Here is a 115,343-nt window from a genome sequence, read left to right as displayed (position 1 = left end):
CACAACCACTGATTCTAATGATTGGTAACCACTGATCTGAAAGGATCGAAACCCCTGATCTTAATGATTCAAAATTCCTTAAAACCTTTTATAATATAATAACTTACTAACAATCTAACCTTAACTAACCAGATCTAACCTATAGATCTAAGTAGATATAAAGATCTTTAATCTATATTAACCACTAGAAATTCAAAGTTCCAAACTTGCTGTTTTACAAAAAATAAGTTTAACAGTTGCGGTCAATAAAACGCTATTCACTGCTTACTAAATACGCACTGACGAACTAAAATTAATCAATAAGAACAGGGAAAGTCTAAAGTAGTTATTTTTAAATGTAAAAATTATCAATTAAAACATAATCTTATGAATTTAAATCAATAAAATAAGTGGTAGATAAGTAAGTCACCTTAATCATCAAAATCAGAGGTTATGATTAGTGCTAACAAAGACTAATCAGTCAAATCAAGGGTCTAAGTTGATTTTACTGATCAGTAAAATCCATTTACTACTCAAAATGGGGGATTTAAACGATCAATCAAATGAGTGTAATCATAAAAATCATAGGTGCTACACGATTTGAGTGATCAATAAAATGAGTACAATCATTAGAATCAGTGGTTGAGTTGATTCTAATGATCATAAAAATCAATGTAATCAATAAAATCAGTGGTACGAAAACCTTTAAAAATCGCTGTAGTATCAAATAATCATTGGAATCATAGGTCAGCTGATAATTGTGAGTAATCAATGAAATCATAGCAATCATAAAAATCAGCGGTAAAGTCTAAATTCTATAGCTCAAGAACAACGAAAAGTTCACCACTAAAATTTTAACTGTATGATTATTAATGAAAAGTTCACTTTAATATCATTGAGCAGGAGGAACGCAACATCATGCAAAATCTCACGGACCTCTGATCATAGTGATTATTTTTAACCTGAACCACTGATCCCTTTGATTATTTTTATAAAGATCCTAGTTTTTGTTAAAATTAATACCTCAATAACACATTAATTATCAAATGCTTATGTTGTATTAATCAGATAGATCAGAGGTTATGCCCATCGCTTGCGAATATGACTTTTTTGCGGCAAACTCAGTCCAATATCCCTACGCGCTGTTCTAAACTAATCAAATGAGGATCATGATAATGTCAAGTAAAGAGATCACTCGAGATGATTTTATCAAAGCTGAGTCTGAAAAAACTGCCCTCTTCGKTATGGTTAACCAACGAACTGAAATTGACTATGCTAATGCAGTTGAGTTTTTAGCGTGTATTCCTCGTTTTTTGCGTAAAAAAAAGAATTGGGCAAGATTTTCAGAAGTCGACACCGCTGTCGTAAAATTTGAAACTACCCATGACAATATTGATTACGAAATCCAAATGTCACCAGCAACCATTGAGCGCAAAGGTAAAGATGGTGATACAGAAGAAGTTTTTATATGGCCTGGAGATAGGGAAGAAAAAGTTGAAGCAGCGATCATGCGTATAGCATCCGATGGTGGTTTACTTCAAGCAAATGGTCGATACCAAAGAGATGATAATAGACCAGTTTATGGGTGTTACTTCTCTGTACATAGAATACAAAAAGAGCTCGAAAAAATAGGCAAGAGCGCTCATCCTGATGATATTAAAGAAGCCATTGAAGTGATGAGTAAAAGTGCGTTGCAGATCAGAAGCTTGTCAGGTAATGGTCAAGATGTTCAGGAGTTTAGCTCTGCAGTTTTTCCGCAAAAATATATCTCCGGCAAAGCCACTGGCCACAGGGACGATAAATGCTATGTAACATTTCATCCACTGCTCAATGCTGCAATTGAAGCGATGCGTTATCGTCCTTATCAATTTGCACAAGTAGAGATGCAAAAAGGACTATCTCGTTATATTCACATGAGACTGATGATGCGATTTACCTATGCTGCTGCGGGAAAAACATACTCCTTACGCGTGCGAAAGCTATTGAATGATTACGGAAAACTACCAGCCAGTGAAGTAATATCTCGTGCTCAACTAAATAACTGTGGTCGGGATGTTAACTCTGCATGCAATAAGCTAGTTGATTCTAAAGTGCTGCAAAAATTCACTAAAACAGCTATTCGTAAAGACGGGGAAATTGTTGATTACGAGATCACTTTTTATCCTCATGAAGAGTTTAATGCTGCTCAGTTACAAAATAATAAACTTAACAAAATGGTACAAGCGACCGGAAAAGTTCAATCTGAAACCGTGATTGAGCATAAAGAATTATAGTTATTGTACAATAACCAATTTCTGTATGAGCTCATCTTTTGCGTTCTGATCAAGGACTCACCTACCCTTTCTTGACTCACTAAATAGTAAAAATTAAAATGCAGTACGTGTTAGTTTGTCTTAAAGTGTGGTTCGGCTTTACATTCTATCATGACGAAATGAGACTTAAGAGTAGTGGTGCACACTGCATTGATTGAAGATTACTTATCGGAGGGAGATTATGGGCGAGCAGTGTAAGAATATGAATTTAGTAGGTTCGAATGCTGATCTACACAAAGGAACTACACTTCTTCGAAAAAACGCTAAAGACTGTGATAAAGTGAGCCAAGATGATAATGACTTTATTTCTTGGGTACTTGCTGATTTATCATTAGATGTTGATGTACCATCGCGTTATAAAATGAACCAATAAACTTAATTGATTATAAGTAAATAGTATGTGCTTGGGTTTTTAAATACCTGAGCGTACTGAGTTCAGAGATGGGCTATCTTTTAAAAAGGTGTTGCTTGTCGTAGTGGTTAAATTACCTCTTTTGCTACCCATTTTTATTCACCTACAGATCTCACTCTTTCCAGATATCGCAAAGAGTCTAAACAAACTAACTATTTCCCTGCTCTTTTCTTTAATTCAGATAACTTTCTTTCGCACTGAAAGAGTGTATGGCAAAAAGTCTTTCGATTGTGTCGTCATATTTATTTTAGCTGAGATGATAGCAAGCCAAGAAATGAAGTTATGCAGCTAGTCTTAACATGTGCCAAGTGACCTATCACCTCGCTTTAAGGGCATAGGTGCAAACCTTGGCATAACTATGTCGCTACGTTATACTTATACGGCTTTAGAAGGGGGAATTTATGGCTGTTACTTCGGTAAAAAAAACAGAAAATGTGCGAACGTTCATACCTAAAATGAGCAACTTTGAAATTAGTTCTAAATACGAAGGACTGAGTTTTAAAAAAGAAGACTTAAGCAAGTCGATCGCTGATCTAAAAGCAAAGTATGCGAGATAAATATGGTGTTGCACAGGATAGCTACTGCTATCCTGGATCTGATGTACTAATTAATAAGCTTAATATTACGAATGCAGATGAGTTATCAGAGGCCGAGTTAGAATTTACCGCTTTTAGATACAGTGAATACTCATCTACCCTAAACTCTCTTGACGAGTTTAATTTGAATCATCTAAAACACCTCCATTGGTATTTATTTCAAGACGTGTACGCTTGGGCTGGTGAAATCAGAACAGTTGATATTTCCAAGGGAGATACCCGGTTTTGTACTTGTTCTCGTATCGACGTTGAAATAAAAAAGCAGTTCCAACAAGTTCAAGCATTGAATATACATGCAGCTAAAGCAGAAATTTTGGCTCAACTCGCGGACGTATACTGTGAATTAAACATTATTCATCCATTTAGAGAAGGGAATGGTAGAGCTCAGCGTTTCTTCTTTGAGGAACTATTATTCTTTCTAGATATGCCTGCTAATTGGCCCGACATATCAAAGGATGAATGGGTCAAAGCAAATATCGATGGCTATTATGGAAATTTAAATCCGTTACACCACATCCTCATACTCGCCACTCAATAGTTTATTTAATGTTGAAATAGCATAAGGGATGAATGAACTTGGTACTATGACTCAATTATTAGTATTTACTGATTCACTCCATACCTAAAAAATTTGGTATCATAAAGGTTGCCCTTAAAGCATCAACTGCAACAATGTGTTTGGCGACGCTTAGGAGATAATACTTTTTGAGTCTGAGCTACTAGTTTAATGGTAAGTTATAAAACTCGTTTGATTAAGAGAGCTATTTTGAGGTGAGAAATCTTGTCAATAATGCCATTGCCGCGCTCAGTTATCGTCAATGTACTTGCACCCTTCTCTTCCTCTGGCTATCAATTCGAAATGACTTTACGTTGAGCTTGTTATAGTAGTCACTATTTTAACTGTGTTAGTTGGTTTTTGTTAACCTGATTGAAACTGGTTTAGACAAGCTTAATAGACGTGCTTATATCATTACTGCTTGTATTTTGAGGGAGCCACCCTACTTTGGCGTAATGCTTAGATCTTTGCTATGTACCCTACTCTCATCATTCTATGGAATTTCTATGTGCTTGGCGGTTGCTAATACCGGCTCAGTGGATAAGCAAAAGTGGTTCTATGAGATCAATTTATTGTTCGTCTATATGAACTGTGTATCGTTGAAGTTCTACTTTATGGCTCGGTCGAGTATGGAACTAAATATTACTGATACGTACTATCAACGTAGCTAGACTTAGGCTGAACTCTTTATTAAGAATAACGTACCAATGGTACATTTCCATTTCTTTAGTTCGTTTCTTTCGAGCACGCGGCTAACAACCATAGAAGTCTAACTACATTGATTTACCAATTAACTATCAAAAATTGGTGTACCATTGGTACACTTATTTTTGGAGTCAGTGCCAAATCCATTTAAATAGAGTTATCGTTTGAACGACGTCACCCAGTGTGTTGGCGCATACAAAGAAATAAGCAACGTACCATTGGTACACTTATTTTTGGAGTCAGTGCCAAACCCATTGAAATAATATTGGCCACTTAACGACTTCATCCCATGTGTAGATGTTTACAGAGAAATAAGTAGCGTACCATTGGTACACTWAKTTTTGGAGTCAGTGTCAAATCCATTTAAATAGAGTTATCGTTTGAACGACGTCACCCAGTGCGTAGACGCATACAAAGAAATAAGCAACGTACCATTGGTACACTCAATTTTAGTGTCAGTGTCAAACCTATTGAAATAATATTGGCTACTTAACGATTTCATCCCATRTGTAGATGTTTACAGAGAAATAAGTAGCGTACCATTGGTACACTAATTTTTGGAGTCAGTGTCAAATCCATTTAAATAGAGTTATCGTTTGAACGACGTCACCCAGTGTGTAGGCGCATACAAAGAAATAAGCAGCGTACCATTGGTACACACTATTCAGGCTTGCTATAAGTAGTGGGAAAATAAACAGATAAGCATGGATAGCTTATCAAAATACACGATAAAAAGTTCGACATTGAGATCCATATCCCTTATAGTCTTGCGGAGTTTTATACCTAAAAACTTGAAATAAGTTTGTAAGATAGTGAGTGACACCCGACGTTTTATGCGTCGGGTTTTGTTTATGGGGTCAGAATATTGCTATGCTTTTTGACATCGCGACACAGTATCAAGGTACTAAAAACCAATTTATAAATTCCCTCTTGATATATCATTGTTTTTAGAAACAGTTAAGACAAAGTGATGCTACCTCGTTTAATCAAGTTATTTATTTTAACGTGAGAAAACTTTTTGGCCGATAACACCTCTCCCCCCCAAAGTACCTACACCTACATAGATAATGCAACGACAAGAACTAATATCTTAGAAAATGTAGATAATAATCTGGATGTTTTACTATGCCTACACTTAACGAGTTTGTATGACTAAGTGACCGAGCTAAATAAACAAGTTTAACTACTGGGTTAAGAACTAAGTGCATTTAGCAATACAAAGGGCGTATGCCAAAGATTAAAAAACCATGGTTAGAATAGGCACAATCTTAGCCGTTACTTTTTACCGTGTTATTGATACAACTTTTATAACGGCTGTTATTTATCTGCATAGCGCTGCTTAGTCGCTAAACAGTATACAGCGGAAGATAGCCCCTAAGTTAACAGGGTAGAGTAAGTGGGTAAAAAATTTACGTAAGCGATTGCCATTTTACAAATCCGTAGTGGCTTCAGCCAATAAGATTGTAAGAATGGYATGGGTGATGGTTGTGAAAAAACGTTTTAGTYTGCTTAAAATAAATAATCACAAGCAAAACGAAATAAGATTGCAATGCAAAACTGGCAAAGCTAGATATTGATGAGAGCCGCTCTATTAAAACCTGATAATACCAAGAGCCTGACTGAATACGCTTGATGAAGAGAGTTCGGGTTGTAATATGAGGAAAATGAGCATTTCGCTCGTAAAAGTCAACATGACTATTACAAAGCGATGAGTCACATTATGTGATGCGTAAGATGTGATAAAGTTTAGATTAGTAAGAGAGGGAGTTATAAGCCGTGTCAGCGCGACAGGCGCGCTGAATTAAATAGACTACTTTGATGTGAATCGGCCAAAAAGCGCTTGCTCTGTAATTGATGGTGTTCCTTTGCTGATGATCCAAATAGGGTCAATTCTTGCACCTAACTGGTCGTCTACTGTTCGGTCATTGATCCTTGCTCCAATGGTTCCGATATATCGAGCAAATTGACATTTATGAACTATCGCATCTATCGCACTATCAACAAAACGAATAGGCTCACTACGCTTGGAACCTCTTAAATCACCCATATCTAAGACCAGAACACCGCCTTCCTCGAGCATGTGCCAAGCATTAACAACAGCTTTAACTAAGAAGTGATCAACAAACGCATTTTCAGTTTTGTACCTTTTATATGCTTGACTCTCTTCATCAGTATATCTCTCATCGTGAAATGGAGGAGGGCAGAAATACAGTAAATCAGCTTTTTCTTCAAGTATTTCGTACTTAAACGATTCTGCTTGTGCATTATATAATTCAACTTTTTTGCTGCGTTGCTTCAATTGTTTATGCATTAGATTACCAGCCTGAATAACTCTATTATCAGGATCAATACCAACAAAGCGTTTAGGGTAAGGGCTGGCTTCAAATCCCAGTAATCTATCTCCCCATCCTAAGCTCATATCGATCACTGATTTAGGTTTAAAGTAGTGAAAAATTGCTTTCGCTACTGCTGGCCTGTACTGTGCGGCAATATAACGCCTTGTGCCTAGCGCCTTGCGTATAACATGTCTGTCAATGAAGGGCGTATCTTGATCCAAAATGTGATTGAATACGGCACGTCTTGACTCTTGGTCATTCCAACTATCTGTAGCGGAGCCTACACGACTTCCTTTGCATGTAAAGCGGATTGCTTGAAAGTACGGATCTGTCGCTCTGCTACCGGTGTTATCAACATCAATGGTTAATAGTGAAATAGGATGCTGGTAGCTCATACGCGCGTGGTTATAATTAACATGAAGTAAACTGCCTGCATCGAGAGCTTTTAGCGCCTGAAAGTCATCCCAAGCTTGCTCTTTGCTAGTCATGCGGTAGGGCACATCTATATTATTTTTCTCAACCAGTTCATTGAGTAAAGATACAAGAGCGGGTCGCTTTAGTTTTCGTTTCAGTAAGCGCCATTCATCCTTACCTATATTGATATGATTGTCACTACCTAGGTATTGTGGCATAAATGCTTGTTTAGTTGGTAACTGTGTTGTTACCTCGTCGTGCATTATTGAACCTTTTGTCCTGCGCCTGGAGATTTGTCTATTAGTGTGCTCTTGATTATTTATATCACTACGTTCACTGGATAAGTGACGGCGGCGAGGTCGACTTTGCACCTCATCAGTATTCAACGCACTTGTTTGATTCTCTTCTTGGTTTAAACGAAGAGAGCGACGTCGATGTCGTTTTTCCAGCGCTGAAGATCCTTGTTTATTATCATCACCCATAAAAACTCCAAGACTCAGTTTATTCGATATTTATAAGCTTAAACTTCAGGCTTTCTGTGTAAAAACGCAACGTATAGCAGACCTGAGAGTAGGGCGGTATCTTGCCACGGTAATGCCTAGGGTGCAATCGTTTAGGTATTTCACTTATGACCTTACTTATGGATCCTAAGGTACCTTTATTAATTTAAAAATAAATTAGCTTGAGAGTGATACAAAGGCCAACGAACTAAACACATTCAAATATCAGGTATCGGAATATCACAATGAACACTTAATAAATTAGCGGAGGATTGCTCTGCAGGCTCTTTCAAAACATTATTACCGCTTCGCGATTTAGGGGGGGTTATAAAGAACCCGAGCGAATGAGACGAATAGTGTTGAGCCTTGAGTAATTCTTTTAGTTGTATCGGACGTCTTTGCTGTACAGTCTTAATGACTTTATTCCAGTGTCTATAAATTGTAGCTCTGGAAATCTGGCAGTGGTTAAGCAGGACGTTGGGGGTAAGAGACGTTAAGGTGTAACCGGCTTTACATAACCTCAGCACTAATTCCACCAAGGTATTTAACGTAGTACTTGCTCTCGCTTTACTGACTTTTTTAGCGCTGATAGATTGGCGACGTTGTTGCTCTGCTGGACTCAACTTTTCTCGACTCTTTAGCTGCACACTTAAGGGGAGTTCTAATTCGTCGGTCAGTATGTCGTTGAGCCGTTTAAGTGTGTATCGGTATACTGTTTTTATTGAGCTTGATAGGTACGCGCTTAACTGCTGCCCAGTAAAGCCGATATACTTATCATTGATCTGAATAATCTTGTCCCATGCAGTTTGTGGAGCCATTATCCGACGATAGATATTGTACAAGTGGAATAGCGTTAAATCGCGTTTACCTTTAACCACTTGCCCATGTCGGTGTAAGTACACCTCCCAATCTTTTGCCAGTTTAGCCAGTTTGTCAGCCGCGGGATCTCGCGCAATACTAGTACAAACCTTGGGAGTTCTTATATGATGCGCTTTCATTGCTTTAGAGGCCGGTGCGGTGGCAGCGTCCGTTGTAATTGGCACTTTAAACCCTAGCTTTTTTCCTAGCATTTGTAAGCTTGTCACAGGTCCTCCTGTGAGATAGAGCACTTCTCGCGCGGTTTTGTTATGTTGGCTGCCCGGCATACGCATTAATCTAGAAGGGTCGTTTGATGCCCCATGGTCGACTTTCCAGTCGTTGTAGCCTAATTTAATGCGCCAGGTCTCAAGCTTTTTGCCTAACTTTGCGGCTATATCTTTCCAGCGTTTTAAGAGTGTGAAACGATGGGTTTTGTTCTGTACCAGCTCTGGCTGATCATAACGCCAGTACAGATGAACGCCACCTGAGCCTGTTAACACCCAGTTAGTTGGTGCTGGTAAATTCGATGCACCTAAACAGTCTGCAATTTGCTGATATATTTCCCATGATTGATTGGCTGTGAGTGGAGTATGACCTGCGGTATCAATTTCTAACCAATGAGCTGTCAGCCCTTTTATATTTTGTGTATTTCGCCAATCAAAAAACAAGTTGGGGGTTAGATAACATGCTGTTGTTTCTGTTTTATGTGTCGCTTGATACGCCCAAGCTAAATACTCTTGCCGTGAAATCCGCTTTTTTCGACGAGTCTCATAAGTTGGTTGCCCACATGGTTTGAGATCAGAAACTTTATTGTCAGACAGGCGTGCTCTAGCAAACCAGCGTAGCGCTTCCTCTTTACCAATATGCCAGTCTACGTCAAATTGTTTGTTGGACGATAGATAATAGCGAGTTGCGCGCGCACTCGTGCCTGCGTAAACGGAGGCTACAAGAACCTTGTCACGTATCATGGATAAGACCTGTCTGTAAGATATTTAATATGCGATGAGCAAACTATCGCGTCTCTGTATTAAGGTCAGTATGCTATTCTTAATAGGCACTAAAAATCAAGAAGAAAAAGCCGTTTTTTAAGGACTTGTTGTATYTATGAGCGATGTATCGATTGCGCGCATAATTATTGTTCTAATTGCTTGTTTTTAATTATTGTACAATATCTTTAAGCCGTACTAAATTATATCCCAAGCTAACACATCATACTGCTAATTTAGGTCGTTGCATCCCATCTCGTTGTGATTATTTATGAATAGGCTGTCATGTGTTTATTTTTATTGTACAATAACTTCTCATTTGAGCACATTACATTTGTTTATCGTAGAATTAAGTAGCACAAGTATGATGTGCTTATGTTAGTAACTAGGGTCTAGCATGACGCTATTAAATAACATGTTGTGAACTGTTATTCAGATATAACGCCTAGGAGACTATATGGCTGATAGCTATGAGGTATCATCACTTTTACCTGATGACACGTTGCGCCAGATCTTACACGGTTGGGGGTGTCCAGCATTYGCAACGCCTTCGAATGCGAATGTAGCAAATACAGCACAAAGGCAGTATTTTGTACATTTATTTTGTGGCCGCATCCCTACTCAAAGTGAGGTTTTACACGGCACATTTATTGACAGAGTAGGAGATAGCCATCGCGATATGCCGCTTACGCTGGAGCAGCGCTATTTAGGTAGCTTTAATGTTGCGACGGCTGTTGGTGAGAGTGTCATAAATAAAAGTGTCAAATCGACAGGTCGTATATGGCCAGAGCAGGTATCTATCGCTTCAAGTTATACTGCCTTGTCACCGCTTCCCGTTGCATCAATGGCTACGCAGTCTTGGATGTTAGATTGGTCTTTTAAATCAACTAAAACGCTCGTGCTGTCAAATGGGAATCTCGGGTGGCTTAGCCAAGAAGCGCTGTCTGGAGGGTTAAATACCACTGGGGCGACTTGGTTTTATATTTCGGAGAGCGAAAACCGGCCTAGCTGGAAAACACGAGTTGTACAAAACCCTCACTCATTGGATAACACTGCAGTGATAGAGTCTTTGCATGTTGATATGCAAACCAGTGCGTTACCTCTAATTGTCGGAAATGTGGGTGCGATGGGCACTAACTCAGATCTTGAACTGATTTCAGGCGCAACCGGATTTAATTCACATATCCGGATGGCTGGTTTACGTATAATCACAACTTAGGAGCACAATGATGGCGATAATGTTAAATCCCATGCTTGTCTACCAGTCAGAGTCGATGAATGAGGCGACGCAGGGCGCGTTTAAACAAAGTGATCCAAATATTGCATTGACACGACAATTAGAAAACAAGCCGGCCATACTGGTGATTACAGACGAGAATGATACGGTATTACTTACAACTGTAGGTGAAACCCATTGGAATATGTCTCAAGAAAGACAAGGAAATGAGCATGATTTAAGCGGGTTTTATTTTTATGAACAAATGTCAGAACAAGCTCAGCAGCCCGTGCTGAGCCAGTACAATACCCCCATTAAGCCCGTCCTTCCTACGCTTGTGTTTACGTCTAATGCGGTGTCAGCGGAGCGGATCCTAGCAAAAGGAGTCGCGACAAAATCCTATTTAGTTGTTGATAATAAAGAGTACTTTAGTAAAAAGGTGACTTTGGGGTGGCATGATGCTCTATTCAACGAAGGGCAATTTAATCGAGCGCTAAGCGACTTACCTACCTTAGAACTGAGCATTGGAGAGATAAGTGCGTATACAGACGTAAGACTCACCGAGCTTGAACTTGACCCTGATAGCSACACAGTACATGTTGCGGGCAAAGCGCTCCATATTTGTTTTAGAAATTTGTTGGGTGACTGGACGCAAACAAATACAGAGCTTAAAGCGTTGTTGTCTACCATAGCTGAGCTGGGTGTTGACCAATCAAGCATTGATGCGCAATTGGCTGATACTAATCTGTAATATCAGTTAAGCATTTTTAAAGAGTAATACCAATTTGACTTAATACTTGCTCAATTTGAAGGAGTAAATCTGACGCTAACAGCGTTAAAAGTTTCTTATTTAGAACAACTAAACAAGAAACTTTTGCCTGGTTATCGACAAGGTCTTCTCGCCTCAAAATAGACTACTTAATTAAGAAAATTGGTATAAACCTGACGATAGCTGCGTTAAAAGTTTCTCATTTAGCGCAGCTAAATAACGGAATTTTTGCTTTATCTACATAGATCTAAATCTTTTGTCGACAGCAGATTTCGGTAGCGGTGCTACCAAAAAAGCTTTCTTGGTTCAAAACAAACCTAGTAGTTAGGCGGGTATGTATAGAATGACATTTAGGGCTGAGGGTAAAGGCCAGTAGCACGATTTTAGGGGAATACGGTGATAACAAACTACTCAACGGTTTTAAAAACTTTGTTGTTTTTAAATCACTCCAAACGCAGATTGATGCTTTTTTCAGGGGCATTACCAGCTTTTGACATGGGACTATCAGAAGAGGACATGTTGCAGGTTTTAAAAGCACGCAGCAGTGATTTCATTGCGACGTATGAGTTAATTCCAATTTTATCTGGTAAATCTCTGTCTTACACCGATTCGGTAGAGTATGGAACGCCTAATTGGAACAAATCTGCATTAGTCACAAACCTTTTATATAGCCAAGCTAATGATGAAGCGTCATTATCTCACAAAGTGGCTAGCAAGCTTTATAGTGCGAGCGAACCTTTGCCAATACCAACATGGTTTGCTGTTCTTGAGGGTGACTGGGAGCAGGTGGAAAATGTAACCGGTGGCATCGAGTTTTTAGGCTCAGTTGGTGTCGGCGATACTGTTTCTAGCAAGGACTTGCTGGTGATAACTGAGAGTTCTGATCCAGGGCAGGCGCCAGATCCTGTCAATATGTTACCTGTAAGAGTCCCCTTATAAGGAGTATATTCATGACCGCTGCCCACTACTGGATTAGCAGCCAAATGCTAGTAAACTGTCTCAGTGAATATCTGCCAACATTTAAAGGCTCAACCTGGTCTAGTGACCACAATGAAGGCGCGTTGTTTTTACTCGATAGCAGAGAACCTGAAGCGCTTGCAGCATATTTACGCCATCAAAATGGGCTAAGTAAAACGCAGGTTAATAATATGCTCACGCAACCATCGAAACCAATGGGCTGGCGTGGTCGCGCACAAATAGCTATCGATAGTTCTGGTGGCATTACGTTTTCTTGGCCTGATGCACAGCGCTACCTTTGCTACCCTCCGCAATTGGAAGAAGGGGAGGTTAAGTCATTTGCTTTTTTAATGAGTAATACTAGTGATAGGGCTACGTTAGATAGCCAGCTGAGCGTTCGATCTCATATTTTTTTCGTGGGTTCAGTTGGTGCGAAAGGAAGTGGTGCCGAGCTGGAAATTGAAAAGGTCGATGAATATAAAAATGGTCGACCCTTGTATGTACCAGATAATAAAGTAACTACACCATTTAATATTTATAACACGCATATTGACCATCTGAATGCACCACAGCCGCTGTCTTTAATTGGAACAAATGGTATTCGTGTGGCTAATTGCTCAACAAATCCAAGTAGCAATTATTGGCGTCCATTTAAGGTTGGAGGTGTGTGGGGGACTACGGCGGCCTCTGGTGGCAGCTATGTTAAAGTTGATTTCAAAGAGCCACAAAAAGAAATTACAGGCTTGTTTGTTGAAGGCCAGCTTAATTGGCGTTATCGCTTACCAAGGATAATCAAGGTCTTTTATACATTGGCCGATGGCGTTGAGCAAACAGGTCCCACATTCGATAATACAGGTTCAAATGGTATTGTTACCCTTACATTTCCAGATCCCCTAAAAGGCGTGGTCAGCATGCGATTTGAACTGATCGAGTCACTTGCTAAAGACAGAGMCTATAACCGTTGGTCAGGTCGTTACAACTACTACTATCACATCGCAATAGAGCAAATGGTTGTACTAGGTTGTGTTTAGCACGAACTTGGTTGCCTATTTCCGTGTTATACCAAGAATGGAGAGATTATGGTATCCACACATTATTGGATAAATAAGCGCAAACTAGGAGCTGATTTAGCTTCATACTTACCTACTTTTACAGGTACGGCTTGGGGAGGTACCTCAGATCAGGGGGCGCTCTTTTGTTTTGATGCTAGGCCTGTTGAAGCACTAGCGGATGAGTTGAGGTTAGAAAATGGTCTTAATGCGGCTCAAATCAATGCTATGTTAGTATCTGGGTATAAGCCTGTATCGTACAGGCAGATGCCTGAATTGGTCGTCAGTGACAACGGTAAAATATCATTTATTTGGCCACAAGAAACGAACCAAGCGATTTATCCACTACAGTTAGAAGCGGGGCCCGTTCAGTCATTTTTTTTACTGATGACAAGGGTAAGCCCGTATGCTTCAGTTGACTCCAACTTAAGTGCTAGGGCTTACGTATTTTTTGCAGGCACAGTCGGTGGCAAAGACTCTGGCGCCGATTTGGAGCTTGAGGAAATCTCTGAATATGAGGTAGGAGGCGCGCTTTTTATGGAGAATAATAGCATTGATATGCCATTTTTCATCCATCAGCCCCATGCCGATAAAAGTACTCATCCACAGGCATTATCTTTACCTGGTACTAATGGTATGACTACCAGAGATTATCAAGGTGTAAATAATTCAGGGCCATTGTATAGTGGAGCGCAGCGTGGTGTGTCAACACCACCTTATTCTGCGTTTCAAAGAAGCTTGTGGCTTTCAAGTGCTTTAAATGGTCATTTGCAGGTTAACTTTGAAACCATTCAGCGCTCTATTTCTGGAGTGTATATTGCGGGACAGATAGGGCGACGTAACCGTTGTCCAAAAAAGATAGAGTTTATTTGTATTGATGCTCAGGGCGTATGGCACAGTGTCCATACATTTGTCATTCAAGGTACACGAGGTATTGAAACTCTATATTTACCAGAGCCGGTAAAAAATGTGAAAGGTGTGCGCCTGAAGTTTAATGATGTATTGAATCCTGATTCACATAAAAACCGTTACGGGCCTGGACGAATTTTCACCCGTACAATTGGTATCAGTGATATTCGTGTTCTAGGTGTTGTATAAGGTTTTGTCATGTTTACTAATCCATTGTTGTAGCGGGTTAAGGTCAGGAATACAGAGGCTCTGGTGCGTTTTGCGCTCGCTGAATATGTAAAGGAGATCTGGTGGTGTCCCAACATTATTGGGTTAATAAAAAAAAGCTAGCGACAGACTTAAATGCAAACTTACCAACGTTTGATAAAACACTTTGGCATAATGACCTGAGCCAAGGTGCGTTGTTTTGTTTAGATTCTCGACCGGTTGAAGAGCTTGCAGCGTACTTGAGGCTTAATAACGGCCTTAGTAAAAATGACATCAATTTGATGTTGAGTGCAGGGCACAAACCTGCTGCTTATCGAGATATGCCACGGCTTGAGGTCAATGACGAAGGTATTATGTCATTTAGATGGCCACAGGAGACAGAAGGAGGCGTTTTTCCCTTGTATCTGCACACTGGCGAACTACGATCATTTGTATTCGTGATGACCCAACTAGATGGTGTCGCGTCTGTTGATGCCAATTTAAGTGTGAGGGGATACGTATTTTTCGTAGGAACAGTTGGAAAAAAGGGCTCGGGTGCTGATCTCGAAATTGAACACATAGAAGATTTTGCAATGGGTCGGGCGCTTTTTTTTGAACAGCATCAAGTTCCATTGCCATTGTATATTCACCAACCGCATCAAGATGTGTGTGAAAAGCCACAGCAACTGTCTCTACCCAGTACCAACGGATTAGTTTCGAGCGATTTCACTGGGTTTCGTAACGCGGGTCCACCCTATAGTGGCGCACGTTTTTGGACATACACTTTGCCTTTTCATGCTTTTCAAAGTGGTGGTTTGTGGCTTTCCGACCAAGTGAACGGCACGAGTTACTTGCAAGTTGACTTTAAAACGTTACAACGTACCGTGGTTGGGTTACATATTTCAGGCGAAACGCAAAGACGCAATCGTTGCCCCAAGCAAATTGAGTTTTTATACTCTGATGCAGCTGGTAATTGGTCTAGTGCACACACATTTGTTATCGAAGGCGTAAGCGGTGTGGAAACCCTTTATCTACCAACGCCTATTCACAATGTTAAAAGTATTCGCCTTCAGTTTACAGGTGTACTCGCACCTGATTGGCATAGGAATTGGTACGGCACTTACGATATTATTTACACGTACACCACCGGCGTGAACGATGTACATATTTTAGGTATTGTATAATAGTAAGTTGTAGTTTAGTGGTATGTTGAGTGTAATTTACATTGTACAATACTAGTTGGTGTATATTTTAGTGCATCAGCACGTTTACTTAGACTTGAAATTTTATGATGTATGGCTAGAAACAGTCCACCGAACATAGCTTGCATTGATGAGACACAGTTATTAGGAGATCAGATGAGTGATCAAGGTGCACCAAGGTTAGAGACCTTATTAAATAAGCAAGATCTACAAGAGATATTACATGGTTGGGGGAGTCCTACTTTTTATGCAGGAAACACCAATCACCAGCGTGGAGAAGCTTCAAGGTATTTTATTCATGCTTTTACTGGACGCATGCCGACCCCTGCGGAAATATACTATGGTACCTTTGTTAATAAGGTTGGGGATTTATATAGCGATGTTCCACATACATTTTATGACGCTTATATTGGTTGGATTGGAATGCGCACAGATAGCTATACGAGCCACCCTACCAACAAGGCATACTATTACAGGGCCGGTGGTGATTTAGATATCAGTGGCCGTATTTACCCTGAAGGCGCATCTATTTCGACTGCTCACGGTTACATATCGGCAAGAGTGCCTGTGAAGGCTGAGCATGATACCTCCATGATGATGAGTGCGACCTTTAGTGCTGATTCACAAAAGCAGTGGTTCGTTGGCAATACAGCTGCCTTAGAGGCTGCGCATGATGATAACCGTTTAGTGCATGGACTGAAGCCGACTTGGTTTTACATCAGTCAAAGTGAGCATCGTCAGACTGTAACTGATCATGAGGTGCGCGACACACAAAACCAGCATATTGCAACGATTAGCACCCTAGCACATTATCACTCTGATTCTAGTTACAGAACACGTCAGGGAATTGTTTATGGCCGATTTGGCTCTATTGGTAGTGGCGCTGAGATCGAACTCGTAGTCGGTGATAACAACAATATCCGCACTGTACGACCAGTCTCAATTAAAATAAAAAGCAATTAGGAGAAGGCTATGTCTTTGATTATTCACCCACAAGTTTTGCCTGCAGCAGAATGTAGTGGATATTACGCGCAAGCAAGTCTCTCCCAGAGATCAACTGACATTCACATGACTCGAAAAATTGAAAACAAACCAACACTACTGATAGTGGTTGATGCGAGCAATAACATTTTAGCATCAACGGTTGGGGTGACTTTATGGGGAGTGATGGAGCGCTCTGAACTATCATCAACAAAGCATGGTATCAGCTATACTGCCCGTACTTCAGATGCTGATGATGTTACTGCCTTTTCTGAGACTGTAAGTTTACAACCGCTTATTCCCCCTCTGCGTTTTAGACCACATCAAAATTACGATATTGCATTAAGAAACACAGGCACTATTGCTAAAGCTTACTTGATCAGTGACAGAAATGAACAATATAGCACGGTAAACATAGAAACCTGGCCTAGTGAGATGTGGCGTGGTGATGAACCGTTTGACGTAACAACCAGTGGTTATAAATATTTAGAGTTAACGGTTGGTGCTGAGCAGTCGGATGCCACGTTGCGATTTTCCTCTTTAGACGTTGATCAAAACGATCAAGTCATAAAGTTGATTGAGCCCCATATCAATGTGTATTTCACTAACTTTTTACGTGATTGGYCCAATGCTAAAGCGGAGCTAGAAGCGCGATTAAATAGTATTGAATCGGTAAGCACGACGCAAAGCCCACAAGAGATGTTGGACGCAGGCCTTTAGCCTCACATAGTAATTAAATTTTTGGAGAATATATGTCTACATTAAACACACTGATTAATGATGAGGCGGTTAAAGAAATTGTACATCGTTGGGGCAGCCCTGCATACATTGACACGTCTTCAGAAAACAAAGGTGCACGTAATTATTACTTGCATGGTTTTGTAGGTAGAGTGCCTACCCCAGCAGAATTACTTTACGGCACCTTTGCGATGAAAGAAGGTGATGTCGTTACTGCGGATGCAACTGAAAAATATGGTTTCTCTCTTGATCTTCGCTTTCCTCACCTCGGGTCTATTGAATTGTCCTGTGACCATACTGACAACCATTCTCGAGCTGTATTTGGTCAGTCGGTTCGAGCTAGCGGCTTGATACTGCCGGAGGGAGTGCGGTTGGAGTCAGCGATTGAAGGTATGCAAACGCTGCCACCTTTGGAAGGAGTAACGACATCGTGGATGATGGACTTTTCTTTTGACGGGCAGAAGGAATATACCTGGAATGCGGGTAATCGCAATGGTGTTATACAGGCCGGTAGAGAGAACAAACTTACATCTGGTGATCTGCCCACGTGGTTTATGATCAGCGAATCAAGTTCTTTACCAACAATGCAAGACTATAAAGTGTATGCGCCAAAGAGTGCCACAAATCCTGATGGCACAAAAGTAACAGGCTATGTTTCACACATGTTTTATGATTATCAACCTGAAAGAAGACCGATTATTGTTGGTACAATTGGCCTGGTTGGTAGCGGCGCCGATTTGCAAATAGAGCAGCCAAGACGGGGTTATGAATTTGAAACTATTACGCCACTTTCACTGCGCATCATGATGCAATAGGAGTATTTTGTATGTCACTTATTATCCTACCACATATCTTGGCTGCATCTGAGCAGCCACAGTATGCTACCCAGTCTCAGTTCAAAGATACATCGGAAGATCTTAAAAGAATGCGGATTGTTGAAGGTAAACCCGCGTTATTGGTGGTGTTAGATGCAGATAAGCAGGTATTAGCATCGAGTGTGGGGTATACCCAATGGTCTTCGGGCAGACCTCAACTGCCTCTAGCTGAATTCGGCGTATCATATACATATCGAAAGGCCGCTGATAAGGGAGATCCAGCTACGAACTTTGATACAGAAGAGAGGCGTTTGCCTATTATGCCAGCACTGCGCTTTAACCCCACCTCTAAATTTGCAATTGATATTCGTAACAGTGGTACCGCAGCACAGGCATTTATCATCGTTGATCAAGACGAAGTGCGTAGCAAGACAGACATTACGGATTGGCCTAATGAAATCTGGGATGGCTCTGCACCGCTGGATGTAGCGCAGCTAACTTATAAATATTTTAATATGGCGGTTGGCTTACACGATTCACAGGCTCCGTTGCAGTTAACACGATTGGATATGAGCAAAAGTGATGTGAATTTACCTCTAGTGAGTAAATTTATCGATGTTTACTTCACCAATATGTTTCATGATTGGTCAGATGCAAAAGCACAAATGGAAGCGGCACTTAATCGTCTTTCCTCTGTGGATACACTCAAAAGCGGTGCTGAAATAGAGGCTTTGGGAGAGTGATAGTGATGGTAGGCATTACCTACCATTTGCGTCTGACGGCTAGGAGACATTATGCACGTTACTTTACGATACAAAGGGATCACGTTACGCGACAGTTGGAACGGTGAGGAGAAGCCAGTTTCTCGCTACCGACAACATTGGGTGAAGGCAAAACAGCACACTACAGAGTTTATTGGCTATCCACAAGAACAGCTATTGTTTTTTGGCGATGCTAATTATTCAGATCTGGCAGTCAAAACTGCGCATACGGCCAGGTGGAGTGTGCTAACTAATTATACTGGTGAACTTCAAGAGCCGGTTTTAGTTGGCAGCTTTCAGTCGCCCAAAGTTAGCTATATATTTATTCACACAACGGTTAATTCAGATCCGTTGCTGTTTAATACTACGTCTATTAAACCTAAATATGTGTTTTTTGACTCCATTGCCAATAGGGATGCACTTTTATATAACACCGCACATATAAAACCAGAGTATCTGTGCAATGTATCTCAGGTTCAGGAAGCTGCGCTTCTCCATGGTACGCGTAGAATACGGCCTAAAGTGCTTATCAGTCACCCCCAAGTAGCTTCTGAAGCGCTCTTAACCAACACTGGTTTACCTGAGCAAAACAAAGTTGCTGTTGCTGCTGTAGAAAGAAGGGCGATTGCTCTACAGCCTTTGCGATTTACTACTAAGGGTAACTTACTGCTGGCTCGATTTGGTTACCATACTGAGTATTTCAATCAAGCAAACATGGAGTCTGCTCCCTATATTATTTCGCGTGGTATGGATACGCGCTCAATATTTGCAGATGGCTCAGTAGCTGGGCATATGATTCAGTCTCTTGGCATGGATGCGCGTGCATTATCGCGTTTAGACGAAATTAACGCAGCTGCTACGCTTATCAGCCAAGGAGTTGACTCAAGGGCTCTAGCTAAGGGTTACCAAGCAATTTAGACAGAGAGATACACTTTCTCAATATCTGTTGTACAATAGCCGCAGCGAATGTAGACTGCGGCTTTTTTGTTGCCGTAATTGATTAGACTGCGATACTGGCATACTCCAAACCTAGGGTTATCCGTTTATCGATGAGTTTTGAGGCATTAGACGCCAGTATCAGCTTACTGGTTATATTAATTACTAGCACGTTAAGTACAGTGGTGAGAGTGTTGGTTGCCTATTCGGCGCCTTTACACAGGCTATGATAAAAGGAGTGATGAATGAAAAGCACTGAATTTAAACGCCATAGAATAGAGCAAACGAATAATGACTTGGTGTTAGTCAAAGGGTTTCCCAGCCGTGAACAACTAACAGATTGGCTGTGCAATACTGCTGCGACAGTGTATTGCTTATTCCCAAGTCAGTTTCAAAGTGAACAAGCTCAGCTTCAGCTGCGCACCCACGTTAGGAACGAGGTCGAAAAACTCAATGTTGCGAGTGTGCGCTGTGTAGCGTTGACGATAGCAGATGACTCGGTTGGGACGAGTTTAGAACAATTCGATTTTGAAGCTGCTTGTGATTATGTCATTGAGATGCTGACACCTATTCAGCCGCAATCTAGCCAGCCGATGACTATCCCTTCTTTTGAGTAGTACTCAGTAAAACACGGAGAATATGATGATTTTTATAACTATTTTGGCTTTTACTGCGCTGTTGATCGCAGGGAATGCGGCGTACTTTTCTATCTTAGGTTTAGCCGCGATGTTTTCTGCCAGCTATTGGCCAGTGGTATTTATGGGGGCGAGCCTTGAGTTAGGTAAACTCGTTGCTGCATCTTATGTTTATCGCGCGTGGGATGACGTTAGCAGAGCCATGAAAGGGTATCTTGTGAGTGCGATCTTGGTGCTTATGGCCATCACTTCATTAGGAATATTTGGTTTTCTATCACAAGGTTATGGAGATTCACTCAAGCAACTGAACGAAATAGAGTTGCTTGTCGAGCAAAAACAGATTGAACTTGCCATCGTTCGTGAGGATATTGAGCGTATACATACGGAAATAGGAAATGTACCGAATACCTATGTGACCAAAAGAATTGAATTGCAGCGAGAACGTCGACCTGAGCTGGAAGTGTTAGCAGAACGAGAGAGCCGCTTGATTGAGGTGTTAACTCAATTAAACAAACGCATACTTGAAGCCAAGTCACATGTAGGTCCGATATTGTATGTGGCTGATATGTTTAACATCGATAAAGACGAAGCGGTGAAGTATTTTATTTTTGCCATTATTATCGTGTTTGATCCTTTAGCTGTGATTTTAACATTGGCAACCAATGGTGCATTAGCGCAAAAACAGAATGAATCGAAACACAAAAAGTCGGAGAGGGAGCAAAGCGAAGTGCAACAGAGTAGTACAAGCGAGCCTACTACCTCTGATCTCTCGACTAAATCTGTGAATGAACAAATCGCTCCAGTATCTCAAAAGCGAGCGCCAGATATTCCGCCGCAGGTCCGACAGATGGCAAAGCAACAAGCGCCTAGCATTCAGCAAATGGATGCCGCATTAGCACAAGCCCAAGGCAAATCGAGTAGCTTGCAAATAAATAATCAAACAAAAGAGCAGCCTAACCTAACATCAATACAACGAAACGATAAAGATGTCGTTGTACTGGGGGGAGCTAAAGTGCACAAAGCTGTTATTCAGGATATGGAGCTTTCGGATCAGGAAGTTATCATGGGGCTAGTGCAAGGGGTATCGGTTGGTGCGCTTGCATCACGGTTAGGGTTAAATGAAAGTGCTTTTAAGAGCCGGGCAAGCCACTTGGTTGATAGATTGAAGTCCTCTGGCTATCAGATCAATACGGACCATTTGTTTGTCTAAATGTGTTAGGTGGCCAACATCGATGATGTTTTTGAGACATGACAGAGAGGCAGGGAGTCTAGTTGTACAATATTAGACTACCGAGCAGTATAAAATAGATTGGGATTTAGCAAATGCTTTACAGTGCACTCGAATAACCGTATCCTTGTACCCAAGTTGCTATATTGTACAACTTAAATCAAACATGAGACTTGAGATATCGCAGCGGCTATTTTGCTGTGAACATAATGAGATAAGAACAATGCACTATTGTATTTTTGCTTTAAATGACAAGCGCATCGTAAATAAAGGACTGATAGCGCAATGCGTATATACGTGCCTGCTTAATTTTGCTAAAAACGTTTGAGGGAGGCAAGATGGAAAACCGATTGCCACCTAGTCAAACCAAGCAAGTACCAGCTGACGGCATCACTGCTAGACTGAGCAGTCAAAAAGCAGTCATGCTAAATGCACGAAAGCAATTACAAAAACACTTATCTAAGGTGTACCCCCAACACTTTGGTAAAGATCCTCGGCCTTGGTCATTGGCTTTACATACGCAATTATTGCGTAAACTTGAAGGGGAGTTTTCAGCGCAGGTGATCAGAGACACGTTGGCATATGTGGCGCGCTCAAAAAGATATTTAACATGTTGCGTTTTGTGGGGCGTTGGCGCTGCTCGGGTTGACTTGCATGGTAAGCGAGATGGGAAAATCACGCGCCGAGAAATGATTTATACTCTTAATCAACTTGTTGGATTGACTAAGCAGCATAACGCGTTGCAAAGTGAACGCTATGCACAATGGTTAGAGCGTGAAGTAGTGCTTGGGATTATGCGAGCAGAGCTTACTCGTAGCGATCTTACCCGCGCTAAGATCCGCAACAAATATGCTAGCTACTTGTTTCGGGTCGCGAAAGAAGATAGCGCCGCACAGACATACGAATTGCTGGCTGAAAATGGGCGAGATCTATGTGAGCGTATTGCTCCGCGGCCCTATTTATCTGACTCACTAGTCAAAGTTCACGCAGCTATCAATGACAAGCCCAAGCGACTATCAAAACCGAATATTGGCAAGTCAAAAGGGGGGCTTAAGAAAACAGTGGGCAAACCTACGATACTGATTAAGCGTAAGCGTCGAACCACGACCTTAGCACCAGAGATGATAATTCCAGTCGGTCAAAAAGTAGAGACTAAATAAGATGAATACTGATAATTCTTGCACGTCATTTTATCAATATGGCGATAGCATTGGCATGTATCAACCGACATGCGGTGATGTTACTAATATGAGCTTCAATTTACCCCTGGATCAACACAATGACTCGCTAACACAGCTGAAGTTGGTAAGTGATTTGTTTAGTCCGCCACAAGCCCCTTCTCAAGATAAAGAGCCTGAGTCGTCACTACACTTTACTTATTTTGAAAAAATAGTCGGTTACTGGCAAGGGGACTATCACCATTTTCTATGTGCTACTCAGCTTAATGACCGTAGTAGCGATTTATATTTTTCAGACTATAACTAAGTAACGATAAGACCAGCTCCGTAGTGTGGGGTACCACTAAACAGCGATTGAGAGGCTAGGGGCTCAGCCAACAAAAAGTGTACTTTATCCACTTTATGTCCAAATATGTGGCGGAATTAGTGTCGTTAATTAGGACTTTTGTGGACATTTTACTAAGCTCCCCTGTTAACTATCGGCAATATGAAGAGCCTAAATTTTGGGTTGGGTCATTACACACGAACTTTGAAACTTTGGCTGCGGCCACTTCGTTGCCTGTTGCAAGTTTGCGAAGAAAAGATAGAGTAAGAAGCCCTAAAGTGCAAAACCGTTTACGTGACGTACACGCTATCTTAAACATCGTCTCGCCCTGTGTGAAGCTATTTTTAGCTGGTAAGACAATGATCTGTTTATCTCTCGTAGTGGCCTTTTTGTCGCGTCGATGGGCTAAATCGTCCGGAACCAGAGGTCTTTTTTCAGTAGATCTCGGAGTTGGTAAAATATTGCACTATGTACCAGTAGCTCGCTATTGGAAGTCGATTCAACGCAATTATCGCTAAAACGCCCTGTCAAAAAGTTATATTTATCAAAAAGTTATGTTCACTATAAACCCAGCTGTTTCAGTTTGATGGTATTTGTTTCATGGTCGTTTTTACCATAGACCTTAATCACTACTGCCACGCTATCCATCAGTTTGGTTGCTGCCATGCCATAATCACCGGTTTTATCGAGAACAAAGGTGGCCATAAAATGTCTCAAGGCGTGGGGGTTTATGCCATTTTCAATAAACCGCTCTGGCCAAAGTGCTTTGGCGGTCTTAGCTGTCCACTGTTGGATCACTTTGGCAAGTGCCTTACGTGTGTATGGCGCACCACGGTCGCGCGTTTTGCTGTCTCTGGTTTGTATAAATACCGCATCACTCATGGTTGGCCAGGCCAATTGCGTCCTTATGGCTGCTAATCGATTTAGCAGTTTGATTGTAAATGGATCTTCTATTTTAGCCTCAATCATAGTGACTTCAAGACTACGGCGATTTTTGAGCCAATTGCGGGGAACTTTTAAATAATATGTGCCTGCATCTTTATACAAAACGGGTGTTTTCGCTTGAGCTGCAAAAGGTGCATCAAGCCATTGCATAGCGCACCAGTTTGAAATGCGTAATGGCGTTTTTATGCTAAGTGATAACCACACTGCTACCTGTAAAGGCAGTAACTGTCGTGCAGGTTCTGTTATTTTATCAGCAAACTCTACCATGGCTTCAATCATTAACTGTAATTCTGCCATACTCTGTGATAAGTCTGCATCCGGCCTATCGAGTAACCAGTGAATATTTCGACTGCCACTGCTTTGCTTATCATGTCGCCTTTCATTGATTTTATGTTTTGTATCTCTGATCCAAGTACCAATTTGTCGATGTAAATATATGGATTGACTCAGCCAGTCGTCGAGGCCATCAAATTGCTCCGTGCTATGGCCATCGTAGAGTATCCAGGTACACTTCGGAGCATGATACCTGGTTAAATAACCTGAGTTTGCCTCACATAGGCCATATAGCGGCGTAAGAAAAGCTAATAGCGTGTTATACACTTCACTTCGAAAACATGCGTGTGTGTAACCCTCAAGGAGTTCAACACAAGTAAGCATGCTAAGGTCAAGCTGCTGAACTTCAATATCATGTGATGTCACAACCCACCGGAAGAAACGTAAGACTTGAGCGCAAAAATTTTCAGCGCTGCTGTTGATGCCATCAGGGGTTGTAGTCCACCGCCCTGCGCCTTGTAGGGGAAGCGCTTCGCGCTTTCTCATCGTAAAGCTAGCTTGTGAAAGCGGCGGCGCCACTAACTTATTTTTGAAATCTAGCAGGGCGTTAATTTGTAACTGCAAGTGTGCTGGTAAGGTGTCGATTTCGGGTTGTTGTTTTGGCAACGGTACCTTTGGTTTAATGTGCTTGCTTAGCGAGCGCTGCTTATTGATGCGAGCGCATTGTGTGAGCGTGCCCGTATCCAATCCAAAGAGCGTTTCTAATTTTGCCAGAGCTACAACATGCTGTGTCCTTGGCTGCGCGTCGTGACTCGTCCAGCGTTTTATTGYCCCAATTGGAATACCACTGTACTCATTGATTAACGTATGTAGTTGTCCTTTGTTTTTTTTAGGCCAATATTTAGCGGCATAGTGCATTAAACGTTGCCCCGTATTGGCTTGTTCATCTAATACGTGTGGATTAATGTGTTGTTTGTATGTGGTTGCCAATTGAGTGAGGCGGCTGCGATAAGTTGTGATTGAATTTTTAGTAAAGGCATGGGCTTGTAAATGCGCGGACAACCTCGCTTTAAGTGATGCTAAAGTCTTTGCACAGAGGCAGGCTTTGATAATTGTCTGCTCATCAATGAGCATATCATGGCGTAATAGGTTCAAAGTCGATAGCAGATTCAATGCTCTTCGGTCACCCCGTGAGCTGAGTTTGCTTTTGAACGATTGATATTCTTTTAACGCCATGAGAGCAACTTATACATTTATACAATAATGATAAGTGTAGCTTGGGCTACAATCACTAATCAAGCATAACACACTGCGGCGCAGGTATTTTGTCGACAGATAAGGAGCATTTTACCATTGTACAATAGTTGGGGTTTCGTTGTACGTCGTATCCATATTAATAGAAAAGCCGCTTTGAATGTATGGCTCGCATATACATACGGTGACACGTTGCTTGCGTAAATTTAGACTGATACCGAGAGAGAATATAAGGTTGTACAGCTAACCTATGTGCATTGTTTTATTTCATGTATTGTAACTGCCTGCCTTATAGTGCTTTGCGTTCAGCACCAAAATAAAACTAGATTGGAAGCTCTCTTGCAACTTGTTGTACAGCATCAGTCTTGATAAACTAGAACCAACCATTTCATTGTACAATTGTAGTTGTAACTTACCTTGTACAATTATATGAACTAATGAGACGTGAATTTAGGGCGGTACCCTTAGTGAATACTAATCTGTATGACACAAAGCAGGCTGTTGAGTTTGATAAATTAACTGAGTCTTCGACTCATCACCACGAAGCAAATTTTGCTAAACAGTCATTATTTGGCTTTCAGGCTGCTGTAAAAGAAGAAATAGAACAACGAATTGCTGCAAGTAATACCGATGGCGCAGCAGCACTGGCAATGGTGAGTACCTTTACTAAAGCTGCGAGCACCAAGCGTGACTACAGCCGTACAGTTGAAGAGCTATCCACTTATTACCTTGTTGATGCAATGCACTCACTGATATGTGATGAAGTATTGGTGGCCGACCCCGAGCATGGTTGTATCGTAAATCTCCATAGTAGCAACAAGGATGTTGAAGCTGCTTTGAGCGCGTTACAAAAAGAGATTAATCTTGATCAACTTTGTGAAGATGTGACTCCAGATCTGCTAAAGTATGGCGACTACACACTACGTCTTATTGCTGATGCCAATGGCGTGAGCGAAGTGATCGATGATGTTACACAAAATGATGTAGTGGCATTATATCGTCATGGAATGCCAGCCAAATTCTTAGTTCGAGAACAAGAGCGTATCCGTATCACACCCGCAAATTCTCACCTGCATTTTGCACTTGGGCGAAATAAACTTCGTGTCGACCTAGGCGATGAATTGGGAGTATCGGTGCGAGATAAGCAGCACCTTGCCACCAAAATGCTACCTAACTATGTGCGAGTGGGTAAACCGCTGCTTTTTGGTGTACAGTCAAAACTAAAGGAGCTTCAACTACTTGAAGCGCTGGTGCCGGCAAGTAAGTTGCATCAATTAAGTACTCGGTCTTTGGTTGGGGTGTCGATCCCAAGCGCCACGGAGCCTAAAGAAGCCTTTAACATCGCCAGACGTTATGAAAGTTTATTGAATCAGAAAACCACGTTTAACGGTGAGGCGCAGTCACTGACAACGGTGGGAGATATTATGGCCACCGCAGGGAAAGCCAAAGTGTTACCTGTGTTTGGTGATAGGGGGACGCTGCAGGGAATGGATGTACCGGACACCGTAAATATTGATGATTTACTCGCGTGTATCCGTGATATTAGAGCAGCAGTATGCGCGTCGGTAGGAGTGCCGATTGAATTACTCTTTGGTGGTGAAACCTTACAATCTCAAGGAGAGTTTGAAAAACGTCATACGCGTTACTTACGAAAGGTAAAATCAATTCAAGGTGCCTTGGCAAATGGTTTAAAACAGCTTGCAATGACGCACTTAGCGAAAAAAGGCATTCAGTGTTCTGTACAAGAGATCCAAGTTCATTTCAGCCGTCAGGGAGTGGGCTTAGAGGCGCTTGATCAGCTCGAGTCAACAGAACAGGTATTGTTCTCTGTATCAAATTTACTGGCGTTTATGCAGGATCTGGATGATTCGGCACATTTTCAAGATAAAGTTGATTTCAAAGCCGTATTCGAGTGGATCAGGCGTCAATTAAATATGGTTGGTGTGCTAGACCCGTTTTTGGTTTCTAGAGAAACCGATGAACCCCAAAGCGTTGTGCTCGATAAACCAGCAAAAAAAGCGGCTTCAGGGGTCAAGAAACAGCCCGTAGAAGCAAAAAAAAATCTCCAGCCTAAACGCAAGCCATTAGAAGCATTGCATATGGATGAAGCTTCGCTAAGGCAGTTAGTAGACACCGCAGTTCAGCAATTATCACAAAGCAAAACAGCAAATAATGCTGAGCCAATACAAAGTGAAACATCAGTAAAACGCGACGCTAGAGTGAAGATGAGTAATGAGAAGTGATGAGGTTTGCAAAGCCTGCTGAGCGGGTACTGTTATTGTGCGAAGTGGGTCAGCTTGACTTGATTGATGAGGATGGGAGGGCGCCAGAACAGATCCCCGAAGATGTTTTGGATGCTTTTATTGAGCGAAGAAATCGCTTAGTTTATGGCGCCAGTGACTTTGCTAGAAGTGAGTGCATAGCGCATGGCTCAGTTGTAAATAATGCTATGCTGATGCGTGTTGCTAGCCGATTTCATGGTCGTACGGCTGGAAAACGAATGCACAAAATTTTGGGACGACATTTAGCTGTTCGGATCAGCGGGCAGGATGAAAAAAGCCTGCTAATTGTTCGGGAGCGTTTGTTAAATGCAGTGTCGTCCCTACGCAGCCTGCTATACACTGGGAATGAGGAGTACCAGACGTTAAGTCACCACATAGAGTGGCAGCAGGTGACGGATGTCGCCATCCCAATGCTGCTCAATATTGAGCAGAAATGGTTGCAATTAGACAGCTTATCAACAAAGGGTGAAGCTAACTTACCCTTGCAAGAAGACGAACTATGTATTTTGCTAGCTTTGGTCCATCCGGTTGAGCTAGGAAAAGCGTTCAACAAAGCCAACTGTACAGTGGATGCTGTGCAGTGGTTGCAAGATTCACAGCACCATTTGTACAACAATGATTCTAAGCAAGACATTGTACAACGACTGCGTGAAAAATTAGAGTTTAAATGAGGCAGCGCATGACAGAGCGTACACTATTTATCGACGCGTTCGATACGTCTAATGTGATCTACCAGATCAGTGAAGCGTCTGAACATACACAAGGTTTGCAAGAAACATCACAGGTAGATGGAGTAGGCATATTGGCGCGTGTTGTAGGGCCATTTTTTCTAGTCGATGGTACATCTCGCAATGGCCGTTTTTATACGCGTGAATTATGGCGTACTGCTATCGAGCGCAGCCAAGCTAAAATATCATCAGGAACTATGCTGGGCACAATCGGCCATACGCAGGCACTTGATGATCAGGCTCTATTGGAAGGAAGGGCATCGCATCGGATCTCTAAATTATGGATTGATGAGAAAAACAGCATAGGAATGGGTGAAATATTAGTGTTAAATACCCCAGCTGGTCGAGTACTGAACGCCTATCTTCGAGGCGGTGTGCAATTTCCTGTATCTAGTCGGGGTTATGGAGGCTATACGCCATACAAACGAGACAATGCCCCGGTGATAGATGAAGCCAGCTTTGTACTTGAAACCTTTGATTTCGTGCAAGAGCCAGGTGTTGCTCAAGCTATTCCCTCGTTGGTCGAATCGCTCGATGATGAGGCCACGAAATTACATCAGTCCATTCTTGAGCTGGCCAATACCAGCATTCATACGAGTGTGGATGAAAAGAATGAGACCCCGTTAAAGACTAACCCCGTTAAGGATACTGTAATGAGTGAGAGTGCATCTACTATTGCGGCTCTAGCGAAACAGAAAAGCCACGTTGAAGAGAGTCTGGCAAAAGCTTATGCCGAACATGCGACACTGCGTAGCAAAAATGATTCGCTAAATGAGCAGGCAAAAACACAGGCTGAGCATATTGAGTTACTGGAACAAACACTGGCGGAAGTTCGCCAGCTCAACTCGAGTATGATGGCGCAGTTAGAAGACTATAAAAAGCTAGGTAGCGTATGTGAAGTTCAAGCAGCGTTAAGCAAAATAGGTGGGCAATACTCGACTGCACGAACACGAGTAGGCTCTTTGTCTGAGCAGTTATATGCAAACTTTTCCGTCAATTATGAAGACAGCGTAGTGCTGTCAGATAGCCAAGATAACACAGGCACAAGTCGATTAAGCTCGTTGTTTGAGTCGACACAGTAATACAGCTTACTCCTAATATGAATGCTCGTTATATCCAACGAGTGCTGTTGATAGTTTTTTATGAATTTTGAGGACAATACCATGTTACAAGAAACCGTAACGGGCCAAGCAATTGAGCGCAAAGCAGATCACTACTTCACGAAATACAAGCCTTTTGTCGAAGCATTAGAAAGAAACTCTTTATTGAGTAAAGTGCGTGCAATTAATACAACGGATGTCTATGCGTTGGGTAAGCAACTTGAAAACTTCCAAGTGTATAAGCAGCTTTGTGAAGAAGATGGCACATTATCTCAGTTGGGTAAGATCCCAGATGTTGCACTGGATGTGCTTACTGTCGCCTACGGTACTTCACCTTTATCTGCTATTGCGTCAATTCAACCAATTGATGAAGAACAAGGCACCATTTACTTCAAAAATATTGTATCCGGCGACTCACAGCTTAACTCAGGTGATTTATTATCAGGTGTGTCTGCAACGTCAAATGTGATGGGTGAAGCACTTGGTCAAACCCAAGCAGGTGAGAGCGACTACAGTTTCTCGCTAAAAAATGCGCCTGTGCAAGTAGGTTCTGTACGTGTTGAAATCGCAGAGTTGAATTTAGTTGCGCAAGACAATGGGTTAGGTCAGTTAATTGGTTTCGATATTCAAGGCACAATTGATTACGTCAATGGTACGGTTACTTTATCGACAAAGCATGCGCCAGAGGCGGAGCATACCATTACCGCTGCATATAGTGGTGATTATGACGCGGCAGATGACATTCCAAAAGTAGGGATGAAGTTTGCATCTAAAACGGTTCAAGCACGTTTATGGGCGTTAAAAGACACGATTGGTTTACAGCAGTCCTATGCTTTACGCCGCCGTTTTGGCATGGTAGCCGAAGATGAAATTGCACAAGACCTCGTCGCTGCCATTAACTCAGAGCAAATGAATACGGCTACGCGCATGTTATTAGCCAAAGCACAGGGGGAGGTGACATTTAAGAAAAATGCACCCAGTGGTATTAGTTATAATGATCACAAACAAGGGTTTAAAGATGCTATTGCGCAAGCTGAAGCGACTATTTTAAATAATGCAGGCAGAGGCACTATTTCGGCAATGGTTGCGGGACGTAATGTCTGTGCATTGGCAGCTACTTTACCTGGCTTTACTAAGCTTTCTGACGGCGCTGCTGTAGGTCCACACATTTTCGGTATTTTAGATGGTATCTTAATTGTACGTGTGCCTAATCAACAGGTGATGGATGCTGATACGGCAGTCTGTGTTTATAAAGGTAAGTCAAATTTTGAAAGTGCATTGGTTAGCGCGCCTTATATGCCACTTGTTGTTACATCGGCACTTCCGCATGGTGTTAACCCGCTGGTTAACCAAAGAGCGGCTGCAGTATGGTCTGCAATTGATGTGCTTGTACCAAGTTTTATTACCAAGATCCGCTTAGTATAAGCTCGCGATACACATACTTCATAAGGTCGCATGTGTTGCGGCCTTTTTTGTTTTTACGCATTTGCTTTATTTAAGCGAATTTAAAAGTTGGTGAATGAGATAAGAAAATAATGGCGCTGACTAAAAACAAACCCGCACATAGTTGATAAGGCGGGTTGCTCAAATATAATGCAATTTGCGGCAAAAAAATCTACATACCTATTATCCAAAATAACCGCATTACTTTAGATAAACCATCATGGTCTGTACCTTGATGTTAACAGTATTTTATGTTTATTATCAATGGTTTTATTGCTAAATATGTAAAAATTACTCTGTATATATTAATGATAAATTTAATCTAAGTTCTGCGCTTAACGGGTTTAAATTCCAATTCACTTAATAGTGCATCAATACGCTTGGCATCTTCTATACTGAGGTTTTCATCATATTGAGATATTTTAACCATTGAGTCATATGAATTTGCCAGTTCCTCGTCTACAAGACCCATATCACCCATATACAAGAGCATTTTACGAGCATCTGATATTTTAGCTGGTAATGCTGAAGCCGCATATTTTATACCCAGCAAATCTAACACAGCCATGATTTGCGCTTTTGATGCTTGCTCGTTTAAAACCAGCATATGGCGTACTATCCGGATCATTGCACCGTGACCTTTTTCAGCGCGTGCTATTTTACGGATCTTTTTCTTAGTTGTGGTAGGTGTGTACGCTGTGAACTCCGTGTCATTAGACGCTTCGCTGGCCGTTGTTTTTTCTTCCACTGTGGTTTGTGTTAGCGCATGTTGCTCGGCGGCATCTGTCATTGGCACGTCAACATAGCTTTTAACTATGTAGGCATTTTGAATATCCGCAATCGCATCGGGTGTTAGATCACTGCCGTTACTGAGTGGATCGGTTTCTGTTGGTATTGATTCGTCAACAATGTCGATRGGTTTTTCGCGGCTTTGCTGKCCAAACATAGAGGAAAGAAAAGCGTCGGTATCTGGCATTAGAAAAGGGGATGCCTGCTGCGCCAATGTTTTTAATAGCTCCGGTATTGGTAAATCATCTAAAGCAATCAATGTCTCTGACAATGAAGGTAGCGGGTTGTCAATTGTCGCTTGTGCTTTGCTTGGGAATTTCTCAAACTTTTTGTGATATTGGCGGGGCATTTTTTCCCATTGCACCTCGGTATCGAAAACGCTGGAGGCGGATTCTGCCCAAGTTGTGAGTTTATCAAGGTCTTTGCGTTTTTTATCAGACCCCTGTGCTTGTTTTGTTAGCTCGATGATTTGCTCTTCTGAGGTGGCAAACCAAAACGCATAATGAAGCTTAGCGGCAACAAGTAAGGCTGTATCGTTGGGCTTAAGTTGTGAAAGTCCGCTGTGCATTGCGGGTAAGAGGTCGTGAGCTATCGCTAATATCCCGTTAAACTCAGCTGCTGATTGCGTCATGTTGTCACCTTTATGTAAGCATGATGGTTTTTTTAAAGTGAAGGTTGAAGCAAGCCAAAATGACTGCACAACAGTAACTTTCAGTTCATTGTACAATAAAAGTCATTTTAGGCAACTTTTAAAAAAGGAGGTATCGATAAGTGATGATATTTTGTCAAAAGTGTTTGAATAACAGCCAATGTGATAGCTTTGTATTCCCTAATGCGTGACATTCTAACACGCTTAGCATACGATTATACAATTCGTGTAATGGTGCGCGGCAGGCTTTTTGAATGGAGCGAGTATGAATTTAGAAAATGCAAATTATATCGTTATGCCCAATACGTCGGCTGTACTCGTTTTGCCTGTAAGTGGGGGAGAAACAGCAAGGTTTGTGGAAGTTGAAACAAAAGCTGCTCGCTACTTTTCCAGGGATAACTGGTTGTTTGATGCAGCGTCATTTCTTGAACAAGACTCTCTAGCACAAAGGCTTAGTAAATTGGCAACATTCAAGGGCATTGCTACTGAAAAGTTTGAAGGTATATTAGAGAATGTGCTGGCATCAATTATACCAGGAGCTGAAGTTAACTATATGGTTTTTATAGAAAACGAGCATTTGCTTATTGCACATACGGATAGCGTGATCCAAAACCATTTAGTTTAATAGACTTTCTAAATATCTTATAAATACAGGTGATTATTGCATAATCTAGCCTTTAACGGTGCAATAGCCATTACTGTGGGAGCGTTATTTCTCATTGCATAATGAGTAAGTGATCTGAGGTACTATGTTAAATGATATGCTTGACTGGGCCCGAAATCGTTGGGGTTACGTAGGACTGGCATTAGATTCAGACGGGTTTGTCGTCATTAAAACGGTAGATGGCCGATGTGAACGTTGGTTATGTACAGGTATTAATGCGCATTTTGATTTCGTCGAGCAAGCGGTTCAGTTAGTTATATTTGACTCGGTGTCTAATCTCACATATCGAGAGTATCAGGTTGCATGGCGTACTGAACATGCCGTTCGTTGTCTAGATAGCGCTGCAGACGAGCAAGACATAGATATTGGCGAATTAGACTATTGCCCAAAATGCTACGCCCACAAAATGGTGCAGTTTTCTCAGGGTCGAGCCATGAAGTTATGTAGTAATTATGCAGTGTGTTCAGGGAAGTCAAAAACCAATGGTAGAATTTATCCACTAGAGCACCTTAATGCTGATCAGCAGCTCTTTCTATTGTCTCATGGCAATGATGATTTAGGTTATCCCGCAGGCGCAATTCGTGCGTCTATGACGCGCAAATTGGGTTTAACTACGGGCGAAGAGTTGTCGCAGTCAACGGTAGGGTTGTCCCTCGTTGAAGATAGTGACCTTATCAAAACGTCTGAATTTACTTTACTTAATTACCCGTTTAGTCACTTTAACCGAGTGCAATCGACGCTACTTAAAAATCAGATACATACGAAAAACGTGAACTTGGTACTGGGCACTGCAACCAGTAGTGGTAAAACGGTGTGTGCCGAGTTATGTATGGCGCATACACTAGCCAAAAGAGAAGTGGTTGTGTATGTGTCTCCGCTTCGCTCATTAACCCAAGAAAAATACGATGACTGGTCACACACATTCGGTGCTCAATACAAGATAGCGATATTGACGGGAGACTATGCCTTATCACCAGATAAAAACGATGAAATAAATCAAGCGGATATCTTGTGTATCACCTCTGAAATGCTGGACTCTCGGACTAGAAAATATGGCAGTGAACGTAGTGCTTGGATCGACAGGGTTGGCTTATTGGTGGTTGATGAGTCTCACATTATTGGCACGGAACGTGGCCATGCTGTAGAAGCTGGTTTAATGCGTTTTACTCAGTTTAATCAAGCGAAAATTCTATTTATGTCTGCTACGATGCCCAATGTGGAGCAGTTTGCACAATGGTTAAGTGTATTAAATGGTTTGCAAAGTGAGATCATTAATTCTCCTTGGCGGCCAACTCCCCTTACTTGGCATTTTCCGCGCTATGTAGACAATGGTAATTACAAACAAAGTAGAGACAGTCGCATCAATGAAGCGCTCAAGAAAGTGACAGATGCTGAAAAGTCAGATGAGAAATATCTTCTTTTTGTCCATGATAAGGCAACCGGCGCAGACCTATTAAGAAAGGTCAGGGCGCAGGGTATTGACGCTGAGTTTCATAGTGCCGATTTGAAAGTAAATGTCAGGCAACAAATTGAAAAAGAATTTAAAGATCCGCACGGAAAACTACGAGTTTTAGTATCCACCTCAACCCTTGCATGGGGGTGTAATGTGCCAGCACAAAATGTTGTAATTGTGGGCACAACTCGAGGTTTGTCTCCAGTGGAAATAGAAGATATTTTACAAATGGCTGGCCGTGCAGGGCGCAGCCTTCCAGCTGATTACTTTGTTGTTGCTCCTGATGGAAATAGTTACGCCCAGTCTAGTTTGGATAGATTGTCGTTAAGAATATTAGATAGTGTTGCTGAGTTAGATATGTCCACTGCGGGGTCGGTAATAGATATCCGCCACGCAGGTAATCAACAAGATATCAAAGCCGTGAACAATGAAGCGCGCCTTCAGAGAAGAAAGCGTAAAGTGAACATGCGACAGGTCAAAGACCATCAAAAGGTTATCCTGGCTCAAAGCGTCGAAGAAGCCAAAGCGTGGATCGCACACAATGATCCCCAGTATCTAGCACGCTATCATGGGCACTGTTATCTTATTTGTGCGCAGCCAAAAGTTTGGGAACATCGTATACAGCAAGCTAAGCCTGTCCATAGTCAACTGGTCAATGAAGCTACCCTCGGCTTTCATATTCTCGCTGAAGTAGATGCGGGTACGATTCATAATCAACTAGATTTGGTTAACTGGTTTGACCGTTCTTTAGCGAAACTGCAAGGCTTGGTTGAGCAAAAAGTGGTTGAGAGCGTCTTGGGAGATTTACTGCGTACACAGATGCTCAAAGGACATGACGAACAGTACGAAATAACTGAGATTGGCAAAGTTTCATCGCGTTGGTACTACAAGCCAGAGGATGTTTTTCATTGGCATACGGCGTTACGATTTGTAGACCATGCTCAGATTTGGGATAACGATGATGCGTTGGCCTGGGCTATCGCTGGGGCTCCTTCTTATAACACAGACTACATTCAACGTAGTCAGGCGAAGCTAGTCGATGACTATATGAAGCGTTTGCAACGGGTGGTACCATTTGCGTCGGAAATGGCATTGCCAGCGGATATGGCGACATACCTCAGTGGCAAAACGGTGCAATACCAAAAGATAAACGGTTTTAAATATGACCTTTCACGTGTCTTTCAAGCCTTAAGACAAATCGCTAAAGCCTGTGCTATCTCGCGTCCTGATGGATATTGGCATATGTTAGAAACCCGATTTAGATATGGCACAACGGCTGATTCCGCGAAGCTGCTTTGTGTTGAGGAAGTGGGGGTGATGAATATCCGCAAGCTTGTGAAAGCGGGAATTGTAAGCTTGGACGATTTTATTGATGTAGAGCGACGATCTGAGGTTACACGGATTTTGGGTCATAAAAAGTTAGAAACCGCACTGGCTTCGGCGAGAAAGATCATACGAAGCCAATATGGCGTAGAGTAATGTGCTTGCAAGCAGGCTACGGTTAGTAACGTAAAAGCCTGCACAGATAATGCAGTTTGAAAGTGACACATCAACTGGACTTGCTCAGCGATGGATCTCTTTTGCGATCCGCTGCATCAGTTTTGGTTTGATCACTGCACCAATGTTTTTCTCGATAACATTGCCATTGAGCATAAAGTGCAGAGTTGGTATCACATCAACGCTCGCATTCTTTAACGCATCGCCACATTCGTCAATATTCACTTTCACAATAGTAAGATGTTGCGTCAATGTGTCGGGCAGCGCCTCTAGTGCGAGTCCCAACTGTTTACAAGGGCCACACCAAGGCGCATAGTAGGCAACCAATGTGTAACCTTGATTGATTAGCGTATGGACATTTTCATTCGTTGCATATTGTATGTTACTCATTACAAGCCTCCAATTCAGTCATTAGTTTTTGCATATTTGTGGCTGAATTTAATACTCATTATCTTTTAATACTTGCCCAATCTGAAGGCGTTACTTCCAAGAACCTGCTATTGCTGCATAAGCTAACCTTTCCTCCAGGAGGCTGAGGCCTTAGCGAGAGCAGGACGCGCAAGCGGTGTTATCGCCCAAACTATATCTGGCTAGATAACCTAAGCTAGGCTTAATAAGTTGTCTTCTCACAGCGATTATCCTTTACTGCTGTGCTAAATTTGTTTGCAATAGGCTATCTATTGATGCACAAATTTGCTTCGTATTAAGACATAACTTATGGCTTGCGTGATATTATGCCTATTGAGCTTAGGTGTTTTCGTTGAGTAACCCACTTGTTACCCCGAGTTCAGATTAAATAAATAAAACCACTTCGCGAATATACCTATATTTTAATAAGCAATCTAGTGTATGAATAATACAAGCATATTGTACAATATGGGAACTGGATTTTGGTGACTTGAGAAGAGTAAGAAGGTGGGCAAGAGGTTGATATCGTTTCTTGCCCTTAAAAAAGGTTACATTAAACAGCTTCACGAAGACTGATTACGACTTCATCCTTTTCAGAGACAAAATAGAGCTTTTCAGCTTCTTCAGTTAATGCCGATTTTTCAAAAATAGCTTCGAGTAATGGCAAAAAGTGTGCATTAATGATGTCAGGATCTAGACTTAAAATCATTTCAAAAAGTCCGCCATCGTTTCTGTTTTGTTCATTTGCTTTTTGTAACAGCGCTATCATTGAAGTCATTACTTTTGCTTTAGGAAGTAATTGCTTACAGGAGACTGGTGTTTTGCTTGCGACAAACTTTTTACCCTCAATGGAAGGCTGTGTAGAGGTTTTGAGTAAATCCATAAGTGAAGACTGTGCCTCTTCAATGCGAGCGTCTAACAGGTCACGAGCAGCAGTTAAAGCCCCAACTTGGTCAATAGCCGAGCCAACTTTAGCCTGTCTTAACTTGGCATTATTTCCGCTTACATTTGCAAGTTTGATGGTAGGAGCTTGGGCGATAGCTTTGGCGCTAGCCGAAGAGCCATCGATATTACTTTTCTCGTGCACAACTCTCTTAAATTTCATAAATTAGCCTCACTGTTAGCCCCGATTTGATAACAGCCTAAAAAGATTAAGACTGACAAAAACTAAACTTTAATTTAAAAGTTTTATCATAACTTTTTGATATAGCTCTAAAATATTAATACCAATGCTCATTTAATTAGCAACTAGCTGTGATTTGTACCTAATTCACTAGCGAGTCTTCCTGATACACTATTTATTGCATTTGCATTCGATGTAAATCACTGCAATGCAACCCATTACGCTATATCCTAGACAAATCTATACGTTACGACGCTGACTGTCAAATCAAAATAGTAAATTTTGGCCTCCGAAGTCCTGTTTTGGTGCGCTTTCTCGTTCGCTTGGTTGCAGCAATTGCCCAACATGAAATTATGCTGAATATGTTCGTAAGTATTGAAAATAAAGAGTTTGTTGTACAACAAATTTAATTATAAGCAGCGTTGTCGCCGTTGTTAATTTAGTCATTAAAAGCGGTATTTCAGCCAACTGTATTAGATCATTCTTCGATAAATTCAGTTGACTAATCGTAGGTGGTTGATAATTGTACAACTTGCTTGTTGCTTTAAGGTGCCTGTACTATGTTGCAATGTTTCTATTCTTGTTACAATTGATTATTGACAAGGGGGGTTAAAGCTTGGATACTCCTGCACACTAATTAGATTTCTTGTAACATGCGGAGTATATTCGTTTCCGTTGTACATTAAATGAGACATATAAAGACACCATAAGATTTACGCTAATTGTTAAATAGCACATTTGCAATGTGAGAGAGAATAGTAAATGTTCTTACAACATGTGACTCTGCAATATGATGATTTTAAAGCGTATATTTTAAAGGTGATATAAGTGCTTTAAGTAGACCCAACCGAAAAGCTACTCCTGCTTAAGGAGTGGCTTTTTATTTAAATAACTACAGGCATATAGCTCAAAGATTTAGAATCTAGGATGGTACTTATGGATACGCAGATCCAAAAAATATGCGCTAGCTTGGCGCAGGGAGATCCCGCTTCATTGATAAAAGGACTTGTCATTGGTTATGATGAGCAAGGACAGTTGAGATTATATAATGCTGATATGAGCGCAGAAGAAATTGTAATTGCAGTTGAAATGGCAAAAGCCCGGGCTCTGGGGCTAATATCAAACAAAGAACTACCCAGTGCGGTTGCTAACTGCTTGGCTTCAAGAGAGTTTGTAGGTGAAGAGCACGCTTTTTCATCTTGTGATAGCGCTTGCAGTCGGCGACGTCAACGTCGAACTTCTAATTTAGAAAGCTAGATGTTACTTAGTCGGTTATAAAGTAGGTTTTCGTTTTTGCGCTGCGAGTGTTTAAGCGCACCGTGGTACAATGGAGAAAATCACATAACTGGCCTTTACCAATTTAGTGACGTTAATCTGTTATCGAATCGATAGAATTAAATTGTACAATATCTATCAAATTATAATGCAAATGTGACAATATAATATCTACTACCTCTTCATGATTTGGTTGTTAACTGAGACATGTAGATATTTAGGGGTATTTAAGATGGCAATTTCAAAGACAGAGTTGGCTGATCATGTGGCTGACGCAATGAAAATTAGTAAAACAGACGCTCGTGGTTGTGTGAATGCGGTGATTGATGCGTTTTGTGACGCTCTGCAAGCAGGACAAGATGTGCGAGTGCAAGGATTTGGAACACTAAAGGTAGTTCAACGTAATGCGCGTTTAGGGAGAAACCCCTCAACAAAAGAGCCTGTTCCTATTGATGCGTGCAACACTGTACAGTTCAAAGTGAGTCAACGACTCAAAGAGCTTCTACCGAATGTAAAATAGTCTATGTTGACTGGTTTTTTGCCTGACTATATGGCGGAATTTATCTTGGCGGTAGCAGGGCGCTGTTATCGGCAAGGTTTTCTCGCTTGAAAGTAGAAAGCTTAACTAAGCTAATTTGAATTAGAAAAGCCGACACAGCGTCGGCTTTTTACTAGCTAGATGACCTCGACCTCATCGCCGGTGTCGWTTGTTTCACTCCCTTGACTCTCTTGATCTGCGCTTTTTATTGCATCATCAAGTAGTGCATCAAAGTCGACAGGCGCCAGAAGTAGCTGGGGAAAGCCGCCATGTAACACTTGAGAGGAAATGTGATTTCGTGCAAACGGATAGAGCTGAGCTGGGCAGTATGACCCTACTAATGCCATGATCTCTGTTTCCTCATAGCCCTCAATTTCAAAGATCCCTGCCTGCTCTACAGTGGTATTAAATAATTGTGTATCACTATTCGTGGCTTTAGCTTTGCACTTCACAGTGAGTACAACCTCATAAGTGGTATCGCTTATCCTATTTGCTTCAGTATTTAAATCAACGCTAATAGAGGGTTTCCACTCATCTAAAAATACAGCCGGTGCATTGGGTGCATCGAAAGTTGATTTTTTATGGTAAATTTTTTGTAGTTCGAATGACTGCTCAACGGCAGTTGTATTGTCTTTATTAGTCATGTCACATGTCTCATTAATTTACACGCAAAATAAATGCGTATTATGGGAAATTTTATATCGCTTGCTCTTCAATATAGATCAATAACAGCATGGCAATCTCTCGTAACGCTGTAAGCTCTTCAGATATAGCAAGTCTGTGCTCTTTTTCAACAAGATCTCGACACAGCGATGGTGCTGTGAGCTCACCTATTACTTGCTCTGCCTCGGCTGTAGCAAGCTCTTGCTTTGCTACTTGTAGCAAGGTAGCTTGGATCGAATCGGCCATCACTTTAGCATAGATTGAACCATGTTTCATCAGAGGTTCGAACTGTTCGTTCATTTTTACTTCCAAACACGGAAGGTGTTTTTTTTTGTTCAAGTTCATTATTTTTAGCTAATTTATCTGAGAACGCTAGTACTGAAACCTCAATGCACCCCAAGCTCAAAGAATGCGAACTCAAGTTTTTCAACGGTGATAATAGCGCTACTATATTATTGTACAATTGAAATGTGAAGACATTTAAGTCATCATGCGAATGAGACAAATATAAACTCTACATATTGCTATTTCTTTCTGGCTCACATTATGAATGTGGCTGGTTGCATATCAAGTATGTGTAATAGTTTGATTTTATTGTATTAATGGAGAAATCAAAGAATGAGTATGAATTTACCCCGCTGTCCGTATTGTAGCAATCCTAGCATTGTTGGTGAGATAGCAGGCAAGCTTGCGGCGGTATGTACGCAATGCAATAACGGATATGCTATTGTAGCAGATGACTTCGCTAGCCTGACACAGCGAGCGTTTCAAATGGCAACAAAAGGACAAGTTGAACAAGCGATAGGTGTTGTACAACAACACTTAAATAAACATGTTGACGAAAGAAGCTCGGCATTGCGTGAAGCGGAAAATGAACTTCCAGAAGATAAGCGTAAGCTGACAAAAGAGCAGCAAAAGAAGGCTGCAGAATTGGAGTCTCAACGCATTCTTCTTGCAGGGATTTTGCAAGGCGGCCAGCTATACAAAGAGCTGCTAGGAAAAGCACTTGGCATTGTGAAAGAAGAGAATAAAGCCGTCTAATTGGTGGCTGCTTTAGTGCTGGGATCCCTGGCACTACTCAATATTCCTCCCCGTTATAAGTAAGCATGCTGCTCAAAGGGTGAGCGTCAGCGGATTTATTGGCTTTGCTAAAAACAGTTGCGGCCCAAGCAAATAAACTCTATCCTAATAACCCATGCGGTGTTTTATAGAAATGCGCCGAAAATTAAGTATTTGACATGTGTGTGTTTTGACAAGTATTGCTAGGTTGTTTTGACTTATGCAGTAATACAGCGGCTTCACCTTGCTCTGGGCTGGTACTATTATTCTTGGACAGTGATTTAGGTAATGTCATGATTCAATTAATAAAATAAAAAATTGTCTTGTTGTTTGCTTAGCCCTGATGGGTTTGAAAAGGCGTAAGATAACGGATTTAAAGCGCACGAAATAATTGGTTTACGATAACGTAAGCCGAGTAAATGAAACAGGACTTGTATTGTATGTATAATGATATTGCTCCGAGTAAAAGAAGCCCTAACGAGTTGCAAGAACACAAAGGGCAGCCGTGTTTTAAAGGAAATACAGTGGCTCCTGAATACCTTACTTCTCTGTTGTCATTCTTCTATGAGTTGGGGGCGCAGCACTCCCAGGAAGAGCAGCGTATTCAGCTTGCCGACTTTAGAAATGAGTTAATTATCGCTGAAGATACCATAGAAGAGTTAAGAGTTTCGCTTGATCTGTCGCGTCAACAAAGAGACTCTGCACAAGATTGCCTTGACATAGCCCGTTTATCTATCCAGCAGTCATTACTCATGATGGAGCGTTTATTATTAGAATTAGAAGCGAGGCAAGATCTGGATGAGGCTTATTTTTTCCGTAGAGAATTAAAAAAGATATCTACACATCTGTCTCAACGTATTTAGTATTGTACAACTACGTTGTTAAATGAGCATTTGTTATAGTGAAGCGTCATTACGGTATAAACTGGCTCAAATTTTCAAAAATTTGGAACGGTACATAAGTAAGTGGGATCTTTTTTAAAAAATAAGTCCGGCTATCAATTTTTATAAATAAAATATTGATTTAGTTGGATTTATATATGCTTTTATTTGATTTTAGATCGTAAATTAGTTGCTTAATTTATAGATATGGAACTTACAAAGCGATCCAAATTGAGCTGTTTTAGCTATTTTGAACACTTTTATACAGAAACTAGATACTTATAACCGATCTGAATCTGATCTTTGCTAAAGTAAGCTTGCTGTTCGGTACTCAAAAGTGGCCTAATTTTAATGTACAATAAAAATTTCAGTATACAGATCTAAAGTTGCTCTGCTTAATCTAGCTTTGCTGTCTCTGAAAAAGAGGCCTGATTAGTGGCCTCTTAATGAGTTTCGTTATTTTATCTTTCAGCGATGTAACTAATGCGCACTTTGTCGCCGATTTGAGGCGCTGTTACAAAAGTCGCCTTTTTGGTGGCTTCGTCAATCGTAATCGAGTCTTCAAATACAGCAAGGCCATTCACAAACACTTGTGCAGATCCAACCCGAGGTGATTTTGCAATATCAAAAGACACTACTGCACCATCTACTTGAGCGGATAGATCTTCCGCAGAAACAATATCCTGAGCCATGATACGCGATGTATCATCTTCTATGGCCTTAATACGGTTATCTTGTGTGGTTAAAGCAGTCGTTACAGTTGCTGCAAAGTCGGCGTCATTTCCCAGTGCATCAGCTAATTCTTTAAGTGTATCAAGCGCTTCAGGTGCACTATTAATGAGATCAGATACTTTAGAGTCTACGTAGGAAATACTCGCTTTTACGGTACTAAGTGAAGCAATATCATCAGCAAATTTTACTAAGTTTGCTTCAAAGCCTGGGTCGACTAGCTCACGACTAATTGTTGCAGGCATAATTTGTGAGTTTGCGCGTAACTTACTCATTGGATGAGTCTCCTTAATGGGTTAATGTATTTCTCATCTCAAGCTCATACGCGATTCCAGAGACAGCGTTATACTCACTGTTATCAGTTGAGTAATTTTGCTGACAATTGAATTTTATCACCGTCATAAACTGTGACAGCTGGGTCAATCAACAGGATGCTTTTGCTATCTTGTGTAGCGATACTGTATTGACTTTCTTTATCCAAGAGCAAGCCATTCAATGTTACCAAAACATGTTTAGTACTGTCGATTTGTCCGTTTAGTGCAATGTGAATGGGTTGTCCATCAGGCTCGGAAATTGTGTATGACTGCTGAATTTCCGTGCTTGACTCTCCGCTACTGCTTTGATCTGGTTGGTAAAACTGTTGTGAAACTGAAGTGCTGTACATTTTAAGCCCTTACTTTAAAACAGATACTGCATTATCACTATTGGCTGCTACCCATAGTGCTAACGAATCAGTTTCTTCATGAGCATCAGCAAGCTCGATTGATAGTTTAACCTTGACTTCATTGCTACCAACCGGAATAGGAAACCTATATTGACCTGATTGTACAATATTTATCTCCATCGGCACAATGCTGTTATTGACGAGCTGACACATGTCGAACGGTGTGTCTTGTGCTATGTTTGGGTCTTGCATAGCGATTTTGATGCGCCCTGTTGCCTGCAAATTTTTTTTATTAAAGTCGACGTACACAAGCAGTTCGCTTTTCCCAAATGTTGGGGTGACAACATGTAGCGTGTGGTCACCAATTTGGTTCGATACTGATTGATACTGTCCATTTTCCTGGGGAATGTTTACTGTGATCATTCTGTCGCTCCACTCTCATTTTCACTGAATTTTGCCGAGCTTCGCTCAGCGCTTGGTTGGGTAAAGTGCCTGTGTAGGATGAGTCCATTCACATGGCATAAGTATTTGCTTTTTACTCAGCCGGATCAGGCTGATGTGGGATGGATATATAATTTCATCTGTTTCAATACAAACGAAGTGAGTGCCATTACGATGCGGCATACACTGATGGAGTACTCGGCCATCAATACATTGAATATCATGTAAAAGTTCTACACAGCTTTCAAAAGCATCACTATGAAAGTTTATCCAGTTAAATAAATAGAATGCAAATGGAGAATGCGTTGCTATTAAATCTTCAAATACCTCCGTAGGATCTTGGGTATCATAGTGTGTGAGTTTGGCGGTGATATATTGTTGATTCATAAAGCCTCCTCAGCAAAGCCGACCTGTTGTGACAGGTATTGCTGTAGTTTAAATTGACGGCGAAACCAGCCTTTTGCATATTTACCATTTCTCGGTCTACGTGCGATGATCTCGGCATATTGCTTGGCTCTTAAGCTTTGGTACTCAATGAATAAATTGTCTCCTTGGACTCTGTTTGCCTGTTTTAACGCTCTAAGTGTGTTAGGCCCAATAATGCCATCTACATCGGTCTTGATCGCTTGTTGTAATAGTTTTATAGCACTTCTCACCCCCATGTTTACGGCGGTATCAAAAACTAAAACCGCCATTTTTTCAGGCATTAAGTGGGCTTTACAGGCTTCAAAGTAATCTCTTTGGTATATCTCTTTCGCTTGTGCTTTGGTCAGTGCCGCTATATCCAAATTAGGATAGGCATTTTGAGAAATCCCGTATTTTGTTTTACCGCCACTGTCGTCAGGGTCGTCGACAAAGCCACCTTCAAACTCTAAAAGTAAACGAAAGGCTGACTCAAAAACGTGTTGATACTGCCGTAAGTGATCTGACATGTTAACTCCTTAACCAAACACCGTTAGTACCTTTAATTGAGCTGTTTTGGCATAACGGGCAATACTATACGAATGGCACTTTAAAAAGGCGCCACAACAGGGTCTCAATCACTACTCACTATTAAGTTGTTATCAACTTCAGTCTCTTATATTGTCTATTGTACCTTGAACGGCACATTGAGTGCAGCAAAGAAATTACTTTAAGTGACAGTGAAAATAATGTTAAGGCAATACTGTCACGGTATCGTCGCCTGCTTGATTGTTCGAATTATGTACTGATACTTATGTGTAAGTAAGTGCTTCCTCTTTATATTGATAGGACTTTTGTTGTTAGCTGGTACTTACATTTGTTTGTGAGTGAATACAAACTTATTGGTTGCTGTTTTTTGTGTTTATAAAAAGTGATTGCACAATCAATTGTTGCACTCACTTTTTATATGGCGTAAGCTATAAGTCATTGTCGTACAGGCGTTCTTGACTCAAAAAGTAAAGTGCGCGCAACTCAATAATCCGCTAAGGAACCGAAAATGAAAAAAATAATGGCTGTAAAATTCGCATGGAGGTTTTTATGAGTTTATCTGCAAGAAGCTTCAGGCTAGCCCAAATTCCGGTCGATAGTCGGGCTAAGATTGTTTCTGTTGCAAACCGCAAAGGTGGTGTGGGTAAGACCACCTTGGTGAGTTATTTAGGGGAAGGTATTGCGCTTTGGGCTGGTAAACGCGTCCTTCTTATAGATACTGATAAACAGTGCAATCTAAGTGGTGCTTATGGCGTTATTGAGTCGACCACAGTTGATGCGGCGCACGCATTTGCCGGTTCTGCGCTCAGAGCCATTCATCAGCCCATAATTCACCCTGAGTATTATGATGAAGATGGTAATCCAATGCCTTTTGCTGCTCGCAGTAGCTCATCAGAGATCATGAAAGAAGACAGGCAATATGTGTGTCAGTACGGCACATATATCCAGCATGACTCCCCTCATTTAGGCACTGTGAATAAATTGGGGGGGATGCTAGATATTGTGCCTGGTGATAGTGAGGCACTCAGTCATATCCACACTCATGCAGAAAAATACCCGGCAAGAACACTTTATGAGCGGTGGGAGTCTTGGTTGATTGATTGCGACATCCTCAATTGCTACGACCTGATCATTTTCGATACCCCACCATTGGATGCGGAATTAAACGAGGCGCTTTATCAACTGTCGGATCATGTGATTGTGCCAGTAAACCCATCCAGAGATACGCTTGGCTCATGCAACACCGTCACTATGTCTTGCCTCGCGGCAAATAATAGTGATGGTCGCATGCGCCTAGTGACGACAATTGTTAATCCATTAAATTCAGGGAAGTTGAGTAAACGAGAAGAAATTTTATTAGAGCCAATTTTCAATTACCCTGCGTTTGGTTGCTTTCCAAAAAATGAGGTATTTCCTCGTAGTCGGTTAATTCAGGAACGTCGTGATATTTCTGTGCCCCCTTATATAGACCCGGAAAGCTTTGAAAAGCTCAGCGCTGAAGAGAAACGAGCTGTAAAGCCGCCAATGTCATCGCTTATTTGGAATAAAAAATCAGATCCTTCGAGAAAAAAGCTGTTTTCAATAATTGATAAGTTACATCAACGCATTTTTGGTGAGCCTCTTCCTCCTGAGGATGATAATTAAGCTTTTAGGTAATTCGCTATGACAAGTAAAAAACAATCAAAACTCGGTCACTTGCTTCAAACCAAAGGAGCACGAGACAAAGCTGCCGAAAGAACGGCGCAAGCACTTTCACAGGAAATGGATGCGGTTAACGCGATGTATTTGCAGCAACAGCAACGATCTTATAAATCTGTGAACTCGAACGAGCAAGGGCTATCAGGCGCAACCGTAGAAAAAACAATCTATAAAGTGCCGGTCATTGAGCAGTTGTCTCAAGTGAAAAAAATGTTTGAAGAGAACGGTGGTGAATCTTTCGATGTAGAAATACCGTTGAGTTTGATTAAACCCAGAGCAGACAACCATCGCTTAAACGGTACATTAAAGTTATCTTTTGATACTTATATGGAATTGCTGCCTTCATGCCCTGATAATTGGCAAGAGCTAGATGCGGCTGAGTATGTAGAATCGTTTTGGGCTTCACCGCTGGCAATGTTAGTGGCTAAAGGTAAGTTGCACGGCAAAGAGTTAAGCGACGCAATGACGGGTGTGCAGGACTTATTTAAAACTGCGGTGAGCTTAAAAACAAAAGGCCAGCGTAAGTCTATTGATGGCTTTTTAGCTTACGACGAATTTGGCGCTGCGTCACATGTTGTGATCATTGATGGTGAGCGGCGTCTGCGTGCTGCCCATTTATACGGACGCGAGACGCTAAGACTACGTCTGGCTGTAAATGAACGTGCTGCTGATGGCCTATCTCAAGATGCCTCAGATCTAGACGTTGAGCTGGCCACTCTCGCAACTTCATACGAAGCGAATAGTTCGTCGGTATCTTTATCTTTGGCAGATACATTCAGGCATTATCACACACATTACAGGGTGCTATGTCAAAAAGTGGGTAAAGATGTTGCCGATGCAATGTCTACAAACACAGCAAAAGTCGCGATGAAGCTGACTTCTGAGTCAAAACCACAAGTTGCACGTTTTTTGAAGTTGGTGCGRCACCCGCAAAGCGAGCTGCTGTTAGAGATCTGCTCCGTGCATAAGCCGGGTCGTGAATCTTTAATAAAAGTGGCGAATGACGCTGTAGCATATGCACAGCAACATGGTATTAGTTGTGATCCTGTTCATGTTTATGCCTTCTCGGTTGCAGATGAAAAGATTGATTTTTCTATCGATGAGGTGCCTCAAGCGCTTGTGGATGAAGTGATGGAACTCGTTAATCAAGTTACGGGTAAGCATGTCATTAAAAAGAGCGAAGATGTTACACGTCAACAAGTGGCACAACAGTCAGAGAGCGATAAAAAAGAAACAGTTAAGAAGCTGAAGAAGTTAGGCTTTCCAACACCTGAGTCGGATAATGCGTTACGAGACAGACAGCTAAAAATGCTGATTGCGGTTTGCGCGCGGATAGATCCTACACTGGAACAAACAGGCGAGCTACTGGAATCAATGGCTGCATCTAAAGGTTCAAAAGAAGACATAGATACATACCGCCAAGGTTTATTAAATATCGTCAGTCAGTCTATGCAGCATTTAGACAACCTAGATATGTCGGGCGAGGATTTATCTGGTTTGATCCGTAAAGCGCGCACTGAAGGGGTCAACTGGTCTGAATTATTCCAAGGCCAGAAAGAGGAGCGTAAGCATGGTTAATGATCGTAGCTCAAGTAAACTTGCTATGCTGGTGACGCCTAAGCCAAAACTTGACTCAGTGAGTGACGGCTCCGATCGCATTAATGCTAGATTTCCTAACAAAATGATTGAATTAATGGATGCGGCAGCGCAGCAAAAAGGAGTATCACGCAGCCGCTGGGTATCTGAAGCAATTATTGAATTCAAACGTATCCATTTGGATACGCACCTTGAGTTTTTGAAAGAGATCGACGACAAGGCGGAGCAAGAAAAAGAGCGTCTGGCGATTTATCAAAACTTGGCGCGCATGACACTGGAAACCAAAATATCTACCATAGGTGGACGCTCATTATCGATTAGGATGATCCAACAATCTATTCCAGCGCTCAGTGCTTTTCAAGAGCTACTACGCGTTATTGACTTGGCCGACAATACGCCGATTGAGTCGGATGATGTACCCACCACACTCTCTTTAGCACCTGTCAGAGACAAACTAAGAACAATCTTGGGACATATGGTTATTTGGGAGCGGTTGATGAAAGAAAGTGATTTGTCGACTTTGATTGGTTCTCCGTTAAATCAACAATAGCCATTGTTGGTTTTTGCTGCTTAGTCCTTTTCTGCTTGCCTTTCATTTGCTATTGTACAATAGTAAATGAAAGGAGCACCCCAATGAATACACAGTACTCTGTCGTAACAATTTCGGTTACAGACTTGAATACATCCATTAAACGCTTATCAAAAGCACTTATCCGTCAGCGATGGAAAAGTGCATATAAGGTGGCGGATATGATCAGAGATAGACTGTTCAATGACGAAGCATTACGTGAAATTACGCAGTTAGAGAGAAATATATCCCCGGATAAGTTTGAGGTTACTCTTAATATTCAAGGGCCTAAAAGTAAAATAGCCGAAGTGGTTGCCTACGCAAAAGTAACGGCTGATCACGCTGGCTTGGTCATTGATACCGACTTGGATCTGACTCGTGTGACGTTATTAAGCTGAGACATGCTAGGTGTTTGCATTAATGTGCAACTGGCTTAAATCCGCGTTTTTTATTATTGTACAATATTCTGGGTGTGCTATATTGCGCCCAGCTCTCTACTGACAAGTAATAGGGCTTAGCAATGAGACTGGGTTATATTTTTCAACGGATATCATATACCTGTTAGTAATGGGTTACGCGCACTCGCAAGCGCTTAGCCGGCCTAAAGGTATCACAGTATCTAGACACAAAATTAGACAAGGAAACTTTTAATGAAAGCGTTAATCACGGTTATCACGCTGCTGCTAACTGCACTCCCCGCACTAGCCGATGAGCCTATTTATGCAAGAGATATTGATTGGGGGACAACAGGAGTAAAAGATAGAGTAGCCAGTGCGATTTCGCAATTTAATGCACATTCTTCAGAGCGTAAGGTGCTGTCCGATAGTTTGGAAAGCTTCACTAATATGCAAGCTGCCGAAGGACAAACGCTCAATTTTAGTAGCGGTGTATCTGCCACGCTATCGGGTGCTGCGGTATTTCAAAAGACGAACTATTCTGCAACAGGGTGGATGTCACTTAACATCGACCACTTGGCAATGACCTTTAGCGTGCCCATTCAGTCATTTGCATTTCAGGCAGTGGACTTAGACATTGGCAGCGCCAATTTGGAAATTCAGTTTGAGCACACCGATGGTAGCGTTGCGCATTACACCATGCCGGATAAGGTTAATGTTCATAAGAACTTAGTTTTTTGGGGCGTTCATTCATCAAAGCCCGTTAAAAAAGTGACTATTTCACGTACCAGCGTGGGTGATGTGGTTTACCTAGATGACTTTATGGTAATTTCCGAGCAATCTTTTCGAGATCCCACTTCATTTAAAAACCCACAACTTACCAGAGTAGGTATATGCGCTGCAGATCGTATTGATTATACCGACGAGTTTGGCGCAACCAAATTGAAATCCGATCTAGGCCAGGTGCAATGTATTGGACGTCTTAGAGCAAATAAACTTGAAGTGTTCACAAACACTTATTCTGCTGACCGGTTTTTAGGTGAGATCGCGTCTGATAGATGTTTTATTCGTAGCGAATATACAAATGTACATTTGATACGCAGTACCCCACACTGGGAGCATGAAGAGATTGATGGTAAAAAAATTTCTACCATGACAATCAGATATACACATAGTGGTCAATTTCCACACCAACCATATGGCTATGCGAGAAGTATTTGTCAATTTAAAAACCCAGCTCAAGACAATATTATGCTTCTAGGCAGTTATGCAACTACTTACGCAGATAAATTTTAAGGGCAGTAATATTATGTTAAATAATCGATTAGTTATATATATACTGTGTGCTTTTACTGCTTTTACCGCCTATGCTTCTCTTTACCCTGAACATCCAAGTACACCATCCCCTCGCGGGTTCTGTACTATCACAGGTTCGGTCTATTCTGGAACAGAAGTTGGTGAATATGGTGGGTTGTGGTCTACCATTACTGACAATAATTTCACACCGGCTAAAAAATATGCCCCTGGGCAACCTACCATTGCTTCACCAGATGTTGCGAATACCCCGACACAAGTAATTTGTAAATTGCCAGTATCTATTTCAAAAAGCTCCTACCCAGATTCTCCAGGAGAGATATACATTGGTGCTGGTTGGTTTGCTGGCCGAGTTGGTGATATCAGCTCACTTGTTTCATGTGATGTTGTTGCCCGCAGAAAAGGTCAAGAAGTATACAGAGAAACACTGGATATTAGCAATGAGATAGACCCAAGCTATCGTGGTTACGACAATGGTTACGCATATAACATCACCAACTTAAGGCTAAAACCATGGCTACCCGATAATGAGTCCTCAGGTGTGGTACTAAAGCAATATGGTGCGAAAGTTACGTCGCAAGCATTTAGAGACGTGGTATCGAATAAAGAAGCGCAAGTTGATCATACTTACTTTGATTGCACTGTAGATAATGACTACAGCCAAGCGGACGCTATTACTATTAACTTATTGCCTGCCTATCTATATTAATTTATTCCAGTAAAGGTGACTTGTTGTCACCTTTTGCCCCTTTATTACAGCTATTGTGCTTTTACTTCATCTGTTACATGATGAGTAAGGCTCTGAGGATCATTCATATAACATTTGTACTCATTTAAAAGGTTACGCAAATGAGTATAGTTTTGTGCAAACAGTTTTTTGCGGGTGCTGAGGTTTATACTCGGTAAATGAATGGGCATGCCGTTTTCTTTACTCAGGGTTGCCCACCCCAAAGGGGTTAAATTGAGCATACCTTTTATATTCAAACTATCATGTTCAATAAATACCGCTATGGCTTGTTGTCCCAGTGGTGTTGAGCTAGGGTAACTTTCAAAAAAGCTCGTAATTTGCGGATACTCGTTGATATGCAGCTTGCGATTAAGGCAAATGGTTTGTGTAAGAGGCACATTAATGATATCCCTTATCCCAGCAGGCTTAACTCCATCAGCGAACGCGATAAGTTCATATGTATGCTTCATTTTAGTGCGGCTGATCGCCCCAAGTATTTGTACATGCTCCATAATATAGGTTCTCAAGTCTCATTTAGATTAAACGACTCTTATTCTAACTGCGAAGTAGGCGGTTAGCTACTTTCTTCTTTTTTAGTCACGCATCATGTGGAATTTATATTGTACAATATAAATTGTATCGCGTTGTAATTGTGATAATTATAAGGCATATTGCTATCAAGATGAGACTAGGTTGAAAAAAGATGACATGTACAACTGATGCGGTATTGGTGTATTTAGATGTTGAGTGTGAGGATGCTGCACAGCGAGTACGTAAATTTTGTGAGTCGTTAGGTATAGATGAATCGGAGCCAAATTCGCAGTTAAGGGCTGCACAACTGGCTGAATATGAAATAAAAAAATCCATAGCTAAAATAAAAAACAAATCTCGACCTGGTGTAAGAGACAAAGAAAAGCTCAGCTCTTTGAATAACGAGCTGGTGCATTTGCTACATGCGATGCCTGAAAGGATCAGTGCGCTGGCACTCGAGCGAATTATAGAACAATTTATTGTGGAGATTATTCATATTCATCCCATTGCGGACGACACTTGTATTATTGCGCTATGTATGAAAAGGCTTAGAGAAAACTATTTAGGTAAGTATGATGGTCGCCTTGCCTATACTATTGTACAACAAATTATTGATTGTCTGCATGCGTCAAGTGGCCGCATCATGTTCCAGTAGTATAATGTTGCTGAGGGCGGATTAGAAAGATAAAAGGTATGATGTGTTAACTTAGTTAAATAAGGATAAAAACATGTGGTTTCAAGCTCTTACAGCCGCAGGCGGTTGGATTTTCGAAATATTTAAAGGCAAACAGGATATTGTTAAACAAGCTGCACACGCTAAAGCGCAGCGCGTAATAAGTTGGGAAGAAGCGATGGCTAATGGTGCGGCCACCAGTTGGAAAGATGAATGGTTTACTGTTTTGTTAAGTGTTCCTTTTATTATGTGTTTTATTCCACAACTTGCGCCATACGCTCATCAAGGCTTTATTCAATTAGAGCAGACCCCCGAATTTTACCGCTATATGTTCGGCCTAGCTGTAGGAGCCTCGTTTGGATTTAGAGGCTTTGATAAATTTGTAAGAACGAGAAACATACGTAATTGACGTTTGTCAGCGTGAACAAGTTCATTTTTGTGTCGCAAATATAAAGCAAAGTGGCACTAGTAGTAATCAGTAAACTGGAGTTAAGTCGATGTCTAATAAAGAGTTGGTGTTTCCCAATGGTGAGCCTTTTGACCTGTGGGGAGAGCACTTAATACAGTTCCTTTTAAAAGGGGCGAAAGTGCGTGTGTATTTAGTCAATGGTATCTGTCTTAATGGTAAAGTCCGTCGGTTTGATAAAGGTAGTGTGCTACTTTCCTCGCATAATAAAGAGCCCATGCTGATTAATCGAGAAAGTGTTGCAACGATTGCCCATGACGATCACAAAGTAGCCACCTGTGAATAGTCGTGACCAAGGGATTGTGACCATTGACCCTGAGTTCTGGCGACCAAGTGATACAGAGTTAAAAAGGATGGAGCAAGAGCAGTTGTTGGTAGTTTCTGGTCACGAGGATGAACCTATTTATCATTTCAAATGTGTCAGAAGTGGGGCGTGTTGCCGAACGAACCTGTGTGATAGAGGTGAAATGAACACCGAAACCAATCAATGTACCCACCTAATTTTAGATGAAACGCTACAAGAGGGCGTAAATCTCTATCGCTGTAACCTCTACTCATTGTACAATAATAAAAATGATGGGTCTGCGATGCAATTTGGTAAAGGTTGTTGTGCACCTTGGAGCGAAGCGAGAGCTAAAGTGATTGAACAATATCGTTTAAGACAGCTTGCCATCACTTCGGTAACCAGTTAGCCGTGGTTACATGTGTGAGATAGGTAGAAGGTAAGGTTCTACTTTGCGTTTGAGAACGTTGAGATGTTTATTTAGCTCAACGAAAAGGAAGCGCAAGATGACACAAAAACACATATCTCACCAAAACGAGCTCGGTACAAACCGAGATGATATAGTTAAAGAGCAGCAACGTCTGCGCTTTACCAATGAGCTGTTAGCAGAGGAAGTTCGACTCGCAAAGGACGCTTTGTCTACGGCGCTGGATAAGCTCGGACTAAACTGGTCTCCAAGATCAAGAGACTACAGTGTTTTACATGACATTCTGGGTACACTGCCTCTGGCAAGCTACGAGCAAGCGTTAACCGCAAGTGAAAGTCAGCGTATTGAATTACTCAATAGGCATGTAAAACTGAAACAATCGTTCGAAGAGCAAAGCCGAGAAAAAAATGATTTGCTGATAGCATTCACCTATGCACACCAAGAGGCGTGTTATTTATGTGAATATCATCACAGACTAGCTTTGATCGTCGAAACTGAGTTGGGTAATGCCTGCTGGTTTTTACAAGCAGAAACCAAAAGTGCATTTGCTCACTTAGCATATAAAAAAGCGCCAAACTCAACGCTTGAAAACAGTCAAAGAGTCGCTGCATTAATTATGCTGGCAACTTCATCACATCAGTGAGCCGACGTTTTTAGGATGGATTGTGCGCTCTTAAAGCATGCAGTTAGGTTGGTTTTACCTTAATTGCAACTGTGAGAATATTGAACTAACAAACGCGTTGTTGGTACATAAATGAGTCTGTGAGATTGAGCCTTACAATCCTGCACCTATAGGAGATGCTAACATGGCATTTGATATTACTACTGTATTGCAAAACACAGTGACGTTTACGTCGCAACCTAACAACCATGGTATCTATAGTCTTTCACTGACACTAGAGAACCAAGATATTGCTGGCGACTACTTATTCGATGCAATTAAAGTATACGCAAGTGAAAATAACATATCTCTCAAAGAGGATATTCGTAACTCATACCTAAAAGTGTACTTGAAACACTCGTATGCTAGCGGCGAGCTTACAAAAGATGATCTCGATACCGCTGATTATACAGCGCAAGTCGCTCTGAAAGATTTACATCAAGCGCAAGAAGGGAGTGAAAAGTACGAGCCTATTACAATTGGCGGCTTGCCAGCAAATGCGCGTTTTAAATGCGCATTTGAACTTGTACTGAATGGCGAACTGCAAGGAGAGTTTCTATTAGCGCCAAGCTCTGAAATGCAGCTAGGGGGCTCGAATGTAGCGGAGCCAGAAAATGTCGTTTTATCAATCACAGAAACCGCTAAAAGTGTCGAAGTAAAAGTCAGTAACGTTTCAGCTGAGGACAACACGCACTTTTTACTTGAAGTAGTTGACGACACTAAGAGTGCAATGCCAGAAGTGCCTTATGAGCAAAGCGTGGTATTTTCTGGAGAATTTGAATTTCAAGCAGACAGTGAACCAACCTTTATGTTTACTGTTGGTGAAAACAACATGCGCAGTTATGTAAATTACTCTGTCCACTTAAGAACGATAGAGAAAGTGGATAATGCGCCCAACTCAGCTTCAGCTTCGGTAAAAGTAGACGCTCAATCTTTTGAACTTCCTTGGCTTGCTGGTTTTGTCGACACGACGGTCATCAAAGGCAAGCAAATTGAAGATGCGCTTGTGAGTAAGATAGCAACTAAGCTAACAGCCAATGAAGATGCCCGCAAAGCATTGCGTACCGCGTTAAATAGTGGCGCATATTCACTCGTTGCATCGCAGATGTACGACCTGACTCGTGACGTGGCGGTCGAAGAATTTGAAAGTGCAAAAGATACCTTTAACGAAGTAAGGACGAAGTTACGTCGTATTGCTCTATACAGTGATATTGACCCTGATTACAGCGAAGTTTTGGACTTGAGCGGTTCTACCGGAGATGCCGAATTTGATACCTATGATGTCTTTATGTTTGTGACCAAACAGGGTTTCACCAACGGTATCGAAACCCGTTACTTTACTTGGCTTGGTAAAGCTTTTTACTTAGGCCCAATTGTTGAAGGTGGCGTTATTTCAGACAAAAAATTCCAAGTGTCAGTGCGTGGCGATGTGTATCGTGACCGTGCTGAGCTTATTTTCTCATAACCTGCTTTACAATCTGCTGGGCGTTTATACGCCCAGTTATTATAGAGGTGATCTCCTATGACTTTTGATCTATTGTCGTTTTTAAACGCTACTAACAATGTAGTCACGACGGCACAAACACAAGCGGCAGCCGATGGGCTAATGCGCCACGCCATTGCGCTGGTTGGCGCGCAAGATCACATCTCGTTGCGAGATGCGTTAAAAGACCAAGCCAGTTTACCGAATACCTACTTGTCTATTTATGTTGCAGCCAAAGATGAATTAGATGGTAACTCAGTTTCATTCGATCAAACATATGCGCAAGGTAACTTAAATCCATACAAATTTAATGGTACTCAGCTAACGTATAAAGTCACTTATCAAGCAGAGGACCGTTTTCAATACAAGGATTTATTTGTCGATGGTTTGCTCTCTGGCACTGACTATTACTATGGTATAGAACTTGTTGTTGACGGAGTATTGCAAACAGGTTGGCTTCAAGGTGCTTTTACTACTCATGGGACAGCCTATTCAGCCCCAACACTGAGTGACATTGCCTTTTCAAATCCTAGTGACCCATACCGGTTAATTTATGACATTGAAAGTGTCAATATGGCTGGAAAAGACAACTTATCAGTGCGCTTCGAGGTAATAAACTCCGTATTAACAAATACAGGGCCACGTGAATACATCGTTGAACGAGATGAATTTTTTGGCCCTAACGGTGAAAGGTTCGCAATTGAAGATTTGCCTGGTTCAATTTATCAACGTTATGTTGAGTATGATATACAAATACGCTTTGTTTCAAAAACGGATTCTCCAGTTGGTGTATCTGCGCCATTGAAATTAGCACAAAACATACAAATCCCATGGTTAGATCATTTTGTCGATACGGTTATATTAGACGGCGGCGGTATAGATCAAGAAATCTTAGAGGATGCTGCTAAGCGTATTGCTGAGTTAACACCAGCACAAAGAGATGCACTTTTGGCGCAACTCAGCGAAGGTGATATTAAAGATATCGGTTCAGCGTATAAAGCGTTATTGAAACAAGCAGCTATTGCGACTGTGCAATCACTTGAACCTGCGGCTGATGCGATGCGTAAGCAGCTCATGGATTTATTATATGCAGCCAATGATCAAGGTGTTCAGGCACCAGGTATTTATATCACGCTTGATCTAAATGATAGCGACGCACAACGCGTATTTAAGATGATCACAGCGCCATGCTATGTGAGGGAACACCATATAGACAGTGTCGTGCGCTTCTCTGAGGGCGTATTTTATATTACCGAAGACAAAGATGACCAAGGTGTTGATACAGGCTTAACACGTATTGTTTATGTTGGACAAGCTGCGTTTGAGCGTTTTTTCTTGAAGTTTAGTAATCGATAAATCTCGCTCAGCCGGACTCTTTATACCAATTTGCTTAATTAAGCTTTTATTTTGAGGCGAACAAATCTTGTCGATAATACCGCTAGCACGTCATACTATCGCCAAGGTAGCTGAAAAGACGGTGCTATTTAGTTTGTTCTAGATAAGCAATGTTTAACCTATTAGCGTCAGATTTATTCCTTCAAATTGAGCAAGTATTAAGGCGAATTGGTATAATATTAGCGCCTTTTTTAGTTGCAACTTTAGTGTGAGCAACCCATTGGATACTGTGCGCATTGTACAATATGCAAATTCACAGCGAATTTACTGTGTTGCTTTTAACTTCTCCATGAGACCCATTACATGTTTAATTCAGATCCACTTTTCTTAACATCAGCGCAAAAACCAAATACACACCGAATTGGTAATGTACTTCATTGTGATAAGCTCCCCTACCCCACCAATTACGTCCAACATGATATATATTGTGTTGTATATGTTGGTGATGATGTTCAAGACATACTCAAAGCACGTTACACCATTAATTTACTCATTGAGAGCGGGCGTTTAACTGAAGATAGAATTAGATTAAGAAAAGCACTGGGTGAATACAATTTTAATAGAATGATTGATGGCTTTTTGCAAGAGCAAATTCACACATCAAAGCAAGGGTGAATTGTACAATATAAAACATACCATACTGTACAACTCATTCATGCTCATTGCTAGAAGCCATTACCTTACGCTACGATAACATTAAACTTGGCAATTAACTTTTCTAAATGGCCGATGCTTCACTTGTTATAACAGTAAGCGCCACCCAAGGTTATAAAGTCATTTAAAATCAAAGCACTAATAGATAAAATAATTAACAAAGCCAGCTAAATAAACTGCCTATTAAGCTTAGAATATTACTCTGGCACTGCGACAAATCACACCCTAACAGACGCCGATATGAATTAAAATGTAGTCTTGGCGTCTGAGCATTCATTGATTAAGGGTAACCAACAAGCATATTCACTCTTTTAAGCAAAGCGTTTTACTTCACGCACCTTACGACCAACAATATAAACGTCGCTCTGATAAAAGCGCACTTAACGTATATTTAGATTTCTATTACTCCTTTTCATATTCAACAGGCGGTACCATACCGGCTATACCAACCCCGACATTAATCGCTGCGTTACACAACACTTTTGCTTTGTCCTCATCACTTAGGGCTTCATAAGCAGCAATGAGTGCAGGTCCACCTTGGTAAGTAGTATTAAGCAGTGCTGCTATATTAATGTCTTCTCTAACAAAAGTCGCATTAAAGTGTTTTGCGTCCATCCTAGTCCACCATTCATTACAAAATTCTTATAGCCCTTGACCTATCATTTTAAGTGCACAGTTCGTCATATAATGATATTGGGCTAAATGTCGTTAGTCTCGAGTCAACATTCTAAATGTAGTGCACCACTAAACGCAAGACGCGTTACTACAAGTATATTGAAAATCGCACCTTGCTTGTGAGTACATTAAGTACACACGCAGAGCCGTTTTAGTTAAGAATCAAATTGTCCAATACTGGTGTAATGTCAAATACCTGCTCAACAGCAGGGTTACCAATATAAAATTCATCAGACGGAAACTCAAAAGCTTGATATGCAACGTTAGACACTGTCGCTAGTAGGCTTGCTTGGATCTCATTTTCTGGTAGCCATTTGTTATAGGTTAATATACCTGCATCATTCGCTACACCAACAATTGCCACACTCACATTGTAATTGAACTCATCAATGTTCATACCTAGCGTATCTGCACAAGTGACAAGTAAATAGGCTACTTTGGCACTCTCTTTTAACGGCAGAGCATTGCGTAACCCATTAGCAGTGTTCAAAGCCAATGTTTCAAATGCTCTAACGTGGGTGTCTTTTAGAAGACTGTTTAGGCTTGTTCGCTTGCCTCGACCATCAGTTATGCTGGACTTGCTGTACCTTATTGTCATACAACACTCACTCCCTAATAAAACGTACATTTCTTTATAGGCGCCTTAGATTGCCTAGTATTACAACGACTAACATTTCCCCGCGCTATAAAACATTACACTCAAAGTGTGATTGATTCAAGCTCAATCTGTTGCGTCATATACAATTCTTCACTTATCGATCTGAAAACGTGTTTTAGCACACTTCTTGTTGGAGTTGTGTTGATATATAGCAAATGTAGGCGAATAAAAGCATTTGACGCAATTCACATTTTAGATAAATCACCACGTCGATTATCCTGTTTTATATAATTATAAATCTTGATAAATGTATTTAAAGTGCTATTAATTCAAGGTGTTATTTTTAAAACCAGCAAAACGGAAATAAAAAAAACCTTACTAATGAATGATTTAATATTATTTAAATCATACTTAAAGCCAGAATAGAGCGACGCATTCTATGGCGTTTCAACTGTAACGGTTGTATGATTGCAGCAGCTTTTTGCACTTTAAGTGTTAAGCAATGTTTTTCGTTCGGAGCCACTAAAGTTGACAGAACTATACTATAACGATCACCAAAATCTGGGGTTAAAAAGCCCAAATGGACCGTCAGCCCGCCTCAATGAAATGTTGGATAAGAATAAGAAACGATGGAAAGAGCCAGGCCACGGCAGAACCTCTGTGGTTCGAGATGCTGCTGATATCTCCTTCTCAGCCGCTGCAAAGTGGTTAAAAGAGGATGTTTTGCCTCGAAAAGCTGAAGATAGAGTGCATTTTGCTCAGATCTTACAAGTAGATCTACTATATTGGGAATACGGTGAGCGAAGAAAAGTTGAACGAAAACCGGTAGATATTTTGAAGTTTAGTGTCGTAACGCACCAAATGATGTCCAAATTAGGGCTTTCTCACAATGAAATAAAAACCGAGCAACTGATATTGATTCAGGAAATCGCACTTGCATTCTCAGATAGGTGTGGAGATACCTACCCAGATGAACATATCATAGAGCGACTTTTCAAGTTGGCAATCGGAAAAAATTAATCAATACATCATAATTGTACAATATCAAAATTTGACTGACCCAATTCTCTTATTTTCCTGCCACAACTTGTATTGTACAATTACAGCTTCATCCTGTTAAATATTAAGCCCCTTGGCTTTTTGATAACGGGCACTAACACACTTAAGTAAGCGCGGGTGTGACATCAGCGTTAGAAACTCACCCATTAGTGAGCTTCAATTATAGTGTCTTTACAATCAATTGGAGTACTTGGTATGTATCTTGAAGAGTTAATTGACTACGTCATGATCGAAACCGGTGGATTCATTATGGGCGACTTAGAAATGACCCAAATTGACAGGCATCAATTTCACCTCATCGTGAAGCGTGCCTTGGGTATTTACAACAAATATTGCCCGCAATCAAAACGCCTTATCATTGACTGTGACAAGACATATGACTTTACTACGTCACCTTTGGGCAGGCCAAACTGGGTTTCTAGTGTGACTCCAGTAGACCATGAGAGCGCCGTAGCAGAGTTAGTTTATGGCCGCTCAATCATCAATAAACCACCGGTTTGGGAGTACCAAGAGCCAACCCTTTTTATAGCGGGTTCAGCAAGAAAATACGACGTAACGGCACTCTATTTTCATGACATTACTGATATCATGTTTGATGAAAACAATCGAGTAACGACATGCAATTTACCTTCGATTTCCTATGACGATGTTTTATTTTTAGACCTACTAGTAAGCTACTCTTTACTTGCCATTGGCCGCTCTAGGCGCGCCTTTACATTGCAAGACTTTCCCGTCTCAATGGACGGAAAGTTACTCGTATATGAGGGACGGTTGATGCTAAAAAACACGAAGCGCAGACTACAAGAGCAATCTCGCTGGCATCATGCGATTGGGTGAGTRAGCGTAAATACCAAGACCTTGTTTCTCTGTGGTAATTTGATAAGATGCTTGAAAATTGTACCTATCAACGTGTTTTTGACTAAGACAATTTTTGATCGCCAACTTGAGACTGGAAGTGTGAGACACTGAACTATGACATATAATGATTACGATTGGTCTATTGTGCCCTTAGAACCTGTTCCCCTTACTATGGGCCACATTAACTTATTAAATTTAGCTAGGCATCAAGCAGATAATACGCTGATTATTTTACGCCACCATAATAACTCCGCTTCCCCAAAGCATTTATGGACACAAGCTCAAAGCCAAGAAATGATCGAGCGATGGTGCGCCTCTCAAGTTTATGTACCAGCTTTAAAGTTCGTTCAGCCAGATGCACAAAGTAGCAATAGCGATTGCATTGAACTCATTCAGTCTAACACCAGTGGGAAAAAGGTATTGCTAACATCAAGCCTGAGTGCATGCGATAAATTCAATGAATACCAGCAAAATGGAATTGACTGTCGCTTTGTGACCCCAGCGAAAGATAAAGCAGGCGCAATCATCGACTCCTCAACAGTACAGCACGCTTTTTTAGGTGAGCCGTCATTGATTAACTTGCAGTATGAGCTAAAACAATGCTTAGATCTGGGCATTTTGCATTATTCAACATACCAGTGGCTGTGGCGTTACGCACTGAACATACAACAAAATACGAATACCAGAATGGCGAGTTAACGATGGATCAGCTCACAAACAGAGGTAAACAAGGTGCCTGTAGGTATTACGTGGCTCGGACATCCGTGTTGCAAGCGCTGAGTGATTGTGCGCCTTTACTAAAGCAGCATGAGTTCGAATTAATTGACATACTATACAATAGAATCATGAACTTATTTGATACAGACCAATATGCCTTATATGAACAGGTTGCAAATATATTGTCAGTAAAGAAAAACACCTCTATTACAGCGTATCTAAAAGAAGCAATAGAGGCGACAGTCGTTAGCTTTACACATAAAAACTGACAGCTTGGTGAAGCAATTACCTTTTGCAATAAAAATGGCAATAGGTGTTTAACAGCGATGATAAGCTGTTCAGTGACAAAGACTCTTGGTATACTCTATTGTACAACTGAGACTACACCGACACCAAGCGGTGAATAATGAGAACTATGGGGCCTGTATGATGTCCACACGTGAAACATGCAATACACAACTTTGCGCTTTACCCGTCCATTTTGCGGACCTCTATGTGTTAGCTTGTCAAAGCAGCCTATATAGCGAGTAAACTATGTCAGGTATGTCGTTTAACCGCAGTGGCTACAAATCACACGTCAATATGTTAAAAGATGTGGTGATTGACATGGTCGAGTCTGGAAAATTTCAGTCAGTCTCGATACAGCAGCTGGATAATGATCAAATCATTCACCCCAAATTACTTGAAGATGACGCCCCGTTCTCGTGCTTACTTGAAGTACTGCCTGAGGGTAACGCCATGCTGGCTGGCAACCAGTATAGTTGGCGCGTTATGTTTAAAGTTAGTTGGAATGAAGCCAGATTATATGTGGCGCCAAAGTTGCAACTTCCCGACACCGCAATGCTCACAGAGGTACAGGGTCAGTTTGAACGGTTAGTGGGTTGGGATCATGTTGGTGTCATCGGGTCTGATATTGGTAACTCAGGGATCCCATTTGTTGATAGAACGTACCTGAGAAAAGCAGCTCCAGCGTATCCAATGGGGTATATACTTACGTTAACCGAGCGCGGCTTTGTATTTTTTTCATACGAAGAAACTTTTGATGATGCAACGCAAATAAACAGTAATAATGCAAGCTGGTTTAGTTGGCTTTGTGTACAACGCCCTGTTGATCCAGAATCGGGCGAGCCGCTGGTAAGTGAAATGTCGCCAGTATTCGCAGCATATGAAATAAAAAATGGTTTTGGTCATGTAAGAAACAAGTTTGTAGTACGTGAGGCCGACGTATACGTACCGACCAAAAGCCAACCGGCTTGGCGATTTAAGCACATGGACAATGCGATTTTGCCTCATCAAGACGCTGAAGTTAACTATTTTACTGATGATAATACCGCAAAAGTATTTTTTCCCCACAATTTGAATACGCGCCGTTATCGCTACAAACATGTCCTCGATCTGATTGCCTACAGTGAAGCTCGCTTATTTGGAAGTTTACAAAACGTTGAATTTTCTCAGGTATTTTACGAGAAGCAAAGTCGCCGCTTTAAAACTGTGTTGAATCACGCCCAAGATTCGACCGGCACCATTATTCTGATTTATATCAATGGACCAGAGATAAAAGAGCATGTTCGCTCGGTGCATGATGAAAGTTACAACTGGTTATTGGCCACAGGATAGCAGCATGACAAACCATGAAACGTATTGCGATATAAAGGGCTGGTAAAATATATGTACCATCAGTTTAAACATGGCTTAGTGGACTTGGCACAAGTACTTGATTTCTTGATAGAATCAACAAGTATGTATTTCACTTATAAAAAAATGGAAAATGGCCGCGTACTTAACTTGATGCCGCGTGTCACACTTGATGCCAATGCAAAAGACCAGCCTTGGGTCGTGCGCTTTGAGCTGATTAACGACATAGCGCTGCGCATGAATATTGTGACGCCCATGCAGTTAGACCCTGACGGCTCTCTATATAATAGAAACCTAGGTAGCCTTAATACAAAAGACACAAGTTATGCTGTTGGCTATTGGCATCAAAGGGAAGGACTTAAAGGTGATGCTAAGTATTCACGGCCTTTTTCTGTGCTTTTCACAGCCGATTCTCATGGCTTTGCTTTTGCAATTTGGGAGCATGCGGTCGTTAACAGTTTAAACCGTCAACTATCTTGGCTAGTCGTACAAAAGCCTGTTGAATGGCAAAATGGCATTGCTATTCCAACTGAGCATAACCCGGTGATTGCATTAAGCGGTATATTCAACCGCTATGAGTCAAGCGTTGAACAGATGCTCGTACGTGAGCGCGACATTCCAGTCCCCGCGCCTGCACAAACAGCGATTTCAGATCAATACAATCGTTACAGCGCAATGCATACAGTGAAATTAAAAGAAATTTCAGAAAGTAGGGATTACTTTATTCAATTTCCTAATAATTTCTCAACTGAACGATTTAGCTATGATGGTGTATTCGATATGATTGGCTTTGCCAATACGGATTTAGTCAGCGCCAATGCCACTCTACCTCTTGAGGTATTTGGTGAGCGCAGGAACTATCACACCATGGTAAGTACATTAGCCGATAATAACGGCGTCAGCGTTATGTTTCGCATTACATAATGCGCTACATATTGAGATTTTGTGAAACACAGTAGTGAAACACCTTAATTATTGTACGATCGAAGCGTTTTAAATTGTACAATAGTTAGAACCGCACTTTGCAGAGGCAAAGTAGGCATTAATGAGACCAGTTTGCATTGGCCCCAGACTATCCGGAGAAATTTATGGGTTTTGTCAAAAAAGCGGAGTTTGCGCCTTATTCAGTCGAGCGTGGTGGATACACGACGTTAAAAAGCCTGATCACAGCCGTAGTCCGAGATTTAGTGAATTATTATGAGCATCCAACTGCTGCCGATGAAGCACAGAATGCGTTTGAACTTTTATATCCCGCAGATAACCCAGATTTGGGTGATCCGGAGTCAATTGATAGCGACGTATTTGTTGTACAAGCGACGGGGTTTGTCGATCCTTTAGCTGGCGCGGATCCAACTTTTAAGGCACAAGGTACTGAGATCATCCCTCAGCCTTGGATTATTCGTTTCGATACTGGTGTTGGCAAACAATGCACCCCAGCACATAACAATCGCCGTGAAGACCGCGACAACGATGCGCCTGAAGTTGGTAACTTACATATCAATATTTCTACTCCACTACAGTTGTACAAACCTGCAAGTGGAGACTGGCAAATGTACGACTATACGCCACCTAACCGCGGTACAGGTGACGAACCCATTGTCGTTGGCACTTTGGGCTTCTTGGGCGAACGTGTTCCCGTTGTAGACAAGCAAGTTGCTTGGTGTGACCCAAATGATAAGCTGCGCCTAGAGATTGAAGACAAAGGCTTTTTCTGTCGTCGCCCGCTTTACAATATTAAAACAGAATTTGAAACTAAGTACCCTGACACAGCTCAGGTAAACATTGCAGGTACGCCTAATATTCCAATGTCATATGCCCTGTCCGTTAGTGAGCATGGTATTGCATTGGCTATTTGGGAAGAAGCGACAGATCAATATGATGCAAAAGGCCACCGCCACAGCTGGTTTGTTTGCCAACGCCTCGTAGACAAAGAAAGCGGCACACCACTTGTAAATCAAGCCGATTCACACTGCCCACTAGCGTGTTTGTATGGTATTCAAAACCAAACTCAAAATATTAAACGTTATTTTGTGGTTCGAGAATCAGATGTGCACCGTCCATCTGAGGACTTAGATGCAACCAAAAACACCCAGGACAGTGTTGCACTTATCAATCCTAACGAACAAATCTCTGTCACAGAAAACTACGAATATGTCGTATCCGTACCAAGTGGGATCAACACCCAACGTTATTTGTATCTTGAAGAGATGGACATGATCAGTTACTGCTCAGCCGATATTATTTCTCAAGACGGTATTGCTGAGTTGTCCATGTACGATGATGGCAGTAAAAAGCGATACAAAGGGTTGCGCTCCACGGGCAAATATAACACCGGCGTACGCATTCTCATGCGCTGGTACAACACGGCTATCACAACACAAGACAACGTGGGTCAGACCGACGTTGTGCCTGGCTCTAGCGCTGGCACTTACTAACAGGAGAGTTATCGATGCCACTTACAATAAATGGTGATATTTACACTTCGAATTTACCAGCGAGCTTGGCCAATGGTGGAGAGCATTTCGTCACGACCGTTACCCGTGATGGCTTCACTGATGTCCGTGAACTTGTCAGCAACTGGTTACAAGTGATGGTCGAAAACGGCTATAAACGGATCACCCGCACCCCTATCGAGTTTGACCCAAATAATCCTCAGCCTATTATGGCTGTACTTGAATCAACGACTGCGACAAATTCACTCAACGATGAAGAACCTTATCGCATCAGGGTATACGCAGATACACAATACACTTGTGAAATTCAAATGGCGACGCCACTACAACTGGGTGAGGACTTTGAAGAAGCCATTCCGAATTTGCGCGGCTACACTTGCGGTCATGTTGGTGAATCACCACACACTGTTCCGCACAATTACCGTGATGTGATCCCACTAAACAAATCATCGGCAGCTAACGCGACGACAAAGCCGCCGCAGCCAAGCCACGGCTTTAACGTATCAACGCTCTACTTTATTGACGTGCGCGAATTTGAGGGGATGCTTCGAGCTTACCCAATGTCATACCGACTATCCATCACAGATAGAGGGTTTTCTTTTGCGTACTGGGTAGAATCAGACGACCAATCAGCTGGAGACTCGCCAACACAAAGTTGGATGGTGCTACAAAGGCCTGTGGATCAAAAGTCTGGCAACAACTTGCAAGATGCAGATCCGCTGGGCTCTCGTAACCCCATTTTTTGCTTATACGGAATCTATAATAAATACATTTATGATAATTTTGGTACCACACAAGATGGTGAAATCTACACCATGGACATGGATGGACAGGTACCTTTAGGTAGAACGCAACCTGTATCTTTAAGCTCGCTACCGGGCATTATTCAAAAATTTACGGTACGAGAAAAAGACGTATTAAAGCCAACATACGCCGAAGATGCGACGCTGAACACCCGTGACTCAAATGCTTGGGTAAACGAAGTGCAGCAGCAAACTCGAGTTGAATATCGAGCGAGTTCAGAAGCAACAAACGCAGGCGCATTTACCTTAGCAGGTGCCAAATACGTTATCCTTTATCCTAATAGGTTGAATACAAAACGTTTTCGCTATCAGCATGACATGGATATGGTGGCATACACATCAGCCGACGTAATAGCACCACAGCTTACTATTAAAGTTAATGTGTATAACGAAGGTGATACAAGCGCCAAACGTTATCGCAAATATACCGCATTAACACCAAACAGCAGCCATAATACCAATATGACTGTATTAATGTTAACTGAAATAGATTGTGACGCCCCAGACACCGGGGAAAATCAGTAATTAAACAGCTTAATAATCGTTATTGAGCATTCGCCATTTTGTTCAAAACTGTTGTACAATACAAACACACTGTACAACAGTTACAGAGCTAACTGTAATGGTGCTGAGACTAGAGACAGCGAGGAAAATGAGTCATGTCAGAATTTTCACCTTATTCCGTAACACGCGGAGGGTTCGCCACACCCCGGGAAATGTTCTTATCTATTGTACAAGACCTAACACGGGAAAATAGCAACCAAGTAAAAGCATTTGATATTGTGTATCCAAAAGATACCTCAGAGCTTGACTATCAAAATCCAGATAATCCAATCAATGATGTGATCATTGTGCAAGCAACTAAACATGTCGATGCCTGTGCAGAAGACGAATCAAATCCTCAACCTTGGGTAGTGCGCTTTGACACTCGTTCAGAAATTGGCCACGGCATGGGTCATATCAATGTGACGACACCACTGCAAATTGATATGGACAAAGATAAAGCTCCAGCCATTCCTTATATTCCGCCAAATACATCGTATGATGAGAGCAATATTTCTAATATCCAAACCCGAGGTACCTTAGGCTTTATTGGTAATCGCGTACATGATGGTAATGGTACTGTGCCACAGTCAAACCGTTATGGCTTTATTAACCGCGCGATTTATCATACCAAAATAAAAGAAGACCACAGAAAGGATCCATATGGTAACTTAATGTGGATGTTGATTAACAAGTCGAGCAAGAACGAAGAACCAACTTTTGGAAGCCGTAATAAAATTCCACGCGGTGCATTCGACGATAGCAACCAAATACTATATCGCTATCGACTTGAGTGGTATGAGTTAATGAACCCAGAGGGCGTTAATATCAATGCAGTAGCTCCTAATTTTTCCACGAGCACATCACCACAACCTCACATTAGTGCGAATGGAAGTCGTTTAGATGGATTTGAAAGCCCAGTTTATGAGCGTCGAGAATGTACCCTTTATTTCCGTGCTCCGGTAGGTAAAGACGCAACAAACCTAGATGGCGATACATTTATCACGACGAAAGTCGAAGGTGAAGTGCCTCCCAGTTTATTGAACCTAGCAATCGAAGACTCTAACCGCGATGAATTAGGTTTAGTTCAAGAGTTAGAGTTAACATTTCCTTTAACCAATCAACCGGAACTTGTCTATCACAAAATATCGGTCGAAAGAACAGGATCTCCTCATTCGGGGGGTTACAGGTATAAGTCATCATGGATCGTTGATACGGAGCGTACTAACGATGTAGAAATCATTGCAGAAGCGCCGCAATCACTAGGTGACTCTAGCTTCGATGATGAAAATAATAAAGGCCTTGAATTCTATGACAACTTAAAATGGGATCTACGACCCATCACAGACCAATCGTTTGATGTGACTGGTGAGGCCATGGACCCTAAAGAAGGCGCTCGTAACGTTCCGATGTCTTATGCACTCACAGTGAGCGATCATGGTATTGTGCTGGCAACGTGGGACCAAGCAGTAGACCAATATGAGACAAATGATGGTCACCGTTTTAGCTGGTTTGCAACACAACGCTTGGTAGATAAAGACACCGGCACACCGTTAGTTGACCAATCAAAGAGCTTTTGCCCATTGTTCTGCATTTATGGTGTTTATCATGAGCGTGTTAGCACCAGTAATTACTTTATTGTACGAGAGTCTGACGTGCATCGCCCTTCTGAAGAACAAACAGCAGGCGATGATAGCCCAGATTCAAATGCCATCATCAATACCTACGAGCAAGTCGCTGTATCGGAAGATTATGAATACGTGATCACGGTACCTTCAGGCCTAACAACACAGCGCTACCTGTATTTAGAAGAAGCCGACCTTATTGGTTATACCTCAGCTGATGTTATTTCTAACGGCGCCCTATCAGAATTTAGCATGTACGATGAAGGAGTATGCTCTATACCAAACGAAGCACACGTAGATAGAGAGTCATGTATTCAAGGAAACGGTGTATGGGAAGAAACATCGCGTCTGTACAAGGGCTTGCCTGCAACAGGTAAGTTTAATACTGGTATGCGTGTTTTAATGCGTTGGTATGGCGGTCGCTTAGGCAACCTTAACAGCAAACAACAAAACTAATTTAGGAGAGGACGAGGATGGCTTTAAATACCCTTGTACAAAGTAATGTTAAGTATGGTTACAGCGACCTGCGTTTCGTTTTGTTTGAAATCGCAGAGTGGCTCAATACCGTTGGTTGGGAAATTAAATATCAATTTCCAAACGCAAAAGAAAAGTTTGATGCGCAAGGTGGCTACAGTTTTGTTGCTGTTCCTCGCGGTGATTCACAAAACATGTTTGATAGTGAACTTATCGCACTAAAAATGGCTACAAAAACCGTCAGTGGCTCAGAGTTTTCTTATCAAACAATTGAGGCGCATGTCACACCGCAACTACAGTGTGATTTTTCAAATGGCCAAGTGATCCAAGACGCACGAGGTGTGACTTCAGGTAACTTAGGTCCAGACTATGACTATACCTATACAGAAGCAGGTGTTGAACACCGTGCTAACACTGGGGATGGTCTATTTTTCGACACTAAAGTCGTCAAAGGTCGTCTAAAAGCACATCCAGTTTCGTGGCGCGCATCATCTACCGAACATGGATTATTTTTAGCTATTTGGCTAGAGGGTGACGAGCACCGAGATCCGCCAACGCAAAGTTGGTTTGTGGTACAGCGCCCTGTAGACCAATCAGATGGTCAACCATTGAGAGAACCAGATGCGGATGGTAGCCGAAACCCAATTTTCTGTATGTATGGTATTTCTAACGAGAGTAATACTCGTTCAGCAGCCCACCAAGCTGCTTATGAGAAATATGCACAAGAAAATGGCATTCCATATACACAAACTTTGGGATCAACATCGTCTGGCCCGCAAAGCTCTATTACGCCCTCTCCAGATGCGACCAAGCAAGGTGCCATCGCACTAAAACGCTTTGTGGTACGAGAAAAAGACGTTAATGCACCTGGTAAACAATACGATGCGTGGCGTAACGACCGTGATATGAACGCCATTATTAATCTACGTCAACAACAGGCGCGGATTGAAATGCGTGATATTGGCGTTGCAAGTATTGAGAAAGCAGGCTCTCGCTATGCAATCCTGTTCCCTTCAAAGCTGAACACGCCACGCTTTAGGTTTAAGCACGAGCTAGATATGGTTGCTTACACCTCAGCTGACGTCATTTCATCTGGGTTACCTGTAAATGTGCACGTATATGGTGAAAAAGACCCTGAAACGCAAGAGAAGCTGTATCGAAGGTATATTGCTATTCAGCCAACAGGGCCATTCAATACCAACCTTATTATGCTCCACCTAATTAAGTCTGGTATTCCCGAGTCTGAAATTAAAAAATAATCGAGCACTTGTTTGAAGGGTGCAATGCCCTTCTTTTTGCTGTTTCTCGCAGAGTTTGCGTATATTTATTTATATAATAACTTAGGTTTGGATCGCCTGAGAAACAGCCCTTCTTCCTTTTCAAACGGCTAACTCACCGCCCCCATTAATTTATTGTACAATATTTCAATCTCACTACTGCTTCATTTCAACAATCGCGGTACAATCCTTATATTAAGGCGATGCCAAATGAGACTAGTATGAGGGTGCCTCGTGAGTGTAATAAATACCATAAAAAATGCGAAATACCGTGCATTTATCAATGCGCTAGCGGACAAAAGAGAATGGTTCAGTGTTAAGTCGGAACAAAGAGTACCCAGCGTTATACCCGATAATAAAGGGTTGTTGTATCTTGCAAACTTTAATGAGAATTACGTCGTTGCCGTCACGCCAATCAACCATGATATGGTGTATGTTGCCGAAGTAGCCTCACCAACTCGCGTGGTTAGCGGTGTTATCGCTGGGAGCGAGCGCGTATTAGTACTCAGTGCAAACGGCAAACTGCATATATTCAGCCCGAACCTTATCCACCTGCAAACAGTAAACTTACACGACAATGTAACCGACATCATTTGGGCAGATGGTCTTATTTGGCTAGTTGGTCCAGATATGTTCCATATAGAAATTCAACAGGTTTTATCGCGAGAAGAAGGGCTACTCGAGCTCGTTCCCTATCGCAGCGTACCCGGGTTACCCGGTATTCGCCATTTAGTATGGTTACCTCAAGCACAGTCGGTCGCAGCGGTCAGTGCGACCACATTATACTTTGTTTCTTTCGAAGGACTGGAAGTACAAAATGTACCTTTGCCTACCAGTGTGCAGCATGTTGGTGGGCACACTTCCTTGCTGGTATTTACTGAAGTGCATTCTGGTGATGCGCTGGTATTGGATTTGATTGATGCTGACATTACACCTTTACCCGCCTATGGCTCAGTTAATATATGTACCGATCCAATCATCACTACCAAAACGGCTTGGCATCGACGTCACCACGGTGACTATATTGTTTCACTCCTTGATATTCAAGAGCCGGGTAATGAAGAAGTGACCTCAATTGTACAACATATTGAAAAGGAAGCCGGTGCACTACCCAACAATCAACCTGAGCTGCTCGTTAACTTGCAAGAGAAAGCTGACTATTTTAACTTAAGCGCTCAGCGACACTGCCAAGAGGATGAGTTTTATACCAGCGAATATTTTTCGTTACGTGGCGATGGCGACCCACTGCTTGTGCTCGCCGATGGCGGAGAACTTGTTATAGACGAAGCGGGGTCACGCAGGCTAACAAGCGCTGCATGGATCACCGATCAGCAACTGGCTATCAGCCACAAATTCAGCAAACACTCAGGGCTTCACCACCGTGTTAGCATCAAAGTATACGAGCCATTCGCTTCCTCTGAACGCTATGTTGATTTATCCCGAGGTGAGTTCACGGGAATGCAGTGGTTGGCTGCACGAGGGTTATTAACGCTTAAAAATCCAGTCTATACCGAAGGCTATTATGTTGGTAAGTATGTGTCAGAAATTTATCCTTTATCTGCACTAACCTTAGTCGAAGGCGCTGAGGTACTTCTAAGCGGTACAACTCCAAGCAACACATCAGTCACTTTTGAATTTCGAGTAAGTTACTCCAACGAAGAATACGCTCATATTCAGTACAGTGATTGGTCAGCAAATTTACCAACTACGCCCTCTGGTGCGCAACTCAAAGGCGTTCAATTTCGTGTTTTTGCTACTACAACCGATACCAATACAACACCACTCATACAAGGGTTTCAACTTAATAGTACCCAACACGCGCTACTTAGCGTTGGTTTTTGGGATCTACACAGAGCGAGATCTCAAAAATTTGTACCATCACTGCCATCAAGCCAAGATTCAATAGATTTAACATCAAACTCTCAATGTGTGAGTGCTCATACCTGCGCACACAAAACATATGCTAACGATGGCCAGAGTAGGAGTATGGGTACTCATACACACGCTTATACTTTGGCGGAACAACTAACAGTGCGATGGCAAAACGCACATTATATTTTACGGCGCACATCAGCGAACTCTCAGCACGGGTATACGCGATATAAAATAAGCCCCACACAAAAGCAATGGGCAACAGCCAAGTTTCATTTACAAACTTGGCTCAGTCGCGTTAACGACGTTAACCGAGGTCGTCTCTACTCTACGAATGCCCACCATGGCCCTAAAATAGACATGATGAGTGAAGGGTCTAGGCAATTACACGAAAACGTTCTTAGTGCCTCTGGCTTTGTTAGTACCAACGCCACGTCACAGCAACGCGTATTTAGTCCTCATATGCGTTCTTCGTTCAACGTCAGTTCAACCTACACTAAAGATTGGCACTATCGACTGGCACTGGGCGGTATTCAGCGTTACTTAGGACTGCGACGATTTGCCTCTAAAAAAATTGGCAAGCGTTATACTTGGTCTGTATTTAGCAGCCCTATTTCGTTGGCAAGTGATAAAACACAAGGAGTGGGCTACCCTTCACAAGCGAGTGGCTCGCCACAAACAAGAGCGTTCTCATGGCATGAAGGGATCAGCCCAAGAGTCAGCAACGGCATGCAACCTGTACGCGTAAAGTTACCGCTTTTTGGCACCCAAGAGGTTGACGGTATCAGTATGTACAACCACAGTGGCGTGCTAGGTTATGATAATGAGCTGTATCAAGCCAACACTAAGGTTAATGCCACCGTCGCCTATGACACACTAACTTCCCTCACATTGCAAAGTACCAAAGGAGTTGGGCAAACCGAGTCTCGGCACGCAACATCACAAAGTGCACTCACAGTGGATGAGGTGCTCACCGGATCCACACGTCAACTTAAGCACTACCTAGTAGCTAGCCAAATTTATTCTTGGGCAGCGAAGTTACCTTTTAGACAACCTGCAGAGGCAAGGCGCTTTAGGCGAAGTATTTGGGCTATTCAGCATGCTGTTGATAGCTGGAAAGCCCAACCCGTAGAGGGGCAGCGAACATTAAGCGCGGACAATATCAATGCACTTGAGCTAAAGCAGTTAAGTGCATCCTTAGGTACAGATTTAACCGCACATAGAACAAAGCAACAAAGCCTGCGCTTGTGTGGCTCAGTAAAATTAAGATTGCTCTGTCAGAGCAATTTAGGCACTAATTTTATGACGAGCTACCCAATACAAAGCTATCATGCCTTAAAACCTGAGATGATGAATTTCAGTATTATTAGTGGATTAAAATCAGCCAGTAATGACCAATTAATCGCGTTACTAAGCCAACCAAACCAACGCGTAAACGTTGCACAAACTCTCAGCTTTATCATGGAGTCGAGTACTCGCATCCAGCGTTTATATGAGGCAATTCAGTATGCAATTAGTTGGTTAGCACTGCACCCATCTGGCTATAAAATGGAGTACTCAGCGACCGGTGCACATTCTGGTCCACTTGCTGATGCTATGAATGCACACTTAGTGAGTATGTCTAAAAGTGAAGCACCAGACGTGCCCTCCACAGCCGCACACACTAAACAGTTAGAAGCGGGAACTTCGCAAGCCAACACGGCACAACCCCAAACTTTAGTGGGTAATATTAACTACGATAAAGCGAATGGACAGGATACCTCAACACCCGCAATCATCAATTATCATTTGAGCGGTCAGCAGTATTTACTTGGTCGCGCAATTTACGATGTGTTGTCAAATTGGATAGGAAAAGAAAGTGGCAGCAGGATCCAATTTATCAAAGGTGTGCTGTCATCTTCTCACACCTCGGACACCCACGCTGTTGCGGATAAACTCAACAAGTTTGTCGCTCAACTGCTTAAACAAACAGCCTCGCAACAAAGTGCTCAAGTCGCCGATGTGATCAAATATTTCATTGCGTCATTCTTAAATGAAAATCAGCCGCAAAAAGCAGAGTTTGCCGTTGAACCACAATCATCATTAGCAACGCTCGCCAAAGCCATTTTTACAACCGGTGTCAGTAATGCCTACTCTGATGATGTCGGCTCAGCGGTTTATAATACGCAACATGCCATTCAAACCATAGCGTTACGTATTTTGCTCAAGCAAACGGCCGATTATCAAAAGCTGACCTTTACGCAGATGCAAGATCAGTTCAGACAATCTCTTGGCGCACCTGTTTATCAACTTTATCGCTACACCAGAATAAGTTCAGATAGACACAATATTGGCTACACGACGACCGTCGTCTCTAAAATTCAGGTCAATGCGCCGCGCTATTTAAAAAAGGCTACAACCGGTAAACCTATCAGCGTAATTGCCAAGTCTATTGCTAGCGGCCCTTTGTGGACTAATAATATTACCATGTCGCCTGACAGTGCGTTTAGTGGCGGCGAAAATATCCTATCTGAAATACAGTATAACGTGACTCAATACCGCACGACACTTCGTGCACTGCAAAGCTTGTCTAGTATAGCTAAGAGTTGGCAATCACGGGTGCATGAACAAGCATCGTATTGGATGGCAAAACAAATCAAACATATTCCCGTGTCCGTACTAACGGCTGAGTCACCTGCCTATTCGCATGTCATAAGCGATATGATGAACTACCGCTTCTCCAAACTTGGTCTCACACTTGGAGAGCTCATTCAAAGTACACCGCAAAGAGAGCACAATATTACCCTGTTTTCGGTGAACTTTTTAAATAACCAACAGGGGCATGCCTATCAATCTAGCGGCTTCACAGGTAGATCTCAGCTACCTTGGCTGATCACAGGTAAAATATTGGGCGTACGCGCCGCTGACAATGCAAGGCCTCTAAACATTAGAAGCACAGCGAATGAGAGCATACGATTTTGGTGTTCACGCTTAGAGGCTGCTGACAATCAGCAACCAACCTTTGCTCAACAGCATATACCACTCGTAAAGAAAACGGGTATTTCCAGTATACAGACCAGCGCAAAAATAGTACGCGGGGTCTTTAAACAATGGATAGAACAGCAGTTCACTGCACGCATTATCTACCGTGACGTAGCAATTAACGACGGATACTATATTCAGTCACCGAGCTTTCAATTTAAGCTGAATAATCAAGTTAACGCGACGCCGTGGCAAAACTTATCCATAAATATGCTCAACGCGGCTCCGTCTCGCTGGTTAAGCGCAGTACACAGACTCAGTGATAAAATATRCACAGCCATAGATAAAACCCTAGCTCAAGAGGTCAATGTGGCTTTTAAAAGTCTCAATAGTAATAATGCGCTTGAGCTGCTCATCGTCACAGTCACAACTTTAAATAAATTTGTACAAGGCCTAGGCCGGTATTCAAAATACGCCTCTTTGGAATCAGAAACACTTTCTGCCATACAATCTAAAATTAACAAAAATATGGCTGTTTTGTGCTCTGATGCGGTGAAGTATGAACGTTTATATCAAGCACAGCAATACCTAAGTGTCGTGTATAACAAAGCGCTCGCCGCGTTGTCACACACGGGCCAACAGACACAATTTTTGCATCAATCTAGCGCCAAGCTCATTGTCAAGATGGTTGAAGCAAGCGTACTCAACTACGCCCATTACTTGATCCGTGCCAATGGCCAAACACACCGACCCACTCATTTGCTCCACGCAGTAGAAGTAATTAAGAACTGGCAGCAACAGCTTGCTGTTAAGCAAACCAACAGCATAGCATCGACGCAGGAAATTAAATTAGTCAATGCAATATATGAGGTTATTCAACCGCTGATCACTTTACCAAAAGCAGTTTTTTCTATCACCGCAGGAATGCAAGCAGATGCGCTTAAGCTGATCAATTTTTCTTTGCAAGAATCATTTAAAATACATCCGATCAAATCGATACTAGGCAAGCATTTACCAAACACTTTGCTGATACAAAATAAAGCCTTGTCGAAGCACGCGTCCGGCGCAATTGAAATGTCAGGCCGCATGTATGTTGATTCGTTGAATCAACATATGCAGCTGAAGTTTATACCAGGCACTTGGGTAAGAAATCATTATGTCTTCAAAAAAGCACACCTACTTAAACAAGCTGGAACCAAAGTGCACCTGCCGGCAACGATTAAATGGCAGGTGGAATCGGGTTATTGCCAACACAATCAACTAGAAGTTGCTGCTTATCTACTATATCAGCCGTGGTCAAAACGCTTCAATATGCTTAATTTTAAGCCCCTAATTAATAAAACCACGCGCCTATTGCAACGTGTGGCTATTTATCGCGAAGCTGGCAAGCGTGTGCTACTTTCTCAAAAGCCTCAGTACTGGATGCCTAAACCGCGTTATATATTTCCTCATGGATTACCCGATTTCCTTCAAGATTTTGGGCCGTTTTCCCCTGGCCTGCACTTGTCACAACAACAGTATATTCAAGAACTGCCAAAGCAAGATACCGCGGTGCTAAGCACTCAAAAAGATGCCGGATTATACGCCCTTGGATTAGAACACACGCAGCATGTCGTGCGTGACAAGCGAAGTGCTGGCAGTGTACGTCTCAATTATGAGCGTAATTACGCACCATTTTCTGCAGATCTGCAATTATTCGTGAATGATTTCAAGCAGCTATCGCAGGCGAAAAAAACAGTCAGCCGAACAATACGTCGCAGTGCAGAGCAATTCTCGTTCGGTTACAGCCGACTAAACATGCGTTATGTACAAAATCGATTAGGGCATGAGCACACAGAACGCCTATTTAGCCAAGCGGTAACTAATACGAGACTGCTTATTGGTGCCCCAAGTTGGCTACGCGCTAGCACTCATGCTCAAGCCTATAACAGCGATAACATTGCTTGGCGCCAAACTAGTCAGGGGATAGGTAAACTGACGGTAGATAAATGGATCAATACGCACTTATCTAATAGCACCACTGGCCTTCTCTACAAACTAGCCACGCCATTGAGCACGCACAGCTTCACCACGGCATATCGGGCTTCACGTTGTAGCGACATCATATTTGCTCACGATACAACGACGCGTGCATGGCAAACAATCGGCACGGGAACAACACGCTCTATCAAGCATAGTGGCGACCAACCGGCAGTTAAGCATGTCGTCATTAAAGAAACACTGACCAACCCGCTCACAAGGACAATACAATGGGAAAAGCTCGAGGCGCTAAAGACCTCAGCAAACATCCCTGCATTAGTGAATCTAAAAGTCACCACTTTGAGCTACAACGTTACGCGCTTGCTAACATTACGCGTCACCGACGTTCATACTACTAAGCAGTCTATTAGCTTGGCGAAAGCACACAGCATGATGCGCTCAACCGAGCTCACTTATCAGCTCGTTACCCCAAGTGATGTGCCGTTAGGTAAGATAGTACAATCACCTTATAAATTATTAAAGCAAAGTATGCCTGACAGCGTATTTGTAGCCATGCGTCATGCAAAGGGTTTTGACCTATACGGCACAGTTGATTTAGGTAAGCGTACGTTTTGCGCGCCAATACCAATCAAGATCCAGGAAATGGACAGGCTAAAAGCAAGTACCGTAAGCCATTATGCACTCAAAATTAATACCATATTACGGGACTCTCTATACGCGCATGCAGACAAGTTAGATTACACTCGATTGTCGCCAGATAGCTACATACAGAGCTTAATGCAGTACACGGCTGAACTCACAGCAGTTGCTATCGATCACTGGCAAATGAAACAAACAGCGCCCACAATCAGTACCAAGCTGCACAAAGAAATTATCGAGATCTTAGAAGGGAGCTGGCTCACAGATAAAAGTTTTAAGCAGTCACTTAAGACGCGAGGCCACTTGTTAAACCGCTTAGCTCAGGCCATGGTGCTCCCACCTAGTGTGCGACAACATTATCGTCAAGACCTACTAAGTGAAAGTACCTTGTTAAATGCCTTGATCCAGGCTAATCACATTGACAACGTCGCACAACATGCACTTGCACAGGCAGGTCTTTCCGCTTCTACCATCCACACACTAATGGCGCAGTCACGTCAAGGATTAGCTGAGAGGTTAGCTCTACTTAGACAAAGCGAGCTCAATGAAGTGGACGTTGAGCGCATATACGACCAACAAATGCTCGGTGCAGCTAAGCTGATGAACACCCTCACCCAGTTGGGTGTCAACACAGCGCAATTGGAGTCTGCCTATAACCAGTTACAGTCTCCGCTCGACGCTGCAAGCCCAATCATCGCACAATATGTGGAATACCCTAACCTCGTCATGGCTATAGGCGCTGCATTTGAACAATACCTTGCCTCTGATCCCCGTGCATATATGCACTATCGGATGAACAAAGAGCAGGTAGCCAACCACCAACGACAATATCGTTTCATGACTCAAAACTTGCCAGAGGTAATTGATTTTTATCATCAAACACACTCAACACAAAGGCAACTCGGTGCTAACTTCGCGGTGGATATGACATCTATACTCGATAGCATCGATCATTCTGCTTTACAGACAAAACCATTCCATGATCGAGTAGAGCTCAATTTACCACTGAATTACCGCAGTGATGATTACCGCCGTTACAAAGCTGGTATTGTCGCTATTGATCTGATGCAATGGTTACGGGATTTACGCACAGATTACCGAGAAGAGCTCATTGCAAAAGTGCAAGCCGGAACCGCGCAAGGTGCGTATTCTCCCCGTGCAGCAATGCTTGATGCTGTCAGGAACATGGTCGTAGAGCCTATCCTTTATCGCCACCCTAAAGACGGCTCTTGGATGTGGCGCGCCTATTCACCGTCGGATACACAATACAATTATATTGTATGGGGTAGCCTGTAACAGGCACACCCAACCAAGATCGGCGTATGGCTACTGTCACTGAGCACAGCCCATGCGCCAACATTACACAAAAGGGAAAAGTATGATCACAGCATATGCCAATGTAGAGCCCAATAAAAGACCGGCCTATGTGCGTTTACATGGCCCAAAACAAACACATATCGCAAGAAATCAAGAAACCTGGTTTAGTTTTTTTGACCACACCAAAGATCCCCGCTTTACCAGTAGCGATGTCTTACACCGCACCATCGATTATTGGAGCTATGACTATCAGCGTGAATATTATGATCTGCATTTTATTGACCAAAAAGAATTAGAGAAAGACTTTTCTCAAAGGTATCGTTGCAGTTTTGAAATACTGCGCTTTCCGGAATTTGGTGTCCTCGAAGTCGCACCTTGGTTTCCTATGTATGATAAACTTATTTACCGACCTGGTCGTGGCTACGAGGGCAAGGACTCCTTTTCTGTTCGCCCGATAGTACCAAATAGAGGTTACACTGGGCACGGTTACACATTTCATCTATATGTTGGTAATCCATTCACCTAAAATGACAGTTATTGTACAATAATATGGTTTGATAACTGCAAAGAGACTTGTAAATGCTATATCCTAATATTGAATCTGCCATCAGTCGGTGGAGTGCCTCCATGTTCCCCACCTTGATCAATATGTTTGGTGTGGAGGTCAAGGTATCTCGCCAAGTATCAGTTGCGTCATCGCAACCTCAGACGCTTAACCCCCAGTCTGCCATCGCCAGTGTTTATGGTGGCCATACAGGGCCCATGTCAACAAGACCCAATTCGCCCTTTGAAATCAAGGAATTTCGCGCAAAAATAATTCCTCCCTCTCGAGGCTGGGTACTTGAGGGCACACATGCTTTAGGTAGTGCTAAAAAAGTCGAGGTGTACGCGCAAGCAGATATCAAACCAGGAGACAAGCTCACTTTTGAGCGTAGTGATGGGAAAATATTTTCCTATAAGGTCAAACAATCCCTCACACTGGGAGTGACACAATGCTTGATGAACRAGCTCGCGTTATTGCCTATTGAGGCGGAGGAACTTCATGACTGATCCGCAAACCCGTGTTGTCGCAACCCCTTCGTTGGTAACCTATTATCTACTCAAAGAAATAGGTAACTACCTTCCTAATGTCAACGCGATATTCACGCCATCACTTGACTATCAAGATGGTTTGCGCGCCTTTCGCACAGCGAATCAAAAAAAACAAGTGATAGACCCAACCGCGCTGCCACTGCTGCTATTTAACCGCTCCACCATCAACAATAATGACATATATGCTGGGCGAAGTGGTCACACATTACTGGCAAAAAAATATCGCTCTGAAGATCCACTCAATCCGCATCAGTGCCAAACCGCTCTGGACAAATACCCCGTGCTATTCGGTGACATGACTTTTAAGTTTATGTATATCACCTCTTCCATGGAAGAATTAGAACGCTTTGAAATGCTCTACAGCGTGGCAGGGGGCTTGCGTGAAATCAGTGCAGTTAGTGTTGATATTCCCGATATCGGACAAATTGAATACAAACTTACTTGGAAAGCCCTACAAGACTTTACTGTCGACGTTGGTGAGAGTGCAACCAAATCCATTGGTGCAGAAGTTATTGTGAGGGGGCCGTTCATTGTATCAAAGAATGAAACTCTGGCGTTAATCACCAATATTTTCGCTTCTGGGGGGGTAAATCTCCATCTTCTTTGCGAGTCTAAAGCACAGCCTGCAAACGATTAAATTAGCGAATTATTTTAATCCAGTGATGACGAACCTTCCATCACTGTTGTACAATAAAGTCGTAACTTCCTCGTTATCCTGAAGTTACACCCTATGAGACGATGAGCTGTGAGATGAGCGCCTGTTATTCAGGCATTGAGACACCTAAACCAAGATTACACCGGTAACTTGGGACTAATTTTAATGTCACATTAGGAGCAAACATGGCTTCACGTAAATCTAAAACCGACAGTGCAGCAACGGAGCTTGCAACGTTAGTTTCGACGCTAAACCACCCTGTCGTTATTTCATACGACGGTGATGCAACGACACTACCACCACGCGGACGTATCAATAACATCAACCCTAAAGCTTTAGGCGCATTGCCAAAAGGCGTTCGAGTAAGCTAAGCGTTTGAATACGCAAGCTTCATTGAATTAGTAAAGGAGACACATAATGTCATCTGCACAAGTCATTCTTAAAGAATTAAATTTATCTCAGCGTGTAGGTTCAGAAGCCGGCATGTACGCCGCAATCTTATTACCACAGGCTGAAAGAGGTTCTCTAGAACCGCAACTATGTACCAGTGAAAACACTTTTCTAAACCGTTACACGGTTGATGGTAAGGTTAAAATTGGTGCTGACAACGCACACTACTCTGCACTGACTTATCTTGGCGGCGCAGACAAATTGTACATTCGTCGTGTACTTGGTGATGGTGCAAAGTTCGCAGCAACCGCGATTGGCGAAATGGGTTCTGAAACAGAGTCTAAGCCAATTGCAGATGGCTTCGAAGATTTCTTAGATATCAAAGCTGCTTCACCACAAGCATTCATCCTGACAGCTGCAGATCAAGGCACTTGGGGTAACCGCCTGTCAGTAAAAGTACACAACTATCGTACAGCAGAAAAAGTTGCGTTTAATACAGTTACTGATGAAGCTGATGCTGAAGTACTTGATAGCAGCTTAGCAGTTACGCAGGCTTGGTCTACGGGCTCAGTGGTGCGTTTAGCCGTGATAAAGCAAACGGAAGATGACAGACTACCAACCGGCATCTCTGGCGATCGCGGTTACTATGTCAAAAGTGAAGAAAGCGGCAAGATCCGATTGGCAACCTCTGCACAAGCATTAGCTGACGAAGAGTACGTAACGTTTACCGATGCTGGTCAAGGTGACATTGTGATGTCATTATTCTCACCAGTGGCCACCACGCCAAATACATTCGTACTAGAAGTCTATCTAGATGATAGCGCCAATCCAGTTGAATCATTTACCTGTGCATTACGTGAAGATGCGGTAGATGGATTCAACAAGAATATCTTTTTGGATAACGTACTTGAGCAGTCTAACTACATTCGTGGTTTCGCAAACCCAAGTTATGTAGGAGAGCCGGCTGATCACGTGCTTAACGCGATTGGTTTTGCAGGCGGTGATTTAGGTGGCGCAGTCATGGCGGGCCACATGATGCAAGCGCTAAAAGAGTTTGAAAACTCTGATACTTACCCAATCAAGCTGTTTATGGACGGCGGCTATGCGGTACCAAGTTATCAAAAAGCATTACTTGCATTATGTGAAAAACGTATGGACTGTTTCGCTTTTCTGTCAACGCCTTACAGCGCTGAAGCAAGCAGCAACTACCTGAATGAAGTGGTTGATTATCGTAACCTTGTATTAAATGCAAACAGCTCATTTGGCGCAATTTACAGCTCACACGTTAAGATATTCGACAAGTTCAACAATCGTGCTGTCTTTGTTTCACCTGAAGCTTATGCGGCACTTGCGGTATCACGCACTGCAATGAACCAAGAAGCTTGGTACCCAGCAGCTGGCCTTAACCGTGGTGTGATCAAAGTACTCGATGTACGCCGTCGCTACGATAAAGGCGAAATGGATCGCCTATACGCCGCTGGTATTAATCCGCTGCGCTTTGCAGCAGGTAAAGGCATCTTGATCTGGGGTCAAAAAACCCTGAGCTCAATGCCAAGTGCACTCGATAGAATCAACGTTCGTATGATGTTAATCACCATAGAACCGGCGGTACGCGATGCACTAGAAAACTTCTTGTTTGAATTAAACGACGAGTCATCACGTGCTATCGCAAGTGCCATGGTTACGTCATACATGAATGGCATCAAGGCACGTCGAGGCGTATATGACTTTAAAGTCGTTTGTGACGACTCAAACAACACACCAGAAGACATTGATGCTGGCCGCATGAACTTATGGCTATTTGTTAAACCGACCCGCAGTATTGAATATATTCCATTCACCACAGCAGTACTACCAACCGGTTTAGATTTTAGCCTAGCAGAACAGTTACTGGCTGCATAAGCGCCAGTTCATTTGATACTTTTGTAGGGTACATACCCTGCACCAATAAAGGAGGCCAATATGGCTGGTTTACAAATTGAACAGATCCGTAACTTAGACGACTTTGCTGTTCTGTATAAGTGGGATGTTTGGTTCACGCCCCCTCCGGCAGTTGCATTCGACCGTAACGACTTAAACGTACGATGTTTATCAAGCTCACTGCCAACAAGCGCCGTGCAGAGCATTGATATTCAAATCCGAGGTCACCATATCAAGCAAGCAGGTATTGTTGATGATGATCACACAATCAATCTCACGTTTGCTGAAACTGTCGATAACACTATCCACAATATGCTTCACAACTGGCGTGAAGCGTTGTGGGAAACAGGCATAGGTAAACAAAAGAAACGTGCGGAATATCAATGTGATATGCTGCTAACGCGTCTAAATAATCAGGACGAGCCAATCTGGACCTACAAGCTATTTGGTTGTTATTTAGAAAGCGTAGACTGGGGCGGTGAACTAGGTGGTGATACGTCAGATATCATGCGCCCGAGCCTAACTTTATCATACGACTACTTCAAAATGGGCGCTGGTGCTTCTGTACAGTAAGCAACCATAAAGTAATATTCGTGTGGCAACAAAAAGGGTGGCGAGTGCGCCCCCTTTTTTTAACTTTGTACAATATAAAACTTGCTTTAATATATTGTACAATACATAACGTAATCGTTGTGTAAATACGGAGACTGGTCTATGGCTGATTTTTCGATGGAATCAGTACGTAATGTTGATTGGGCTAAAGACTACTTATGGGACTGCAGGCTCATAGACCGCAGTAACTCTGGGCCGGGGCAGTTCACGAATTGGTTCCCAGCTACAACAGTCAACGAAAATTTAGCAACAACACAAAGCTTTACCTTTGAAGCTTATCTTTCATCTTACAGTGTGCCACAAAGTACCAGTGAGACCACTGTAGATATCAGCTTTATTGATGATAGCGAGCATTCGATAAAGCACTGGATAAGCGACTGGGTAAACAAAGATATTTTTGGTGAGGGTAAATTTGTGCGCACCGCCCATGAATGTGTTCGTTATCTACAAGTAAGAATGTTAGACGCACAAAGAAAGCCAACCAAAGAGACAGTTTACATGGTAATACCTGATGGCGACTTAAATTTTTCAGGCACAAGTGAAAGCGGCAGCCATGAAAATACTATAAGTTTCAAGGTACTGGGTATTTTAAGCCAAACAAAAAAGTGACGGTTCAGAGCCAAACACACACTCTGATCACACGTTGATTAAATTAGACGCACCCACCGATGGTGTACAACCTGTTATGGAGATCCTCATGAGTAAATATCGCTTTATGATCGACACCCCACACGGTCGTTTTAAAACGACCAATGAATACGCATATCACGGCTTGGTATTTAAGAGTCGCAATAACGGTGCTCGAAGCGAAGTTATCTGGATGATGAGTAAAGAAATCGCCCAAAAAGAAGCGATAACACTTGCTAAGTTAGGCTTTCTTATTCAAGGGATTTATCCAGCTGTAGAGTACAGAACCAGTATTTAATACCAATTTACCTTACTACATATTCAATTTGAAGGCGTAAATCTGACACTGACTGCATCAAAAATTGCTATTTAGAGCATCTAAGTAGCAATATTTTTGCTTTGCCTATATGGATGTAGCTAGCTTGGCGACAGCACAACAAGATAGCGGAGTTATTGATACGAATATACCGCCTAAAAATAGCTCACGTAGTGACACAAATTAGTACAAACGCGCGATTATCGTAATAGAAGATTAAAAGGTGTCGCCAATAGATGGTGGCAAACTGAGACTGAGGTAATGATACGATGAATGAATTACAACAAGCACTAGACAGAGAAAGCAACCTACCTGATACCATGGTAAAAGTGGCACAATTGCCCTCTCGTGGTTTAGCTTATCCTGTTGGAACAGAAATACACTACAAGCCATATACATTTGGCGAAGTAAAGATGTTTTCCCAGGCACAAGGCACAATGTCTAGTGCAAAAAGCACAGAAAAAATCCTGAATGGTATTAGCGTAGAAGGAATGGATCGCGAAGACATCACATTTTTTGATTTTTTATACATTGCCTTGTTACGTCGTTTGAGCACAATGAATGCCGTAGAGTTTAATTTGAATGTTGAATGTCCACAGTGTCAACATAGCGTGCAACATCAATTTGGCTGGGAAAATTTGCAATTTGAAGACCTAGCGGCACCTAAATTACCCGTTATCGCTGATTTATGTGGCATGACAGACGTTAAATTTAAACCCCTCACGGTCGGCCAGTATTTAGAGTTGACTCGACGCAATGCCGATGAAGACCCAGTCGCTATCGCTGCAATGCAGTCATCTCTTGATTACAAGTTGGCATATAATTTATTTAACAATGCCATTGGCGATGACGCGGCCACACTAGAGGACATCGACAAGTTTTTATATCACGATTTAAAACCTATGGCGGTAACTTGTGCCAATACTGAATGTGGCATTGTTTTTTCAGCTTCTCTAGACGATGAGGCGGCCCTTATCAATCCCTTTCGCAAATCTGAACCAACTACTGGAAGTCGAGTTCGGTTTGGCAATTAAGCAGATATTGTCTCCCACCGAACTGGCCAAGTTCGATTTTGGTATGGCAATGCTGCTACAACAACGATTACGTAAATACTTAGACTCGGGCCAGTAGACCGAGTCATTACATTTTGGAGACTTGTATGGCTAACATCGCTGTGCGCCACATTGACAAATTACGTCAGTCAAATGCGCTAAGCCTCCCTAATTTGGGTGACGTCACAACTATTAACAGCACGCAGCCAAGCGGTATTCGCATTTTTGAGCCGCGCCAAGCGCAGCCTCAAGAGTTCGCGGTGCTGGCAAAACGCTTGCAGTTAGCTTTTGCTCGCTTCAAAAGCCCCTCCCCCAATACGAGACAGGCTAATACTCCTATCTCCAATGGGCAATCACACCCAACTCTAACTACACTCCCCAAAAATACAGCGACCGGTTTGATCAATGCCGTGGTCAGGGGCCTTACTGTCCAATTGCAAGCTCTGAACCTAGATGAACTAAAAACGGCTCAACATAACACAGGACAGTCTCTACAAAATGTTCCCCATGCGCTGAATATAGATAAGCTCCTTCTAGGGCAAGATCTGTCAATTGAGGCATTGCGCGCCACAATGAAAATGCTTGGGCCAATGATCAAGGCTTTTAATGCCAAGCAGCAAAGCGATCATCCAATTTTAGTTCAGGATATCGCGAGACAATATAGTGCACAGTTACAATTAAGCAAAGATCAAAGCCAGCGAGCACAGTGCCACTCGGCCTTAGATTTATTGTCACAAAATGCCGCTGCTGATCACGCACAGCTCAATGTATTAACTCATATGGATAGCACGCTCACAGAACTTGCTAGCCATATAAAAGCGCAGAGTGAGAAGCAACAAAAGCAATCTCAACAATCTCGGGCATTAAAAAGCGCCAGACGAAGCTCAGATCTGAACAACAAAGAAGATAACTCAGACACCACAAAAGACAAGCCAAGCTTGTTCAACATCGACAAAAAAGAGTTATTTAAGGTTGCACTGGGCACAGTTGGGCTTGATGACTTACCAGAACTAGTTAATTTTGATGCGCTTTTCACCAGTCAAAAAGGTGCAGGAAAACAGTCATCTGACGTTAATCAAGTCGCACCAAATAGCAGTGCAGCAACCGTTGCAAAACGCGCTTCACAAGCGGCTGTTATGCTTGCACCAACTGACACCACAATGATGCGGGGCAATACTAGCAGCACCGTGATTTCAACAAAAGCTGCGCTCATTGACGTAGGTACCGCACAAGCCACCTTTGATCCGTCAGTGCCCAAACACCACAGCCAAAACAAAAACACTCGACAACTAAATTCTGAGATACAAAGTCGCTCACAGCTCCCCGTGAGTGCAGCAAAAGCCGCCGTGCCCACTCAACAGCACGCAGAGGAAACCCACGCGCTACTCAATTCGGCATTACGTAGCCTCAGCACGCAGTTGCAGGCGATTGCCAAAATAAACGGAACAAAGCCGAGCGCGCTTACCTCTGTAAATATAGACACGCTACTCAAGGGACAGCGTTTAGAGACTCACTCTCTTCGTCAGTTGCTGTCCGATTGTGCGCCCTTGATTAGTGCATTTAATCAGCAACAAAAAAGCACTACGCCGATCACGCAAGGGCGTATGACCAATAGCTATAAAGAAATGCTAGTTAATGCACCAAAGCCACAGCAGGCGATATTACAGACACTTATTAAACAATCAACCTCACCACGCCCACAAGGGCAAATAGCTCCCCCAGCTCTAGCTAAGCTCAATATTCTAGGTACAGTAAATGAGGCCTTTGCACGGCTGCAAACGCAACGAGTAACAGCAACTAGACAAGCGACAAAGCCGCGGCATAAACCCCAGGTTAATCGCGAGGCTTCAAATAGGCGCGCAGAGCAGCAGTCGATTTTGAACATTGACAAGCATGAATGGTTACGTGTCGCACTTGGTACACTCGGTCTTGATGACCTACCAAATATACTCGATCTCAAAGCATTGTTTAGTGGCGGTAACCCTCAGACTGCCAAACTGGATAAACGTATTGCCAAGCCACAAAACAAAAGCTTGGCTAAGCGTGTGATGGGGTCAGTGACAGAGCTYTTTGCGACCAGGCAACCACCTAGCAACACGGCCAAATCTACCCAAGGTCAAAAAACGATTGCACCACCACAAGGTCGCGTTAAAACCACCGCGCTGTTGGGAGGGATCACTGCGAGCGACGTTAACCCCAATGCGTCTGTCTCTACAAAAAGTGTTGCAGCACCCAAAGCACTGCGCCTGAACAATGCCCAAATTACCATTGATAAAGGCAGCACGCTAGTTATTCAAGGTGACAAACGAACTTCAGCTGCTCACCAGAATATTGCCCATACGAACCAACAAAGAGCAAACCAAGCACGTACGTCAGCTCAAGGTAAGCAAGCACATCAAAAGCGCGCGCGTCAGGTGAAAGCCAATCGCACTACTTGGGCAGCCGCTCCTAAACAGTCTTTAGCCAAACTAGCAACTGAGTATTTGCCATCACATGTCACCCACGTAGCAAATCCAGATAAGCGCCCAACAACAAAACAGTCTCCCCTACAAGGGAGGATGAGTTTGCGGTTATTGTCAGATAACAGCAAAGCACCAACGCGCAGCAACACACGACCTCGATTAGCGACGACAACAGGCTTGCCGAACAAGTATAAAGTTATCACTCAGGTCGCCAGCCTGTTTGGTGCATCATTAGCCCACGACACTGCTAAAAACGCAGCCAGTCACATGGATCCACGCTCTACTCGAATTCAAGGTCAACAAGGCAATATCACGGGCCGACTTCTTAATCTGGGCGCTTCGTTATTCGCTGAACAAAAGGAGTCGCTGTCAGAACTGAATCAAACATTACGCTTGTTCAAAACCATACTTCCAAAGGATAGCTCAGCGGATAATTTATTAGGTAATTTACTAGACAAGCAAACCAGCAAACGAGAGAAGCGCACTAATCGCAAACGGCATGGCCGCAGCAATAAAGCGAGGTCTACGGTAGTGAAGCGTATCGGCACTGGTCGCTCCTTTATATCTACATTATCAAGAGGCGCAAGCGCTGCGGTTTCAGGCATAGCATCATTAGCGACAGGCGGAATGGCCGCACTCAGCGGTGCACCGGATACTAGCCATAAAAAAGCGCATAGAAGAAAGGCCAAGCCTCGTCTTGGATCTGAAGTAAAAGCGCAAAGCCGACGCAGGAAAACAACCCTGGGTAAATCAACGGCGAGTAAGGCTCTATCGCATACCAGTAAGTCTATTTCAAGCCGACTCCCATCAATGAAAGGGTTGGGGCGAGCAGTACTTGGAGGAGCTAAATTTGTTCCAATAGCAGGTCAAGCACTCACAGCGGGGTTAGCTTTATTAGATGGCGCAGCTGGATGGCAACGTGCAGATGAAAACTTTGCACTGCAAGCAAATGAAAAAGCCAGCACAGGTCAGAAAGTCGCATCAGCAGCTGGCTCTATTTTGTCCGGGATCTCATTTGGTCAACTGGATGAAGGAAATACCGCGCGCACTTTGTACGATGTTGGCTCTAAGGTGGTTAATCTTGGTAGTCACCTATTTTCAGGGCTTTTTTCCAACGACCCTCAGGGTACAACGAAAAGTTCAAAATCACAGTCAACTCGTTTAATCAAAGCCGCCGAAATACCGTTGACGATGATGACACAACCACACACTCAGGCAGCCACCACCCCAGCATCCGGTCAGATGATGGTACAGCAACACATACCGACGCATAGCTCACGCGTTCACACAGCAGCCAAACACGAGCAAAACAAAGAGAAAAGGGAACAAACAGAAGTTGCCAACCTTGCATCATCACTGCAAATAGATACCAAAACATCGATACCAGAGCCACTTAACGACCAAGTTCTGCGCAAAGATACACTCTCGCACGTGGTCAACACACAGGCCACTGCGAAGAAATTGCCAGCAAGTAGTACTGTAAAACCGGTGTCTGCATCACGCAAGTCGGTGCAATTAAATCGCCCAGCAAGTCGTTCAACACCAGCTCAAAGTAGTTTTGGCATCGATGACTATGGGATTGCGATAATGAACAGTATCTTATTCGATTAGAGGTTATATGAGCGACTATACACTAGATTTAGAAGCACTCGAGTCTGGACAAGTACCAGATGCTAAACTGTATATTGTGACCCCAAACGACTCAATCACAGGCTTCCTCACCGAAGCAGTGACGGTTGCGGGCGCCGCACAATGGGAGGGCAAACAACCGGGACATTTAGAGTCTGCCGATGAAATCTCCAGAACTGCGCACAGCGCGTTAAGCCTGTTTGGCATGGCACCCTCACAAATGTCGATGACATCTATTGCATCGACACGAAAGCACTGGCTATCAAGTGAGTCGCCCTCCATTCCAATCAACTTTCTTATTGTCGCATATAAAGATGGTATGGATGTAAGACAAAAGGTAGCTGCGCTTTTAAAAACGGTTTACCCATCAGGGCCAGCTGCGTCCATTGCGGGCGTTGACTTATTCTTAAGTGCACCTAACAACTACAAATTTACTGGGCTGGACTCAGCCTCGGGGCTGATAAGCTTAAAAATAGGCCGTTGGTTTGAAGCCAAAAACTTATTAATGGAAGATGTCTCCGCCACTTTCAGCAAACAGGTGACACAAAATGGTTACCCGTTGTATGCCGAAGTGTCGTGCACTTTAACGCCATGGAAGTTGCTCACAGCCGATGAAGCCATTGAAATGATACAAGTGTAAAGGGAGAAGTTGGTTGCAGCATGTTACTTACTGCAACCAAAATAAATGGTTTAACGTTGCTGCTGTGCGCGCAGCTGGCGGGGTTTGACATACAGGGCATAAACCGACAAGACGATGATGCTAATGGTGATACTGTTTAGTATATTTTTAATGGGCAGATAAAGATCGTAAATAAAATACATATTCCAAAATGGTTCGGCGATTTGCCTGCTTACCCCTAACTCGTGCAAATTTCGTAGCAAATTTTCTGAAAAAGCAGCAACATCTATAACTAGAAATCCTGTGAATACAACAACTAGACATGAGTCAGTAAAGATTTTATAACCCAATTCTTGTGCATATCCCTGCTTTTTCAACACATAGCGAGATATTTTGTCACGATTATACATCGCCCATATTACTATAGAGTCGAGCATCGAATGGATCATATAAATTACCGCATTACCAAAAAATGACGAATAGGCCCAATACTTAAAGAAAATAAAGAACACTAGATATTCAATGAGTGTAATGATTAATAAGATACAAGATATATGTGCAATATTTATATTCCGCCAATTGGTCACTGTCACAATTAATAAGACACCAATTAACACATTTCTTGATACCGTAGCACTATCAACCATTGCAAAAAGTGCAGAAACAACTACCACTACAAGTATATATAAGTGATTACGGCTCACTTACTTTCTCCCTTTTATTATTACAGCGCTGATAAGTTCCAGTATTCAGCTACTTAGGCCTAACTTCCTTTGGAAGTTGATCACCACCACTACCACCAGATACGTTTTTAAGAGTATCATAACAAACAATTATTTTAAGCTGTTTACGTATATTCTTAGCCATCCAAATATCCTTAAGGTTACAAGTCAAATAAATTAAATAAAACACATATGCCTAATATTTCGAACCACAACGGCACAGGTAAAAGCGGGGTTAATTTGGTTTTTGTACAACATTATTTATGAATAAGGCGGTCACAGCGTGTTGTCTTTTTTACGCGCACGGATCGGCCTCTCACCCATTGACTCTTTTAATTCCAAAAAGGGTTGCCACCAACTGTGCTTAATTAGCCCAGCCTGCTTTAACCAAATACCTACGTACTTATGATCGACAGTCTCAGTAATTGAATTTTCTAGGGTCCAGTAATGATTTTTAGAGATACCGACTAGATCAGCCATTTGAGCCTGCGTCAAACGCATCCACTTTCGGAGTCTCCATAAATCATCCCCTGTGAATTGGTACTTCAAAAGGCTCTCCAGTATATAAAAACCACTACTAGCGTTCCAATGCTTACACTCAGCACACCTTCAGCTCAATAAATAGGATAACATTTAAGCTAACTCTAATTAACATAGGTAGATTAACATAACTGAATCTATCTCTGTAGCCTTATTTATCTGAACTAGAGGACATACTATATGTCTCAAAGAGGTCAGCAACTGCTCACACTCTTCGTTCTAAAAAACCACAAGACCAAAGAAAACAGGTTTACCATGTACGCGTCGAAGAATACACGTAACATAAGTAAATGGAAAGCCCAACACTATGTTTCAATTAAAAAAGTTCAAAAATCATGGATTCTTTAACTTTTTTTCATATAGGCTTCCACTTGCTACCAACTGGTGCGCCAAACCGAGATGTAGCGCTCTAGTTGGTGAAATAAAACAACTCTGAGAAAGGAGTACAATCTCTATGTATAAATCAGATTATCTTAATACATCAAGTATGCTTACAAGTCTCGCTGGTCAGCACGCTACCCTAAAGGTTAACAACCACCACAACGTGTTTCCTATCTCGACCATTAAACGTGACAGCCAATCACAGCTTGACTCTAGTTTACAGCACACGAATGTGACTTATACACGAGCCTTAAAAGGTCTTATTCAGGAGCGCTTTTTAAAAGACTATGAGGCGCTATTATTCAATATATTAACCGCGTTTAATGGCGCTCCTAACATTGTTAACACACGTTACAAAGTAGCGCTTGTGACAAACCATGAACAACATCTGAGTGAGTTTGTGTGCGATCAGCATGGTCTCGCTTCATCTGCCATTATTTTACTTTATAAAGATAATGCACAGGGAAACATAGTACCCATAGCAAAGTGGCTACCAGAGAATGATTTGCAAAATCACTTTTTGAAAAAAGTAGCGCAAACATTTATCCGCCATTATCAACCATCTGTCGGTAAAAAAGGCCAAGCGATAGTCAGAAACTGCCTCGCTTTTAATATCGGATTATAATGAAACACAGCAGAGAAAAGCCCTTGTAGAGCCGCTCTCTGTTATACCTGTTAACATCAAGGTCGACACCAAACACAATTATTATTCACTGACATAATAAAGCGGAAACAGGTGATCCTTGGTAACAACTATTGTACAATATAAATTACTATCCTTATTCAACGCAGTAAGCTAGCATACAGACGAATTAATTCACACAGTTGGTTTTCCAGCACCTAATGAGACTTGATAAGTATGTTGAAAATTGAAGGTCAATACGAGTTAAACCTCGAAATTGGCGGTGTATCTTTGGCCGATTCTCAAGGTAACCTAGATATCCAAGAAATTGAGATGATAGAGACCGTAGGTACCGCCTTACCAACAATCAGCGCAACGCTGATCTGTCGTGATAAAAAAGTCAGGGCTTTGTTTCACGAAGGTAATAGACTCAATGTCATGTTTCGTCGCAACGAAGATGACAGTGATGGGGTTGTGACGTCATTTCAAGTCACTAACGTCATGGTAAAGCGCATCGCGAGCCACTACCTTATTAAATTTACCGGAATTTATGCAGCAATGTCCTATTTGGCAGAGCATCGCCAAAGGGCGCTAAAAGAAAAATCGGCAATAGAAGCAATTACCACGATTGCCAACACGCATTTCAAAAAGGTAGATAGCAATCTCGCTAAGTCACAAGACCGACAAGTTTGGTTGCAACCAAATGATACCGATAAAAAATTTATTTCTGACATCTGGCTTCATGCTAACTTACCAGACTCTATGCTCRTGCTTGCTCCTTGTACCAACGGAGATTTTCGTATTCGAGATTTAAAAACCTTGGTCAGCAAAGCACAGCCTAATTGGGCGTTTTTACCAAACGTGAAGGACAATGCAGACGACAAAAACATTTGGTATAGCGGTGAATATACAATCAATACCAATAGTGGTTTTATCAACCATTGGTTAGGTTATGGCAATCGAGTAGACATCACTGATAGGGACTTGGGTGAATACGAGGAGTTACTCGAAATGCCTACTCCAAAGCTCACCAAATCAAATTTATTTCCGCGACGCTCAGATATCGATGGTAGGCGCGGCACACCGCAATGGCTGAACGACAATGTGCACCCCAAATATTGGCATGCACACCAACAAAACATCACATCGCTGGCGCTATTTAGTACCGTCACCGTAACGCTTTCGTATTCTGATCAACTACACCCACAGATGCGCGTACTGGATCTTGTCTCTTTCTTAGAGCCAGACAGCACCAATGCTGCCACTGACGAGACCCACACAGGTTTATATATTATCAGTAAACTAAGTCGCAAATTTGCCAACAATCACATCGTCACGACCGTTGAGCTTAGCCGTGAGACTCATGAAGATATTGCTGGAGAGATACGCTAATGGGGCTAATAAAACAATCTGATTGGCTACGTCCGAGAAATGCCCTTCAACGCCAATACGAAGGGACTGTGGTTGATGTAAAAGACCCCAGAATGTTAGGTAGAGTCAAAGTTTCTATTGAAGGCCTCATAGATAGCAAGTTTATCGATATCGATGATTTACCTTGGTGCTATCCTCAATTACCCGCACACCTTGGCAATAATGCGTTTGGCAGCAGCATGTATGTACCAGAGCTACACTCTACGGTATTAGTTGAATTTCCAGAAAAGAGTATCTACCACCCGGTATACCGTTGGCGCGTCAGTAACCGCCAAACGCGCCCAACGGATTTTCAAAGCGAGTATCCTCACCGATATGGCGAAGCAGATGCTCATGGCAATAAATCTATTACCAGTCACGCACCAGGTCTATCATTTAAGGAGTCGCGTCAGCAAGATGGCAGTCAAACATTTAACGATAATGAACGCAGTGTCACTTTACTCAGCGATCCACATGGCACCTTAGTTGAGTTTGATAGAGAAAACCAAAAGCTTTATGCAAGCTTTGCGGGGGTTGAACTCACTATAACTAAAAGCGGTATCTTTCTTAATACACCTTCTTTGATGATCAACAGTGCGGATGCTATTTCATTGCTAGCAAGCAACGGAGTGGATGTCGCAACGGCACAAAATGGCATTGGTTTTGAAAACATAATCAATCAAATCATAGGTCAAGGCAATCCAAAAGGAGATAAATCATGACACATCCCAACAGAATACTGCATCGTAAGGATGTAGAAGCGGGTGTCATTGACAACAATCCCTACCCTGCCGATCTCAAGCCTGCACAGCTTGAAACAGGTAACGCCATTGATCATCTGACAACAGGAATATTTAACGAACAACAAAGCTCAGATCCCATATTTGCAACTGAGCGTTCACTTAAATACCCAACTTTCAGTTTGCACGGTAAAGCCGGTAATTTAAATATAGATAAAGACGGCACCTATCAACTCAATGGTTGTACAATACAATCATTAAATTATGAAGCGCCGGCAACTATTATTTTGCGTAATAGCTCTATTGCCGCTATTCAAGGGAAAATGAAAAACCAAAGTCCTGATGCAAAAATCCGCTTTATTTTCATTGATAGCACATTAGAAAACATCAAAGACAGCGAGCACTTTTTTATCAGTTTAAATGGTCTGTCTAGTTGGAACGGCAACATGTCTAAATGCCGCTTTGGGGCCGTCACTATGTTACAAACTAAGGATTGGATCACAGAGCATAGTGTATTGGATTGTGAGCACATTACCATGAGCTTTTCCATGGGACCTCATGCCAAAGTACTGCCTGTGGGGACATTTTTTGCCAAAAACTCAAAACACTGTCGCTTTCAATTCCATGGAACTGACCTCACTATGAACAATAGCCAAGCGATATTGTTCAACAACTGTAGCCATATATTATCCCAACATCATGGCGCAAAGATAAATGCGGGTGCAACCGTTGCCAAGTCCGCCAACCAAGTTGCCATTACGCTGCATTCAAGTAATTTAGAAGTCGATAAATGGCTCTTTAAAGATCTGCAAGGTCCAGTGTTGTCGGCGATCAATTCTACTATCAAAGTTAACTCATCAGCCGATAGTGGCATCATGTCAGGCTGTGACGATAGCAAAGTGTATATCGGTCACAACACGCAATGCAGCGCCAGTAATGTGTTATCGGGTAAAAATGGAGTGTTGCAGGTGCAGCATGCTTCGATAAAAGCGACCCAAAGCATTATCGATGGGACAGCCTGTAAAGTAGAGCTACACAATACCAATTTGGAAGCTTCAGGGAGCAACACTGCAATCATATTATCCAACAACAGTTCCTTGTTGAGTTACAATAGCGACGTAAAAAGCCAAAAAGTAGCGTACACAATAACAGAGAGCATTGTGCGCATTGACGGCGGTAAAGTGCAAGGTGACACCAATGCCCTAAACCTAACCAAGTGCTCAAGCGCGCTATCGATGGTAAATACAACCAGCTCAGATACTGATATTTTGCTCAACCAAGGCAGCTTGAGCATAGAGGGCGGATCTTTAAGCCAGTCATTAACCGCATCCAAAACCTCCTCGTTAACAATGAGTGGTGTCAACGTAGGAAAAAACATTAGCGTTGCTGATGGTGCAAACACTACTTTACAAGGTAATACCGTGGGCGGCGATCTCACTATCAGTGGTGGCCACTATCAAGGTTCTGGCAATATTTTTTCAGGTAAAGGTAGCGTTTCTGCAGCGATGGGCACTATCGGAAAAGATAAATTCGGTAAGGCACTGTCTCTCAAGGGTGTCCACATGCTCAGTGAAGTCAACGCAGCTAATGTGAGTAATACCGGATTTATGCTACTTGAAGGTGGCAGCGGCTCATCGAGTCTTGCTAAAACCAAACGGGGCTGGCACGTAACAGGCTCGATGGACTGGGTCATAGATAAAGATCTCTTTATGAACGTGGGTAAGAACCTCGATTATCGCATAGCACAAAATGCAAACTATAAAGTTGGCAAAAATCTTAGCTACAAAACAGGCAAAACAGAAACACACAATGCAGGCACACAAATCGCATTGAAGGCACCAAAAATTACTGAGAACTAATGAAATGAGGATTTATCCTCCCTTCTCACTATTGTACAATATATAATTAAGCTGCTCATACGCGAGCAAAATCGATGTTAGCATAATTACGCTTTTTAAATGAGACTTGAGAAACGACTATGACGGATCAGCTACCTGACGGCATCAGCCAGCGCTTAAATGAGCTAAGCACGCAAGTGTTGAACGCCCATCCAGATTTACAAACGCTTTGTGACATCAGTATTGTCAACACACGACAGCAGCTCATCGCAGATATTAATACAATCAGCAACGACATGAAGTCGCAAATGCGCCAATTGGGCACATTTTACACAGCCATGAGCACCAATGGACGCGCGGTAGAGGTATCCAATGACGAATTTCTTTATCAAACGATTGGCGGAATGAGCCGCTTATTTGCTTCAATTGCCAACGGGGAGTATTTCGAGCCACTACGGGCGCCGCTTTTCGAACTTACCCAACTGTCTGATTGTAATGCTATTGCTTCGCAGCTCACGACTATTCGTAATACTTTGTATTCATTAAAAAATATCACTCAAGAGCTGCTCGATTTTGCAAAAATAGTCAATGAGTTGCTGTCAACCGCCATGCAGCATTTAGCGCAACTAATGATGGAAATAGGCCAGCTCACGGAGCCTAATTCTCCATTTGAGCACTGCTTCACTGCTGTGGCCACCTACAGTCAAGACATACAGCAAAATTATTTTAATATTCAGCAACTCCAAGCAGGACTTGAAGACGGTTCAATTGACGATGAAGACATTGGACTCTGGGCCACCAATAAGGCAAGACATGCCACCCAACTCTCAGAGCGATTGATTGAATCAAAGCAAGCGCTCAGTGGGCCTGCACAGCAAAAACTAGAGACCGAGATTGAACGCTTTATCGCTAACGACTCGGTGCAGCCTAACGAGCCAACCCCGTCAGTGGACTTTTCATCTCATAGCTGGCGCGCTTTGCGTGGTGAATGGCAGTGGCTCGGTGAAAACGAAGTGGTGCTGAGTGATTCGAGCTACTATCGACGCGGATACTATTTGTATAATGATATTAACGATCCAGATTGGCGAGGGAGTTTAACCGTGCATCTAAAAAGCACGGCGCTGCATCGATACGCTGCCGGTTTTTGCCTAGGCTATGACCATGAGGAACAACTGATCAGTATTGTTAAAAGAGGCATTGGCGGCGTAATGAGTGTGGCTGTTGATCAAGTCACCTTCAACACACCAACCGACTACGTACCTTTGGAAGATAATAGCAGCGGCCAATCATTTCAAACTTGGTCAGAAATAGAAGGAGTAGAGCTGAAGCTCATCAGCGATGACTCAGGCTTCAGCGTGCTGGCAAGAGAGGTAAACACTGACACACCGTGGGATCAACTCCATTTTGATAGAGCCGCGTTTGCAGAGCTTGAGCTTGGCTTAATTACATTTGGCCAAGAAATTCAGTTTGAGTTAATTTCCCGAGTAGACGCTCAGTGATTATTGTACAATATTATTAACTTTCCGCTACGAGAGGTTTATTATGGTATTACCAGCACTAAACAACGCGCGACTCGGTGACAGGTGGGTTGGCATTTGTGTATGTCACCCAACCCCCATTCCAATGACAGGGACAATTTTACGTCGAGGCGCAAAGACCGTCATTGCACAGGGTAAACCAAAAGCACGGTTCGGCGATATCACCTCATCTTCATGTGGTCACAAGGGCGTTATTGTCACAGCATCGGGGTTTACTAGAGCTGAGAAAAAAAATGATGCTCGGATCACTGACTTGGTGACAGGGTGTAATATTGGCGTCATAGTGTCAGGTGCCAGTAAAGTCAAAACAGCCTAGATAAACGCGCCAATCAGATAAATTGTACAATGTGCTTCTAATGAGACTAGATATTGGAGTTTTTAAATGGCGTTATATAGTGACGTTAATCAATGTGATATGTTTACTGAACATCTCGTCTCTGACGAAGAGTCCGTACAGCAAGCATTAAATAACCTATTTAATACACGTCTCGGTGAGCGCGTATTCCATCCAGAATACGGGATGGATATTGAACATCTATTATTTGAAATAATGGATGACGAGATTGCTTTTAATATTCAACACAGGCTGAATAATGCCATCACCCAGTTTGAACCACGCGTCGTTATCATGTCTTTAAACGTGGAGATGATACCTGACGAGCATATTTACTCTGTGAACTTACTTTATAGTATCAAAGGCTTAGGTGATAGAACCTTTACCTTCACAAAAAAACTGCAGACCAAAGATTAATACGAGGTAATGCCCCATGTCACAAGACTTGATCCAGCCTGACTCGTTCAGCTACGAACAAATACTGAACGATCTCACCGGCAAATTAGAAGAAAAATACTCCGAAACCGATGGTGCTTGGCGCGACTTTTACAAATTTGGTACCGGGCAAATTATTCTAGAATTACTCTCTGCAGTCGGTTCATTTACCACATATTCTGCACTTGCAAATCGACGAGAGGCATACCTACACGAAACTCATTTAGAAAGCTCAGCTCGCGCAATCGCGGGGCCTCTTGGCTACTCTGCATATCGTGGTAGCAACGTGAGCCTGCGTTTATCCATTTACACCTCAAGTGTCACCACTATCAAAAAGTTCGACAAAGTCGGTGAATACGAAGATGAGTCTGGTGTATATGATTTACTCTCATTGGGAGATTATACGATTTCTCCGCCAAGCAGTGAAAATGCGCTACCGACACAAATCGATGTTGCCATTGGACAACTTGCCACAACATCTATCATATTGCCTACCTCTAAACCACAAGTATTTAGATTTACAGAAGAAAATGTCAGCGAGCACTTTGAATTAAAGCTCAACAATAAAGCCGTGCCGCACAGTGAAGATGCCATAGATCTGATCAATGGCAAATATGTTTGTATCACCAACACGGTGGGTTCCATTGATGTAATGGCTATTAATGACTACCTAGCAGATACCGATAAGTTCAGAGCCGGATATGAATTGTCACTACTGTATATTCAACTGCATGAAAACAAGCGCGTGCAGTTGACCAATATTAACCTAGAAGTCGGCACGTTAGAGAACGTGGCGATCGCGAGTCGCTATCAAGCTCCAGATACCGTCGGCGAGATACAGGTAAAAGGCCCGCTTCGCCACGAAACCGGGCGTGTGATCAGAGGCCGTCACGACTATATGAAGCGCATCACTGAAGTGCTCCCAAATGCCATAGATGTGCGAGCTAAAGATTTAGATTCAGCAAAGCAAATGATCGCCTACATTATTGACACCGAGCAGCCTCTCACCGAAGCAGAAAAAGAAAACGTAATAGCACAGGTCGCACCGGAAGAAAATCGCCCGATGGGTGTAACACCGCCAGTATTGGTAAGTGGTCGTGTTGTAGAAGTGATCTTAGAAGTACAGATCATCCCTAAAAAAGGTAATCAACTCCCCTCTTCGATTGATATCGATGTGCCCTTACGCCAAGGCCGTGCGCATAGAGGTGCTCCCAGCCCCCGATCTCAGCGATGAAGAACTGGAGCAATGGCAACCACTTAACATTGCTTGGAGTGAGTATTTCAAATTCATGCCACGTGTGTCGCTATATGACTCAAGTAAAAGCTTTGAAGCGACTTCAGGCCCCGCTCAGCGTTAGTGCATATGGAGAGTGAGATGCAAAATTCTTTTATTGATATTCAAGGGTTAGTACCGGAAAAGCTGCGAAATAAGCCGCTATTTAAAGACGTGATCGACGCCCTAGAACATATCTATTTTGAGCGGACAAACAATGTGCAAGAGCATTTGGAAGCAATTAGGGATAAGTACGCCACTTACTTAGTGTTAGCCAAACAACCTGCCTCAGACATATTTCAAATCACAGGTTACCCAAACGACACCATCATTGAACCCAGTGTGTACATGGATGAACCGCTGATTAAACGGCAAGTCGCCGAATTGAGTTTTGGCACAGGTACACATCAATTCATCGCACAAGCACTATCACTAGAGCCCATCAGCCACATCGTTGCCGATGAGGCAGTCGAATACATCAAGCAAATTACACCGTTACAACGCAACATGAAAGAGGGCTATTTCGAAGAAAATGCCCTATATGAAATAAAGTGTGCTGCACCTGTACGTTTTGAGTATTTGGGTTTGTCTCATGGCCATCCAGTTCCAATTGATTCCATCAAATGCGAGACACTGGGCTTAGTGTACCAATTCAACGACTTACGAAATTCCGATTTGTATGCGTTAGAACCGGGTTTTAAGTACCGAATTCAATCAGCTGCCGAAGGGTTTGAGTGGGTTATTCAAGGCAAAAAATACACCCAAGAAGACCTTGACCTAAGTCGCAACCGAAACAGTCAAATTATTTCTGAGTTCGGGTATCAATATCTCACCGATGCGTTGAACATGAGTCCTCTAGATGTAGCACTGGTGCGCTCATTTTTAACGGCCATTCACCAGCTAAAAGGCTCCAGAAAAGGGGTTGAGCTGATGCTCGATTTGCTTGAGCTTAAAGAATACGTACAACTGTTTGAGTGGTGGGAAGATGATCCGACAGGCGAAACTGCTGATGAAATGACCTATCGCGTGGAAGTCGATCTGACCAAAGACAACGATAAGTTGACAGGCAATGCACTGCAAGCACTGAGACTCTTTTTGCGTCAATACGTTTACCCGGTGATGAGTGACTTTGCACTACTCATCAATTTTGTTGATGAAAAACTACGCACCGCATACAACATTCTACCTCATCAAACCCTCGATGGGACAGTACAATCACCACTGGTGTTGGGGGTGCATTATCGCGCAAATCATACGCTCGAAGGAAGTGTCGCCTCTCCAGTGATGCTAGATGTCAGAGGTCTATTGGAGCGTGAGTACTTAGCCACCATGACGAGTATTGTACAAGAGTATACTTGCTCAGTAAGTACAGAAATTAACACAGCCGTCAACGTGCTCACAGACCGAGAAATTCCAGGTGCCACATCAACAAGCGTGTTGTTTGGCATGGCAGGTGTCGGACTCAGTCAATTTTATGGCTACACTGTCAGCCCTATTGTTACCAGTGTGGTTGGCTTGGTTCATCAAGATTTGCTTGGCTACACGAAAGAAAGAGAACAGGAGCAAACCCTTACAGTCACACTTAATGCCAACATCGTAGGCACAAAAGGCATAGTAGCACAGACACTTAGAAGCTCTTTACCCTCACCTTTAATGTGCATGATAGTCGGACAATTGGACCGAGAGTTTTCGGGTAACATACACAGTGTGCCGCCAGACTAGCCGAATCATGTATTGTGAATGAATAAAAAGCATCAGAATTAACATGTTAGGTTCTATGGTACGTACATAAAATCATGACGATAACACATGGTAGCACTGAGACAAATTCGCTAATTGGTTTGAAGCAAGAGTAACAGTCTATATTCTTTTTTCACTCCTTTTCGCTTTACGCTAGCGCCACATTGTACAACAGTGGTAGTATTAACACAGACTTATGTCTTGAGACTTGTAGGTGGCCTATCCCAAACGCCACCAAAATGAAAATTGAGGGGATTATTCCATGGCTATAACAGGCATTGTGACCAATAAAGGTCTTGCCGAAGCTGTAAAGGCATCATCGAACCAAGGCTGGTCGATTTTCCCAACACGGTTTGGTATTTCGGCACAAGACGGGGAGTTGAGTGCAAAGCGAACTGATACAAATGTCACTTGGTATGACGCACACATCACAGATCAAACTGTGGTTTCTGAAAATACCATTCAGTTTGTTTGTACAATACCTCCACAGGTAACCGAAACAGATCAGCACATAAAAGAGATTTACCTGTTCGGTGAAAATCCAGACGAAGGGTCGGAGTTTTTGCTGGCGATCGGTCACCCAAGCGATAACGTCACTTATTTTAAAGATGGCTCTATCACGCTGCGCATGCACGTCACGCTTSCCAATATTCAAGCATCACAAGTATTTGAATTTAAATACACAGGCCATCGCTCGATTGAAGAACATAACACCGATGCAACCGCTCACCAAGAATTATTCGGCACGCTCACCGATCAAATTAAAGCGCTGGGTGAAACTATCCTAGTGGATGGTCAGCTTGCCAGTGGTGGCTCTATGTATATTGATCGTGCAACAGGACGATGCAAAGTAGATTCAGCGCGTTTTTACCACAAGGGCGTACTTTACACGGTGCCTGCGGGCGAAGTGATCATACCTTTGAGTGGCGTGATGGGAGTGGGTGTTTGGCTCTCAACCGATACAGACACACAAGAGAAAACGCTAAAATGGGGCACTCGCCATCAAAGCGCTGGCACACGTTACTATGAAATTCATGTTGTCGAAGATGGTTATCTCAAAACGGTTGTAAAAGGTGAAATTGTACAAGAGCCAGTGTCTAGCGCCATTGTTCGTTATGACAGAGATGCTAATGGCTCTTATGTGGTCAATGGTCTAAAAGCAACAATAACCGAAACCGACGATAGTTCTTATGTTATTCAAGTTTCTGAAGGCAAAGCCCATATCGACGGCACAGAAATAAAACAACATAAAACCGTTGAGATAAAAGAGTACTTTGACCCTGATACCGCGCCGGTTGCTGCCGAGCGACATACATTTAAGCCTGATGCTAAGGGGATTATGAGTGTATCTCTTTTTGAGCAACCCGTTGCAACTGATAAGCCTATTAGGGTTGATTACACCAAACAGCAAGTATTCCGAGTGCTAAGAGGCCAATTTAGCGCTACACGTGACTTTGTTGTAGAAAACCCCACTAAAATAATCGCCGTATATGGTGACGGCCGACAATACCGTGAAGGCGTACACTTTGACATATCTGGATCTTTTATAGACTGGTCTAGAAGTGGAACTCAAGCGCCTACGATGGATGAGCACTATTTCATCGAAGTCCAATTTACCAAAACAAAAACAGTGCCCACCAACGACATCAGTGCAGCCGGTTTTACATTGCAAGATGCGGTCGAAGATTCCCATTTCTTAGTCAGTTATGAAACGCTGCTACCAAGAAAAGACTTGGTTATCTTAAACCGCACAGGGCAAATAGAACGCGTTAAAGGCAAAGGGGACACTCGTTCATTGACTACCCCAGCAGTACCGGCCGGCGCCCTACAGCTTGCTGAAATTCGCCACCATTGGACTGCGGGAGTTAACCCTCAGATCGAAGACTCAGGCGTGGTGGCACTCAAAGCGTCCGAATTAAACGAAATGCGCAACCATATTTCACAACTGTTCGATATGTTGGCCGTTGAGCGCGTTGAACGCCTTGCGAACTCGGACGATCCACGTACTACAAAAGGTATGTTTGTTGACCCATTCATCAGCGATGACTATCGTGATGGTGGCGCTACACAAACCGCAATGGTCGATGCACAGAACCAAGAGCTCACCTTGGCATTTGATGTTAATACCATAGATACCAAGTCAATCAGCCAAGAAGATGCACCACAGGGTCTAGCCTGCTTACCGTATACTTTAAAAGAAATTGTCTCTCAAAATGCCAGTACAGGGGCCATGAAGGTCAATCCATATGCGGCATTTGACCCAATTCCACCGAAGCTGACAATTTCTCCGGCGATCGATAATTGGACAGTACAAACAAACCTAAGAACTTCCATTAGTCGTACCGTCATTGCGTCGCGTCAACGTATGCGCGCCTCTGATTTCAGACAGCGTTTTGGTAGTGGTAGTGTTGCCACAGTCACTAATTCTCGAAATGTGAGCTCATCCACGACCATGCGTGTCGAAGATTTGCCTAACTTACGTAGTCTGCGCGTTAGCTTTGACCTGCAAGGCTTTAAGCCAGGTGAAGCGGTAAGAAATATTCGCTTTGGGAGCAAAGATGTAACAGATTCTGTTGGTGAATACGGCCTCCCAGCGGTTGACAAAACACTGCTAATTGGCGACAACAGACGATTAGATACACGCCCACTGTTTGAAGGCGCACAGCATGCAATCCTTAACTGGGAGCGCAGCAACCCTTCTACTAATGGGCAAGTTGGTAATGAAAGTTCTGCGTGGTCTGTATCGAACGGCCATCTTCAATATCGATTTAATTCAACCTCTTGGGCAATGCTGCTTTCAACCAATACATTTGATAACTTTGATGTAACCGCCCGTTTCACAGGCCTTGATAACGACAATGACCGCATGGGTATCGTTATTGCTCGGATCAAAGTTGACGGTAAAGAGCATACCCTCAGTGCTGTTCGAAACCAAGACAAAGGCGAGAACGATTTGCGCTGGGCCATTATTAAAGATTATCGCTCAGCCGATGCCACTGAGATTTCTCGCTCAAAAAATACCGATGTACGTAACAATAATGGGGCGGCTTGGTCAGCATTCCCTGAAGGGATGTTAGTCCGCGTGCGCCGTCAAGGTGACATCATTGAATGTTGGACTAGCGAGGCTGGAGAAAGTGAGCTAAAAGCGTCATCTAAATATCTGATTGATTTAAGTAAGGACTCCCGCCTAGCGGTATTTAGACGTCCTTGTTCATGGGGCCTGGGTTCATTTAGCCAACAAAACCGTGCTGAGGTTATCAGCCACACAAACCATGGCAACTTAGGCTAATAAAGAGAGAATGAGACATGTCTAACACATTGATAGCAGATCACAACGGGGCTGTACGCGGCTCATTCCAAATTCCATCAAATGTGCCCGCGGGTACCTATGATGTAACAGTGGAAGGTAACAAAAATAGCAGCGCAGCGACGACCTTTACCGGACACGGGCAAGCTGAGGTTACTCAAGTACAAGATGTGATCACCACATCACTCACACAAATTACGCGCTACGACCCATTAGCACAAACATTTACTTTTGATCGTACATTGTATCTAGCTGCAGCCGATGTCTGGTTTACCAAAGTAGGTGAAACCGCACTAACGGTGGACATACGCACGACAGAAAACGGCATTCCGACACAAACTGTATTACGTCGCACACGTGTTGAAGCTCATACGATCACCACACAAAACAACACTGCAACACGCATTACCTTTGACCCTGTGCTGTTAGAGCGTGGTGTTGAATACTGTATTGTGCTGATGTCTGATGATCCGAACTATGAAGTTGAAGTGGCCACATTAGGCGACTATGACGAAAGAGCTGACGCATGGGTAACAGCGCAACCATTTCAAATTGGTGTGCTATTGAGCTCAAGTAATGCCGTGACTTGGACGCCGCATCAAAAAACCGACCTACGTTTTACGCTGCATGAAGCTGAGTTTACCTCAACCACAAGAAGCTATAACTTGGGCGAGTTTGATTTGTATGAAGCAGATCTGGTGCAAACACAGTTTAACGCCATGCGCCAAGATGCAGAAACCGACGTTAACCTCGTGATGACCTTGCCGAGCAACCGTGAAGTGCGCTTGAAAGAAGGCTCATTAATCACCCTAGGCGAGAAGGTAACAGGTCGTGCGAAGGTCAAGGTGGAGCTATCAGGCACCAAAGGTAAAACTCCACAAGTTCTGGCACCGATTACTATGGTGGGTGCTGGTGTAAAAGAAAAAGGTATTTATATCACCCGTCACATCAGCTTAGGCGAGCATGTCGATGTTCGTGTTGGATTTGATGCTGCGACAGGCCTGGACTCAAAAGTGACAGCGTACTACTCAACGGGTTCACAATGGCTGGAACTGCCACTAGTAGAGCAAATGTCGCTGGGCGGTGGTTTTAGCGAGCGACGCTACGAATTAAATGATATCTCGGGTGAAACTATACGCATTAAGCTAGAACTTGAAGGTACCGCAAATGATGTACCGCGCGTACGCCCTTTACGTGTGACCGTAGTTTAACTCACACACATCCGAATGAGACTTGTATAAAGGAAAATTGAAATGGCAGTTATTGGCGTCATAACGAACGAAGGTCTATCAAAGACGATTAACGCAGCCAACCAACAAGGTTGGAACATTAACCCAACACATTTTGCTATCAGTGCAACAAAAGGTGATTTAAATTCGTCACGCGATGGCGAGTCTACCAACGAAACTTGGTATGAAGCCCCCATAACATCACGACGTGTGATCAGTGAAAACTCTATCGAATTCGTCTGTAATATTCCTCCGAATGCAACTACAGAAGATATGGATATCGGTGAAGTTTATCTTTATGGTAGCGTCAGCGAAGACGATAACATTCCAGCTGAAGAACCGTTTCTACTGGCGCTTGGTCAACCTTCAAACGCCTTAACGTATTATTTTGAAGGCTCAATTTCACTGCGCCTTGTGGTAACACTAACCAACATTAATATCTCAGAGTTATTTGAGTTTAAATATGAAAATACACTCGATATTGATGACCATAACATGGATGCCGACGCCCACCCTAAATTAATCTCTGCTATTGCCCAGTGGGTTAAGGGTCTAGGTAACGCGCTACTACGTAACGGCCAATTACTCTCTGGCGGTTCATTGCATGTGTCACAGCCGATTGGCGATGATATTAAGCTACGCGCCGATGCTGCTGCAATCTATATCAACGGTGCCGTGCTATACGTGCCGCAAACTGCTGAGCCAATTTCAGCGAGCCACAATGCTACCTTTAAATTTGGTGTCTGGGTTGATAATTCAGGCGCTGAGAATGTCGGTGGCTCAGAGCTTACTTCTCCAGACGCGTCAGTTAAGTGGGGACTCGATTATGTGCAAGATAATGTGGGTGACTTCTACCCTGTCTATACGGTTTCTAACGGTAAACTACTGGAAGAGGAAGCACTACTATCCGATGAAGCCAAAGAGTTAGTCGCACAAATTGTGCGCTATGATGTGGATGCCCATGGTGATTATGCCGTAAATGGCCTTGATGTGCGCTTACATGAGTTTAATACCGATGTAGATGGTGATCTCACCGACCCACTGAAAGATTCAACAACATTTGTTATCTCAAGTGGTCGTGCCCATGTCGGCGGCAGAGAAATTGATTTACGCCACGATAAACGTAGCCGCTTCAAAAACAATGCAGTTACTTACCTGACGCAAGGTGAAAGAATAGCTTTTCACCCAAACAATGATCCCGATAAGAATACAAACCGACTAGACCTAGACTTTGGTCCTGTATATCAAATTGAAGTTGTTTATGGTGAAGTGAGTTTACGCAACAAAAAAATAATCCGTACTACTGAAGGTATTGACCAGCTTGGTGTAAGTGCTGTTACTTCAATTGAAAAGATATACATTGGTTCTGGCGAAAGCGAAGTTATCTTTGAAGAAGGTACACATTGGGACTTTCTAGGTAACCAAGAAAGTAACTCGACGATAAAATGGCGTTCTGTTGACGGTGTTCCTGGTCCTCAGGATTCGTATTATGTTGACCTAAATCACAATGAAGAGATCACCCATGCAGTGAGTATTTCCGGTGACCGTAAAGCAATAGAGATCCAAAAATCATTTACAACTGATGAAACTCCAGATGGCCTCGAAACAAGCCTAGTGCCTGGTACAGAAGTTCAGATCGACTACCAATGGCGCGTACCTAGAATCGACCGTTTGTATTTAAACAAAGATGGTGAGTTGATAATGAAACGTGGTGTATCATCACCTTTCGCCAAACCAGCATCTCCAGCGCTGCCTGACAACGTGCTATCTCTTGCTGAAATTTATCACACTTGGTGGGAAGAACCAGATGTTAAGCGTGATGGTGTAAAAGTAGTACATATGAGCGATCTAAATAAGATGCAGCAAAGTATTGTTGACTTATACGATTTGGTGTCATTAGAGCGCTTAAAAAATGATACAAGTCGCCAAGCACCATCAGCCACTCATGGATTATTCGTTGATCCTATGCTGGATGACGACATGCGTGACCGAGGTCTGGAATCGGATCTAACAAGCAATAAAGTGGATGGTATTGAACAAATAGCACAAATAAATCCTGCTCGTGAAGAGCTTGTGCTGCCTATCAATATGAAACCAAACTCTTTAAATACATCTAAAGAAACCAAACCATGGACTCTTGATTATCAGCATACGGTACTCATTGATAAGGGACGTCCTGTCGAGCAGGTTGAAAAAACGGGGAGTATGAAGGTGAATCCTTACTCGGCGTTTAAACCTATTCCGGCAAAAATGACGCTTATCCCTGCCGTTGATATTTGGACAGAAAGTAAAATAGAACTAAAAGATGGTCCACCGCTTAATAGTACTGTTGTAAACCATGGGGTATATGGCTTTAAGTTTAGAGGTAATGTAACTTCACAAAAAGTAGGCTCAACTTCTCGTGCCGCTGAGTTTTTACGGGAGCTGGACGTCGAATTTACACTAGAAGGCATGCTGGAAGGGGAAGGAATTCAAGCCTTAACCTTTGATGGTGACGTATTGCCAGTTGTCTCTATTGATGGCAGTACCCCGACGATTGCAGACGCTTCTGGCGTACTCAAAGGTAAGTTTAAGATCCCAAAAGAGACGTACCCTGCAGGTCGAAAAGCAGTAACAGTGAAAGGCACAGGTATTGGTGGCAGCGAGCCAACTGAAGCAGAAGCGTCATTCACGGGTAAAGGCACCATTACAACAGAGGAGTGGCAAACTAAGTTCTCTGGAGGTTTCCAACGCTGGGATCCATTAGCACAAACCTTCACACTTAATGAGAGCCACTTTATCTCAGGGGTCGATATTAAAATTACTAAACGCGGTGCTAAGCAACTCGTGCTGCAATTACGTAATACGACTGTTGGTATTCCAGATAAAACCTTAGCTGAAGTACGGGTAAATGCTGATGAGTTAATTGAATACGACAGTGGACTTTATGCTTCTAAAGAAGATCCCCTGATCGATGGTAAACCGCAATCTTATAGCAAACCTGAGGATTATGGCTGGACACGTCTGACTTTTGACCCAACTTATATTGAAGCGGGCCAGGAGTATGCTTTTGTCGTATTGACCGATGATGCTGACCACGAAATGGCGATTGCGGAGCTAGGCGGTGTCAACGAGAAGCAAAAAGTGATCACGGAGCAAGCTTACCAAATTGGTGTCATGTTATCGTCATCCAACGCAACAACTTGGACGCCACACCAAAAAGCAGATTTAACATTCCGCTTACTCAGAGCTGAATTTACCTCTTTGGAAAAAGAGATTAATTTTGGCGAGTTCGAAGTTGAAAAATTGTCTGATTTAATGGTAGCAGGTGGTGCAATTCGTCCTTCTGATAAATCAAATATTAAGATCAACTTCACGACGGAAGAGAATGTCACCTACGAACTCGACGAGAATGTGCCGTTCCGCTTGCCTAATTCATTTACGGGTAAAGTTAATGTTTCTGCGCGTCTATCGTCAGACAGTCACTATAGATCACCATTAATGTGGCCAGAAGCGCTGATGATGATTGGCTCACAAGCATCTAAAGCCCTCTACTGTACACGTACCTTTATGACTGGCGCTGCCGAGTCAACGTTGCGAGTTACCTTTGAAGGCCAATTTAAAGGTGATGCAAGCGTACAAGTATTTTACGCTGTGGATCCAAGTGCCAGTAACATCACTTGGATTGAAATGACATCCCCTGATGAAAAAGCGCTTGGTATAGACAGAACTGAGTATACCTACACGAAAGAGAACTTTGAGCATACCTCAACGCAAATAAAGTTAGTACTTAATGGCTCGGCACTTAACCGACCGGTAGTATCAAACTTACGTGCAATGGCTTTCTAAATAAAGCCCCGAGCAACGCAACAACTGGGGCGTCTCACTGAGTGAGCCGCCCCTTTTTGTCTAGAAGCCACAACGTGAAACACAGAGGCCTGTCATGGCATTATTGAACGACTTTAAAATCCTCAAGGGCGGCGGTGGCGGTGGTGCCGCATATCGTCGTGAAGATATACTCACCTCAGGAGTCATAGCGCCAAAACAGTTTGAAAGCCTAAGCGTCAAAATGGGCCAATCAATCACGCTCACCAAGCTTGAGGTCAGCGCGCCATGCTTGATCAGGATATTTGGTAAAAAAGACTTTTCTGACCCAAATCCTTTTGAGTTTTTAGCTTACCCAAATTACTTAAGTTATGAGGGCGCGGTATGGGACACACTCGGCACTGTCTGGGGTAATAACCGCTACCCGACACTCATCAACAAAGATGAGTTCCCAAATAACAAACTCTATTGGCACATCGCCAACCCCAGTGACGACCCGATACAGATCACGGTTGACTTTGGTTGGTTAGTTTTAGAGGAATAACGCATGTTTTATATTGACATACAAAGAGAAACAGAGCGCCGTTACTCAGCTGAAAAATTCATGCCCTTTAAGCACCGTACCGAACAAACAGGAAAACAGGGCGGTGTATATGATGTCTTAGATTCATATATGTTTGCAGCGATAAAAAAGCTGCCGATGGCCGGTACGTATTTAATCGTTGAAGATGAGGGCAACCCGCCATTAATTTCATACCGCTTGTATGGCCATACCGAGTATTGGTGGATGCTAATGACCTACAACAGCCTCGTTAGCCCCATGCAACTCAAAGCGGGTGTTAGTATAAAGTATCCCATACTTTCAGAATTAGAAGCTTTATACGCAAAGCTAGCAGCGCGAGAACGTCACCCTAACGTTAAAAAAGTTGCAGCATCGACACCGCAAACCACAGGGAAAATTGGTGATCCTGATTCGCTCAACCACATTATTCCAAGTGGTAATGGCAATACCAACGCCATGTTACTTAGAGCGTACGCAAGTTTTGCAGCCCAAAAGTACGATCTCGCTTATGCTATCATTGATGATTTTCAAACAACCGAGGGGATCAATATTGATAGTTCTTCTGGTATTGATCACACTCCCTATAAGGTTGATATGTCTGCAGGGGGACGCCGTGCGCCGGTTTTGACGACGGTAACCCATCATTTGCTTGATGCTGCAAACGGGAACGCAGTTCATATCGCAATGCTACCCGACACTGAAGGCCTGAACATCGAATACAGTTTAGATGGCGGCACAACTTGGGAAGCGTTTAACAAAGGCGTTATTTTCACCAAGGGCGGTGATCATATTACCCTGAGGTTTATCTATAACCCTAGTGCTGGGGCGTCAATGAAACGTGCTTTCAACGGATATGTTATTGTACACAATTAGTAATGTATTGGGAGGCAGTACAAAAGCCTTCATACTGCAATAAATATGCAATTCTAGGTATTTTTCAGCAGTGACTATCGCCTTAGAATTAGCTAAAATTGTACAATAGTAGAGAATGAGACTTGTAAGTTGGATATCATTTAAAGATGACCATACATAGAAAGACGATAACTGTTCCCGTTAAAACAGGCAGTCGCGATCACCGTCATAGTAACCTAGATGTGTTAGACGGTTTTCGTACGGATCAATACGGAACATTAAAATTCAACAGTAAAACACTGATTGATAAAGAATTTTTAGAGAGTTCATTACGTAAAAGAGAGCTGTTGCAGCGGCCTTATGTCGTCGTCAGCTATTCAACTCACTTGTCACTGACTTCAGGTTTACCTTATTTAAACCTACTCACCTTTAAAGAGGGTAATGAAGTAAACGGGCAAGAAAGCCATAATTGTACAATAAGACCATATGATGCGGTCATGCATATTAATCAAAGTAACGCAGAGCTGGTCACCAATAGTGTAAACATCACCAGTGACAGTCAACCAGATGGAAAAGCCCATCAACTTTTGATTACGACCATCCCATCGTATGAAGATCAAATTGTAAAAGTGTCTCTTGATAACACAGACAGTTGGTATGTCGTTGCTCAAGACACGCCAATTGACATACCCAATGGTGCAAGTTCGTTACGAGCAAAACTATCGATGCCTCAAAGCAAAGACCCCGCAGATACAGAACGTCCGATCTACGGTATCTACATTCTGTATCGATGAGATTTGAAGGCGTTCAAACCACCGCCAGATGTTAGAGCAGTGGTGTAACGCGAGCATCCAAAAGTGCACGCTAGAGACTACGGCCCATGGTGATGGTAAACGCGAATGCTAGCTGTGAGTGAGACAAATAGCGAAAATGATTAATTAGGAGTTTGATATGGTGATCTCAACACACCGTTTAGGGCTAGCTGCGTTCATGAAAATGCAAGGTTGTAGCCTAGAAAAATTTGAAAATCGTCGTTTTTTCTTTGCAACAGAAAAAACACTGACCGATTGGGAAATCGAATATAGCAATTCTTGCTGTTATCGACATGACCTTGAGCTTTGTGAACTACGTAAGCTCTACCCTACAAGCCCTCGAGGTTAAGTAAGTAGGCGCTGGAAAGGTGGCAAGTATAGATTGCCGCCTTTGTTTATGAGCATGCGTCACTAAGACGCAAAGTTGAGTGAGAGTTTGCGAGATGACCACGCTAGATTACGGGAATCTAAGTTCTCAAATTTTGCAAGAGGAACGAGCTGCATTAATCGCGTCAGCAACAAAGCAGCTTAAAGAGCAAGATCAAGAATATTTTGGAACCCAAACCTATCACAATACCGTTATTTTCAACCTTGATGTTGATTTAGGTGCACTCGAAAATGCCAAATACGCGGTCAACGCGTATAGCGTTAAACAGTATGTAAATAATTTTTTTAACCAGATACTAAGCCCTACCGCAAATATTGAGTACAAAGGACATGTTACTTTTTCAGGCGTCAATCCAACTCAATTTGCCCAAAGCCCTGTTATTCACAACGCGTTATCTCTATCTTCGATAGACAATTTAGCCAATTTTCCAGAGCCTGAGCTCCTTAAAACTCCCGCGCTTGTTGGCGATGTAAAAAACTATATAGACGAAACCTATCGTTTAATAAACCTAAGCTTAGAGTACACAGCTGAGCAAGTAGTTGAAGCTAGGCTCAACCAAATACTACCAGATGCTATTGATTATTTTATTGATATATCGCTTGGCGAAAAATTAGCTTATTTTTCTGATGAATACGTATTTCCTAGAGTTGAACAACAAGTCAGTACTGCGTTAGAGGTTCAGGTAGCGCCAGCTGTGTCCTCTGCAATTCAAGATGACTTAGCGGCGTTTGCACAATCAATCACAAATGATTATACAACCGCAATCGCTCGAGCCATTGAAAGCATCGATCAAGGTAACAGTTGGACCGAAGCGCAAATTCAAGAAATTGCCGCGACAGTGGATAACGTCACGGTGCCAGAAATCGTCGACACGCAACTGAACTTAAAAGTTGCGCCAATGGCTAAAGCCGCCCTTGCCGACGACCTCAATGCTTTGCAAGCCAGTGTCACCGACGCCTATCAGACAGAAATTGCCCAAGCCATCGCGGGCATTGACCAAAGTGGCAGTTGGAGCGAAGCACAAATTCAAGAAATTGCCGCGACAGTGGATAACGTCACGGTGCCAGAAATCGTCGACACACAACTGAATTTAAAAGTCGCGCCAATGGCCAAAGCTGCCCTTGCCGACGACCTCAATGCTTTGCAAGMCAGTGTCACTGACGCCTACCAGACAGAAATTGCCCAAGCCATTGCCGGCATTGACCAAAGTGGCGGTTGGAGCGACGCACAAATTCAAGAAATAGCAGCAGCGGTTGATAACGTCACGGTGCCAGAAATCGTCGACACACAACTGACTTTAAAAGTCGCGCCAATGGCCAAAGCYGCCCTTGCCGACGACCTCAATGCTTTRCAAGCCAGTGTCACYGACGCCTACCAGRCAGAAATCGCTCAAGCCATCGCCGGCATTGACCAAAGTGGCGGTTGGAGCGAAGCACAAATTCAAGAAATAGCWGCRGCGGTTGATAACGTCACGGTGCCAGAAATCGTCGACACACAACTGACTTTAAAAGTCGCGCCAATGGCTAAAGCCGCCCTTGCCGATGACCTCAATGCTTTRCAASYCAGTGTCACWGACGCCTACCAGACAGAAATTGCYCAAGCCATCGCCGGCATTGACCAAAGTGGCGGTTGGAGCGAAGCACAAATTCAAGAAATAGCAGCAGCGGTTGATAACGTCACGGTGCCAGAAATCGTCGACACACAACTGACTTTAAAAGTCGCGCCAATGGCCAAAGC

Annotated in this window: 100 protein-coding genes; 82 read left to right on the top strand and 18 right to left on the bottom strand. The window is 42.6% G+C overall.

The genetic code is table 11. The features are described 5' to 3' along the window. The first annotated feature begins 1,154 nt into the window (after nt 1–1,154). The 3 genes from EAG18_RS08535 (at nt 1,155) to EAG18_RS08530 (ending at nt 3,837) form a co-directional block, all read left to right on the top strand. Nucleotides 1,155–2,252, top strand: coding sequence for a hypothetical protein (locus EAG18_RS08535; protein ID WP_125251963.1), 1,098 nt, complete (start codon nt 1,155–1,157; stop codon nt 2,250–2,252). A 241-nt stretch (nt 2,253–2,493) separates the two neighbouring features. Beyond that, on the top strand, nt 2,494–2,664 hold the full coding sequence (locus tag EAG18_RS22155; RefSeq protein WP_161972755.1) for a hypothetical protein: 171 nt from the start codon (nt 2,494–2,496) through the stop codon (nt 2,662–2,664). Nucleotides 2,665–3,249: 585 nt separating this feature from the next. After that, nucleotides 3,250–3,837, top strand: coding sequence for a Fic family protein (locus EAG18_RS08530; RefSeq protein WP_125251962.1), 588 nt, complete (start codon nt 3,250–3,252; stop codon nt 3,835–3,837). A 2,533-nt stretch (nt 3,838–6,370) separates the two neighbouring features. Here the strand turns inward: EAG18_RS08530 and EAG18_RS08525 are convergent. Next, a complete protein-coding gene (locus EAG18_RS08525) occupies nt 6,371–7,792 on the bottom strand; it encodes a hypothetical protein (protein ID WP_125251961.1) in 1,422 nt (473 codons plus the stop codon). A 236-nt stretch (nt 7,793–8,028) separates the two neighbouring features. After that, a complete protein-coding gene (locus tag EAG18_RS08520) occupies nt 8,029–9,636 on the bottom strand; it encodes a hypothetical protein (RefSeq protein ID WP_125251960.1) in 1,608 nt (535 codons plus the stop codon). Nucleotides 9,637–10,111: 475 nt separating this feature from the next. Here EAG18_RS08520 and EAG18_RS08515 point away from each other — a divergent pair, with 475 nt between their 5' ends. The 16 genes from EAG18_RS08515 to EAG18_RS08440 all read left to right on the top strand — a co-directional run bounded on the left by EAG18_RS08515 (nt 10,112) and on the right by EAG18_RS08440 (nt 24,057). Next, a complete protein-coding gene (locus tag EAG18_RS08515; RefSeq protein WP_125251959.1) occupies nt 10,112–10,873 on the top strand; it encodes a hypothetical protein in 762 nt (253 codons plus the stop codon). 7 nt (nt 10,874–10,880) lie between these two features. Further along, nucleotides 10,881–11,621 carry a hypothetical protein gene (locus EAG18_RS08510; protein WP_125251958.1) on the top strand — a complete coding sequence of 247 codons (741 nt, stop codon included), beginning with the start codon at nt 10,881–10,883 and terminating at the stop codon, nt 11,619–11,621. Between the two features lie 414 nt (nt 11,622–12,035). Then, nucleotides 12,036–12,578, top strand: coding sequence for a hypothetical protein (locus tag EAG18_RS08505; protein ID WP_125251957.1), 543 nt, complete (start codon nt 12,036–12,038; stop codon nt 12,576–12,578). A gap of 11 nt (nt 12,579–12,589) precedes the next feature. Further along, complete coding sequence (locus EAG18_RS08500; RefSeq protein WP_125251956.1) at nt 12,590–13,627, top strand: hypothetical protein; 1,038 nt, start codon at nt 12,590–12,592, stop codon at nt 13,625–13,627. Between the two features lie 48 nt (nt 13,628–13,675). Next, nucleotides 13,676–14,743, top strand: a complete 1,068-nt coding sequence (locus EAG18_RS08495) for a hypothetical protein (RefSeq protein WP_125251955.1) — start codon at nt 13,676–13,678, stop codon at nt 14,741–14,743. A 104-nt stretch (nt 14,744–14,847) separates the two neighbouring features. Continuing rightward, complete coding sequence (locus tag EAG18_RS08490) at nt 14,848–15,924, top strand: discoidin domain-containing protein (protein WP_125251954.1); 1,077 nt, start codon at nt 14,848–14,850, stop codon at nt 15,922–15,924. A 174-nt stretch (nt 15,925–16,098) separates the two neighbouring features. Beyond that, nucleotides 16,099–16,905 (top strand): hypothetical protein, encoded by an 807-nt coding sequence (locus EAG18_RS08485; protein ID WP_125251953.1) that lies wholly within the window; start codon nt 16,099–16,101, stop codon nt 16,903–16,905. 9 nt (nt 16,906–16,914) lie between these two features. After that, nucleotides 16,915–17,643: a hypothetical protein gene (locus EAG18_RS08480; RefSeq protein WP_125251952.1), complete on the top strand. Its 729-nt coding sequence runs from the start codon at nt 16,915–16,917 to the stop codon at nt 17,641–17,643. A gap of 32 nt (nt 17,644–17,675) precedes the next feature. Continuing rightward, the gene (locus EAG18_RS08475) at nt 17,676–18,476 is read left to right on the top strand and encodes a hypothetical protein (RefSeq protein WP_125251951.1); all 801 of its coding nucleotides are present in this window, start codon (nt 17,676–17,678) and stop codon (nt 18,474–18,476) included. Between the two features lie 11 nt (nt 18,477–18,487). Beyond that, entirely contained in the window at nt 18,488–19,219 is a 732-nt protein-coding gene (locus EAG18_RS08470) for a hypothetical protein (RefSeq protein WP_125251950.1), read from the top strand. Nucleotides 19,220–19,270: 51 nt separating this feature from the next. Then, on the top strand, nt 19,271–20,155 hold the full coding sequence (locus EAG18_RS08465) for a hypothetical protein (protein ID WP_125251949.1): 885 nt from the start codon (nt 19,271–19,273) through the stop codon (nt 20,153–20,155). Nucleotides 20,156–20,418: 263 nt separating this feature from the next. Next, nucleotides 20,419–20,790, top strand: coding sequence for a hypothetical protein (locus tag EAG18_RS08460; protein ID WP_125251948.1), 372 nt, complete (start codon nt 20,419–20,421; stop codon nt 20,788–20,790). Between the two features lie 22 nt (nt 20,791–20,812). Next, nucleotides 20,813–22,018 (top strand): hypothetical protein, encoded by a 1,206-nt coding sequence (locus EAG18_RS08455; RefSeq protein WP_125251947.1) that lies wholly within the window; start codon nt 20,813–20,815, stop codon nt 22,016–22,018. A 356-nt stretch (nt 22,019–22,374) separates the two neighbouring features. Next, the gene (locus EAG18_RS08450) at nt 22,375–23,196 is read left to right on the top strand and encodes a ProQ/FINO family protein (RefSeq protein WP_125251946.1); all 822 of its coding nucleotides are present in this window, start codon (nt 22,375–22,377) and stop codon (nt 23,194–23,196) included. Nucleotide 23,197: 1 nt separating this feature from the next. Further along, nucleotides 23,198–23,521: a hypothetical protein gene (locus EAG18_RS08445; RefSeq protein ID WP_125251945.1), complete on the top strand. Its 324-nt coding sequence runs from the start codon at nt 23,198–23,200 to the stop codon at nt 23,519–23,521. Between the two features lie 140 nt (nt 23,522–23,661). Further along, nucleotides 23,662–24,057 (top strand): hypothetical protein, encoded by a 396-nt coding sequence (locus EAG18_RS08440; protein ID WP_125251944.1) that lies wholly within the window; start codon nt 23,662–23,664, stop codon nt 24,055–24,057. A gap of 43 nt (nt 24,058–24,100) precedes the next feature. On the opposite strand, the gene EAG18_RS08435 is transcribed toward EAG18_RS08440, so the two are convergent. Continuing rightward, nucleotides 24,101–25,993 carry a tyrosine-type recombinase/integrase gene (locus EAG18_RS08435; protein WP_125251943.1) on the bottom strand — a complete coding sequence of 631 codons (1,893 nt, stop codon included), beginning with the start codon at nt 25,991–25,993 and terminating at the stop codon, nt 24,101–24,103. A 485-nt stretch (nt 25,994–26,478) separates the two neighbouring features. Between EAG18_RS08435 and EAG18_RS08430 the strand changes: the two genes are divergently transcribed. From EAG18_RS08430 to EAG18_RS08415, 4 genes are all read left to right on the top strand, one after another. Continuing rightward, entirely contained in the window at nt 26,479–28,254 is a 1,776-nt protein-coding gene (locus EAG18_RS08430; protein WP_125251942.1) for a hypothetical protein, read from the top strand. After that, entirely contained in the window at nt 28,254–28,964 is a 711-nt protein-coding gene (locus EAG18_RS08425; protein WP_125251941.1) for a hypothetical protein, read from the top strand. The genes EAG18_RS08430 and EAG18_RS08425 overlap by 1 nt, the downstream gene beginning before the upstream one ends. 8 nt (nt 28,965–28,972) lie before the next feature. Further along, entirely contained in the window at nt 28,973–30,103 is a 1,131-nt protein-coding gene (locus EAG18_RS08420) for a hypothetical protein (RefSeq protein ID WP_185745573.1), read from the top strand. Nucleotides 30,104–30,184: 81 nt separating this feature from the next. After that, on the top strand, nt 30,185–31,546 hold the full coding sequence (locus tag EAG18_RS08415) for a hypothetical protein (protein WP_125251939.1): 1,362 nt from the start codon (nt 30,185–30,187) through the stop codon (nt 31,544–31,546). A gap of 340 nt (nt 31,547–31,886) precedes the next feature. Here the strand turns inward: EAG18_RS08415 and EAG18_RS08410 are convergent, their stop codons facing one another. Continuing rightward, nucleotides 31,887–32,984 (bottom strand): hypothetical protein, encoded by a 1,098-nt coding sequence (locus EAG18_RS08410; RefSeq protein ID WP_125251938.1) that lies wholly within the window; start codon nt 32,982–32,984, stop codon nt 31,887–31,889. A gap of 283 nt (nt 32,985–33,267) precedes the next feature. Between EAG18_RS08410 and EAG18_RS08405 the strand changes: the two genes are divergently transcribed. Continuing rightward, nucleotides 33,268–33,627: a hypothetical protein gene (locus EAG18_RS08405; RefSeq protein ID WP_125251937.1), complete on the top strand. Its 360-nt coding sequence runs from the start codon at nt 33,268–33,270 to the stop codon at nt 33,625–33,627. Between the two features lie 124 nt (nt 33,628–33,751). Continuing rightward, nucleotides 33,752–36,598: a DEAD/DEAH box helicase gene (locus EAG18_RS08400; RefSeq protein ID WP_125251936.1), complete on the top strand. Its 2,847-nt coding sequence runs from the start codon at nt 33,752–33,754 to the stop codon at nt 36,596–36,598. 84 nt (nt 36,599–36,682) lie between these two features. Here EAG18_RS08400 and EAG18_RS08395 read toward each other — a convergent pair whose 3' ends face one another. Together EAG18_RS08395 and EAG18_RS08390 are read right to left on the bottom strand one after the other, a co-directional pair. Continuing rightward, complete coding sequence (locus EAG18_RS08395; RefSeq protein WP_125251935.1) at nt 36,683–37,006, bottom strand: thioredoxin domain-containing protein; 324 nt, start codon at nt 37,004–37,006, stop codon at nt 36,683–36,685. 571 nt (nt 37,007–37,577) lie between these two features. Continuing rightward, nucleotides 37,578–38,129, bottom strand: coding sequence for a hypothetical protein (locus tag EAG18_RS08390; RefSeq protein WP_125251934.1), 552 nt, complete (start codon nt 38,127–38,129; stop codon nt 37,578–37,580). Between the two features lie 954 nt (nt 38,130–39,083). Here EAG18_RS08390 and EAG18_RS08385 point away from each other — a divergent pair. Continuing rightward, entirely contained in the window at nt 39,084–39,404 is a 321-nt protein-coding gene (locus tag EAG18_RS08385) for a hypothetical protein (protein ID WP_125251933.1), read from the top strand. A 250-nt stretch (nt 39,405–39,654) separates the two neighbouring features. After that, nucleotides 39,655–39,942: an HU family DNA-binding protein gene (locus tag EAG18_RS08380; RefSeq protein ID WP_206644500.1), complete on the top strand. Its 288-nt coding sequence runs from the start codon at nt 39,655–39,657 to the stop codon at nt 39,940–39,942. Nucleotides 39,943–40,097: 155 nt separating this feature from the next. Here the strand turns inward: EAG18_RS08380 and secB are convergent, their stop codons facing one another. Both secB and EAG18_RS08370 read right to left on the bottom strand, forming a co-directional pair. Then, the gene (secB, locus tag EAG18_RS08375) at nt 40,098–40,604 is read right to left on the bottom strand and encodes a protein-export chaperone SecB (protein ID WP_125251932.1); all 507 of its coding nucleotides are present in this window, start codon (nt 40,602–40,604) and stop codon (nt 40,098–40,100) included. A gap of 52 nt (nt 40,605–40,656) precedes the next feature. Then, nucleotides 40,657–40,923, bottom strand: a complete 267-nt coding sequence (locus tag EAG18_RS08370) for a hypothetical protein (protein ID WP_125251931.1) — start codon at nt 40,921–40,923, stop codon at nt 40,657–40,659. A 324-nt stretch (nt 40,924–41,247) separates the two neighbouring features. Here EAG18_RS08370 and EAG18_RS08365 point away from each other — a divergent pair, with 324 nt between their 5' ends. Next, nucleotides 41,248–41,664, top strand: coding sequence for a hypothetical protein (locus tag EAG18_RS08365; RefSeq protein WP_125251930.1), 417 nt, complete (start codon nt 41,248–41,250; stop codon nt 41,662–41,664). A gap of 437 nt (nt 41,665–42,101) precedes the next feature. Further along, a complete protein-coding gene (locus EAG18_RS08360; RefSeq protein ID WP_275557253.1) occupies nt 42,102–42,545 on the top strand; it encodes a hypothetical protein in 444 nt (147 codons plus the stop codon). A gap of 479 nt (nt 42,546–43,024) precedes the next feature. Here EAG18_RS08360 and EAG18_RS08355 read toward each other — a convergent pair whose 3' ends face one another. The 5 genes from EAG18_RS08355 to EAG18_RS08335 form a co-directional block, all read right to left on the bottom strand. Continuing rightward, the gene (locus tag EAG18_RS08355) at nt 43,025–43,567 is read right to left on the bottom strand and encodes a hypothetical protein (RefSeq protein ID WP_125251928.1); all 543 of its coding nucleotides are present in this window, start codon (nt 43,565–43,567) and stop codon (nt 43,025–43,027) included. A gap of 83 nt (nt 43,568–43,650) precedes the next feature. Next, complete coding sequence (locus tag EAG18_RS08350; protein WP_125251927.1) at nt 43,651–43,956, bottom strand: hypothetical protein; 306 nt, start codon at nt 43,954–43,956, stop codon at nt 43,651–43,653. A gap of 9 nt (nt 43,957–43,965) precedes the next feature. Further along, nucleotides 43,966–44,379, bottom strand: coding sequence for a hypothetical protein (locus tag EAG18_RS08345; protein WP_125251926.1), 414 nt, complete (start codon nt 44,377–44,379; stop codon nt 43,966–43,968). Between the two features lie 45 nt (nt 44,380–44,424). Beyond that, complete coding sequence (locus tag EAG18_RS08340; protein ID WP_125251925.1) at nt 44,425–44,784, bottom strand: hypothetical protein; 360 nt, start codon at nt 44,782–44,784, stop codon at nt 44,425–44,427. After that, entirely contained in the window at nt 44,781–45,329 is a 549-nt protein-coding gene (locus EAG18_RS08335; protein WP_125251924.1) for an N-acetylmuramidase, read from the bottom strand. Before EAG18_RS08335 ends, EAG18_RS08340 begins: the two co-directional genes overlap by 4 nt. 568 nt (nt 45,330–45,897) lie before the next feature. Between EAG18_RS08335 and EAG18_RS08330 the strand changes: the two genes are divergently transcribed. The 6 genes from EAG18_RS08330 (at nt 45,898) to EAG18_RS08305 (ending at nt 51,628) form a co-directional block, all read left to right on the top strand. After that, nucleotides 45,898–46,992 (top strand): ParA family protein, encoded by a 1,095-nt coding sequence (locus tag EAG18_RS08330; protein WP_161972718.1) that lies wholly within the window; start codon nt 45,898–45,900, stop codon nt 46,990–46,992. A gap of 18 nt (nt 46,993–47,010) precedes the next feature. After that, complete coding sequence (locus EAG18_RS08325) at nt 47,011–48,624, top strand: hypothetical protein (protein WP_125251922.1); 1,614 nt, start codon at nt 47,011–47,013, stop codon at nt 48,622–48,624. Continuing rightward, nucleotides 48,617–49,192, top strand: a complete 576-nt coding sequence (locus EAG18_RS08320; RefSeq protein WP_125251921.1) for a YlcI/YnfO family protein — start codon at nt 48,617–48,619, stop codon at nt 49,190–49,192. The genes EAG18_RS08325 and EAG18_RS08320 overlap by 8 nt, the downstream gene beginning before the upstream one ends. 83 nt (nt 49,193–49,275) lie before the next feature. Next, on the top strand, nt 49,276–49,608 hold the full coding sequence (locus EAG18_RS08315) for a hypothetical protein (protein WP_125251920.1): 333 nt from the start codon (nt 49,276–49,278) through the stop codon (nt 49,606–49,608). Between the two features lie 252 nt (nt 49,609–49,860). Then, on the top strand, nt 49,861–50,901 hold the full coding sequence (locus tag EAG18_RS08310; protein WP_125251919.1) for a hypothetical protein: 1,041 nt from the start codon (nt 49,861–49,863) through the stop codon (nt 50,899–50,901). 13 nt (nt 50,902–50,914) lie between these two features. Then, entirely contained in the window at nt 50,915–51,628 is a 714-nt protein-coding gene (locus EAG18_RS08305) for a hypothetical protein (protein ID WP_125251918.1), read from the top strand. A gap of 50 nt (nt 51,629–51,678) precedes the next feature. Here the strand turns inward: EAG18_RS08305 and EAG18_RS08300 are convergent, their stop codons facing one another. Next, nucleotides 51,679–52,158 carry a hypothetical protein gene (locus EAG18_RS08300; protein ID WP_125251917.1) on the bottom strand — a complete coding sequence of 160 codons (480 nt, stop codon included), beginning with the start codon at nt 52,156–52,158 and terminating at the stop codon, nt 51,679–51,681. Nucleotides 52,159–52,349: 191 nt separating this feature from the next. On the opposite strand from EAG18_RS08300, the gene EAG18_RS08295 reads away from it, so the two are divergent. The 8 genes from EAG18_RS08295 to EAG18_RS08260 all read left to right on the top strand — a co-directional run bounded on the left by EAG18_RS08295 (nt 52,350) and on the right by EAG18_RS08260 (nt 58,180). Further along, nucleotides 52,350–52,832 carry a hypothetical protein gene (locus EAG18_RS08295; RefSeq protein WP_125251916.1) on the top strand — a complete coding sequence of 161 codons (483 nt, stop codon included), beginning with the start codon at nt 52,350–52,352 and terminating at the stop codon, nt 52,830–52,832. 73 nt (nt 52,833–52,905) lie between these two features. Next, on the top strand, nt 52,906–53,259 hold the full coding sequence (locus tag EAG18_RS08290; protein WP_125251915.1) for a hypothetical protein: 354 nt from the start codon (nt 52,906–52,908) through the stop codon (nt 53,257–53,259). A gap of 88 nt (nt 53,260–53,347) precedes the next feature. Continuing rightward, the gene (locus tag EAG18_RS08285) at nt 53,348–53,602 is read left to right on the top strand and encodes an RNA chaperone Hfq (protein WP_125251914.1); all 255 of its coding nucleotides are present in this window, start codon (nt 53,348–53,350) and stop codon (nt 53,600–53,602) included. Beyond that, nucleotides 53,595–54,008 carry a hypothetical protein gene (locus tag EAG18_RS08280; protein ID WP_125251913.1) on the top strand — a complete coding sequence of 138 codons (414 nt, stop codon included), beginning with the start codon at nt 53,595–53,597 and terminating at the stop codon, nt 54,006–54,008. The genes EAG18_RS08285 and EAG18_RS08280 overlap by 8 nt, the downstream gene beginning before the upstream one ends. 97 nt (nt 54,009–54,105) lie before the next feature. Further along, on the top strand, nt 54,106–54,669 hold the full coding sequence (locus tag EAG18_RS08275) for a hypothetical protein (protein ID WP_125251912.1): 564 nt from the start codon (nt 54,106–54,108) through the stop codon (nt 54,667–54,669). Between the two features lie 163 nt (nt 54,670–54,832). Further along, nucleotides 54,833–56,152, top strand: a complete 1,320-nt coding sequence (locus EAG18_RS08270; protein ID WP_125251911.1) for a hypothetical protein — start codon at nt 54,833–54,835, stop codon at nt 56,150–56,152. A 57-nt stretch (nt 56,153–56,209) separates the two neighbouring features. Beyond that, on the top strand, nt 56,210–57,526 hold the full coding sequence (locus EAG18_RS08265; protein ID WP_125251910.1) for a hypothetical protein: 1,317 nt from the start codon (nt 56,210–56,212) through the stop codon (nt 57,524–57,526). Between the two features lie 342 nt (nt 57,527–57,868). Continuing rightward, nucleotides 57,869–58,180: a hypothetical protein gene (locus EAG18_RS08260; RefSeq protein ID WP_125251909.1), complete on the top strand. Its 312-nt coding sequence runs from the start codon at nt 57,869–57,871 to the stop codon at nt 58,178–58,180. Nucleotides 58,181–58,621: 441 nt separating this feature from the next. Here EAG18_RS08260 and EAG18_RS08255 read toward each other — a convergent pair whose 3' ends face one another. Continuing rightward, nucleotides 58,622–58,834 (bottom strand): hypothetical protein, encoded by a 213-nt coding sequence (locus tag EAG18_RS08255; protein ID WP_125251908.1) that lies wholly within the window; start codon nt 58,832–58,834, stop codon nt 58,622–58,624. 211 nt (nt 58,835–59,045) lie between these two features. Continuing rightward, nucleotides 59,046–59,492 carry a hypothetical protein gene (locus EAG18_RS08250; RefSeq protein ID WP_125251907.1) on the bottom strand — a complete coding sequence of 149 codons (447 nt, stop codon included), beginning with the start codon at nt 59,490–59,492 and terminating at the stop codon, nt 59,046–59,048. 528 nt (nt 59,493–60,020) lie between these two features. On the opposite strand from EAG18_RS08250, the gene EAG18_RS08245 reads away from it, so the two are divergent. From EAG18_RS08245 to EAG18_RS08140, 22 genes are all read left to right on the top strand, one after another. Beyond that, complete coding sequence (locus tag EAG18_RS08245) at nt 60,021–60,512, top strand: hypothetical protein (protein ID WP_125251906.1); 492 nt, start codon at nt 60,021–60,023, stop codon at nt 60,510–60,512. A 204-nt stretch (nt 60,513–60,716) separates the two neighbouring features. Further along, nucleotides 60,717–61,388 carry a hypothetical protein gene (locus EAG18_RS08240; RefSeq protein ID WP_125251905.1) on the top strand — a complete coding sequence of 224 codons (672 nt, stop codon included), beginning with the start codon at nt 60,717–60,719 and terminating at the stop codon, nt 61,386–61,388. A 135-nt stretch (nt 61,389–61,523) separates the two neighbouring features. Next, nucleotides 61,524–62,108 carry a hypothetical protein gene (locus EAG18_RS08235; protein ID WP_125251904.1) on the top strand — a complete coding sequence of 195 codons (585 nt, stop codon included), beginning with the start codon at nt 61,524–61,526 and terminating at the stop codon, nt 62,106–62,108. 2 nt (nt 62,109–62,110) lie between these two features. Next, the gene (locus EAG18_RS08230) at nt 62,111–62,395 is read left to right on the top strand and encodes a hypothetical protein (protein ID WP_125251903.1); all 285 of its coding nucleotides are present in this window, start codon (nt 62,111–62,113) and stop codon (nt 62,393–62,395) included. A gap of 265 nt (nt 62,396–62,660) precedes the next feature. Next, complete coding sequence (locus EAG18_RS08225; RefSeq protein WP_125251902.1) at nt 62,661–63,743, top strand: hypothetical protein; 1,083 nt, start codon at nt 62,661–62,663, stop codon at nt 63,741–63,743. 51 nt (nt 63,744–63,794) lie between these two features. Continuing rightward, nucleotides 63,795–64,685, top strand: a complete 891-nt coding sequence (locus EAG18_RS08220) for a hypothetical protein (RefSeq protein ID WP_125251901.1) — start codon at nt 63,795–63,797, stop codon at nt 64,683–64,685. A gap of 164 nt (nt 64,686–64,849) precedes the next feature. Further along, nucleotides 64,850–66,196 carry a hypothetical protein gene (locus EAG18_RS08215; RefSeq protein WP_125251900.1) on the top strand — a complete coding sequence of 449 codons (1,347 nt, stop codon included), beginning with the start codon at nt 64,850–64,852 and terminating at the stop codon, nt 66,194–66,196. A 14-nt stretch (nt 66,197–66,210) separates the two neighbouring features. After that, nucleotides 66,211–67,542, top strand: a complete 1,332-nt coding sequence (locus EAG18_RS08210; protein WP_125251899.1) for a hypothetical protein — start codon at nt 66,211–66,213, stop codon at nt 67,540–67,542. 134 nt (nt 67,543–67,676) lie between these two features. Beyond that, entirely contained in the window at nt 67,677–69,641 is a 1,965-nt protein-coding gene (locus tag EAG18_RS08205) for a hypothetical protein (RefSeq protein ID WP_125251898.1), read from the top strand. A 17-nt stretch (nt 69,642–69,658) separates the two neighbouring features. Beyond that, entirely contained in the window at nt 69,659–70,918 is a 1,260-nt protein-coding gene (locus EAG18_RS08200; RefSeq protein ID WP_125251897.1) for a hypothetical protein, read from the top strand. A 252-nt stretch (nt 70,919–71,170) separates the two neighbouring features. After that, entirely contained in the window at nt 71,171–79,684 is an 8,514-nt protein-coding gene (locus EAG18_RS08195; RefSeq protein ID WP_125251896.1) for a hypothetical protein, read from the top strand. 82 nt (nt 79,685–79,766) lie between these two features. Further along, nucleotides 79,767–80,231, top strand: coding sequence for a hypothetical protein (locus EAG18_RS08190; RefSeq protein ID WP_125251895.1), 465 nt, complete (start codon nt 79,767–79,769; stop codon nt 80,229–80,231). A gap of 53 nt (nt 80,232–80,284) precedes the next feature. Further along, entirely contained in the window at nt 80,285–80,755 is a 471-nt protein-coding gene (locus EAG18_RS08185; protein ID WP_125251894.1) for a hypothetical protein, read from the top strand. Then, nucleotides 80,748–81,434: a hypothetical protein gene (locus EAG18_RS08180; protein ID WP_125251893.1), complete on the top strand. Its 687-nt coding sequence runs from the start codon at nt 80,748–80,750 to the stop codon at nt 81,432–81,434. Before EAG18_RS08185 ends, EAG18_RS08180 begins: the two co-directional genes overlap by 8 nt. A 203-nt stretch (nt 81,435–81,637) precedes the next feature. Then, the gene (locus EAG18_RS08175) at nt 81,638–81,823 is read left to right on the top strand and encodes a hypothetical protein (RefSeq protein ID WP_125251892.1); all 186 of its coding nucleotides are present in this window, start codon (nt 81,638–81,640) and stop codon (nt 81,821–81,823) included. A gap of 46 nt (nt 81,824–81,869) precedes the next feature. Further along, nucleotides 81,870–83,744, top strand: a complete 1,875-nt coding sequence (locus tag EAG18_RS08170) for a phage tail sheath subtilisin-like domain-containing protein (RefSeq protein ID WP_125251891.1) — start codon at nt 81,870–81,872, stop codon at nt 83,742–83,744. 60 nt (nt 83,745–83,804) lie between these two features. Next, nucleotides 83,805–84,335 (top strand): hypothetical protein, encoded by a 531-nt coding sequence (locus EAG18_RS08165; protein ID WP_125251890.1) that lies wholly within the window; start codon nt 83,805–83,807, stop codon nt 84,333–84,335. Between the two features lie 141 nt (nt 84,336–84,476). Beyond that, nucleotides 84,477–84,983: a hypothetical protein gene (locus tag EAG18_RS08160; RefSeq protein ID WP_125251889.1), complete on the top strand. Its 507-nt coding sequence runs from the start codon at nt 84,477–84,479 to the stop codon at nt 84,981–84,983. An 88-nt stretch (nt 84,984–85,071) separates the two neighbouring features. Further along, a complete protein-coding gene (locus EAG18_RS08155; RefSeq protein WP_125251888.1) occupies nt 85,072–85,299 on the top strand; it encodes a hypothetical protein in 228 nt (75 codons plus the stop codon). A gap of 287 nt (nt 85,300–85,586) precedes the next feature. Further along, a complete protein-coding gene (locus tag EAG18_RS08150; protein WP_125251887.1) occupies nt 85,587–86,351 on the top strand; it encodes a hypothetical protein in 765 nt (254 codons plus the stop codon). A gap of 125 nt (nt 86,352–86,476) precedes the next feature. After that, a complete protein-coding gene (locus EAG18_RS08145; RefSeq protein ID WP_125251886.1) occupies nt 86,477–90,442 on the top strand; it encodes a hypothetical protein in 3,966 nt (1,321 codons plus the stop codon). 7 nt (nt 90,443–90,449) lie between these two features. Beyond that, nucleotides 90,450–91,100: a hypothetical protein gene (locus EAG18_RS08140; RefSeq protein ID WP_125251885.1), complete on the top strand. Its 651-nt coding sequence runs from the start codon at nt 90,450–90,452 to the stop codon at nt 91,098–91,100. Nucleotides 91,101–91,150: 50 nt separating this feature from the next. Here EAG18_RS08140 and EAG18_RS08135 read toward each other — a convergent pair whose 3' ends face one another. Together EAG18_RS08135 and EAG18_RS08130 are read right to left on the bottom strand one after the other, a co-directional pair. Then, nucleotides 91,151–91,783 carry a hypothetical protein gene (locus EAG18_RS08135; RefSeq protein WP_125251884.1) on the bottom strand — a complete coding sequence of 211 codons (633 nt, stop codon included), beginning with the start codon at nt 91,781–91,783 and terminating at the stop codon, nt 91,151–91,153. Nucleotides 91,784–92,077: 294 nt separating this feature from the next. Then, on the bottom strand, nt 92,078–92,350 hold the full coding sequence (locus EAG18_RS08130; RefSeq protein ID WP_125251883.1) for a helix-turn-helix transcriptional regulator: 273 nt from the start codon (nt 92,348–92,350) through the stop codon (nt 92,078–92,080). 445 nt (nt 92,351–92,795) lie between these two features. Here EAG18_RS08130 and EAG18_RS08125 point away from each other — a divergent pair, with 445 nt between their 5' ends. The 17 genes from EAG18_RS08125 to EAG18_RS08045 all read left to right on the top strand — a co-directional run. Next, a complete protein-coding gene (locus EAG18_RS08125; RefSeq protein WP_125251882.1) occupies nt 92,796–93,347 on the top strand; it encodes a hypothetical protein in 552 nt (183 codons plus the stop codon). Nucleotides 93,348–93,581: 234 nt separating this feature from the next. After that, nucleotides 93,582–94,736 (top strand): hypothetical protein, encoded by a 1,155-nt coding sequence (locus EAG18_RS08120; protein ID WP_125251881.1) that lies wholly within the window; start codon nt 93,582–93,584, stop codon nt 94,734–94,736. Then, nucleotides 94,736–95,476: a phage baseplate assembly protein V gene (locus EAG18_RS08115; RefSeq protein ID WP_125251880.1), complete on the top strand. Its 741-nt coding sequence runs from the start codon at nt 94,736–94,738 to the stop codon at nt 95,474–95,476. The genes EAG18_RS08120 and EAG18_RS08115 overlap by 1 nt, the downstream gene beginning before the upstream one ends. After that, complete coding sequence (locus tag EAG18_RS08110) at nt 95,473–97,353, top strand: hypothetical protein (protein WP_125251879.1); 1,881 nt, start codon at nt 95,473–95,475, stop codon at nt 97,351–97,353. The genes EAG18_RS08115 and EAG18_RS08110 overlap by 4 nt, the downstream gene beginning before the upstream one ends. Nucleotides 97,354–97,472: 119 nt before the next feature. After that, nucleotides 97,473–98,831, top strand: coding sequence for a hypothetical protein (locus EAG18_RS08105; RefSeq protein WP_125251878.1), 1,359 nt, complete (start codon nt 97,473–97,475; stop codon nt 98,829–98,831). Between the two features lie 43 nt (nt 98,832–98,874). After that, nucleotides 98,875–99,186 (top strand): PAAR domain-containing protein, encoded by a 312-nt coding sequence (locus tag EAG18_RS08100; RefSeq protein ID WP_125251877.1) that lies wholly within the window; start codon nt 98,875–98,877, stop codon nt 99,184–99,186. Between the two features lie 66 nt (nt 99,187–99,252). Further along, the gene (locus tag EAG18_RS08095; protein WP_125251876.1) at nt 99,253–99,621 is read left to right on the top strand and encodes a GPW/gp25 family protein; all 369 of its coding nucleotides are present in this window, start codon (nt 99,253–99,255) and stop codon (nt 99,619–99,621) included. A gap of 16 nt (nt 99,622–99,637) precedes the next feature. After that, a complete protein-coding gene (locus EAG18_RS08090; protein ID WP_125251875.1) occupies nt 99,638–100,873 on the top strand; it encodes a hypothetical protein in 1,236 nt (411 codons plus the stop codon). Nucleotides 100,874–101,014: 141 nt separating this feature from the next. Further along, nucleotides 101,015–102,634, top strand: a complete 1,620-nt coding sequence (locus EAG18_RS08085; protein ID WP_125251874.1) for a phage tail protein — start codon at nt 101,015–101,017, stop codon at nt 102,632–102,634. Between the two features lie 280 nt (nt 102,635–102,914). After that, nucleotides 102,915–105,941: a DUF4815 domain-containing protein gene (locus tag EAG18_RS08080; RefSeq protein ID WP_125251873.1), complete on the top strand. Its 3,027-nt coding sequence runs from the start codon at nt 102,915–102,917 to the stop codon at nt 105,939–105,941. Between the two features lie 17 nt (nt 105,942–105,958). Then, nucleotides 105,959–107,170, top strand: a complete 1,212-nt coding sequence (locus EAG18_RS08075; protein WP_125251872.1) for a hypothetical protein — start codon at nt 105,959–105,961, stop codon at nt 107,168–107,170. 42 nt (nt 107,171–107,212) lie between these two features. Next, nucleotides 107,213–111,016, top strand: coding sequence for a DUF4815 domain-containing protein (locus tag EAG18_RS08070; protein ID WP_125251871.1), 3,804 nt, complete (start codon nt 107,213–107,215; stop codon nt 111,014–111,016). 94 nt (nt 111,017–111,110) lie between these two features. Beyond that, nucleotides 111,111–111,536 (top strand): hypothetical protein, encoded by a 426-nt coding sequence (locus tag EAG18_RS08065; RefSeq protein WP_125251870.1) that lies wholly within the window; start codon nt 111,111–111,113, stop codon nt 111,534–111,536. Nucleotides 111,537–111,539: 3 nt separating this feature from the next. Next, nucleotides 111,540–112,427: a hypothetical protein gene (locus EAG18_RS08060; RefSeq protein WP_125251869.1), complete on the top strand. Its 888-nt coding sequence runs from the start codon at nt 111,540–111,542 to the stop codon at nt 112,425–112,427. 146 nt (nt 112,428–112,573) lie between these two features. Continuing rightward, nucleotides 112,574–113,200, top strand: a complete 627-nt coding sequence (locus EAG18_RS08055; protein ID WP_125251868.1) for a hypothetical protein — start codon at nt 112,574–112,576, stop codon at nt 113,198–113,200. Nucleotides 113,201–113,357: 157 nt separating this feature from the next. Next, on the top strand, nt 113,358–113,567 hold the full coding sequence (locus EAG18_RS08050) for a hypothetical protein (RefSeq protein ID WP_125251867.1): 210 nt from the start codon (nt 113,358–113,360) through the stop codon (nt 113,565–113,567). 94 nt (nt 113,568–113,661) lie between these two features. Further along, on the top strand, nt 113,662–115,343 hold a 1,682-nt coding region (locus EAG18_RS08045; RefSeq protein ID WP_148098522.1), incomplete at its 3' end, for a hypothetical protein.

Origin of the sequence: Pseudoalteromonas sp. J010 (genome assembly GCF_003934235.1) — a bacterium.
Classification (GTDB): Bacteria; Pseudomonadota; Gammaproteobacteria; order Enterobacterales; family Alteromonadaceae; genus Pseudoalteromonas; species Pseudoalteromonas peptidolytica.
This window is presented reverse-complemented; position numbering and strand designations above follow the sequence as displayed.

What these genes read in the sequence shown, in the direction of transcription:
- EAG18_RS22155 (WP_161972755.1), top strand. Translation starts at nt 2,494, where the DNA reads ATGAATTTAGTAGGTTCGAATGCTGATCTACACAAAGGAACTACACTT.
- EAG18_RS08530 (WP_125251962.1), top strand. Translation starts at nt 3,250, where the DNA reads ATGCGAGATAAATATGGTGTTGCACAGGATAGCTACTGCTATCCTGGA.
- EAG18_RS08525 (WP_125251961.1), bottom strand. Translation starts at nt 7,792, where the DNA reads ATGGGTGATGATAATAAACAAGGATCTTCAGCGCTGGAAAAACGACAT.
- EAG18_RS08520 (WP_125251960.1), bottom strand. Translation starts at nt 9,636, where the DNA reads ATGATACGTGACAAGGTTCTTGTAGCCTCCGTTTACGCAGGCACGAGT.
- EAG18_RS08495 (WP_125251955.1), top strand. Translation starts at nt 13,676, where the DNA reads ATGGTATCCACACATTATTGGATAAATAAGCGCAAACTAGGAGCTGAT.
- EAG18_RS08485 (WP_125251953.1), top strand. Translation starts at nt 16,099, where the DNA reads ATGAGTGATCAAGGTGCACCAAGGTTAGAGACCTTATTAAATAAGCAA.
- EAG18_RS08475 (WP_125251951.1), top strand. Translation starts at nt 17,676, where the DNA reads ATGTCTACATTAAACACACTGATTAATGATGAGGCGGTTAAAGAAATT.
- EAG18_RS08470 (WP_125251950.1), top strand. Translation starts at nt 18,488, where the DNA reads ATGTCACTTATTATCCTACCACATATCTTGGCTGCATCTGAGCAGCCA.
- EAG18_RS08465 (WP_125251949.1), top strand. Translation starts at nt 19,271, where the DNA reads ATGCACGTTACTTTACGATACAAAGGGATCACGTTACGCGACAGTTGG.
- EAG18_RS08460 (WP_125251948.1), top strand. Translation starts at nt 20,419, where the DNA reads ATGAAAAGCACTGAATTTAAACGCCATAGAATAGAGCAAACGAATAAT.
- EAG18_RS08455 (WP_125251947.1), top strand. Translation starts at nt 20,813, where the DNA reads ATGATGATTTTTATAACTATTTTGGCTTTTACTGCGCTGTTGATCGCA.
- EAG18_RS08450 (WP_125251946.1), top strand. Translation starts at nt 22,375, where the DNA reads ATGGAAAACCGATTGCCACCTAGTCAAACCAAGCAAGTACCAGCTGAC.
- EAG18_RS08445 (WP_125251945.1), top strand. Translation starts at nt 23,198, where the DNA reads ATGAATACTGATAATTCTTGCACGTCATTTTATCAATATGGCGATAGC.
- EAG18_RS08425 (WP_125251941.1), top strand. Translation starts at nt 28,254, where the DNA reads ATGAGGTTTGCAAAGCCTGCTGAGCGGGTACTGTTATTGTGCGAAGTG.
- EAG18_RS08420 (WP_185745573.1), top strand. Translation starts at nt 28,973, where the DNA reads ATGACAGAGCGTACACTATTTATCGACGCGTTCGATACGTCTAATGTG.
- EAG18_RS08415 (WP_125251939.1), top strand. Translation starts at nt 30,185, where the DNA reads ATGTTACAAGAAACCGTAACGGGCCAAGCAATTGAGCGCAAAGCAGAT.
- EAG18_RS08405 (WP_125251937.1), top strand. Translation starts at nt 33,268, where the DNA reads ATGAATTTAGAAAATGCAAATTATATCGTTATGCCCAATACGTCGGCT.
- EAG18_RS08400 (WP_125251936.1), top strand. Translation starts at nt 33,752, where the DNA reads ATGTTAAATGATATGCTTGACTGGGCCCGAAATCGTTGGGGTTACGTA.
- EAG18_RS08395 (WP_125251935.1), bottom strand. Translation starts at nt 37,006, where the DNA reads ATGAGTAACATACAATATGCAACGAATGAAAATGTCCATACGCTAATC.
- EAG18_RS08390 (WP_125251934.1), bottom strand. Translation starts at nt 38,129, where the DNA reads ATGAAATTTAAGAGAGTTGTGCACGAGAAAAGTAATATCGATGGCTCT.
- EAG18_RS08385 (WP_125251933.1), top strand. Translation starts at nt 39,084, where the DNA reads ATGGATACGCAGATCCAAAAAATATGCGCTAGCTTGGCGCAGGGAGAT.
- EAG18_RS08380 (WP_206644500.1), top strand. Translation starts at nt 39,655, where the DNA reads ATGGCAATTTCAAAGACAGAGTTGGCTGATCATGTGGCTGACGCAATG.
- EAG18_RS08370 (WP_125251931.1), bottom strand. Translation starts at nt 40,923, where the DNA reads ATGAACGAACAGTTCGAACCTCTGATGAAACATGGTTCAATCTATGCT.
- EAG18_RS08365 (WP_125251930.1), top strand. Translation starts at nt 41,248, where the DNA reads ATGAATTTACCCCGCTGTCCGTATTGTAGCAATCCTAGCATTGTTGGT.
- EAG18_RS08360 (WP_275557253.1), top strand. Translation starts at nt 42,102, where the DNA reads ATGAAACAGGACTTGTATTGTATGTATAATGATATTGCTCCGAGTAAA.
- EAG18_RS08355 (WP_125251928.1), bottom strand. Translation starts at nt 43,567, where the DNA reads ATGAGTAAGTTACGCGCAAACTCACAAATTATGCCTGCAACAATTAGT.
- EAG18_RS08350 (WP_125251927.1), bottom strand. Translation starts at nt 43,956, where the DNA reads ATGTACAGCACTTCAGTTTCACAACAGTTTTACCAACCAGATCAAAGC.
- EAG18_RS08345 (WP_125251926.1), bottom strand. Translation starts at nt 44,379, where the DNA reads ATGATCACAGTAAACATTCCCCAGGAAAATGGACAGTATCAATCAGTA.
- EAG18_RS08340 (WP_125251925.1), bottom strand. Translation starts at nt 44,784, where the DNA reads ATGAATCAACAATATATCACCGCCAAACTCACACACTATGATACCCAA.
- EAG18_RS08335 (WP_125251924.1), bottom strand. Translation starts at nt 45,329, where the DNA reads ATGTCAGATCACTTACGGCAGTATCAACACGTTTTTGAGTCAGCCTTT.
- EAG18_RS08330 (WP_161972718.1), top strand. Translation starts at nt 45,898, where the DNA reads ATGAGTTTATCTGCAAGAAGCTTCAGGCTAGCCCAAATTCCGGTCGAT.
- EAG18_RS08320 (WP_125251921.1), top strand. Translation starts at nt 48,617, where the DNA reads ATGGTTAATGATCGTAGCTCAAGTAAACTTGCTATGCTGGTGACGCCT.
- EAG18_RS08315 (WP_125251920.1), top strand. Translation starts at nt 49,276, where the DNA reads ATGAATACACAGTACTCTGTCGTAACAATTTCGGTTACAGACTTGAAT.
- EAG18_RS08310 (WP_125251919.1), top strand. Translation starts at nt 49,861, where the DNA reads ATGAAAGCGTTAATCACGGTTATCACGCTGCTGCTAACTGCACTCCCC.
- EAG18_RS08305 (WP_125251918.1), top strand. Translation starts at nt 50,915, where the DNA reads ATGTTAAATAATCGATTAGTTATATATATACTGTGTGCTTTTACTGCT.
- EAG18_RS08300 (WP_125251917.1), bottom strand. Translation starts at nt 52,158, where the DNA reads ATGGAGCATGTACAAATACTTGGGGCGATCAGCCGCACTAAAATGAAG.
- EAG18_RS08295 (WP_125251916.1), top strand. Translation starts at nt 52,350, where the DNA reads ATGACATGTACAACTGATGCGGTATTGGTGTATTTAGATGTTGAGTGT.
- EAG18_RS08290 (WP_125251915.1), top strand. Translation starts at nt 52,906, where the DNA reads ATGTGGTTTCAAGCTCTTACAGCCGCAGGCGGTTGGATTTTCGAAATA.
- EAG18_RS08285 (WP_125251914.1), top strand. Translation starts at nt 53,348, where the DNA reads ATGTCTAATAAAGAGTTGGTGTTTCCCAATGGTGAGCCTTTTGACCTG.
- EAG18_RS08275 (WP_125251912.1), top strand. Translation starts at nt 54,106, where the DNA reads ATGACACAAAAACACATATCTCACCAAAACGAGCTCGGTACAAACCGA.
- EAG18_RS08270 (WP_125251911.1), top strand. Translation starts at nt 54,833, where the DNA reads ATGGCATTTGATATTACTACTGTATTGCAAAACACAGTGACGTTTACG.
- EAG18_RS08265 (WP_125251910.1), top strand. Translation starts at nt 56,210, where the DNA reads ATGACTTTTGATCTATTGTCGTTTTTAAACGCTACTAACAATGTAGTC.
- EAG18_RS08260 (WP_125251909.1), top strand. Translation starts at nt 57,869, where the DNA reads ATGTTTAATTCAGATCCACTTTTCTTAACATCAGCGCAAAAACCAAAT.
- EAG18_RS08255 (WP_125251908.1), bottom strand. Translation starts at nt 58,834, where the DNA reads ATGGACGCAAAACACTTTAATGCGACTTTTGTTAGAGAAGACATTAAT.
- EAG18_RS08250 (WP_125251907.1), bottom strand. Translation starts at nt 59,492, where the DNA reads ATGACAATAAGGTACAGCAAGTCCAGCATAACTGATGGTCGAGGCAAG.
- EAG18_RS08235 (WP_125251904.1), top strand. Translation starts at nt 61,524, where the DNA reads ATGACATATAATGATTACGATTGGTCTATTGTGCCCTTAGAACCTGTT.
- EAG18_RS08230 (WP_125251903.1), top strand. Translation starts at nt 62,111, where the DNA reads ATGGATCAGCTCACAAACAGAGGTAAACAAGGTGCCTGTAGGTATTAC.
- EAG18_RS08225 (WP_125251902.1), top strand. Translation starts at nt 62,661, where the DNA reads ATGTCAGGTATGTCGTTTAACCGCAGTGGCTACAAATCACACGTCAAT.
- EAG18_RS08220 (WP_125251901.1), top strand. Translation starts at nt 63,795, where the DNA reads ATGTACCATCAGTTTAAACATGGCTTAGTGGACTTGGCACAAGTACTT.
- EAG18_RS08215 (WP_125251900.1), top strand. Translation starts at nt 64,850, where the DNA reads ATGGGTTTTGTCAAAAAAGCGGAGTTTGCGCCTTATTCAGTCGAGCGT.
- EAG18_RS08210 (WP_125251899.1), top strand. Translation starts at nt 66,211, where the DNA reads ATGCCACTTACAATAAATGGTGATATTTACACTTCGAATTTACCAGCG.
- EAG18_RS08205 (WP_125251898.1), top strand. Translation starts at nt 67,677, where the DNA reads ATGTCAGAATTTTCACCTTATTCCGTAACACGCGGAGGGTTCGCCACA.
- EAG18_RS08200 (WP_125251897.1), top strand. Translation starts at nt 69,659, where the DNA reads ATGGCTTTAAATACCCTTGTACAAAGTAATGTTAAGTATGGTTACAGC.
- EAG18_RS08190 (WP_125251895.1), top strand. Translation starts at nt 79,767, where the DNA reads ATGATCACAGCATATGCCAATGTAGAGCCCAATAAAAGACCGGCCTAT.
- EAG18_RS08180 (WP_125251893.1), top strand. Translation starts at nt 80,748, where the DNA reads ATGACTGATCCGCAAACCCGTGTTGTCGCAACCCCTTCGTTGGTAACC.
- EAG18_RS08175 (WP_125251892.1), top strand. Translation starts at nt 81,638, where the DNA reads ATGGCTTCACGTAAATCTAAAACCGACAGTGCAGCAACGGAGCTTGCA.
- EAG18_RS08170 (WP_125251891.1), top strand. Translation starts at nt 81,870, where the DNA reads ATGTCATCTGCACAAGTCATTCTTAAAGAATTAAATTTATCTCAGCGT.
- EAG18_RS08165 (WP_125251890.1), top strand. Translation starts at nt 83,805, where the DNA reads ATGGCTGGTTTACAAATTGAACAGATCCGTAACTTAGACGACTTTGCT.
- EAG18_RS08160 (WP_125251889.1), top strand. Translation starts at nt 84,477, where the DNA reads ATGGCTGATTTTTCGATGGAATCAGTACGTAATGTTGATTGGGCTAAA.
- EAG18_RS08155 (WP_125251888.1), top strand. Translation starts at nt 85,072, where the DNA reads ATGAGTAAATATCGCTTTATGATCGACACCCCACACGGTCGTTTTAAA.
- EAG18_RS08150 (WP_125251887.1), top strand. Translation starts at nt 85,587, where the DNA reads ATGAATGAATTACAACAAGCACTAGACAGAGAAAGCAACCTACCTGAT.
- EAG18_RS08140 (WP_125251885.1), top strand. Translation starts at nt 90,450, where the DNA reads ATGAGCGACTATACACTAGATTTAGAAGCACTCGAGTCTGGACAAGTA.
- EAG18_RS08125 (WP_125251882.1), top strand. Translation starts at nt 92,796, where the DNA reads ATGTATAAATCAGATTATCTTAATACATCAAGTATGCTTACAAGTCTC.
- EAG18_RS08115 (WP_125251880.1), top strand. Translation starts at nt 94,736, where the DNA reads ATGGGGCTAATAAAACAATCTGATTGGCTACGTCCGAGAAATGCCCTT.
- EAG18_RS08110 (WP_125251879.1), top strand. Translation starts at nt 95,473, where the DNA reads ATGACACATCCCAACAGAATACTGCATCGTAAGGATGTAGAAGCGGGT.
- EAG18_RS08105 (WP_125251878.1), top strand. Translation starts at nt 97,473, where the DNA reads ATGACGGATCAGCTACCTGACGGCATCAGCCAGCGCTTAAATGAGCTA.
- EAG18_RS08100 (WP_125251877.1), top strand. Translation starts at nt 98,875, where the DNA reads ATGGTATTACCAGCACTAAACAACGCGCGACTCGGTGACAGGTGGGTT.
- EAG18_RS08095 (WP_125251876.1), top strand. Translation starts at nt 99,253, where the DNA reads ATGGCGTTATATAGTGACGTTAATCAATGTGATATGTTTACTGAACAT.
- EAG18_RS08090 (WP_125251875.1), top strand. Translation starts at nt 99,638, where the DNA reads ATGTCACAAGACTTGATCCAGCCTGACTCGTTCAGCTACGAACAAATA.
- EAG18_RS08085 (WP_125251874.1), top strand. Translation starts at nt 101,015, where the DNA reads ATGCAAAATTCTTTTATTGATATTCAAGGGTTAGTACCGGAAAAGCTG.
- EAG18_RS08075 (WP_125251872.1), top strand. Translation starts at nt 105,959, where the DNA reads ATGTCTAACACATTGATAGCAGATCACAACGGGGCTGTACGCGGCTCA.
- EAG18_RS08070 (WP_125251871.1), top strand. Translation starts at nt 107,213, where the DNA reads ATGGCAGTTATTGGCGTCATAACGAACGAAGGTCTATCAAAGACGATT.
- EAG18_RS08065 (WP_125251870.1), top strand. Translation starts at nt 111,111, where the DNA reads ATGGCATTATTGAACGACTTTAAAATCCTCAAGGGCGGCGGTGGCGGT.
- EAG18_RS08060 (WP_125251869.1), top strand. Translation starts at nt 111,540, where the DNA reads ATGTTTTATATTGACATACAAAGAGAAACAGAGCGCCGTTACTCAGCT.
- EAG18_RS08055 (WP_125251868.1), top strand. Translation starts at nt 112,574, where the DNA reads ATGACCATACATAGAAAGACGATAACTGTTCCCGTTAAAACAGGCAGT.
- EAG18_RS08050 (WP_125251867.1), top strand. Translation starts at nt 113,358, where the DNA reads ATGGTGATCTCAACACACCGTTTAGGGCTAGCTGCGTTCATGAAAATG.